Source organism: Hymenobacter sp. (assembly GCF_036388155.1).
Classification (GTDB): domain Bacteria; phylum Bacteroidota; class Bacteroidia; order Cytophagales; family Hymenobacteraceae; genus Hymenobacter.
On record NZ_DASVSI010000103.1, the window covers coordinates 1 to 115,343 of the forward strand.

A 115,343-nucleotide genomic window follows, 5' to 3' on the forward strand; every position below is an offset into this window, starting at 1 on the left:
GGCGAAGGTGCCGCCGCCGTGGGCCACGGCCACGCGCAGCCGCGGCAGGCGCTCCAGCACCCCGCCAAACACCAGGGAGCACAGCGCCAGGGTACTTTCGGCGGGCATGCCCACCAGCCAGGGCAGCCAGTACTTGGGCATTTTTTGTTGGGCCATCATGTCCCAGGGGTGCACAAACACGCAGGCCCCCAAGGCTTCGGCTGCCGCAAATACTTCAAATAGCTCCGGTGCATCGAGGTTCCAGTCGTTCACGTGCGAGCCAATCTGCACGCCTGCCAAGCCAATTTTCATGCACCGCTCCAGTTCGCGAATGGCCAAGTTGGGGGCCTGCATGGGCAGGGTGCCCAAGCCCACGTACCGGGTGGGGTAGCGGCGCACCACGTCGGCAATGTGGTCGTTGAGCAGTTGGCTCAGGTCGAGGCAGTCCAGGGGCTGGGCCCAGTAGCTGAACATTACCGGCACGGTGCTCAGCACTTGCACTTGCACGCCAAACTGGTCATATTCACGCAGCCGCACGGCGGGGTCCCAGCAGTTGTCCTGCACCTCCCGGAAGAACTTGTCGTCCTGCATCATGCGGGCACAACACGGCTTGTGGTGGTCGAGCCGGATGAAGCCTCCATAGCCGTACCGCTCCGCTAAATCGGGCCAGCGCTCGGGCAAAATGTGGGTGTGAATGTCAATGGAAAGCAACGGGTGGGGCGGGCGAAGGAGGTTTGCGAAGGCCGAAGTGGTTAGTGAAATCTGTCGAAGAAGGGGTGAGGCGACTCGAAAAACCTGCTGAAATATAGCTCACGGGTGTTCTTGTCGTAAAGCAAATGCCCGGTGGCGTACTGGCCGGTTTGCCACAGGTTCAGCACGATGCAAAGGACTACCGCCGTATGCAGCACGGCCCGGCCGGCCCAAGCCCAGCGCCGCGCCGCTGCCAGCAACGCCGCGAAAGGCAGGGCCAGCAACGGGTAGAGGCTCACCAGCGGCCGGGCGCTGAAGCCGCCGCCGTACCACCACGCTTCCCAGCTGAAGGTGACGTAGAGCACCACCGGCAGCAGCACCAGGGTTGGCACCACCACTGCCGGCAGGCGCCGCCAAGCGGCAAACAAGCCGAGCAGCATCAGCCCGGCCAAAGGCGTGTAGAGCAGCCAGCCTTTGCGGTAGCTGAAAAGCCCGTACAGCACGTGCGGGTGCCAAAAGTCGAAATGCTCTACGCCGTAGCTGTCCACCACCCAGTGCCCCGACACGGTGCGCCAAAAAAGGAACTGCAGGCTAACCACGGCGGCGCCCACTGCCGCCGCCGTGGTTAGTTGTTTCCAATGAGCCAGCAACAGCCCCGACCGCTGCCGTAGCGCCGCCCACGACGTGATGCCCCACGCGAGCGGAATGATGATATACAGGGCCTCGGTGAAGCGGCAGAGGACGGCTACGCCCAAAAAGAACCCCATGCCCACGGCCCAGCGCGGCCGAAACGTTTCGTACCAACGCACGGTGCAGTAAAGCAAGGCCGCCTGCCACATAAACAGCGCGCCGTGCGACATCGCCGCGTCGTTGGTGATGTAGTTGAAGTAGTTGGTGCCCAGCCCAACGCCGGCCACGGCCCAGGCCGTGGTGCGGTCATCAAAAAAGCGCAGCAGCAGCTTGCGCACTATCCACAGGCCCAGTATGCCATACGTCAACCCGGCCAGCAGCATGGCTTGCTGGTAAGGTTTGGAAAAGCCGTCGGCGGGAAAGCGAGGCATGAGTTTCGCAAATGCATGCGCGCCCGCAAAAAAGGGCAACTCGCCCAAGGCAATGCCAGGCGGATACTTTGATATTACGCGTCCATTCGGCAAGGTCACGATGCCGATGCCCCGCGGCTTGGGTGGGCCGAACTTATCGCCCAAACGCTCCAGTGAGTCGGCCCGGCCGATGTCGTGGTAAATGAAGGCGGAAGGCAGATAAGTGTAATAGCCGCCTGCGTCCCATTCGAACACTTCAAGTGCTCGCCACGCCCGGTCACGGTTGTGAACCCACAACGCTAGCCCCGCCACCAGCAGCCACACAAGGAAAGAACGACTCATTTGCCTAACTGGCTATGGGCGCGGGCGCCTCCATGTAAGTGCCGCAGTTCTGGCAAGTGCGCAGCTCCTCCGAAGCCCAAAACTTATTCATGATGGGTGGCAGTTGGGCCACGATGTCGGTGATGACGGCAAATTCTTCGTGCAGCTTGTGGCCGCAGTTTTCGCAGTACCATTGGAAACCGTCCAGCTCCTCAGCCTCGCGGTAGCGCTCCAACACCAGGCCCACGGTGCCGGCCGGCCGGCGCGGCGAGTGCGGCACGTTGGGCGGCAGCAGAAACATCTCGCCGGGCCCAATGGTGATGTCCACCGGCTTCCCGTCTTCCATGAGTTTGACAATCATGGTGCCTTCAATCTGCCAAAACAGCTCCTCGCCGGCGTCGACGTGGTAGTCCTTGCGGGCGTTGGGGCCGCCCACCACCATCACGATGAAGTCTTTGTTATCCTTGAACACCTGCTGGTTGCCCACCGGGGGCTTGAGCAAATGGCGGTGTTCGGCTATCCACTTTTGGAAGTTGAAAGGGCGCGTTATCATGGGCGAGCGGATGGGAAGGGAAAGAATGGCAAGGCGGGTGCCCCGGCATCAGCTTTTCGGGGCTTTTTCGGCGGGGTAAGCAATGAAATAATAATTCAGCCCTTTCTCAAATTGTTGCACCAGTTGGGCGCGGCTGAAGGCGGGACGCCCCGCCAGCCAGCGCGACATAGTCGAGACCAGCATGTTCAGGTCGGGGGCAGTGAGCAGGTCGTAAATCTGCTCCGGGCGAGTGCCATAATAATCGGAAGCCCCCAAGCCGTGCTCAAACACAATGATGGGGCGGCTGGCGGCAATGATGCCAGTGGCGCCCTGCAGCACCTGTAGCTCGGCGCCTTCTACGTCAATCTTGATGAGGTCGACGTGGGTGCCAACGGGCAGTACTTTGTCGAGGCGCTCCTTGCGCACGGTGATGAGGGTATCTTCCTCGTGGGCCCGGTCGTACTTGCGCTTCACAAAGCCGCTGTAGGCCGGGTTGCTGACCACGTAGTTGAACGAAGTTTCACCGGGGGCATCGCTCAGCCCGAGCTGATAGAAATGGCAGTTGGGCCGGCTAGCGAAGTTGACTTCCAGAGCGTTGAATAAGTCTGGAATGGGCTCGAAGCCGTGGTGCTGACCCTTCGGGGCGTAGCGCAACATCAACTCCAGTACTTCGCCTTTGTGACACCCCACATCCACGCAGTTGGCGGTAGGGTGGAGCACTCTTCGCATTACCTGCTGCGTGTCCCGGTCGTATTGCTGGTTTTTAGTGAAGGCAATAGGCAGGCTTTTGAGCAGTTTTTTCAGGAGTTCCTTCATGCGATTTTAAAGGTAAGCGGCCGGTTGCAGATAGGCGTGAAAACCACCGGGACGAAATAACGACAGGGTAAAAGGGACCGGTAAATATACTAGCGCCCCCTACATGCCCCGGGCCCCCAGAGAGCATGCCGGGCTTTTTACCACTTCTTAGCGCATGATTTTTCCTTTCCCACCGTGCTTTGGTAAGGGGCCGCACTCAAACCACCAGCCGCTCCGTGGCTATAGCCGGAAGTGGCGGCGCGGGTGCGCTGCTGGCTGGCAATGAAGCGCGGGACGGCAGCAGAAACATTTCGCCGGGGCCGACGGTGACGTCGACCGGTTGGCCGTCCTCGATGAGTTTGACGGTCACCGTGCCCTCGATTTGCCAGAACAACTCCTCGCCGACGTCCACGTGGTAGTCTTTGCGGGCCTTGGGCCGCCCACCACAAGCACAATGAAATCCTGTTGTCTTTGAACACCTGCTGGTTGCCCACCGGCGGCTTCAGCAAATGGCGGTGTTCGACTATCCACTTTTGGGAATTGAAAGGGCGGGTTATCATGACGGAAAAGTGGGTGGTTGGGACCGATAAGCCACGGTTGAGGCGGGGTTTTGCCCTTTTCCCCGGCGCTTCGCGCCGACTGAATGCAGGAGCTACTTTTGTTGGTGGAGCCGACTGGCCCGCTCATTTTCCGGCGCCGCGATGGGCGCCTGCCTCGCTACCTATGAAACACTGGCTGCGTCTGAGCTTGCTGGTGGTCCTTTACGGCCTGCTGTTCGTTCTTTTTACCTGGCCCCTGGCGGTCCAATGCACGTCGTCGTTCCTGGCGGTGCCGGGGCACGATTCGTACGTGTTTCCTTGGAACACCTGGCATTTTCACACGGCGGTGCGCACCGGGCAGCCCGTTTTTAGCACCGACTGGCTTTTCTATCCCACCGGCTCGTGGCTGGTGCTGCACACGTACACGCCCATCATCGGCCTACTCAGCCTGCTGGTGGGCAGCGACCTGTTGGCTCTGAACATTGGCCTCTTGCTGAGCTATGCGCTATCGGGCGCCGGGGCCTACCTGCTGGCTCGGCGCTGGGTGCAGAGCCCGCTGCTGTGCCTGCTGGCCGGCTTCATTTTCGCCTTCGCTCCTTACAAGCTGCAGCGCCTGCCCGAGCATTATAACCTAGTGCTCACGGCCACGGTGCCGTTTTACGTGCTGGCATTCCTGAATGCGTTTCGCTTCCAGGAGCGCAAGTTGCTGCCGGCAATACGCAGCTGGCGGGCCGTGGTCGGGTGCGCGGTGTTGGGCGTGGTCACGCTGTTCAGCGACTATTATGCGCTGTTTGGGCTGCTGTATTTCTCGCTGGCCTACGCGGGTTGGTACTGGTTTGCGCTGGGGCGCATCCGCTGGCGCGAGGGGCGCACCTGGGCGCTGCTGGGCGGCATACTGCTCGCGAGCCATGTTGTCATTTGGCTCTTGCGCCGACGAGGCGCGGAAGACAATGGCGGCTTTTGGTGGGGCGGCGACGTGGTTAGTTTCATCTTGCCGCCGCCCACCAGCCGTTTCATGCATTGGGAGTGGGCCGCGCGGCTCTACCACGACCCCAAGGTATTCACCATGCCCGGCTCGTTGGAAAACACGCTCTTTGTGGGGTACGCGCTGCCGCTGCTGGGGCTGGGCTTGTGGGCCTGGCACAAGGCCCGCCGGGGGCCCACGTCGGCCGTGGCTCACGATGAAGACGGCCGGCCACTGGCTTGGGTACTGCTCTTTTTCGTCATGCTGACGCTGCCCGCCACGCGCATTTACGGCCACGACCTGCTGCACCTGCCCACGGCCCTGCTGCATTTCATTCCGTTTCTCAACAACATTCGCTGCCCCACCCGCTTCATCATGCTGGTGGGCCTGCTGCTGCCCATCGTCACGTTCGGCGCCCTGGAAGCGGCCTGGACCAACCGCCTCCGGCCCGTGGCCCAAACGGGGCTGAGCTTGGCGCTAGCGGCGCTGGTATTGCTGGAGTATTGGCCGAAACCGTACGAGCGCGATTCGCTTGCCGCCGTGCCGCGGGTGTACCGAGAAGTGGCAACGCTGCCCGGCAAAACGCTCATTCCCGTGCCAATGGGCCTAAGCAGTGGCAACCGGCAAGTGGGCCAACTGATGACCCAGGAACTGTTCTATCAAACGGTGCACCACAAAAAAATGCCCGTTGGCTACCTGTCGCGGGTGTCCCCCGAGCAATTTGCCTTATTCGACCGCGAGCCGGTGCTGCACGCGCTGCTGCTCCGCCAAACCAAACCCGATACGGTGCCGCCGGCCCCGCCCACGGCGGTGCAAGTGCAAGGCTTTCTGCGCCGATACGACCCGGCTTTTGTCGTCAACCCCAGTTTCCGCGACCAACCGGCTCACCTGTTTCTGCGCCGGTTGTTGCAGCCCTACGGCTACCGCGAGCAGCTTGTGGATGGCTATGTGTTGCTGACGCCGCCAGTTAGGTAATTCGCCGTTCCGTTTCTTTTAACCACCCGCTTACATGAACCTTTCCTTAGAAAATCGTCGCGCCCTGGTGGGCGGCAGCACCCAGGGCATCGGCCGTGCGGTGGCACAAGCTTTGGCTGAGAATGGCTGCGCCGTCACGCTGCTGGCCCGCAACGAAGAGCAGCTGCGCGAAGTAGCCACCCACTTGCCGACGCCCACCGGCCAAACGCACGACTACTTGGTGGCCGATTTCGACGACCCCAGCCGCGTAGCCGAGGCGGTGCAGAACTACCTGGCCCAGCACCCCAGCGGCTTCCACATTCTGGTGAACAATACCGGCGGCCCTCCCGGCGGGCCACTGCTTGAGGCCCCTATATCGGCGTTGCAGTTGGCATTCAACCAGCATATTGCGTGCAACCATCTATTGGCGCAGGCGGTGGTCCCGGCCATGCGGGCGGCCGGTTTCGGGCGCATCATCAACGTGGTGAGCACTTCCGTCAAAGTCCCGCTGCCGGGCCTGGGCGTGAGCAACACCATCCGCGGGGCCGTGGCCAGCTGGGCCAAAACCCTGGCCAACGAGCTCGGCCCGGACGGCATCACGGTGAACAACGTGCTGCCCGGCGCCACCCTCACCCAGCGGCACCACTCGTTGGTGGAGAAAAAGGCCGCCCAAATCCACCAGCCCGCCGAAGCCATCGAAGCCAACATGCTAAAGCTGATTCCCGCCCGTCGCTTTGGCCAGGCCGAGGAAGTGGCCGCCGCGGTGGCGTTTCTGGCCTCGCCCGCCGCGGGCTACATCAACGGCACCAGCGTGCCCGTCGACGGCGGCCGCACCGGCTCTCTCTAACCCGGAGCGAAGCGGATGCCGAAACCGCGTTTCCAGCTGGGGGACGTTCGAGCAGAATAGCTCTTCATTAAGTTGAACACAAGTTCGGAACGCAGTAAAGCCCCAAATAAGGAGAAGGATAGTGCCCAATTTCATGCTCATTTTGGCCCTGGTAGCCATTACTGTTCGCAAGGGGACCTAGCCTGCTACGCTTAATTTATTTGCAAGTGTACCCACATTAGTACTGGCAGTCTACCCTGACCACTTTGCTAAACGATGCCAGGCGTGTCCTAATGACCTATTCATCAATAACTGGTTGAGTAGTTGCCGCACGGGCCCTGACCTAATCATGTTAAAACCTGCTGCCTGGCTAGCGCCGGGGCTTTCGTGTACATTTGAACGATGGGAAAAGGGAGAAGAGTGCTGCTGGTTTGTGGGATACTACTTGCGGCATCGCTCTTGATTGGGGCAGGTGTTTGGTACGCCCGGCACTGGAGCAGCACGGGTCGCCACGCGAACGAGAATACGGCGCAGACCGGCGACCTTGGCCCGTCTGTTCGCCAGATGGCCAGCACCGGCCCTCCGCTCGGCAATGCACCGCCCCCGGGGCCACGCCTCACCCCCTACGTCGACCCTTACATCGGCACTGGGGGGCACGGCCACGTCTTTCTAGGCGCCAACGTGCCGTTTGGAGCGGTGCAGCTCGGCCCCGTCAATTTGTCCGTGGGCTGGGACTGGTGCTCGGGCTACCATCACTCCGACTCCACCATCGTGGGCTTTGCGCACACCCACCTCAGCGGCACCGGCATCGACGAACTTGGCGACGTGGCGGTGATGCCCACCACCGGCCCGGTGCGGGTGCGCAAGGGCACGCTGCAACATCCCGACCAAGGCTTCTTTTCGCTCTTCTCGCACCAGGAAGAGCGTGTGCGGCCCGGCTACTACGCCGTGCGCCTGAAGCGCTACAACATCAAGGCCGAGCTCACGGCCACCGAGCGGGTGGGCTTTCACCGGTACACCTTTCCCAAGTCCGACGCGGCGCACCTCATCATCGACTTGGAGCAGGTCATCGGTTTGGGCCGGGCCACCGATGCCCACCTCAAGCAGCTCGACGACAGCGTCATTGTGGGCTACCGCTACTCCACGGGCTGGGCCGCGAACCAGCGCATCTACTTTGCCGCCGTTTTCTCCAAGCCCATCCGTGAATTCAGCAGGGTGAACGCCACGAAGTTTCTGGGCATGAACATCAACTTGCCCGCCACCAGGAGCAGGCGACTGAAAGGCATCGTCACCTTTGCCACCGCAGAAGGCGAACAAGTGAAGCTGAAAGTGGGCCTCTCGCCCATTAGCACCACGAACGCGCTGGCCAACATCCGGGCCGAAGTCCCGCACTGGAATTTCGACCAAGTGGTGGCCGACGCCGACGCGACGTGGAACCAAGAGCTGCTAAAAGTGCGCGTGCAGGCCGACAAAGCGCGGCTAACCACTTTCTACACGGCGCTTTACCACACGATGGTGGCGCCTTCCGTTTTCAACGACCACAACGGCGACTACTGGGGCACCGACCAGAAGGTGCACCCCAATCCCGGTTTCACCAACCTGACGACGTTTTCGCTCTGGGACACGTACCGGGCGGCGCACCCGTTGTTTACGCTGCTGCAGCCCCAACGCGTCAACGACATGGTCAGCTCCATGCTGGCCATATACCAGCAGCAAGGCAAGCTCCCCGTGTGGCACCTGATGGCCAACGAAACCAATTGCATGGTGGGCTACAGCGCCGTGCCGGTGGTGGTCGACGCCTACCTCAAGGGCTTTAGGGGCTTCGACGCCGCTTTGGCCTACGAGGCGGTGAAAGCCACTGCGCTGCGCGACGACGAGGGCCTGAAAGCAGTGAAAGCGTTGGGCTTTATTCCGGCCGATGGCGAGGCCGAGAGCGTGTCAAAAGGCCTGGAATACGCCATCGACGATTGGTGCATTGCGCAGATGGCCAAGCAGCTGGGCAAAGCCGATGACTATGCCTACTTCAGCCGCCGCGCCCTGAATTACCGAAACTACTTCGACCCGCGGGTGGGCTTCATGCGCGGCCGACTATCGCAAGCCCAGTGGCGTACGCCGTTCAACCCCTTTACTTCCAACAAAAAAAGTGACTTCACGGAGGGCAACGCCTGGCAATACACGTGGCTGGTGCCGCAGGACGTGGAGGGCCTGATTACATTGCTGGGAGGAGAGCAGCGATTCAAACAAAAGCTCGATTCGCTCTTCACCGCGCAAGGAAGCATGGGCGACGAAACTGCGCCTGATATTTCGGGGCTCATCGGCATGTATGCCCACGGCAACGAGCCCAGCCACCACATTGCGTACCTGTACAATTACGTGGGCCAGCCTTGGAAAACGGCCGAAAAGGTGCGTTTCATCACCGACCAGTTCTACACCACCCAGCCCGACGGCATCATTGGCAACGAAGACGTGGGACAGATGTCGGCTTGGTACGTCTTCTCAGCGCTGGGTTTCTACCCCCTAAATCCGGCTAACGGCGCCTACGTGTTTGGCAGCCCGTCGGTTAACCAGGCCGTCATCACATTGGCTGGCGGCAAAACGCTGACCATCGAAGCGAAAAACAACAGCTCGGCCAACTGCTATATTCAGCGGGTAGTGCGTAACGGCCGGCCCTATTTGAAGTCTTATATTACCCATAAGGATTTGCTGCAAGGCGGCACGCTCGTGTACGAAATGGGTGCGCGGCCCAGCACTACCTGGGGGGTAGCCCTAGCCGACCGGCCCAAGTCGGTCTTGCCGTAAGTCGGCGTTCATTCTCGACAATCCCACGACAGGCCGACGTCTATATGCGTGTAGCAGGCTACTGTATCTTGCGAAAAAATGTGTAAAAGCGGCCAGTTATTCGCCTTGAATAATGTTTTATAAAACATTCATTTTCTTTGGTTTAAATCAGCGTCGCATTTATCCGCCGCGTTTCTTTACAATTTCAAAGCCCGCAAACTTCCCCGAAACTATTAGGAGAGTACGGCATAAGTCCTTTGTTTAGCCTCAGCCACCAACCATATGCACACCAAGTACCTTTGTGGCGTCACGTTGCTGTAAGCGCTTATCGGGGCTGTGCGCTATGACTTTGTGCTAGGGGCCGAACTATTGGATTTCGTGCCCACAAAGCTTTGAACAATAAGATGATTATTCGAAAGAGTGAGGCTCTTGATGAAATTGCGGCGATGATTTGGGTAGTACGTCGTGTGGGTCACTACTGCGCCAACCGCGCCGGCCGTGATACCCCTCTGCCCACTTGGGTCATGAGTCTGGAACTCATGCGGTGACTTGAGTAACAGGTTTTATCTTTTTTTCTTTTCGACTGATTGAGTCCTTTGTTGGGGCTGCCCTCATTTTGGTAAAATTCGACACGCTTTCCATCGTCATTCCCGTTTATAACGAGGCGCGCACCATTCACCAGATTTTGGATTTGCTGCGCGAGCTGGAATTGATAAACGGCATCGGCAAGGAGATTATCCTCGTCAACGACTGCTCCACCGACGCCTCCGCCGACACCATTCGCGCCTACGCCGCCCGCTACCCCGAGATGGGCCTGCGCCTGCTCGAGCACGCCGTGAACCAAGGCAAAGGCGCGGCCCTGCACACGGGCATCCGCGAGGCCACCGGCGACTACCTCATCATCCAGGACGCCGACCTGGAGTACGACCCGGAGGAATACAACCTGCTCATCAAACCCATTCTGAAGGGCTTTGCCGACGTCGTGTTCGGCTCCCGCTTCATGGGCGGCAACCCGCACCGCATCCTGTTTTTCTGGCACAGCATCGGCAACTACTGGCTCACCCTGCTCTCGAACATGGTGACCGACCTGAACTTGACCGACATGGAGACGTGCTACAAGCTCTTCCGGCGCGACATCGTGCAGGGCCTCACGCTCGAGGAAAAACGCTTCGGTTTCGAGCCCGAAGTCACCGCCAAAGTGGCCCGGGTGAAGGACGTCCGCATCTACGAAGTGGGCATCAGCTACTACGGCCGCACCTACGCCGAGGGCAAGAAAATCGGTTGGCGCGACGGCTTCCGGGCCATCTATTGCATTTTGAAATACGGCCTGCTGGGGCAGTAGCGAGTCGCAGCCGCCCAATTCATGGTGATGAATAAGGCAGTCCCACCGTGCTGATGACGGTAATTTTACAAGTCAGGCAGCGGGCGCTAATCAAGGGCTATTAGCGCTGGAAATTTTGTGCTGTTAGCGTTGCCCCCGGCATTGGGTCAATTTACCCTACCCTGCCGTTGCCTTGAGCGGAAGGAGCGGGTTACACCTAGACGTTGTCAGCGCAACGGGCACTTACCCTTAGCCTGTGGCCGGTTTGGCCGCTACCACTTATCCAGTGCTGGTGCCATTAGCTCAGCCTGCACGTCGTCGATGTAGCAGCCTGAGCCGTTTTCGCTGAGCACGTATACCTTTAGCACATCGTCGGGCAGTGCATCGGGCGGCAAAGGCGCGTCGAAATGCACGATGTTCCAAGCACGGTTGACACTAAGATTGTTTTGGAGGCGAATGGCGTTCCAACTTAGACTTTTTCCGGCGCGCTCTATCGTCATTACCAGCTTATTGCCCCACGCGCCGTAGTCCGAAAACACCCGGCACGAGGCGCGCACGTATTGGCCCGGAGTTAAGCTGGCATCGGCTAGTTTGATGCTCAGGGCTGGGCTGTAGGCGTGCGCGGCATCGGCGTGGAAGGACTGGCGGCTGAAATAGCCCACGTCGGCTGAGATGCCCGTGGCGGCGTCTGCGGGTTGGTTGTCAAAGTCAAGTTTACCAAGAGATTGCGGCTTGTAATGCCGTTCAGCTTTGGGCAGGTGCGTTTTCACATCGAGCAGCGCAAAATCAGACTGTGTGGGCATGGTTTGATTGAACACGGCGAAGTAGTAGCGCCGGTTCATTTCCTCTGGGTGAATGATGGAGCGCATGTACTGCCAGTGCTGAAAGAGGTTCAAGTCCACCATCAGCACGACCACCACCACAGCCGCGGCTCGCAAAGCCGGACGCCGCGCGGGAGCCAATAGCCACGCCACCACCGCGGCCCAGGGCAAGGCCAACACGGCGTAGCTCTGCACCAGCGCCCGCTGGCCAATGCTGCCGCCGTACCACCAAATGTCCCACGCCGAGACCACCCACAGGTTCAGCACCACAAAGGCCAGCACCGGCACTGCCACTGCCCGCTGCGTGCGCCACAGCACCACAATGCCCGCCAAAGGCAGCAGCAGGAGCGGTGAATAAATCAGCCAACCCTTGCGGAAACTGAACAGCACCTCCCACAGGTGGGGCTTAAAAAAGCTGAAGTGCTGGTCGCCGTAGCTATAGAAGAGGAAGTGCCCGGTGGCCCAGTGCCAGTACAGCGGCTGCGGCAGCACGCCCACCAGGCCGCCCAATGCCAGCAGCAGCACGTCGGCCCAGCGGGTGCGCAGCAACGCCAATTTCTGGCGCACCGCGGCTAATGAGCCCATTCCCCACAGCAGCGGCACCACCGCAGCGACGGCCTCCGAAGGCCGGATAAGCACCAGCAGGCCCAGCGTCAGGCCGATGAAAAAGGCCTTCCACCGAGTGGGCCGCTCGTGCCAGCGCACCGTGAGCCACAGCAGCAGCGCATAGCCCGTGAAGAGGTAGTTGTGGGCCATGGCCGCGTCGAACACGGCGTACTGAAAGTAATTGGAGCCCAACACCAGCAGCACCAGCACCAGCGTGGTCACCACATCGGAAAAATAGCGCAGCAGCACCCGGCGCAACAGCCCCAGTCCCAGCAGGGCAAATAGCAGCCCGCCAAACGCAATGGCAACTTGGTATGGCGCCGAAAAGCCGTCCTGTGGATAGTTTAACCATCCGGCTGCCCAATGACCCAAAAAGAAAAACGGTGTCCAAAGCAAGGCCAAGCCGCAGGTATACTTTGCCACCAACTGCCCCTCCGGCCCCCCCGGCACCTGAAACGCCTGATAGAACGAGCCGCTGGGGCTGTACTCGCGCATGATGTCGCTGGCAAACGCCATGTGACCCAGGTCGTGGTAAATGAAATGCGCCGGTAGGTAGATGTAGTAGCCCATGACATCCCACGTCAGGATGGCCTGCACGTTGCGGGTATCCCAATACGGCGCCCATAGCCGGGCCTGCACCATGAGGAGGAACAGGATAAAAATGGCTAACAGAGAGTACGAAAGTTGGACCCGGGATTTCATGAAGAAAGTGGATAGCCCACTGAGCGAAGAAGGAGGCCTGAGCCCTTCAGTAAATTTCACCGTTTACCGAGGGAACAACTGCGCTTACTCGGCTTTGCTTAGGCGCACATCGTCGAGATAAGTAGTGGCGGTACTTTGGTCGTTCCAGAGGTAGACCTTGATTCTATTGGTGCCCGTGGCGCTGGTCGGCAAGTTGATGGGCACCTTTACGGCGGTCCATTCACCAAATTTGGGCACCACCGAAGCTACTGGCAAGGCCGTGTAAAACACGTTGGTTTCATCGGTCACGCTGGTGGTAACCTGTACTACCAACTTGGCGGTACTGCCCGAAGCTTCGCGCAATACCCAGCCTTCCAGCATCATGTGGCTGAGGGGCGTTGCATTCAAATCGCCTAGGGGGCGCGAATAGGTATAACCATAGGTCACATCGGGTTTCACGCGCGCACTCCACTTCCCGCTGTGGGCCTTGTCCGTAGTGAGCGAAGCAGGATTGGCGTCGCCCCAGCCCATGCTTTGTTCAAAGTCGGCAGTCATCAGCACTGCGGCATCCGTTGCCCGGTTGGGCAAGTCAGGAGAGGATTGACAAGCTGCGAATAGGCTAAGGATAGTCAGACAAGCGAAAATCCGCATTGGTCGATGAGTAAACTAGTGAAAGATGAACTGCCCACGTGAGGGACCTGAGGAGCGAATAGCGGCACCACGCAAGTGCTTTTTTACTGGAGAAATTAGCTTGCAGTACGTGGTGAGACTTGCCGTCGGTGAGCGAGCCGTCGGCGACTCCACCCCAGCCCACCTTTCCTCAAAGCCGTTGTGCATGAGTTGCTTGGGGTTGGAAGCTGCATCGGGCGCGGCCGATTGGCAACCGCCCAGGGCGAAAACAGCCCAGCGGGCACAGTGCTGACAAATCATTTATTTGCGAAGCAAGTAAACCAGAGAAGGTAAAAATAACACCTTGAAGCAGCAATCAGCCCCGGCACCGTCAATCCTCGATGGTTGCGCGACTATGCGCCCACGCCCGCTAGCGGTGGCAGCAACGGCAGCGAAGGAGTGCCTCAGCCCTTAGCCCCAAGCTCAACGGGCCCACTTGGGGCATCCGTGGCTGGTAGTGCTCCAAATCGTGCCGCGATGAAGGCCAGGTACAGCGAAAGAAACAGCCCAACTGTGGCCAGATAGGCGTAGGGCACCTGCACGAAAGCGTAGAATGTGGTCAGGTACGCTTTCAATACTATTACCGAGAAGACGCGGTAGTCGGTGCGCGGCGCTTGTTGGCGCCAGTAGAGCCACGCGCTGCCCGCCACGGTTAGCAGCAGCAGCGTTACCTGCACGGTTTTCAGGGCCTGCAGGCGCTCTAGCAGGGGCCCGTGCATGTGGTGGTAGAAGAAATTGCCCAGGCCAATGCCGTTGAATAAGTGCATGGGGCGGCCCGCGGCGTTTAGGTGATTCCACTCGTTAAGCCCTACCTCGGTATACGCCGCTTGTACCCGCATGAACATGCCCCAGTCGTGCGACAAAAACGGCACCACGTACAGCACAAGAATGCCGACGGCCACGGCCGCCGTCACGCCCAGCGCCACTCGCCGCGACTGCTGAAAAAACAGCAGGGCCAAGTGCAGCGGCACCCAGAACACGAGCGAAAACCGCGACAGCAAACACAGTATCAGCATCACTGCCAAACCCCAGTAGGAGGGGCTCAGAATGCTGGCCACTAGCAGCAGGTAGTAGCCCACTATCATGAGCTCCACGGTCCAACCCACCACGCCGGGCTCGGTTATCATCACCGAATACAGGAGCGCGAAAGGCAGCAGCGTCAGGGCAAACAACTGGCGGGCCGTGAGGCGCTGCCGGTACAGTAAGCGGAAATAAACAGCCAAGGCCACGCCCAACACGGCGCCCGGCACCCAGCGGTAGTCAATTTGCAGCAGCTCGGGCACCACAAACGGAAACCACGTGCCCGGCAAGTACGTGGGCAGCGCAAAATACCCCAGCTCGGCGGTGAGCGGCACGTACACTTCCTGCCCCGCCAACCAACGCTGCGGATACACCGTCAGGGCCATCAGGATGTCGGAGTGGTCTTGCGGAACAGTCGTGCGAATGGCGTCTACGTACGGCGGCACGCTCAGCCACAGCCCCAACCCCAGTGCGGCGGCCATTGCCCAGCCTTGGGACGTGCCTCCCTCCGATTGGGGACGCGAGGCGGGCCAGGCCCGGTGGCGAGTGAGCTTGTACAGGCCCACGCAGGCGCCCAGGCTGCACAAATAAAGAACAACGGCGCTGGCATAAGGGCCAAACGCGCTGCGTCCGAGCGTAAACAAAAAGAACTCGCCCCCCAGCAACAAATAGATGTCCGTCGGCGCCACGCGCCACCCTTCCAAGCGCGCGCGCTCAATCATTAGGATTTGGTGATTTCTACGTCGTCGAGAAAAGTGGGCTGGTTAGACCCGGCCAGCCACATGTATACCCGCAACTGGTAGGTGGGCTGAATGGTGGCCGGCAGAGTGAACTCTTTGCTTATTCTGGTCCACGTGTTGTACGTTTTTATCTGCTGGTACATATCCATCGACTGCCAGTATACTTTTTCGTCAGGGTTGGCTGGGTTGATAACCTGAACCACGATAACTGCCCTCGATTCGCCGCCCGTGCGAAGGGCCCATCCGCTAACGGTAAGCTTAGAAATCCGGGTGGGACTTGCTTTGCCAAGGAAATTGGTGTAGCCCAAACTGAATTCGGCAGCTTTATCCACTTTTATCGAGTAGCGTCCCGAGTGGGCTTTCTCGTCCGTAACGGGCACCGGCGCCCAGCCATCCAGTGATTCAAAATCGTTGAACGTAACCCGGTTTTTGGGCACTGTGGAAGCCTTGTCAGAAGAGCAAGCCGCAAGACTGCACACGAGGGCGCCAACTGTTAGCAATTTTGTCGAAGCAAGCGACATATGAAATGGGTCAATTGTAAAGTAAGCGGGCAAAGATACCCGGCGCAAATTAAGGGGCAGCAGTTGATTTTAACCCAATGGCGTAGGTTTTGACCAACTACTTACGGGTAGGTTCTGCCTTACTTGGGGTGTTCCAAGAGAACTCGGCAATGGGACCCTAATTTTGATGGCTGTGCCGCAGCGGCTGTATGCAATGGCACGGACGTTTAGCAGTTCCACTTCTTATTTGTGCGGCCACACAACGGCCAGCTTCCCCAGGGTTATGCGAAACTTTATTTCTGCCTTGACCGCAAGGCACCGGGCCCACTGGGTGGGCATGGCGGCCGTGGCAGTGGTTGCCAGTGGCGTGGTATGGGCATTGTTCCCGTCCGTGCTGGCCCACCCGGACGACATTTTTTTCCTAAATGCTGGCGATGGGCTACAGGGGTATTATACCATGGCGTATTACGTAAAGTATGATACCGGCCTGCATTTCAGCGGAATGAATTATCCCTTTGGGGAGCACATCAATTTCCCCAGCATGCAGCCGCTTGTGAGCGGGGGCATGCGGTTGCTTGGCGGGTTGGGGCTGCCCGTTGGCGACCACGTAATTGGCCTGACCAATGTGGTGGCTTTGCTGGGGCTGGTGCTTGCGCCGGTGGTTATGTACGCCGTGTTGCGGCGGACCCGGCTGCCCGTGTGGTATGCAGCCATCACGGCAGTGCTCATCGGCTTTATGTCGCCTCAGATTGAGCGGTTGGGAGGGCACATGGCCCTCAGCTACGCGTGCTTTGTTCCGTTCTCTTGGTATTGCCTTATCCGGATTCAGGAGGCGCCGTTGCGCGCGCGCTGGTACTTGGTATTCGGGCTTAGCAGCCTGCTCATGGCGGGGGCCAGCGTGTATTTTCTGCCGTGCGCCAGTTTTTTGGCATTGGCCCACGGGGTGGTGTTTTGCTGGCAGCGGCGGCGCCCCGGGCCAATTTTATGGCGCTTGGCGTTGGCTGCTTTGCTCCCCTTGCTGGTGTTTCGGGGATGGCTCTGGTACACCGACCCGATTGCCGACCGCCCCATAAATCCTTACGGCTTCCTCGTTTATTTGGCTTCACCGGCTACCATATTCACGCCCGTGATGGCGCCGTTCAGCGACCTGTGGCAAGCGCTGTTTCATACGGAGGCGGCAAATTTTGAGGGATGGGCCTACGTGGGCTTGGCCGCCGCCGCCGTGGCAGTGGCGGGCGCTCTTCGTTTGGGCAAACGGGTGTGGCACCGGCAGTGGGGGCGGGTGCTACGGCCCGTACTCCCGGTGCACCTGCAATCGGGGCTGTGGGCCGCAGGCTTTATGTTGCTGTTGGCTTTTGGCTGGCCATTTAAGTTTGCGGGGTTTTCTTGGCTGGTAGACTATGTGGGGCCGCTTAAGCAGTTTCGGGCCCTGGGCCGCTTTGCTTGGCCGTTCTTTTATGTGTTTAGCACGTACGCGGCTTACTATTTGTACCGGCTGTGGCGCTACCTGCACCTACACGGCGCCGGAGGATTTGCGCAGGGCTGGTTGGCATTGCCCCTGCTGCTTTGGGGCATAGAGGCATACATTCACGTGAGCACCAGAGCCAAAGCGGTGGAAGCCGGTGCGGGAGCGGCTGCCTTCATGGACGCCGCCAACAACCCGGTGGTGCAGCAACTAAGCTGGACCAATCGCCAAGCCCGCGACTTTCAAGCCATCCTGCCGCTGCCGTACTTCGTCATGGGCTCCGATAAAGCGGATTTATCCGGTTCACAGGCGTCCTTTGCAGAGGGGTACAAAACGTCGTTGGCGTTGGGCTTACCGCTGGTGGCCACCTATATGACTCGCACTTCCGTGGGGCAGACCATGCAGCACGTTCAACTCCTGAGCAGCCCTTTGGTTGAAAAGGAGCTGCTCGCGAAGTTGCCCTCTCGCAAGCCTTTCCTGCTGCTGGTAACCCCCGATGCCCTAACGTGGGAAGAACAACGGCTCGTGAGCTTGGGCCGCAAGCTCGTTAGTTTGCCGAACGTAACGCTCTACGAACTGCCCATTGATGCGCTGGCCGCCACCACCCTTGCGCAAGAGCGGGCGCGGGCCCAGGAGTTGCTGCCCACCCTCACCGCCAACAAGGGCTTATACTCGTCCACGGGCAAAGGCGTGCTTCTCGATGCTTTCAAAGGCCGCCCCGACCCACGAGGGCGGCTTTCTTCGGGCAGCTTTCACGAGCCCGCCGCTACGTTTTCCACGCTCTATGATGGCCCGCTGCCCGCGCCTGCCGATACTGGCCGCTACGAGGCCGCGGTTTGGGTAAATACCACCACCGACTATGGTTTTGGCAACATGCAAGTGAAGCTTTATACCGCGGCGGGCCAAATTCTCGCCCATGAGATAGCCGACGGCCGGCGGGCTACCGAAGTGCAGGGAGACTGGGTGCGAATAGTGGTGCCGTTTCGCCGCACGGCCGAAGCAGTTCGCTTGGAGGTGCTGTACGACAGCCAGGACCTAGTGGCCGACGACCTCCTCATCCGGCCCGTTGATACCGACGTCTACTACTATGTCGGACAAGGCAGCAAGCGCCAATTGGTCAAGAATACTTACCCGTTAACGCCTTAAGCCTTCAAAAGATGACCCTTTGGTTGCGGTTCGGGGGCTCGGCTAGCGGCGGCTAGCCCTATGTAAGGGTTGGGTCACGTGTCAACCGTTCCGGCAAACTGCCGCTCTTGCATACCCTTCACCCGCTTAATGGGCGTCGGTGGTACCCTTCTGCGGGTGGGCGGGGTGGGCGGGGACAGCGCGGGCACGGTCCAACGCTTCGTCGTAGAAGCCGCTTTTCGCTCGGCGGCGGAGTTGCTGCAACTCGCGAAAGCCATCCAAGCCGTTGAGCAAGCCCACCTTGCTGCCGGTGGCATCGTTCCAGTGCACGGGTTGTTCGAAAAGGCGCAGCCCGGCCCGGTGAGCCAGGTAAAGCAGTTCCACGTCGAACCCAAACCGGTCGAGGGTAGCGCCCGTCACAATGGGACGACACACGTCTAGCCGAAAAGCTTTGAAGCCACATTGGGTATCTAAATAAGGAAGCCCAGTGGCCAGCTGCATTATCATATTGAAGAATCGGCCGCTCTGCTCTCGCAGCCAGGGCTGGTGCACCCCAATGAGGCTGCGGTCCAGGGCCCGGGACCCAAACACCACATCAAACTCGCCTGCCAAGATGGGGTCGAGCAGCAAGGGCAGGTCCGTCACGGGCGTCGACAAGTCGGCGTCGGAGAACAGCGCGACGGTGCCCGTGGCGGCCAGCAAGCCCTGGCGCACGGCGTAGCCCTTGCCCCGGTTGGGCGAGTAGCTGAGCAGGCGGGTAGCCACGCGCCCGGTGTGCGCCGCAAAAATGGTTTCCACCACTTGAGCAGTGCCGTCGGTCGACCCGTCGTTAACGACGATTACCTCGCTGCTAAACGGCTGCGTTTGCAGGTAGGCCAGCACCTGAGAAAGGGTTCTGCTGAGCCGCGCGGCCTCGTTGTAAGCTGGAATGACAAAGGAGAGAACGTGCAAGAAGGTCAGGTTAATTGCCAGCTAACGGCGAGTGCGTGAAATCGTGCTATTCAACAAATGGAGGTCTTCCATAAGTAAAGGTTCAGTCGGCTTTCCGGCCACCACAAATCTAGTAGGTAGGGCATAGTAGAAATTGCCTTTTTCATGCTCGTCGCGCGGCAGGCGCTAAATGACGGCTTTACATATTCTGCACTGGCCGCAGTGCTCAGATTCGGCCTTCGGCCACGCACGTTACACCGAAGAGCTTATTGGCCGCAGTGAGCTTCATTTCGGCGCTGGTAAGGCCGAGGAGGAGCCGGTTGACGACCGGATGCGCTGGCCGCATGTTGGAGGCAGCCGCTTTTTGCCGCAGGTTGCTGAGGCGCCGCACGGTCCAAATGAGGGGGAACAGGGTGCCGTAGAGGTAGTAGTTTTTGATGTTGCGGAAGCGGGCCTGTTGCAGCACTTCCCGCAGCATCGGAATGCGGTAGCGGCGGTAATGACCCAGAAACACGTCGTGCCCGCTCCACAGCGACCGAAATGCGGGCACGGTGATGAAGAAATAGTTATGGTCGCCGACGCAAGCTTGCTGAATGGATTGCAGCATGGCCAGGTCATCGGGTAAGTGTTCTAGCACGTCCATCAGCAGCACCAGGCCATTTTCGATAACGAGCGGAATGGCCGCCACTTTTTCGATTTTCTGCCCGCGAGTGACAGCCATCTCCTCTTCTGAATAGCCAATGTCTACCAGATACACTTTGGCAATGGCCGCGCCGTAGTGCTTTTCCAGCTCCAACGCAAAAAAACCCGAGCCGGAGCCGACGTCCACCAGCGTGATGGGCGTGCCGCGGGCCACCAGCTGCTTGGCAAAGGCAAACAGCGGCAGCTTCTTGCTTTGGTAATACCAATGGACGTCCGGATTGACGCCGTTTTCCAGTTCTTTTAAATCCATATGAGCAGTGACAATTGCGTAAACTTAGTGAGATTTCGTCCTAGTCAACCGGCCGCATGCGTGCGCCACGGATGCTTTGTTAAACCGGGCGCTACTTTTGGCATCGCTCGTCTGCCCGCCGTTTATGCTTCTGATTCAAAACTACGTCAATGGCCAGTTGGTGGCGCCCCGTACGGGCCGCTACCTCGATAACATCGACCCCGCCACGGGCCAGGTCTACGGCCAACTGCCCGACTCCGGGCCCGAAGACGTGGCCGCCGCCGTGGCCGCCGCCGAAGCTGCCCTGCCCGCCTGGCGCGCGCTTCCGGCCGAAGACCGGGGCCGCCTCCTGGTAAAAATTGCCGACCTGATTGATGCCAACCTGGCGCGCCTGGCCCACGCCGAGAGCCAGGACAACGGCAAACCGCTCAGCCTAGCCCGGGTGATGGACATTCCTCGTGCGGCTTCCAATTTCCATTTCTTTGGCACCGCGGCGCAGCACTTCGCCACCGAAGCGCACTTGCAGGAAGGCGTGGCCCTGAATTACACCGTGCGGCACCCGGTGGGGGTGGTGGGCTGCATCTCACCCTGGAACCTTCCGCTCTACCTCTTCACCTGGAAGATTGCGCCCGCCCTGGCCGTGGGCTGCTGCGTGGTGGCCAAGCCGTCGGAAATTACGCCAGCCACGGCCTTTTTGCTAAGCGAGCTGTGCATCGAAGCCGGCTTGCCGGCGGGCGTGCTCAACGTCGTGCACGGCACCGGGCCCGGCTGCGGGCAAGCCATTGTGGAGCACCCCGGCATCAAGGCCATCAGTTTCACGGGCGGCACGGCCACCGGGCGGCATTTGGCCCGCACCGCAGCGCCGCTGTTCAAGAAACTGAGCCTGGAGCTGGGCGGGAAGAACCCCAACTTGGTATTTGCCGACTGTGACTTGGCGGCGGCGGTGGCCACCAGCATCCGCAGTAGCTTCGCCAACCAAGGCCAGATTTGCCTGTGCGGCTCGCGTATTTTCATCGAACGCCCCATTTACGAGGATTTCAAAACCGAGTTCCTAGCCCAGCTAAAAGCTCAAAAGGTAGGCGACCCGTTGGATGTCGACACCAAGCAAGGCGCTTTGGTAAGCGAAGCGCATTTAAACAAAGCGCTAGAGTACATCAAGCTGGCGCACGAAGAAGGCGGCGTACTATTGGCCGGCGGCCAGCGCGCTACCGTATCTGGCCGTTGCGAAAGCGGCTACTTTCTGCAGCCCACGGTGTTTGAAAACCTGCCCCACAGCTGCCGCACCAACCAAGAGGAAATCTTCGGCCCGGTGGTCACGCTCACGCCTTTTGATAACGAAGACGAAGCCCTAACCTGGGCCAATAGCACCGAGTACGGCTTGGCCGCCACCATTTGGACGCGCGACCTCACTCGTGCCCACCGCGTGGCGCAGGCGTTGCACAGCGGCATCGTGTGGGTGAACACCTGGCTGCACCGCGACCTGCGCACCCCGTTCGGCGGCATGAAAAACTCCGGCGTCGGCCGCGAAGGCGGGCTGGAGGCGCTGCGGTTTTTTACGGAGGCGCAGAACGTGTGCGTGAAGCTGTAGTGAGCAATTGCCATGCCCTACCAACAAGAAGGGAATCTGTGGTCTGCCTGGTCCCGTTTCTTCCTGATGCTTTTGCTGCTGCTGTTGTTCAATAGCGCGTGGCCATATGTGGCACTTTATATTGACTTTGTGAAAGCACCAGCGCATGTGCCAGGCGGTAGTTTAGCCTTGTCCCAGGCAGCTTTGGAGACCAATATGTTGGTTCGTTGGGGGCTAGGCATGGCGTTTAATGCCAGTCTGCTGGTGTGGTCCTTGCGCCAACGGCACGTGGGCGAATCAATAGCCGCCTTCATCGGGATGCTTTGGTTGACCTACGTGAGCTTTTGCTTTTACTTTATGATTGGGCTCGGCTACGGCATTGTTTCAATGCTAGAAGCAATTCAATGCGCAAAGCATTAAGGGCTAACCAAATTGTACCCCCGCGTATACCTCGGCCAGCGGCACTTGGCACCCAATGCTGCCCAAGTCCAGCACGGCCGCCACGTCGCGCGTTTCAGTAAATATCCAGCGACCCAACTCATCTAGGGTGTACAGTTCAGCGTGCACCTCTTCGGAGCTGAGCATCAGGTACTGGCGTAGGCTAATAATCTGGCGGTACAGGGCAAATTTCTCGTAATGGTCCCTCTCGGCGGTTGACGAAGAAGTCACCTCCACGATGAGCACCGGATTGGTAAGCGAGCTCGGGCTTGGCTCATTGTTGAATATCGGACCACAGGCAGCCACAGTATCGGGGTATAAGTAGCCGCTGCGGTTTTTGGTTTGCACGCGTTGGTCGCCCATGTACCCTTTGCAGCCACGTTGCCGCAGCACGGGCCCAATAACCTGATTGAGGTTGTAGTTGATTTCGTTGTGAGCAGGCGTGGCCCCGGCCATGGCCCACACCCGGCCGTTGGTAAATTCGTGCTTGGCGTCGGCCCCGGTTTCCAAACGCAGGTAGTCGTCAGGGGTAAGGTATTCGGGAGCATCCGTCTTGAGAGCAGGCAGACCCATAATGAAAGGGAAATAAGGGATTACCCAAAAGTACGAAGGCAACCCCGCCGCTCGTCTTACCTTTGCGGGGCCAACCGCCCGCTTGCCCCGAATGCCTCACCCCGCTTCCGATTACTACGCCCATCCCACGGCCGTCCTCGACGAAGGGTGCCAGGTAGGCAAAGGCAGTCGCATTTGGCACTTCAGCCACGTCTGCGCCGGGGCCGACTTGGGGGAAAACTGCAATCTGGGCCAAAACGTATTCGTGGCCGACGGCGTGACCCTGGGCCGCAACGTGAAAGTGCAAAACAACGTGAGCCTCTACGGCGGCGTGGTGTGCGAAGACGACGTTTTCCTCGGGCCATCGGTGGTATTTACCAACGTGAAGAACCCCCGCAGCGCCGTGCCCCGCAACGGCTCGGGCCAGTACCAAACCACTTACCTGGAGCAAGGCGTGACGGTGGGGGCCAATGCCACGCTGGTGTGCGGCGTGCGGCTGGGGCGCTACGCCTTTGTGGGCGCGGGCAGCGTGGTCACGCACGACGTTCCGCCCTATGGCCTCGTATACGGCACCCCCGCCCGCCCGCAGGGCTGGATGAGTGCCTACGGCCACCGCCTGGCTTTCGACGCGAACCGCCGCGCTACCTGCCCCGAAAGCGGCGAAGAATACGAGCTGAGCGCCAATAAAAAATCGGTGCGTCCGCTTCCTAAAAACGACAAACGAACCTCGAAAACCTAATTTACGTGTACGACCAACTATTGCGCAAAGAGGCCACCCTGGCCGTTATCGGCCTCGGCTACGTGGGCTTGCCCATCGCCCTCGAATTCGCCAAGCAGCTCCGGGTAATTGGCTTCGACATCAATGCCGGCCGCGTGGCCCAGATGAAGCAGGGCATCGACCCCAGCGGCGAACTGGAGAAAAAAGATTTCGAAGGGTGCGACATCACCTTCACCGATTCGCTCGAGGTGCTGCGCCAGGCCCAGTTCTACATCGTGGCCGTGCCCACGCCCATCGACGAGCACGCCATGCCCGACCTGAAGCCCTTGCTGGGCGCCTCGTCCTCGGTGGGCAAAGTGCTGAAAAAAGGCGACTACGTGGTATTTGAAAGCACCGTGTACCCCGGCTGCACCGAGGAAGACTGCATTCCGGTCATCGAGCGCCTGTCGGGACTGAAATTTCCGGTTGATTTCAAAGTGGGCTATTCGCCGGAGCGCATCAACCCCGGCGACAAAGAGCACACGCTGCGCCGCATTGTGAAAGTGGTGTCCGGCAACGACCAGGAAGCCCTCGACACGATTGCCAAAGTCTACGAATTGGTGGTAGACGCCGGCGTGCACCGCGCCAGCAGCATTCGCGTGGCCGAAGCCGCCAAAATCATCGAAAACACCCAGCGCGACGTCAACATTGCGCTGATGAACGAGCTGTCGATGATTTTCGACCGCATGAACATCAACACCTACGAGGTGCTGGAAGCCGCGGGCACCAAGTGGAATTTTCTGCGCTTCTCGCCGGGCCTGGTGGGCGGCCACTGCATCGGCGTCGACCCGTACTACCTGACCTACAAGGCCAAAGAGCTGGGCTACGACGCCAAAGTCATTTTGAGCGGCCGCACCACCAACGACAACATGGGGGCCTACATCGCCCGCAAAACGGTGCAGATGATGATTAAAAAGGGCAAGGACGTGGCCAAAAGCCGCGTGCTGGTGATGGGCGCTACCTTCAAGGAAAATGTGGAGGACATCCGCAACTCCAAGGTGGCCGACGTCATTCAGGAGCTGCGGAATTTCTCGGTGAACGTGGACATCGTTGACCCGCACGCCGACTCCGATGAACTGCACCACGAGTACGGCTTCCGCCTGACCCACAACGACGACGTGCGGGCCGACTACGACGCCGTGATTGTGGCCGTGAGCCACCTGCCCTACGCCGACAAGGACGAAGAATACTTCCAGTCCATTACTTCCGATAACGCCGTGCTGGTCGACATCAAAGGCCTGTACCGCGGCAAAATGAAAGAGCTTCAGTACTGGAGCCTGTAAGCAGTTGGTGAATGAGTGAATGAAGGAATGAGCGAATTACAACGGCCCATTCACTCATTTGCTCCTTCCTTCATTCACTCATTAGGAAATCATGCGCACCAAAATTCTTGTGACGGGCGGGGCGGGCTACATCGGCTCGCACGCGGTGGTGGAACTCCAGCAAGCCGGCTACCAGCCGGTCATCGTCGACAATTTTAGCAATTCCGAGGAGTCGGCGCTGGCCGGGATTGAGTCGATTCTGGGGGCAAAGGTGCCGACCTACCGCATCGACTGCGCCGACGCGGAAGCGCTGCGGGGCGTGTTTCGGGCCGAGCCCGATGTGGCGGGCGTCATTCACTTCGCGGCCTATAAAGCCGTGGGCGAATCGGTGCAAAAACCGCTGGCCTACTTCCAGAACAACGTGGGCTCGCTGCTGGCCCTGCTGGCCGTGATGCCCGAATTTGGCGTCGAAAGCTTGGCGTTTTCGTCTTCGTGCACCGTGTACGGCATTCCCGACGCGCTGCCCGTGACCGAGGCCACGCCCACCAAGCCGGCGTCGTCGCCCTACGGCCGCACCAAGCAGATGTGCGAGGACATCGTGCACGACGTGGCGGCCGCGCCCGGCAACCGGGTGCACACCATTCTCTTGCGCTACTTCAATCCGATAGGGGCCCACGAGTCGGCCAAGATTGGCGAGCTGCCGCTGGGCGTGCCCAACAACCTGGTGCCCTTCATCACCCAGACAGCCGCCGGCCTGCGCGAAAAGCTGACCATCTTCGGCAACGACTACGACACGCCGGACGGCACCAACATCCGCGACTACATCCACGTGGTGGACCTGGCCAAGGCGCACGTCACGGCCGTGCGGCGCCTGCTCGAGCGCAAAGCCAGCGACGTGGTTGAAACCTTCAACGTGGGCACCGGCCACGGCAATACGGTGCTCGAAGTGGTGCAGACCTTTGAGCGGGTGAGCGGCCAGAAGCTCAACTACGACATTGGCCCACGCCGCGCCGGCGACGTGCCCGCCATTTACGCCGACGCCACCAAAGCCGAGCAGGTGCTCGGTTTCAAAACCGAAACTTCCCTGGCCGATTCCTTGGCCAGCTCCTGGAAATGGCAGCAAACCTTGAAACAAATGTGAGAAGTAGAAGAAGGTGAAAATGTGGTAGGTAACTAACTGATACCGTCATTTTTACTTTTTCGCATCACCCACATTTTTACATCTGCAAACATGAAAATCCTCATCACCGGCGGCGCCGGCTTCATTGGCTCCCACGTAGTCCGGCTGTTCGTGACCAAATACCCCGACTACCAGATTCTTAACCTTGACGCGCTGACTTACGCCGGCAACCTGGAGAACCTGCGCGATATCGAAAACGCGTCGAACTACACCTTCATTAAAGGTGACATTGCCGACCAGAGCTTCATTGACCAGCTGTTTGCCAACGAGGAGCCCGACGCCGTGATTCACCTCGCGGCCGAGTCGCACGTCGACCGGAGCATCACGGACCCGATGGCTTTCGTGAAAACCAACGTCATCGGCACGGTGAACTTGCTGAACGCGGCCCGCCACCTGTGGCAGCCCGGCGGCTACGACGGCCACGTGTTTTACCACGTGAGCACCGACGAAGTGTACGGCTCGCTGGACTTCGGCCCCGAGATGTTCACCGAACAAACGGCTTACGACCCCCGCTCGCCCTACTCGGCCTCCAAAGCCAGCTCCGACCATTTTGTGCGCGCCTGGCACCACACCTACGGCCTGCCCATCAAGCTGAGCAACTGCTCGAACAACTACGGCCCCAACCACTTCCCCGAGAAGCTCATTCCGCTGGCCATTCACCGCCTGCGCACCGGCCAGCCGGTGCCCGTGTACGGCAAAGGCGAGAACGTGCGCGACTGGCTGTTTGTGAAAGACCACGCCACAGCCATCGACGCGGTGTTCCACAAGGGCAAAAACGGCGACACCTACAACATCGGCGGCGTCAACGAGTGGCAGAACCTCAAGCTCATCGAGCTGCTCTGCGACGTGGTGGACGAGAAAACCGGTCAGGAGCAGGGCACTTCGCGCAAGCTCATCAAGTTCGTGACCGACCGCGCCGGCCACGACATGCGCTACGCCATCGACTCCAGCAAAATCATGAACGAGCTGGGCTGGAAGCCGAGCGTGACCTTCGAGCAAGGCCTGGCCCAAACCGTGGACTGGTACCTCGAAAACGAGGAGTGGCTGAACCACGTGACCAGCGGCGCCTACCAAGATTACAACAAGCAGCAATACAGTAATCGATAATGTGAGAATGTGGGAAATGTGAAAATGAGTGCTGTTTGGCGCTAGCGAATTTTCACATCTCCCACATTTTCACATCTTTCATCATATTAATCATCGTGTACGATAATCCTTTCCACGAGCAGCCGCTCGATAACCTCACTTTTCTCGTTACCGGCGGCGCAGGCTTCATCGGGTCCAATATTGTAGAGTACCTGCTGAAGTACGGCGTGAAACAAGTGCGGACCCTGGACGACTATTCCAACGGCTTCCGCAAGAACCTGGCGCTGTTTGCTGGCGACGCCCGCCTGGAAATCCTGGACGGTGACATCCGCGACGCGGCCACTTGCGCCGCCGCTTGTGCTGGCGTCGACGTGGTGCTGCACGAAGCCGCTCTGGGCTCGGTGCCGCGCTCCATCAACGACCCGGTGCTGAGCAACGACGTGAACGTAGGGGGCTTCGTGCAGATACTCACGGCGGCTAAAAACGCCGGCGTGAAGCGCTTCGTGTACGCTGCCTCGTCGTCGACTTATGGCGACCATCCGGGCCTGCCCAAAGTGGAGGACCGCATCGGCAAGCCCTTGTCGCCCTACGCCGTGACGAAATACGCCAACGAGCTGTACGCCGACGTGTTTGCCCGCACGTACGGCATGGAAATCATCGGCCTGCGCTACTTCAACATCTTCGGCCCACGCCAGGACCCGGGTGGGGCGTATGCGGCTGTGATTCCGCTGTTTATCGACGCCATCCTGCAAAACCAGCCGCCCACGCTCAACGGCGACGGCGGCCAAACCCGCGATTTCACCTTCGTGGAAAACTGCGTGGAAGCCAACATTCGCGCCGCTCTCGTGCAGAATCCCGAAGCACTGGGCCAGGTCTACAACATTGCCGTGGGCGACCGCACCTCGCTGGTCGAGATGTACGACATCCTGCGCCAGGAAGCTGGCTCGGACTTAGCGCCCAAATTTGGGCCCGACCGGCCCGGCGACATCCGCGATTCGCTTGCCGATATTTCCAAGGCCAACCGGCTGTTGGGCTACCAGCCACAGGTACGTATCCGCGAAGGCCTGCGCAAAACGCTGGAGTGGTTCAAGGCCAACCAAGCATTCATTCAGGAACGCAACTAACTAAACAGCCCGTCATGCAGCGCGCAGCGAAGCATCTCGCGTGCCTTGAGTAAACCAATCGATTGAGTCACATTGCACGCGAGATGCTTCGCTGCGCGCTGCATGACGGTCTAATAACCCCCATTTCATGAAAGGAATCATTCTCGCCGGCGGCTCCGGCACCCGTTTGCATCCGCTCACGTTGGCTGTGTCCAAGCAGCTCATGCCCGTGTACGACAAGCCGATGATTTATTATCCGCTGTCGATTCTGCTGTCGGCGGGCATCCGGGAGGTGCTCATCATCACCACGCCCCACGACCAGGAGCAGTTCAAAAAACTGCTCGGCGACGGCAAGAGCTTGGGCTGCGACTTTCAATACGTGGTACAGGAAGTACCCAACGGGCTGGCCCAAGCCTTTGTGCTCGGCGCCGATTTCATCGGCCAGGACAAAGTAGCCCTGGTGCTAGGCGACAACATTTTCTATGGCGAGGGCCTGGAAGACCTGCTGAAAGCCAACAGCGACCCCACCGGCGGCGTGGTTTTCGCCTACCACGTGCACGACCCCGAGCGCTACGGCGTGGTGGAGTTCGACGGCGACAACAAGGCCCTCAGCATTGAGGAGAAGCCGGCCAAGCCGAAAAGCAACTACGCCGTGCCCGGCCTGTATTTCTACGACAACGACGTGGTGGAAATCGCCAAAAACCTGGAAATGAGCCCCCGCGGCGAATACGAAATCACGGACGTGAATAAGGAGTACTTACGCCGCGGTACGCTCAAGGTGGGCATCCTGGGCCGCGGCACCGCCTGGCTCGACACGGGCACGTTCGAAAGCCTGATGCAGGCCGGCGAATTCGTGCGCGTGATTGAGCAGCGCCAGGGTCTGAAGGTGGGTGCCATCGAAGAAGCCGCTTACCGCCAAGGCTTTATCGATGCCAACCAACTCCGGGCCATTGCCACGCCGCTGCGCAAGAGCGGCTACGGCGACTACCTGCTGCACCTGCCCGAGCAGCTGGTGATGGGGAAGTAAGTGAGGTGTGAAACGGTGAAAGGTGAGTTTGACGTTCAAACGGCGCAGCTTGCGCATCTAGAACGTTAAACTCACCTCTCACCACCTCACCATTTCACACCTCTCCTATTCGTCCAAATATTGGTGCACAAACTTGATGGCCATGCTGCCCTCGCCCACGGCTGAGGCTACGCGGGCCATGGCGCCGGAGCGGCTGTCGCCGGCGGCAAATATGCCCGGCACGCAGGTTTCTAATAAATAAGGCTCACGTTCCTTTTTCCAGATGCTGGCGTAGCGGGCGTCAGTCACCAGGTCGCGGCCGGTGAGGAGGAAGCCTTTGCCGTCGCAAATGACCTGGTCGAGCAGCCACTCGGTGCTGGGCTTGGCGCCGATGAACACGAACAGGGCGCGGGCCGGCCGCTTTTCCACCGTGCCGTTGATGTCCACCATCACGGCTTCCAGGTGGTCTTGCCCGCACACCTCCTTGATTTGGGAGAAGGGCAAGAGCTCAATATTCGGCGTGTCGCGAATCTGCTCGATAAGGTAGGCCGACATGCTGGCCGCTAGGTTGGCCCCGCGAATGACGATGAAGACTTTGCGGGCATAAGTGGCGAGGTACATGGCCGCCTGCCCGGCCGAGTTGCCGCCGCCCACGATGTACACGTCCTGCTCGTCGCAGCTGCGGGCTTCGGTGCGGGCCGCGCCGTAGTACACGCCCGCGCCGCTGAGGCGGTCCATGCCCGGCACGTCGAGGGTGCGGTAGCTTACGCCCGTGGTGAGCACCACGGCTTTGGTACTGATTTCGCTGCCGTCACTCAGGGTCAGTACTTTGTAGCCGTCCTGCACGCAGAGGCTGGCCACTTCCTGCGGCGCCAGAAACTCGGCCCCGAGGCGGACGGCCTGCGTCCAGGCCCGGTGCGCGAGCTCGGCGCCGCTCAGGCCGGTGGGGAAGCCCAGGTAGTTCTCGATGCGGGAGCTGGTGCCGGCTTGGCCGCCGGGCGTCTGACGCTCGATGATGAGGGTTTTGAGGCCTTCGCTGGCGCCGTACACGGCCGCGGCGAGGCCGCTGGGGCCGGCACCCACCACCACCACGTCGTACATTTCCTGCGAAGCCGTGCTGTTGATGCCCAAGTGCTGAGCTAAAACGGCTTTGGTGGGCTTGGGTACGGCCGTACCGTCCGCGCAAATGACCAGTGGCAAGTCCGCGGACTCGAAGCCTTTGGCCTGCACCAAGGCCTGCGCTTCGGGGTTGGTTTCGTAGTCTAGCCACTGGTAGCCCACCATGTACCCGCTCAGAAAGTCCTTGAGCTCGTGCGAGAGCGGCGACCATTGGAATCCAATCAGCCGCACGCCGTCGAACTTGGGCTTGTGCGCGGCCTGCCAGGCGTTCAGCAGGTCTTGCAACGTGGGATAAAGCAGGTTTTCGGGCGGGTCCCAGGGCTTCATCAGGTAGTGGTCGATGCGGGCCGAGTTGATGGCCCGCACCGCGGCCTCCGTGTCGGCGTAGGCGGTGAGGAGCACGCGCTTGGCATGGGGGAAATATTGGCGCGAGGCCGTGAGCAGCTCCACGCCTTCCAGCTCGGGCATGCGCTGGTCGGCCACAATCAGGGCCAGCGGTTCCTCATTGGCGCTGAGCTCTTTGATGGTAGTCAGCGCTTCAGGACCGGAGTTGACGCGCACAATGCGGTATTCCTGGCTGAACTCCTGGCGCAAGTCGCGGGCAATGGCGGCCAGCACTTGCGGGTCGTCGTCGACGGCGAGAATAATGGGTTTTTTGGCAGCCATTGTTGTTTTCTTGGTTAGTTCGAGACTGACGTGCGCAGCGAAATGGCTGGCGTGCAGTAGTAATTAAATTGATGTGAATTCGTGGCAGCGCACGAAATGCACTGCCACGAAACGCGTTACGCAACTAGCTAGTGATGCCCCTAAGCCAGCGGTTTGGCCACCGGCAGCCACGCGCAAAACTCGGTGTGGCCCGGCCGCGAAGCTACTTCCAGGCGTCCATCGTGCTGCCTGATGATTCGCTGCGCAATATCGAGCCCCAGGCCTGAACCATCGCCGGCCTGCTTGGTGGTGTAAAAAGGCTCAAAAATGTGGGGCAACACTTCGGGCGGGATGCCGGACCCGTTGTCAACCAGAAACACGCGCACAAACTCTTCTTCCTGTCGGGTGCGTAGCGTGAGCTCGCCGCCTTCGGGGGGCAGCGCATCCACGGCGTTGTCAATCAGGTTGGTCCACACTTGGTTGAGGCTGCTGACTTGGCCCCGAATGGGCGGCAAATCAGGCGCGTAGTCGCGGGTGAGACGCACGTTTTTCTGGCGCAGCTGAAAGCCCAGCATGTTGAGCGTGCTGTCGAGCCCGGTAGTAACCGTCAGCATTTCAAATCCTCCCGCGCGGTCCATGTGGGAGTACGTCTTCACGTCGGCAACGAGCTTGCTGATGCGGGCCCCGGCCTCTTGCACGTCGTGCACCAACTGGAGCGTCGACTGCTGGCACTCCAGCCACGCGAAGGCGGCCGGGCGGGCGGCGGGCGGCAGCACCTCGGCCGCGGCCCCCAGAATGTCTTCCGTCAGGCCTGTTTCGAGCAAGCCAGGTGCCAAGCGGTAGGCGTCGGCCACGCCGTGGTCGGTGAGCCAGTCGGCTAGCTCGTCTTCGCGCTGCGACTGCTGCATGGGCGAGAGGTGCGGCGCGGGCTTCGCCGACTTTGCCACGGGCACAGCCAGCGCCGCGAACGAGCGCAACGCGGCGGGGTCCGAGCATTTTTCCAGCAAATCTTGGAGCAGTTGAGGCTTGACGGCTGCCCGCTGGGCCAACGCTTGCGCAGCGCGGGCAATAGCCGCCGCGGGATTGTTGAGTTCGTGGGCCAAGCCGGCCGAGAGTTTGCCTAGTGCGCGCAGCTTATCGTCGCGCTCCTGGTTGCGGACCTGGTCGCGGCTGCGGTCGTTCATCACGGCCACCAAGCGCTGGGTGAGTTCGGGGCTGGCCTGCTCCAGGGCGGGAAACTGGTCGCGGTGCAGATGGTAAAAAAGGGAGTCGCCCACGGCCACTGCTTGGCCGCCAATGACGCGCAACCGCGAGTAGGGCAGCACCCCCGTGACCTGCCCCGCTTCGACGCGAAAAACGGGGTCGCGCTGGGCGCCTTTCACCGCGTAGAACTGCACCCCGCCTCGGATGATGGCCGTCATCAGCTCGGCCGGGGAGCCGGGCTCAAACAGGACTTCGCCGTTGACCGCCGCGCGGGTGTGGCCGTGGTCGAGCAGCCACTGCAGTGTTGCCTCGGGCAGGTCGGCAAAAGCCGTGACAGTGGCGAGGTCGGCAGGGGTGAGGGTGGTCGTTTCGGACATAGGTGGAAAACCCCGCGAAGGGCTAAAAGTTGGAGGCCTGCCGGCCCGGCTGCGGCGTACCTTGCGCCCTCCGGAGCAGACGGGCCAGCCAAGCAAAAGCTTTAGTTACAAAGCAACTTTTTCGCGACGGCTGGCCTTATAATTCATTCCCAATAATTGAAGATAGCCGTTTCATGGCCAAAGCGAGAACTGTATTTTTTTGCCAATCCTGCGGTGCACAGTCGGCCAAGTGGATAGGCCGTTGCCCGGCCTGCGGCGAGTGGAACACCTACGTCGAAGAAGTCGTCCAGAAAGAAACCGTGGCCACCACCACGGGCCAGTGGAAACCCGCCAGCACCGTACCCGGCGGCAACTTGGCTAAGGCCGCGAAGTCGGTGCCGCTCAATAGCATTCTGGCCGAAGACGAACCCCGCATCCTCACGCCCGACGGCGAGTTGAACCGCGTGCTCGGTGGCGGCATCGTGCCGGGTTCTATCATCCTCATTGGCGGCGAGCCGGGCATTGGTAAGAGCACGCTCATGCTGCAAATCGCCCTCAGCCTGCGCCAGATGAAGGTGCTGTACGTGAGTGGCGAGGAAAGCGAAGCTCAGATAAAAATGCGGGCCGAGCGCCTGGCCGACGGCCAGCACCCCGGCTGCTACATCCTCACCGAAACCAATACCCAGAACATCTTCCGGCAGATTGACCAGGTGCAGCCCAACCTCCTCGTCATCGACTCCATCCAGACCATGCACTCTACGCTGGTTGAAAGTGGCGCCGGCAGCGTGAGTCAGGTGCGCGAGTGCACGGCCGAGTTCCTGAAATTTGCCAAGGAAACCAGCACACCGGTGCTGCTCATTGGCCACATCACCAAGGATGGCAGCATTGCCGGACCCAAAATCCTGGAGCACATGGTGGATACCGTGCTGCAGTTCGAGGGCGACCGGCACATGAGCTACCGCATCCTTCGCACCACCAAAAACCGCTTCGGCAGCACCTCCGAGCTGGGCATCTACGAGATGCAGGGCGACGGCCTGCGCCAGGTAAGCAACCCTTCCGAAATCCTGCTCTCGCAGCGCGGCGAAAGCCTGAGCGGCATGGCCATCGGGGCCACGCTGGAGGGCAACCGCCCGTTGCTGGTGGAAGTGCAGGCCCTTGTGACGCCCGCCACCTACGGCACCCCGCAGCGCAGCAGCACCGGCTTCGACGCCAAGCGGCTGCAAATGCTGCTGGCCGTGCTGGAGAAGCGCGCCGGCCTGCGCTTGGGCCAGCACGACGTGTTTCTGAACATCGCCGGTGGCCTGCGCCTCGACGACCCCGCCCTGGACATGGCCGTGTGCGCCGCCGTGGTTTCTTCGCTGAACGACGTGCCCATCCCCGGCAACGTGTGCCTCGCGGCCGAAGTCGGGCTGAGCGGCGAAATCCGGGCCGTGTCGCGCCTGGACCAGCGGTTGGCCGAAGCCGAAAAATTGGGCTTTCGGGAGATGTATGTTTCGCAGTTCAACGGCAAGGGATTGGACTTAGCGCGTTTCGGACTAAAAGTGCAAGCCGTAGCACGACTGGATGAGGTGCTAAATGGCCTGTTCGGGTAAGGCAAAACCATATTGATAATCAGTCGGTGATTGCTCAGACGGCTGCCAATTAACCTGAAGGCTTTGCTGACCCGCACAAAAATTAGTGGGTTGCCGATTAGGATTTTATAAACCAAAAAGCCGTATCTTCGGACTACTGATAGGCTTATCCCGTGAATTCATGGAGTAAGTTCAACAGTACACCTGTTTGTCTGGCCACTTGTTGGCGGCGCGGTCGGTTACCCGTCAACAGTTTTTTTGTGTTATGATAATATCCTTCATCACTTCCGCGCGTCGGCTCCTGAGCGCAGCGCTGCTGCTGGCTCCGGTGCTGGTGCACGGACAGGCTAAAACCACGACCACCGTGGTGGGCACCGCCAAGCGAGAAGCTGCCGCTCCGTTGGTCTCCCCCAACACGGCCGTGCTCACGGGTCGCGTCACGGGCCCAACCACCGACTCGGTGGCTGTGTCGGTACGGGAAAACCCGCTCGACCCCAAGGAAAAGCTCTTCCGTACGCGCCTCAACGACAAAGGAGAGTTTAAAATTGTGGTGCCCGTGACGGGACCCACGAAAGCCGACTTGGTATTTGGCGACGACGTGGCCCCGTTGTTCCTGGACCCGGGCACGGATATCGACGTGCGTTTTAAGGGAAACGACATGTCGGGCTCGTTGAAATTCAAGCCCAACGACGTGCCCACGGGCCTGGCCACCAAGCTGCGCAACCGCAACAACCTGACCGAGGAGCAGCGCCACCGCCAGCAAGCGGCCAACGCCAACAACTACTTGGTGGAAGCCGATGCCCAATTCGTAGAAAACGACGGTTTCCAGGTGCTGCCCGATAATATTCAGCTGTACGAAGCCCCGTTTCTGTCTTTCTTGGAGTACCGCCGCAAGCACGAATTCGAGTTTCTGGAAGACCACGCCGCCAAGCAGTCGTTCACTCAGGAGTTTTACAACTACGCCAAGGCCGAAGTGGTGTACGCCTACGCCAACGACCGGCTGACCTTTCAGGACCTGCGCGAGCAAGTGGTAAACACCGAAGGCCGCCTGAAAATGGCGCCCGATTACTACAACTTCCTCCGCGAGCCGGGCTTGCTCAACGAGCCCAATGCGGCGCAGAGCGAACTGTACCAGGAATTCCTGATTAACTACGTGCACTTTGCCGTGGCGCAGGAAAACCACCAGCGCTCCGACCCGGGTTTTTACCCCGCTTGCTACGCCTTGGCCAGCAAGAAGCTTACCGGGGCTATCCGTCCCATCATTTTGGGCCGGGTGCTGCAGGAGTCGTTTCGGTTTGGTCACGTGAAGCAGTCGGCGGCCATGCTGACCGATTTCCGCAACTACGACCCGAAGAGTCAGTACGCCCCCACGCTGCAGCAGGATTTCGACCAGCACAAGTCCTTTGCCATTGGCGCGCCTGCTCCCGACTTCAAGCTGCCCAGCGCCAACGGCGACACCGTGCGCCTGCGCGACTTCCAAGGCAAACTGGTGTACATCAACTTCTGGAAAACCACCAATGGCTTGAGCTTGCGCGACTTGGCGTACGCTCAGGAATTGATTCGCAAGTTTGAAGGCAAGAACATCGTCTTCGTCAGCATTGCCCTCGACGAGAACGAGCAGGCCTGGCGCCAGCTGGTGACCGTGAAAAAACTGCCCGGCGTGCACGTGCGCATTCCCGGCGGCGGCTTGCGCTCGGCAGTGGCGCAGGCTTATGCGCTGCAGGAGGTGCCCACCTACATGCTGGTGGGCGAAGACGGTACCTTCCTCAACACCAAGCCCAAACGGTTGAGTAGCCGGGCCGCCATCGACGAAATCAATCAGTCGTTTGGCAAGGCCAGTACCTACACCAGCGCCATCGATTTCCCGGCGACCAAGAAATAAGCACCTCCGCGGCTGCCCAGACGCAACCGAAGTAGCGCGAACTTTGTAGTCCGCGTCCCCACACTGCCGAACTTCCCCTCGGCACCGGGACGTGAGCCGCAAGTTCGCGCTACTGCTTTATCCTGCCGCCATGTCCGTGCTCACCGATAGCCTCAACGTCTTATCCAAGGCCACGCCCTTGCGTGTGTGGAACGCCACGCAAATCATCGGTTCCTACGTGCTGAGCAAGCTCACGGGCAAGGCGCGGCTGCGCGGGCTGCCCATGGCGCTGAGCTTTGAGCCTACTACGAGCTGCAACCTGCGCTGCCCGGAGTGCCCCAGCGGGCTGCGCTCCTTCACGCGGCCTACGGGCATGCTGCCGGCCGATTTGTTTAAGCGGACGATTGATGAAGTGGCCAGCCGGTTGTGGTACCTCATTTTCTACTTCCAGGGCGAACCGTATTTGCACCCGCAATTTTTGGAATTGGTGAAATACGCGGCCGCGAAAGGCATCTACACCGCCACCAGTACCAACGCCCACTACCTGACTGATGATAATGCCCGCAAGACGGTGGAAAGCGGCCTCGACCGCCTTATCATCTCGCTGGATGGCACCACGCAGGAGGTGTACCAGCAGTACCGCGTAGGCGGCAAACTGGAGAAGGTGCTGGAGGGCACCCGCAACGTGGTAAAATGGCGCAAGGAGCTGAAATCAAACACCCCGCGTATCATCTTCCAGTTCTTAGTGGTGCGCCCCAACGAGCACCAAATCGACGACGCCAAGCAGCTGGCCGAGGCGATGGGCGTGGACGACGTGTGGTTCAAAACGGCCCAGATTTACGACCATCAGCACGGCTCGCCGCTCATCCCGACCATCGACTACTACTCGCGCTACCAGAACAACCTGAACGGTACCTGGAGCCTGAAAAACAAGCTGGTGGACCACTGCTGGAAAATGTGGCACTCCTGCGTCATTACCTGGGACGGGCTGGTGGTGCCGTGCTGCTTCGACAAAGACGCGGAGTACCGCCAGGGAGACCTCAAAACCGAGACCTTCCGCCAGCTCTGGCGCGGCCCAAAGTACCAACAGTTCCGGGGCAGCCTGCTCAAAGGCCGCGACCAGATTGAGATGTGCCGCAACTGCTCGGAGGGCACCAAAGTGTGGGGGTAACGCTGCGATTAATAACGAATGGGGGAGGAAGAATTAACCGTTAGGCCATAATTCTTCCTCCCCCATTCGTTGTTGGCTTAGGCCAAAGGCACCTTACTTGTGGTCCTTCGTCAGATTTTTGCCATGGTCTTCCACTTTTGTGAAGAATTCTAGCGTGTCGGAATCGGCATAGACGTTGTAAGCCGAGGAAATAGTGCCCCGTACGCCGTCGTTAGCTTCGATGGCGTAGAGAATAGACGCATCATCGGGGTTGCTCTCTCCTTCGAAGCGGTAGAAATCCACAATGGTGATTTCGTCGGGCGCGTAGCTTTTGTCCGAGTCGGTGTTCATCGTTTGCAAGCGGCCATCCACGACGTAGAAGTCCTGAACGAAGCCGTCCTTGCGCAGTTTGTTTTCGACGTTCACAAGTGAGCGTTCTTCTTCTTTGTCCTGCATGGCGGTGGGGTGTTTGGTAAGGAAAGGCAAAGCGGCGGGGTGCTAACGCAGCCCGCCCCCGTCTCAGCTATACGGTGCCGAGGCGGGGGCGGGTTATGCGCTAAGCCAGAAAAAGCTGGCGGAGGTACGGAGGGCGTTAGCGCCGGGCTTGGGTGGCAGCGCGGGCTTCGATGGTGCGCTGCAGCTGGTCCACGTCGAGCGTGCCGCAAGCGCCGCCGCAGCCTTTGGCGCAGCCCGCCGCCGTCTTGCTGAAAAAGGCGCGATAGAAAATCCGGCCCACGTAAAACGCGGCCGCCACAAACAGCCCAGCAATCAGAAAATACTGGATTTCAACGGAGGTGAGGGCAAGCAGCATGCTGGGTAAACTCAGAAGGAAAAAGAAAAGTTTGCAGGCGCCCAACGCAACCTGCGTGTAGAAACGAGTGCCCCGACATTTCATTTCGGCTTGTCAGAAAAACCATCGGGCTAACGGGCCGAAATGAAATGTCGGGGTACTTGGGCTACGACCAGAACTCGCGAATGGTCCGTTGAATTTCGGGGTGCGTGTGCCCATTGCTGGCCACCACTTCGCGCCCAAAGAGCGGGTCGCCATCTTCTAGAAACTGGGTGACTTGCCCCCCGGCCTCGCGCACCAGTAAGATGCCCGCTGCTACGTCATAAGAATTGAGGTTGAACTCGAAAAAGGCCTCGCAGCGCCCGGCGGCTACATACGCCAGGTCCACGGCGGCCGAGCCCAGCCGGCGTACCCCGTGGCTGCGCGACATGAAGGCGCCCAGCAGTTGCAAGTACTGGCCCATCTTGCCAAAGTCCTTGTAAGGAAAGCCCGTGGCAATGAGCGAGCCGCTGAGTTCGGCCACGTCGGTGACGTGGATGGGAAGGTCGTTGCAAAAAGCCCCGCCGCCGCGCACGGCCCGGAAGCTCTCGTCGCGGTTCACCTCGTGCACCACACCCACCACCAGCTCGGCGCCCTGCAGCAGCGCCACGCTAATGGAATACACCGGCAAGCCGTGCACAAAGTTGGTGGTGCCGTCCAGTGGGTCAATTATCCACGTGAATTCTTCGCTTTGGGTGTCGGGGCCCGCGGTGCCTTCCTCGGTAATGAAGCCGGCTTCGGGCAGCAGTTGGCGCAGGCCGGCCACCAGCTTGCGCTCGGTTTCCTGGTCCACGTAGCTCACCAAATCGTGCAGGCCTTTGTGCTCAATTTTGGCGCGGTCGAAGGTGCTGGCTTCCTGGCGGATGAACTCGGCGGTGCGGCGGCACAGCGCGGCCAGGTCGAAGGAAAGTGGGGTAAAATCAGTGGGCATAAGTCGAGGTTAGAGCGCCGTAGAGACGCGACCCTTCGCGTCTTGGCGTTGAACGATGATTGTTGAATGGCGCGGACGCCGAGACGCGAAGGGTCGCGTCTCTACGGCGTTCGGGCACTGGTTGACACAGACCGACTGCGCCAGCCTTGCACAATGGCCACCAGCAAAAGCAGCAGGGCCAGCACCTGCGTGCCGCGGCCGATGAACTCGCCGTAGCGCGCGTAAAAGGTCACTTCGTCGTTGAGCTGCACGGTGGCGCGGCTGGCGGTGGGCACCCACGCCGGCTCGCGCTGGGTGATTTCGCCTTTTTGGTTGATGAAGCCGGTGAAGCCCGTGTTGGCCGAGCGGGCCAGGTCGCGGCGCGTCTCGATGCAGCGCAGCTGGCCGTAGCTCAGCAGCTGCCGGTAGCCGGGCGAGTCGTGCCACCACGCGTCGTTGGTGATGAGGCCCAGGAGCGTGGCGCCGTTGCGGGCGTATTCGCCCACAAAATCACCGTAGATGGACTCGTAGCAGATGACCGGCGCCAAACGCAGCGCCGGGGCATTGGCGGGCGCGGGGTACACGGTGCGCTCGGCTTGGCTGCCCACGCTGCCCACCGTGCCGCCGAGGTCAATGTGGGAAATGACGGAGGCCAGCACGGGCGGAATTTTCTCTACGCCGGGCACGAGGCGCGACTTGTGGTAGAAGGCAATGGGCGCCGTGGCCGAAGCGAAATAAGCGCCGGTGTTGAAGATGTCGTAGTAGCCCAGGTCGTCGCGGTAGCGGGCAGTTTCGCTGGCGGCTTCCTTGTTGGGGTAAGAGCTAATGGTGGTGATGCCGGTGAGCAGCGTCACGCCCGGGTGCCGGGCCAGCCATTCGCGGATGCGCCGGATTTTGGGGTTGCTGTCAATCGTGTTTTCCCAGTACGACTCTTCCAGCGCCGTTTCGGGCCAGAGCACGAGGCGGGTTTGGGGCGTCAACTTTTGCTCGGACAGCGCCAGGAGGCGCGTGAGCTGCTCGTCGTAGGGCACAAACTTGGCGCCACCCTCAAACTTCTCCACGTAGGGGTCGAGGTTGGGCTGCACCACAACCACTTCAGCCTGAGTGCCTTTTTCCTGGTAAGCAGCCCCAATGACGTAGGAGAGCAGAATGGGCAGGATGATGGTCAGCACGGGCCAGGCAAACGGCGCGCGCGACCTCCAGGGCCGGGCAATAATGGGCGCCGGCCGCATTTCTGCGGGGTGTGCGCCGTGGCCTTCGGTAGCTGGGCCGCTAGAGGAACTGCGCTTGAGCAGCTCTTGGAAAAACAGCAAGTTCACTGCCCACACCCACACCGAGCCGCCCAGAAAGCCCGTGTATTCATACCACTGCACCCACTGCGGCGCGGGCGCGAAGCCGTTGCCGAGCGTGAGCCACGGCCACGTCAGGTCCCAGGTGAGGTGCAATTGCTCGAAGGCAATCCAGAACACCGGCAGCGACAGGTAGCCAATGCGGTTGCCCAGGCGCTTCCTGGTTTGGCGAAACGCCATGAGCGGCAGGCACATAAACAGCGCGTTCAGCACCACGGCGGCAATGCCAGCCATGCTCGCGTAACTCACCCACCACGTGGTGAGGGCGTTCCAGAGCACCAAAAACAAGTACGTGTAGCCGAATACCGTGCGCTTGCGGGCACCGGCCAGGGTGAGCTTGCGCTCCATGAGCAAGTAAGGCACCCACCCGATGAACAGCAGCGGCACGAGCCACGCGGTGGGGTGCGGCGCCCAGCCGCCCCAGAGCAGGAGCGCGCTCAGCACGGCCAGCACCGCGGGGCGCAGGCGGCTAGTCTTCGCCTTCGGCGTCATCGTCGTCGGCGCGACGGGTTCGGTCTTCGCGGCCGGGGCGGGGCTCGCGGGCGGGCGGGGCAAGATTTCCTTCGACGACAACGACAATTTCTCCTTTGATGGTGGGGCGAGCGGCAAAATCGGCTTCCAGACTAGCCAGCGTCCCGGTTATGGTTTCTTCGAACAATTTGGTCAATTCGCGGCTGACCGAGGCTGGCCGCGAGGGGCCCAGCACTTCGGCCAGTTGGCCCAACGTTTTGACGATGCGGTGCGGCGACTCATAAAAAATCATGGTCCGGGTTTCCGTGGCCAGTTGCAACAGGCGCGTTTGCCGGCCCTTCTTCACGGGCAAAAACCCTTCAAAAGTGAACCGCTCGGCGCCAAACCCGGACTTGAGCAAGGCCGGCACAAAGGCCGTGGCGCCCGGCAGGCACTCCACGCCCAAGCCCCGCGCCAGGCACTCGCGCACCAACAAAAATCCGGGGTCGGAAATTCCGGGCGTGCCGGCATCGGAGATGAGGGCCATGATTTCCCCCGCCGCCAACCGCTCGAGCAGCCGGGGCACTTGCTGGTGCTCGTTGTGCAAGTGGTAGGAGAGGAGCGGCTTTTTCAGGCCGAGGTGCTGCATGAGGCGGCCGCTGGTGCGGGTGTCTTCGCAGAGCACCGTGCCCACTTCGCCCAGCACGCGAATGGCGCGCAGGGTGATGTCTTCCAGATTGCCAATGGGCGTGGGTACGAGGTACAGAACCGTGGTGGGCATGGCGCAAAGGTAGCCCGACGGCGCTACAGCGACTCCAGCAACTGGCGCAGCGCCGGAGCCGACAGTCCACCAGTTTCTTTACTTACCAAGGCCCCGCGCTTGTCGTAGCCGTAGGTGACGGGCCGAACGTTGACGCCGGGCAGCGGCTCGCGCACCCGTAGGTAGGTAAAGGTGTAGGCATGCTTGGCCCGAAAAGCCCGAATTTTGCCGGCAGGCTCGTCGGACACCATGAGGAAAACCACGCCGGCGCCCGCTTGCTTTTTGGCTTGCTCGAACAAGGGAAATTCTTCCACGCAGGGCGCGCACCACGTAGCCCAGTAGTTGACCACCACGGGCCGCCCGGCAAACTGAGCCGTCGCTACCGGCCGCCCATCCAAGTCAACCAAGGGCATGTCGGCCAGCTGAACGTTGGGTTGGCGAAGAACCAGCAAGTAAAAAGCGCCTGCCAAACCCAGCGGCAGCAAGAGCCCTAGCAAGTAGCCGCGCCAAAAGAAGGGCTTGTTCACGAAATGAAAGAGGGAAAAGGCGGAGTAGAAAGCGCCGCGTGCGAGACGGTCCAGTTCGTAGTGGCGATAATGATGGCCACCACCACGAGAAAGGCGCTGAGCAAGCCGGCCGCCAGTCCAAGAAGAAAGCTGCTGATTTTGCCCATGTTGGGTAAAGGCTACTACAACAAAAAAGTGTTGGCTGGACGCAACGTGCTGGTCGGCATTACGAAAGCGTCGCGTACCGCGCCGCCACGGCATCAATGGCTTCGGCTAGGCGGCGGTCGCGCTTGGTCACGGTATTGCCGGCGTCGTGGGTGCGCAGGCGGAATTCCACGGCGTTGTACTCGTTGCTGAACCAGGGGTGGTGGTCCAGGCGCTCGGCTTCGGCGGCCACGTCGGTCAGGAAGGCAAAGGCCGTTTTGAAATCAGCGAAGCGAAAGCTGCGCCGGAGGCTGTTGTCGGTTTCGGTCCACATGAGATTAGGGTGAGAGAGAATGAGGGTAGTAGGGGAGGAGGGCAACCCAAAAGCCTGAACCAAAGTACACCTTTCCTACGCCACTTCCCACCTGCCTACCCCCATCCCCTCATACCCTAAAAAATGGCCATCGACCCCAACAACCGCCCCATTCGCGTCATCAACGACGACACCACCAACGAAGAGATGGAGGCCGGCCACCACATTCCCAACGCCGACCCGCCCAAAAACGAGGAAGCCCGCGGCGGCTTCGGCAACCGCGACGGCAAAGAAGGCTTTGGCACCGACAGCGCCAACGGCGACACCGCCATCTCGGTGAACGCCAACGCCGACCGCCTCAGCGGGGGCTTGGTGCCCGACAACATCCGCACCCCGGACGGTTTGCTGGCCGACCGTCCCAACCAGGACATGCCGGCCGAAGACGAATTGACCGGCTCCATTACGCCTAGCGGCCAGCCAGTTGACGAACTCGACCTGCACGACCGCCGGCCGGGCGTCGACGAAATGCTCAACCCCAACTCGCGCGTGGGCATGGGCCAAATGGAGCCCCGCCCCATCCAGCCCATCACCGGCACCGACACCAACGCCGAACTCAACGACCCCAACGCGACCGACACGGCCATCGACCAGTAGGCCGTGCTTCCTTCGATTTTCCTTCCTTTCCACATTAAAATTCTCCAGCCATGCCTTACAAGAGCAATAACACCAACCAGCAATCCAGTGAAAATCACGGCGCTCCGGCCGGCGAAGGGCTGCCCAAAGGCACCGGCGACCTGCCCGTGAACAACCTGGACGAGGCCACCGAGGCCCGCTTGGAGCAGGAGGCGCTCGACGCCGGCCTGCGCCACCCCAACCGCAACCTCGACAAGCCCGAACTCGACAAGCCATCTTACGGGGGCGGCCACTAGGCCGTGCCCTAAGTGCCCAAAACAAAGCGTCATGCTTCCTCACCCGGGGGCATGACGCTTTGTTTTGTGCGCTTACCCTCTCACGTTTTCGCTTGTGCGTTACGCCACCACCGACCTGCACGGCTGCCTGCACACGTTCCGCTACCTGGTGGAAGAGGAGCTGCGCCTCACGCGCCAAGACGAATTGTACCTCCTGGGCGACTACGTCAACAAAGGCCCCGACAGCCGCGGGGTGCTCGACTACCTGATGCAGTTGCAGGCCGGCGGCTACCAGGTGCGTTGCCTGCGGGGCAACCACGACCAGGCCCTGCTCGACGCCGCCCGCAAGCGCTGGCGTTGGGACTGGCTGGGCCCGCGGGGCCGCTTGCCCACCTTGCGCAGCTTCGGCGTGGGCCGCCTCTGCGACATCCCGGCGCTTTATTTAGACTGGCTGGCCGCGCTCCCTTACGAGATTGAGCTGCCGGATTTTGTGCTGGTGCACGCGGGTTTCAACTTCGCCCTGCCGCCCACCGAGATGCGGCAGGACCACGCCAGCATGCTCAACACCAAGAAGTTTGTCTTCGACCCGGCACGGCTCGGCGGCAAGCGGCTCCTGCATGGCCACGTGCCCACCCCCACCGCTCAGGTACGCACCAAAGCCGCCGCGCGCCCTGGTTCGCTAGGCCTCGACACGGGATGTGTGTATCGGCACAACGCCGACCTGGCCCACCTCACGGCCCTCAACCTGGACACTTGGGAACTCTCCTTCGTGGCCAACCGCGAGCCCGCTTACACCATCGGCAAGCGGTAGCGTAACCCCATTATTGGCAAGCAAGCCTGCACCCAGCCCAGCCATTGCAGTGGTTGGGCTGGGTGTTGTATTTTATAAATATTTTGACGTGCTAGATATAGACGCCGAGACATGATGTTTATAATTTTTAGATTGATGTTATTGATATAATCATAATAAACGAGTTTGCTGCATTGCTGTAGTGTTACGAATAAACCATCACTAGTGGATTTCCTAAAACCGGCTGATTTTTCAGGATTTTGAAAATTTATTTGAATTATAAGCAGTTTAGCATAGGACTCCATAAACAAAGTGTGCTGAAAATTGCACAATGCCTGTTGCTGGTTGTGTGCGGGGTTGCATTGCATAAAAGAGGTGCATAGGTTTGATAAATGCTATTTGAGTCATTGTCTTTAGACTGCGCTGGCCTCGCGCTGGCCTGAGAAGATGATACTCAAAATAGAATTATTCGGTTCCAAGACTTGCTCGTATACCTTCTGACCGGGTTGAGCCGCGCTTCTGGACATCGGTAAGCCAACCTGTATAACCTCTCACTCAATTCAATCTGCCACATGAAACACATATTTCAACCTTCGTACTTCTCCAGCGCCTTGCCAGCCCAACCGTGGTGGCGGCGCCGGGGCTGGCAAAAGGTGGGAGCGTTAATGGGCCTGGGGTTGCTGCTGGTCGGCCCGGCCCAGGCCCAGGTCATTCTCAAAGTAGGAATAGGCGTGGGAGCTACGCATGCCACCATCGGAGCGGCGCTGGCGGCAGTGCCTTCGCCACTAACCCAGCCGGTTGAAATTGAGTTGCTGAACGCCAGCTATTTCGAAGACGTGCTCATCACCCGCAGGGGCACGGCCACCAACACGCTCACCATTCGGCCAGCAAGCGGCGTGAGCCCCGTGCTCACGGGCACGCTCACTTTCGGGGCCGGCAGTGCTTACGTGAAAGTGAGCGGCAACAACGGCAGCACTCCCCGGGCCCTCACCTTGCGGCAGCCCAGCGTGCTGAAGCCAACGGTGCAGTTTGTAGGGGATGCCTCGCACAACGAGGTGCGCGAAACGCTGGTGCTGGGCTCCAATAACTCGCTCATAGGCGGCGTGGTGGTGGTGGGCAACGGCGCCAGCACCGGCAACGATAACAACACCATTGCCCAAAGCTTCATCGGCAACGCCGACCCGGCGGTGCTGCCCGCCAACCTAGTGTACGCCGCCAGCGCCAGCGGTGTCAACGACGATTTTAGCCTGACCAACAACCAGCTCTTTAATTTCAGCCGCGCCGGCCTGCTGGTGACCGTGGGCAACGGCAACCGCTGGAACATCAGCGGCAACAGCTTCTATTACAACGCGGCCGCCGTGCCGCTCACGGCCCAAACGGCCATCGACTTCCGGCCCGGTATTACGGCCAACGACGTGACGGTGGCCAACAACTTCATTGGCGGGCGGGGCCCCGAAACCGTGGGCGGCTTGTGGGAAAACGCCGGCATCCAGACCTTTCGCGGCATCGCCATGAGCGTCGGCACCAGCGCTTCCCTCACCAACGAGGTGAGCGGCAACGTGGTGAGCGGCGTGAGCCTGACCGGCGTGAGCTCTGCGGCCCTCATTGCGCTGGACGTAGACGCCGGCCGCAACGAACTGACCGACAACACGGTTTCTAACGTGTCGAATAACGGCACCAGCGGCGTAAACAGCCTGGTGAGCCGCGCTACCGCCACCGTGCTGAACTCCTTCTCCGTGAGCAGCGGCCAGCTGATGGTGGTGGAAGACGGCCTGACCGTGGTGAAAGGCAGCCTCACCAACGACGGTATTCTCAACCACACCGGCGGCGACATGCTCATCGAGGGGGACTTCAACAACACGGGCACCTTTGCCCAAACCCTGGGCGACATAGAAATCAAGGGCGACATGAACAATTCGGGCGTGTTCAGCTGCACCACGGGCAAGGTGAAATTGACCGGCAACGGCCCGCAAAAGGTAAGCGGCGGCCTCTACTTCAACTTGGAAGTGAACGGCGCGGGCACCAAAACCTTCACCGGCGATGCCGTGGTGTACAGCAACGTGCAAATGCTGAACGGCATCCTCGCCACCGGCCGGTACCGCATCAAGCTCGACCGCCTGGCCAACCTGAACGAAACCAACGCCAGCTACGTGCTGGGCAAGGTGGAAGTGGAGCGCACCCCCGTGGTGGGCACCGTGGAAGAATTTGGCGGCGTGGGCCTGGAGTTGCTCTCCATGGTGGGGTCGCTGCTGCCGGGGAGCACCTTGGTGACGCGGGTAACCGGCACGACCCCCACCGGCGCCGGCACGAGCCGCGGCATCTCGCGCTACTTCGACATCGACGCCACCAACAGCGCCAGCCTCAACCTGAGCATGACCATTCGCTACCTGCCGCATGAGCTGAACGGCATTGCCCCCGCCAACCTGCGCTTCTTCCGGTCGACGAACCTGGGCATGAGCTGGCAAAACCGAGGCGTAACGGCCTCCGGCACCAACTTCGCCTCGCTGGCCGCCGTGAGCGTGCTGGCGGGCGGCGCTACCACGGCCTCGCGCTGGACCCTGGGCGACGTGACGGCCCCGCTGCCCGTGGGCCTCACCGCCTTCCGCGCCGAGCGCCAAAGCCGCAACGCCGTGCTCACCTGGGCCACCGCCTCGGAGCTGGACAGCCGCGGGTTTGGCGTGGAGGTATCGCTCGACGGCAAGACCTTCCGCGAGATTGGGTTTGTGGCCCCGGAGGGCAGCGGCACCAGCACGGCGGCCCGGAGCTACCGCTTCGTGGACGCGGCCGAGGGCAAAGCTGGCTTGCGCTACTACCGCCTGCGCCAGGAAGACCTAAACGGCAAAACGGCCTACTACGGCCCCGAAGTGCTCAACTTCAACGCTGCGCCGGTTTCGCTGGCCGCCTACCCCACGCAGTTTGCCGCGGAGCTGACCGTGGCCCTCACGAGCCCCACCGCCACCACCGCCACCCTGCGCCTGGTGGACGCCGTGGGCCGCGAAGTGTGGCACCGGGAGCAGGCCGTAGTGCCGGGCGCGGCCCCGCTGCGCGTGCAGCTCACCTGCGCCGCCGGCACTTACACCCTCACGGCCACCGTGGCCGGCCAGGTGCTGCGCCAGCGCGTGGTGAAAGACTGAGGCGAGCGCCGCGCTAAGCGCCCGCGCCGCCTATTTCGAAGCCCCGACTGCGATGGCAGTCGGGGCTTTTTGCGTTGAGGGGCGTAACAAAAGGCAATTGTGTAGACGATATTACATATAGTGGCTTTTTCAAGAAAGCAATGCCGCCCAGATTGGCAGACAAAAGGAGTCTCAGAGCCAGCATTGACTCTTTTTACTCCAGCAATTAGGGCCGTAGTGAACTGCCCAGGGCCAAAACCGCATGTCGCAATTGAGGCCGCAGTGTCCTTTTAGCGGCGGTTGGAATGGCTGAGATTTACAGCACGATGAATGTCGTTATCTTGAACAACACTCCATCTTCTTTACGCTAGAGAATATCCGCTCATGCCCCGCAAGCTCCTGCTCTACGCCGCCCTGCTCACGCTCACTCAGTGCAGCAAGTGCAAGGACGACCCCCGTCCCCGCGACCCGGCCGCCCAACTCCCGCCCGCCACCCAGACCGGCGCGGGCACCTTCGGCTGCCTCGTCAACGGGCAGGCATACACGCCGAAAGGCAGTAACGGTATGAGTAATTTCTATGTCTCTTACAACCCAACTTTTAGAGGTGGTGCTTTTGGCATCGAAACTTATCGGGTAGAAAACAAAGACCTTACTAGGTATTTGAATACTGATGCTGCTCCAGTCAATTCTGTGGGCAGCTATTCACTGAATTTGGGAGCGGGGGTGGGAGAAGTACTTTATTCTAGTGGAGAAGGGGCACTCTGTGGATTTATGTATGACAGCCGCGATATGACTTATAGAAAAGCGACCTTAATCATTACACGATTTGATAAAAGTAACCGGATAGTAGCCGGAACTTTTGACGCGGTTATTGCCCGCACTGGCTGCGACACGCTCAAGATTACGCAAGGGCGCTTCGACGCCAAGTTTTAGCTCATCATCGTTTGCTGCCCACAAAAAAACCGGGTTGCGCACACTTCATGCGCCGCTCCTGCTTGTAGATGCAAAATCAACGGCCGAGTTTTCTGCGCCTGCATCGGCGGTTCGTCTAAGTAGACATGCCGCAGGTGGCCGTTCATCTCCGGGGTGAACACCGCTTACTCCTTACTTCCCCTCCAGCACCCCCGCGGCTATGGCCCGCTGCGCCGAGGTGCGGTAGAGGTTCAGTGAGTCGGCGGCCACAGCCAGCAGCGCGGCGCGGGCGGGAGCCAGCTCATTGGCCTGCCAGTGGGCCATGCCCAGGTGGTAGCGGGCGCGGCGGGCCAGCTCGCCCGCAACGGTGTCCTCGCTCACGCGGCGTAGGTAGAGCTGAGCGGCCGTGCCCTGGCCCTGGCGCAGCAGCATGAGGCCGCGCAGATACAGCAGCGTGTCGGCGCCTACGCTGGCGGCCGACACCCGCCCCAGCGAGTGCAGCGCCGCCGGGTAGTGCCCGGACTGGTACTGGTCGAGGGCTTCGGAGAGCAGCGGCCGGCTGTGCAGCAAGCCGGTGGTCACGGCCGGGCCGGGGTCGGGCTGGTAGTACGCTTCCCAACTGCGGGCAGGCCGGGTCGGGCCGGGGCGGCTGAAGTACCAGGCGCCCACGCCCATGGCAACCAGCAGCACTGCGCCCAGCACGCCCAGCGTCATCCAGCGTCGCTGGCGCTGCTGAGTCAGCCGTTCGGTGCGGGCCAGGGCGTCGCCCCGCTCGTTCATGCGCTCGTCGAGGGCTTGCAGGCGCAGGCGCAAGGTGTTGTGCCCCGCCGCCCAGCGCAGGTCGGCCGTGAGCTGTTCGTAGGCCGCGTGGGCTTCGGCCAGGGCCTCGTCTTGCTCCAGGCGCAGCTCAAACGCTTCTTGCTCGGCGGGCGTCATCTGGCCGTCGGCGAAGCGTTCTAACTCGTCAAAATGAGGGCGCAGGTCCATTTTTAGGGCAAGAGGGGGTGGGGGTGTGAGGGTAGGAGGGTAGGGGGGTAGGCGGGGAGAGGCGGGGAGAGGGGAGAAGCAAGTGGAAAAAACCTCCTGCCCTCCTACCCTCACACCCTCCTACCCTCACACCCTCCTACCCTAGTTTTTCAGCAGTTCGTAAAGTTTGCGCAGGCAGGCGCTTTTCTGGAGGCGGGCCACCGTGGCGTTGGGGAAACCCATTTTGCCGCCCATTTTTTCGAAGTGGTAGCCGCGGAAGTAAAAGTAGGTCAGCACCTGCTGGCAGTCGCTGCCGAGCTGGTTGAACTGCGTCAGGAGGCGCTGGCGGCGGCTGGCTTCGGCGGCGGGCAGGGGCACGTGGGCGGGCACCTGCGCGGCCATGCGCTGCTGGGCCATGCCGTAGAGGTAGGCGCGCAGGTCCTCGGGCAGCTTGGTGATGCGGCCGTCGGCCACTTGGTCATAAAAGTCGAGCAGCGTGTCCTGGAGCAGCTCGTGGGCCTGGGGCGGGGCGAGCTGGTGCTGGCGCTGGGCCCAGCGTGCAAACAAATGCCGGCTGCGCTGGTAAAAGTCAATCAGAAATTTCTGATTGCCGACGCGCAGTTGGGTAAGGGTTTCGGCGAGTGGCGCTGACATTGAAGGGAGCAAAGGCAGCAGCAAGTAACAACGGAAACCGTTATCGGATGATATGCGGATTGGTTGATGTGGTGATGTGCCGATTGGTCGATGAAATAATGGCGCGCGGTTCTATTCTATCAGTTTTCATTCTGTTTACTTCTGCACATTACCCCATCGCCGCATCGGCACATCACCACATCAAGCAATCAGCACATCAAGCAATCACCTCATTACCCATCCCGCCTTACCTTTACACCCATGCAAACAGCCGCCCCCGCTCGCCTTCTCGATACCGCCGTTTTCGACCTCATTGCCCAGGAGAAAACCCGCCAAACCCACGGAATTGAGCTCATTGCCTCCGAAAATTACGTTTCGGAACAGGTGATGGCCGCCCAAGGCTCCGTGCTTACCAACAAGTACGCCGAGGGCCTGCCCGGCAAGCGCTACTACGGCGGCTGCGAAATCGTGGACCAGGTAGAGCAATTGGCCATCGACCGCGTGAAGGAATTGTTCGGCGTGGCCTGGGCCAACGTGCAGCCCCACTCCGGCGCCCAAGCCAACGCCGCCGTGTTCCTGGCCTGCCTCAAGCCCGGCGACAAAATCCTGGGTTTCGACCTCAGCCACGGCGGCCACCTCACCCACGGCTCGCCCGTCAACTTTTCGGGCAAATACTTTGTGCCCAGCTTCTACGGCGTCGAAAAAGAAACCGGCCTCATCGATTGGGACAAGGTAAAAGAAACCGCCCGCCGCGAACGCCCCAAGATGATTATCTGCGGGGCCTCGGCCTACTCGCGCGACTGGAATTACGCCGCCCTGCGCGAAGCCGCCGACGAAGTGGGCGCCCTGCTGCTGGCCGACATCTCGCACCCCTCGGCCCTCATCGCCACCGGCCTGCTCAACTCGCCCTTCGAGCACTGCCACGTTGTGACCACCACCACCCACAAAACCCTGCGCGGCCCCCGCGGCGGCCTCATCATGTTGGGCCAGGATTTCGACAACCCCTTCGGCCTGAAAACCCCCAAAGGCGACATCCGTCCCATGTCGGCGGTGCTCGACGGGGCCGTGTTTCCCGGCACCCAGGGCGGGCCGCTCGAGCACGTCATTGCCGCCAAGGCCGTGGCCTTTGGCGAGGCGCTGACCGACGACTTCCAGACCTACACCCGGCAGGTGGCGCGCAACGCGCAGGCGCTGGCGGCTGGCTTCGTGGGCCTGGGCTACGACATCATTTCGGGCGGCACCGACAACCACCTCATGCTGATTGACCTGCGCTCGAAAGGCCTCAGCGGCAAGCTGGCCGAAAACACGCTGGTGCGGGCCGACATCACCATCAACAAAAACATGGTGCCCTTTGACGACAAGTCGCCCTTCGTGACCAGCGGCATCCGCATTGGCTCGGCCGCCGTAACTACCCGCGGATTGGGCGAGTCGGACATGGCCCGCATTGTGGAGCTGATTGACGAAACCCTCACCCACCACGACAACGACACCCGCATTGGGCAGGTGCGCCAGCGCGTAAACGCCTGGCTGCAGGACTACCCGCTGTTTGCGTAGCCAATGGATGAATGGGCGAATGGGTGAATGGGTGAATGGATGAATGGCAGCAAACGCGGTGGCTTCGGCCCCGGCAGCTTGTTCCTTCGTACATCCCCCTCGTTCACCCATTCGCCCATTTACCCATTCACCCATTCACCTATTGCTTTCCGTGCAACCTCAACAACCAAACAAACAGCTGGGCGAACAGCACGAAATGTCCTTCATCGACCACCTGGAGGCGTTGCGCTGGCACGTCATTCGGGCGGCTATTTCGGTGGTGGTGTTCGCCACCGGGGCGTTTTTCGCCAAAGAATTTATCTTTCATGACCTGATTCTCGGGCCGTCGCGCAACGATTTCTGGACCTACCAGGCGCTGTGCCGCCTGGGCCAAGCCATGGGGTCGACGGAGCCCTGCTCGAACAGCGTCAACTTCGTGATTCAGAACCGGGAAATGAGCGGGCAGCTGGCCATGCACATCAGCACCTCGTTCATGGTGGGCATCGTGCTGGCGTTTCCTTACCTGTTTTGGGAGCTGTGGCGCTTTGTGAAGCCCGGCCTATACCCGCACGAGCGCAAAAATTCGCAGGGAGCCGTGTTCTTCGTGTCGGTGCTCTTCATCCTGGGGCTGTTGTTTGGCTATTACATCGCGGCCCCGCTCAGCATCAACTTTCTGGCTTCCTACACGGTGGACCCCACCATCGAAAACCAGATTGACATGCAGAGCTACATCTCCACGCTCACCACGATGACCATGTCCTGCGCTTTTGTGTTTGAGTTGCCCATGATAGTCTTCTTCTTGGCCAAAGCCGGGTTGATTACGCCCGAAATCATGCAGGTGTACCGCAAGCACGCCATCGTGGTCATTTTGATTTTGGCAGCCGTCATCACCCCGCCCGACATCACCGCCCAAATCATCGTCACCATTCCCATTCTGGTGCTTTACGAGCTGAGCATCAACATTGCCCGCGCGGTGCGCCGCGGCGACACGGCCCGCCTCAACGCCACCCTGGCCCGCGAGCAAAACAGCGCCCAATAACCCCGCCCGTATGAAAATTGCCCTTGGCTCGGACCACGCCGGTTACACGCAAAAGGAAATGCTCCGCACCTGGCTCAGCGGCCAGGGCCACGACGTGCAGGACTTCGGCACCCACTCGCCCGACTCGATGGATTACCCCGACGTGGCCCATCCGCTGTCGGCCGCAGTAGCCGCGGGGGCGTTCGAACAAGGCATCCTGCTGTGCGGCTCGGCCAACGGGGTGTGCATCACGGCCAACAAGCACGCGGGGGTGCGTGCGGCCATTGCCTGGCTGCCCGAATTGGCGGCGCTGGCGCGGCAGCACAACAACGCCAACGTGCTGTGCGTGCCAGCCCGGTACGTGAGCGGGGAGCAAGCCCAGGAAATTGTATCAATATTTTTGGAAACCGATTTCGAAGGCGGGCGTCATCAGCAGCGCGTGGCCAAAATTAATTGCTGAACGCCGTTTGAGGTGGTTTTGGGTTGCCTGGCTGAGTGAGCTGCCGCAAAAAGCGCTATTTTTGAAATAGTACTAAAGCGTGAAAATTGGCTGAACAGTGCTTATCTTTGGCAAGCATGAAACAGCCTATTGTGAAGCGGCCTGGGGTATTGCTTTTCTGGCTGCTTGCCATGGGCTTCGCGTGCGCAGTTGCCGGGCCGCTGAGTGCTGCTCCCACCCCCTCAGCCGAAACGGAGCTGCTGCGCCAAAAGCTGGCCACACGGCTAGCCGACACCACCCGCTTGCGCCTGCTCAACGCCCTGTGCTTTGCCTTGCACACCGAGCAGCCGGCCCGGGCCTTGCCCTACGGAGAGGCCGCCGTGGCCCTGGCCCGCACCCTGCCCGCCGAGCAAGACGAACGGTTGCTGCCCAGCTTGTTGACTTTGGCCAGCTGCTACGCCAACTTGTCGAACGGGCCGGTGGCCCTCACCTTGCTCTCCGAAGCCCAGGCCGTGGCCCGGCGCCTCGATGATTTCGACGCCCTGACGCGCGCCTACACCGCCCAGGGCAGCGTGTACCACGAGCGGGGCGACTCTGCCACGGCTTGGCGGCACTACCAACGCGCCCTGCGCCTGTTGTCGCTGTCGCGCGCGCGCGTGCTGCCCCGCACCCGCATGCGGCTGCTGGGCAACGTCGGGAGCTTGTTCTATTACCGGCAGCAGTACCCGCAGGCCATGCATTTCGACTCGTTGGCCCTGGCCCTGGCCCGGCGCGAAGGCGACTCGACGGCGCAGTCCAACTACCTGTCCAGCCTGGCCACCTACCAAATGCAAGTGGGCCGCCTGCCCCGGGTGAAGCGCCTGCTGACCCAGGCCCTGGCCATCAGCCGGCGCCAGAACGCCGTGCGCAACCAGGCCAACCAGCTCATCATGTTTGCGATGTACTACATCCAGACTGGTGAGACAGAGCGTGCCGAGGGCGCGGCCCTCGAGGCCCTGCGCCTGGCCCGGCAAAGCGACTACCTGGAGCGCGTGCTCGACGCCTATAGCATTTTGGCGGCCGAAGCCGCCGAGCACCGAAAGTATCAGCAGGCCTACGAATGGAACCAGCGCTATGTGGAGCTGAACGACACGCTCAACAACCGCCAGACCATGCAGACGCTGGCCACGGCCCAAGTGGGCTACGAAACCCAGGAGCGCGCCCGCCGCCTGCGCCAGCTCACGGAGCAGCGCGACGAACAGCTCTGGCACAGCCGGTTGCTGGGCGGGGTGGTGGCGGTGCTGGCGCTGGGCCTCGCGGTGTCGGCGTACCTGTACCGCAACCTGCGCCGCAACCGCTCGGCCCTCGCCGCCAACAACCGCGCCCTGGAAAAAGCCTCGGCAGAGCTGCGGAGCGTGGCCGTGTTCAAAGACAAGCTGTACGCCATTGTGGCCCACGACCTGCGCGGGCCCGTCACGGCTTTCGCGGGGGTAACAGGCCTGATTGACACGTACATCGCCAAAAACGACCAGGCCGGCCTGGCCCGCCTGCCGGCGCTGGTGCGCCAGGCCGCCGACAGCCTCAACCACCTGCTCGACAACGTGCTGAACTGGGCCGTGAGCCAAACGGGGGAGCTGGAGTGCCGGCCCGCGCCGCTGCTGGTATCGGAGCTGTTTGCCGAGTGCCAGGCGCTTTACCAAACCACGGCCGCTGCCAGCTGGCAGCACATCACCATGGCCGCCCCGGAGGGCCTGCGCCTGATGGCCGACCGCAACATGGCGCGCACCATTTTGCGCAACCTGGTGGGCAATGCGCTCAAATTTATGCCCACCGGCGGCCACGTGCACCTAGAAGCGGCGCTCGACCCCGACGACCTGCAAATGGTGCTGCTCAGCTGCACCGACACCGGCCCGGGCATGAGCGCGGCCACCGTTGCGGCCCTCACCAGCGGCCCGGCCCTGCCCGAGCCTACCCCGACGCCGCACGCCACGGGCTTGGGCCTGGGCCTGTCGCTAAGCCGGGCGTTTGTGCACCGCCACGGCGGCACCCTAGTCATCCAAAGCCGCCCCGGCGCCGGCACTAACGTGACGGTGAGCCTGCCGGCGGCGAAGTAGTGGATTGGTGAGGTGGTGAAATAGTGAGATGGTGAGTGGCGAGCTTGACGTTCTAGCTGCGCGATTCGTGCCAAAAAGAACGTCAAACTCGCCACTCACCATCTCACTATTTCACCACCTCACCACCTCACCATATCACCACGCGGGTTGAGTCGGGCCGGTAGAGTTTTTGGCCGGGCTTGACGCCGAAGGCTTCGTAGAAGGCAGGGACGTCGGCCATCGGGCCGTTTACGCGGTACTGCGCTGGGGAGTGCACGTCAGTGAGCAGTTGCGCGGCCAGGCTCTCGTCGCGCACGTGCATCTGCCAGCCCAGGGCGTAGCCCAGGAAGTAGCGTTGCACGGGCGTGAGGCCGTTAATTTTCTTGCCTTCCTTGTACTGCTTGGTCTTTTTGAAAGCGTCGAGGCCGATGACGATGCCGCCCAGGTCGGCAATGTTTTCACCCGCCGTGGCCCGCCCGTTGATGTGCAGCGAGTCGAGTAGGGTGTAGCTGTTGAACTGCTTCACAATGCCATCCACCCGCTGATTAAAGCGTTTACGGTCTTCTTTGCTCCACCACTCGTGCAGGTTGCCGTGGGCGTCGTACTGGCTGCCCGCGTCGTCGAAGCCGTGGGTGAGCTCGTGGCCGATGGTGCTGGCCCCGGCGTAGCCGTACACCAGCGCATCGTCGGCGTCGGCGTCGAGCAGGCCCGGCACCGCGAAGGCGGCCGCGGGCAGCACAATCTCGTTTTCGACCCGTTGTAGTAGGCGTTGTAAGTCTGCGGGGTCATGCCCCACTCGGTGCGGTCCACGGGTTTGCCCAGCTTGTTCAGCTCGTAGTTGTATTGCCACTGGTTGGCGCGCATTACGTTTGCGGCCAGCGAGCTGCGGTCAATTTTCAGGGCCGAGTAGTCCTTCCATTTGTCGGGGTAGCCCACTTTGGGCGTGATTTTGCGCAGCTTGTCGAGCGCCACCACTTTGGTGGGCGCGCTCATCCAGTCTACTTGTTGAATGTGCTCAGCGAAGGCCGATACCACGTTTTTAACCAGCGTGTCGTAGCGCGCTTTGGTTTTGGGCTTGAAGTATTCTTTCACAAAGAGTTGGCCTAAGGCATCGCCTAGAGCGTCTTCCTGCATGTCGAGCACGCGCTTCCAGCGGGGGCGCATGGCCTTAGCGCCGCGCAGCACCGTGCCGTAGAAATAAAAGTTCTCCTGCACGAACGGCTGGCTGAGCGTGGCGGCAAACGTGCGAGTCAGCTGCCAGGTGAGGTAGGTTTTCCAGTCGTCGAGCGGCGCGGTTTTGAGCAGCTTTCCGGCCGTTTGGTAAAATTCCGGCTGGCCCACGATGACGGTATCGGCGTTGGACACCCCCAGTTGCGTAAACCACGTTTTCTAGTCGGTGCCCGGCGTCAGCTGGTTAAGCTGCACAATGGTCATCTTGTGGTAGTTGGCGTAAGGGTCGCGTAGGGCTTCGAGCTTGCGCGACGACTTGGCCAGGGCCGTCTCGAGGGCCATCACCTTGGCGGCGTTGGTTTGGGCCGTGGCGGCGTCCTGCCCCAGCAGCTGGAACGTGTTGGCCACGTGCTTCACGTACTCGGCCCGGATGTTCTTGGTCCGGCTGTCGGTGTTGAAGTAGTAGTCGCGGTTGGGCAGCCCCAGGCCCGACTGGCGCAGGTACAGCGCCATCTTGTCGCTGTTCTTGTCGTCCTGGCTCACGCCCGGGCCGATGAGCGCCCGCACGCCCAGCGGAATTTCGTGGGCAATGACGCCCGGCACCTCGGCCACGGTTTTCATGGCCGCAATGCGGTCGAGCTCCGGTTTGAGGGGGGCGGCGCCGAGCTTGTCGGCTTTCACCGAGTCGAGCCCCACGGCCCAAAAGTCACAAAGTCGTCGCCGGGGGCCACCGTGGTGTCGAGGGCAGCGTAGAGCAAATCGGGCTGGTTGCCAGGCTGGGCGGTCTTGGGCGAATTGGACGGGCAGCCTGTGACCATGGCTGCCAGCGCAGGCACAGGCAGCAGAAAGAGTGCTTTTCTCATGCGGAGCAAGTTAGGGCTCACGCTTGCATTCGCCCAACGTGGCCGCTCCCGCCAGATTTAGCGTGTTGTCTATTCTCTGCCTTTCTTTGCCGTTCCGGGCGGTGTGCAGCTGCAGCGCAGAGGCCGACAAGCCGGCGGTTGATTATTGCCTGAAGCAGCTTGGCTACGCCCAGCGCTTCTTTACTTCCACATGTCAAATGATTGTCAATAGCTCCCCCGAAATAATCGTCACGCTATACGAGGGCCATTATCATTTTGGGGTAGCGGCCTTGCTCAACTCATTGGTCAAAGCCGGGTTTAAGGGCCTCCTGCGCATTGGCTACCGTGGTGCACTGCCGCCGTGGGTAAGCCAGTTGAAACACGTGCAAGACCAGGATTATAGCGTTGCTCCCGACCTCGCCGTGTCGTTCGTGCCGATAAACCCGGCCATGCACTTCGGGTACTACAAGCCCCAGTTCATGCTCGACACGTTTGCGGCGCATCCGGCCGCGCAGCACGTGTTTTATTTCGACCCCGACATTGTCGTCAACGCCGAGTGGGAATTCTTTACCTCCTGGGTGCAGTCGGGCATCGCGCTGTGCCTCGACAACACCTTTGCCTTCCTGCACCGAAACCACCCCTGGCGCACCGAATGGAAAGCCCTGGCGGGCGTGGCCCCCACCTATGCCTGCCAGCTGGACCATTACGTAAACAGCGGCTTTGTAGGCGTGCGCCGCTCTAACACCACCGTTCTGGAGCGCTGGGTCGCCATCACGGAGAAATACCGCGCGCAGGGCGGCACCATCACGGCCTTCATCAAGACGGGCCACCGCGCCGTCAAAACCGACCAGGACCTGTTGAACGCCGTGATGACGGTTTCCGAGGATTTGACTTACAGCGTCGTGGGCACCGAGGGCATGGGCTTTACCTATCCGGCGTATGTGATGAGCCACGCCGTGAGCGACGTGAAGCCCTGGAAAAAGAACTTCCTCAAAGCACTGCTGGTCCAGGGCCACGCGCCCAACATCATGGACAAAGACTATATGCGCTGTGCCAACCAGCCAGTTGCGGCCTACAGCGCTTCCTCGTTCCGCCTCAAGCACTGGAACATGCGCTTCTCGTCCATGCTGGGTCGGCTGATTGCGAGCAATCGGTAAGGGAAGGAGGGCTTACGCATGCCCTTATTCCACATCTCCTTAAGCTTCGTGTACGGTTACGTAGCCAGCAGCTTGTCAACGGCTTGATGGCGATGTTTCGTTATGGCGAGCATACTGCCAGGGCTAAATACTATCCTAATGAGTAGTCGACTGCAGCAGGCTAAAAATTATTTATAATGCAATTGTATTGTTGAATATTTATAAAAAATTTATGATATTTGGTTTATGCGATACTTGAAATTAGCGGCTTGTTTAGTAGCCTGTTTGGTGGGCTTTTCGTGCAACAAACGTATGTTGGCGAGCGGCAAAGGGGAGGAGTACTCAATTAAAGGTAAATTCGACCTGATAAGTGTTGCCGTGGACGAGCACCGCTATTTAGATGCGGAGGCGTGTGAGAACGCCGCCAAACAATACCATGGCAACAATCACGACGATAGTCCCGACGGCAACTTTAAAAAAGTGTCTGATTCTCCATTGACATACGCTTGGAAGGCCAAAAACATAGAAGTAGAAATTCGGTTCGTCGTGCTGCCTGCCAATGAAGTGCAGCAGCCAGGAGAAATTCTTCAGTACTGGAGAATTAACAAAAAGAGTGGCAATAACAAAAAAGACATTGAAGACGCAATCGGTGAATTCAAAGGAAACCCCAAAAGATGGACATTGGTCAAAGGAGCGGTAGCGGATGGCAGCGGAAAGGATGGCAAACCCACTTATCGCGCGGTGATGAACAAGAAGCCAAAATCCCAGACTCCGGAAAGTAAGCCGGAGGTGGCCACCATGCTATTTCTCAGACAAGATGATATAGGCATTATCATCAACCCTCCCTACCCGTGATATTCGCTGTCAAACCGCAGATACCTCACCACAAAAAGGCCCCGGGACTTGCGCAAGTCCCGGGGCCTTTTTGCTTGACAACTCCAACGTTACAGAATGAAGCGCGTGCTCAGGAAGCTGCTTTCCTGCCCGTCCACAATCTCGTTGAGAAGGTGCTTGTTGGCTTCGGTCATTTTGGTGGCCACCACCGTGCGGATGCTGAACGAGCGCAGCGCATCGTGCACCGACAGGGTGCCTTCGGCCGAGTCTTTGCGGCCGGTGAAGGGAAAGGTATCCGGCCCGCGCTGGCACTGGGCGTTGATGTTTACGCGGCTCACCTGGTTCACCAATTGGTCGACGAGGCTGGCCACCTCTTCCGATTCGGAGCCGAAGATGCTCACCTGCTGGCCGTGGTCGGAGTCGATGATGTACTGAATGGCCTCGTCGGCGCTGGCGAAGCGGGCCACCGGCACCACCGGGCCGAATTGCTCTTCGCGCCACACTTTCATGCCCTCCTGCACAGGGTAGAGCAGGGCGGGGTACACCAGCGGGCCGCTGGCGGTGCCGCCGCCTTCGTTCACCACACGGGCGCCGTGGGCCTGGGCGTCGGCAATGACTTCGGCCAGGTAGCTGGGCTTTTGCGGCTCGGGCAGGGGGGTGATGTTCACGCCCGCGTCCCAGGGCATGCCGGGTTTCAGTTTGTTGATTTCGGCGCTGAGGCGCTCCACGAAGGCGTCGGCTATGCTTTCCTGCACCAGGAACATTTTCAGCGCCGTGCAGCGCTGGCCGTTGAAGCTCAGCGCGCCCAGCACGGCTTCCTTCACGGCCACGTCCAGGTCGGCGTCGGGCATGATGATGGCGGCGTTCTTGGCGTCGAGCCCCAAAATGGCCCGCAGGCGGTTGCTCTTGGGGTGCATTTTCTTGAGCGAGTCGGCCACGCGGCTGCTGCCGATGAGGCCCAGCGCGTCAATCTTGCCCGAGGCCATGAGGGCGGGCACCACGGTATTGCCGCGGCCGTACACGGTGTTCACCACGCCTTTGGGGAAGGCTTCGGTGAAGGCTTGCAGCAGCGGGTAGTGCAGCAGGGTGCCGTGCTTCGGGGGCTTGAAGAGGACGGTGTTGCCCATAATCAGGGCCGGAATGAGCATGCAGAACGTCTCGTTCAGCGGGTAGTTGAAGGGGCCCATGCAGAGCACCACGCCCAGGGGCGAGCGCCGAATCTGGCCGATGATGCCCTCGGTGATGCTGAAGCGCGACGAGTCGCGGTCCATGTCCTTGAGGGCGTCAATCGTGTTGCGGATGTAGTCGACGGTGCGGTCGAACTCCTTCTCTGAGTCCGTGGTCGACTTGCCAATTTCCCAGAGCAGCAGCTTCACGATTTCGGCTTTGCGGGCCACAATGAGGCGCGTGAATTTTTCCACGGCCGCGATGCGGTCGGCCACGCTCATGGTGGGCCATTCGCCGCGGCCGTGGTCGTAGGCCTGCACGGCGGCCTCTAGGGCCTTGAGGGCTTCGGCCTCGTCGAGCAGCGGGTAGGAGCCGATGACGCGGGGCTTGAGCGAGCCGTCGGGCTGGCGCTCAAACATGGGCGACACCACTTCCTGCGTGGGGCCGGTCCACTCGCGCAACTCGCCGTCGAGCAGGTACTCGCGCTGGTGCAGGGGCTCGGGCAGGCGCCAGGCTTCGGGAATGGCTGCCGCATCCGGCGGGAACAGTTGGGTCAGGCTTTCGGTGGTGACGGACATAGCGGAGCGGGAAACCAATGAGAAAGTGCGGTGCGAACCTACACACCAGCAAATGAGCGCGGAAATACTGGGCCCGAAGCGCAGGCGCGGCCGCTTTGTACGAGAACGATTGCGGGGCGCGGATGCCGGTAAAAACCGCTATGTTTCCCATTAAATTATTTTTCGGCCATGTCCCTTCGCCTGCTGCTACTGCTCAACTTTGCCGCTGCGGCTTACCTCGCCGGCCTCATCTGGACGGTGCAGGTGGTGCATTACCCCAGCTTCGGGCTGGTGCCGAAGGAGGCCTGGGCGGCCTTCCACGCGGCCCACACCCGCCGCATGGGCTACGTGGTGCTGGCCCCCATGGTGCTGGAGCTCGCGCTGGCCCTCTGGCTGGCCTGGGTCGGCCGCACGGCGCTGCCCGGCGGGGCGGGCTGGTGGAGCTTGGCGCTGGTAGTGGCGGTGTGGGCCGCGACGTTCTTTATTTCCGTGCCTTTCCATAACCGCCTGGCGGCTGGGTTTGACTACATCGCCATCGATGGCCTCACGCGCACCAACTGGCTCCGCACCCTGGCTTGGACGGCGCGGGCCGGGCTGCTGGGCTGGCTGCTGGCACGGTAGATAATTGCAAAAATCACCTGCAACTACAGCGAATACGCGTCTATCTTTAGCGCCATGAGACAGCTGTTGTTCTGGTGCTTTCTGTTCCTGAGCGGTGCAGCCTGCGCCCAAATCCCAAGCCAGAGCCCTGCCGGGCACGACCCCGGCCCGGCCGTCACCGTCGAGGTCAGCCGCATGCATTGCTTGGTGCGGTTCGTGGAAACGCTGGCCGGCAGCAGCGGGGGCTACATCGGCAGCCGGAAGGCGTTCGAGAAAAGCCGTTTCAACACCCCGGCGGCCAAGCGCTGGCTGCGCCGCTACCGAAACCTGGACCGGGAGCCGGGCTTCGACCGGGAGGGCTACCCCGTCGGCCGCCTGGGCAGCCAGGGCTCCACCGCTCCGGCGTACATGGCCGCCAGCGCCGATGCTCAAAGCCTGACCGACCTGCAGCGCCGCACCGCGGGCCTGCTCACCAACGAAGTGCTGGTGAGCCTCGACAGCGTGTACCGGTTTTTCACGCCGGCTTTCGACACCTTGGCCTGGCAGCCGCACGCGGCCGAGCTGGGCCGGCAGCGCACGGCCTACGCCGAGTTTCTGGCCAAAAGCCAGCTCATGCAGAAGTTTGGGCAGCTGCGCACGTTCTACGGCGGCGTGTGGCCCGACGACATTCCGTACCGCATCCAGCTCAACCCGCAGCTCGATGGCAACCAAAGCGTGGGCGGGCTGACGTTCACCAACCACGCTTGGGTGAGCGGCAACATCGTGCTGCTGGACTGCCACCCCACGTCGCGCAACTTCGTGGACGGCACAGGCGTCGTGTTTCACGAAATGAGCCATTCCTTGTCCGCGCAGCAGCGACTGGGCTTGCAGCAGCAGTTGGAAGGGTGGTACCTGCACCACTCCTCGCCCGACCGCCGCTCGGCCTACAACCTGATGGAAGAAGCCCTGGCCACGGTGGCCGGCCAGTGGATATACGCCCAGCAAAAAGGCCAGCCCGAGTCCGGCGAATGGTACAACGACGACTACATCAACCGCTACGCCAAGGCCATCTACCCGCTGATGACCGGTTACGTGGAGCGCGGCCAGACCATCGACAGCCTGTTCGTCAGCCAAGCCATCGACCTGTTTGACCGCACCTTCCCGCACGCCGCCTCCGAGTATGTTAACTTGTTTCGCAAGGTGCTGTATTGGGGCAGTGACGACGCCATGCAGGACGCCGCGCTGGCATTTCGCGACCAGTTTCGCAGCAATTACACCCGCACCGTCACGCCCATCCTGGCATCGGCCAAAGGGCTGGAAGCGGCCCAAAGCGGTGAGTATTTAGCCGTGATTTTCGTGACGCGCGACCACGCCGCCACCCTGCGCTACCTGCGCCAAAACCTGCCGGCCCTGCGCAAGCAGCGCCTGCGCCCCGAGCAAAGCTTCGTGCTGAGCACCACCGGCCCCGCTGGCCCGCTCATCCTCGTGAATACCCACAACCCCACCCAGGTATCAGCCGCTGCCAAGCTACTGGCGCAACAAGGGCAGATAGACCCCAAACGGCCACTGCAAGTGCTAAAATAGCCGTTAGGCTATGCAAAGGCAGCGGGCACGGCTTACGGACCCAGGAGTTCAGCGAGTTGAGCTTACCGGCTTGCGTTGCCGGTGAGCTGGGGCGTTACCGCCGCGCCTGCTTTGCTAACCAACACGCGAAGAAAAAGGCGCTTTTCGTCTTGCCAGACACCCGGCGGCTACCCGGCGGCGCTGCTCATCGAAGCTCCCGTAAACTGGTTGCCGCGTCCCGCCGAATGGCGCCGCAGGCGAAAGGCGAGCACCCCAAGCACGATGCCAATGGTGAAGACGTACGAGCCTATCCACCACGACACGGCCAGGGCGCCGGCATCGGGCCAGAAGACCACCACCGCCCCGAATGCAATGGAGAGCAGCCCGCCCAGCAGCAGCACCCATTCTCTCTGAATTTGCTTGCGCAACCGAATGGCCGTTGCAATTTGAAGAATGCCCGTTACAATGGCCCATATCGCCACTATTAACAACAAGCTCAGCAGGCTGATGCCGGGCCAGAAAAAGGCCACCGCCCCCGCAATGATGCTCGCAACGCCTTCCAGGGCCATCGCCCACCAGCGGGGCTGTTGACGGCCTCGGCGGAAAGCGGAAATCAAGGTCAGGATGCCGTTGATGATGCAATAGAAGCCAAACAGCGTCACCAGCACGAAAAGCGTGAGCCCCGGCTGCAGAAACGTAAGCAGCCCAAAGACGGCCGCCGCCAGGCCCCGCAAAGCCAGCAGCCACCAGTTGGTGTGCAAAACGGAAGGAATCATCATGGCGATGGGCGGCCGTGGGAAAGCGGAAGCCTCGTTGCCCCAGTACCCACCAGTAGGCCTATTGTTTCTACCCGCGGCTTTTGCGCGGTGTTGCTCAACTGGGGACGGAAGCAGCCTTTTTCCGTGTTTTTTTGCCCCAATTCCGTAGTTGTAACGAGCAGCTGCGGCGGGTACTTACGGCCGAATGCGCCCAGAGCAGTCGGGGCGATGCTTTATGAGCCGTTGCCGGCCGACGTGGGGCTAAACAAGGGTTGTAAACAACGTCTTATAACGGGCTGTTTGCAGAAGTAGGGTGGCGTTTTGGGCTCAATTTGTTGCCGGCGCCGGGCGGTCGGACCGGTATTTGCTGTTTTTTCGGTTTTCCAAGCACCATTACTATTTAGCCTTATCCCATGTCTGCTTACTTCGCCCCTATCCCGCCCCACCTTGCCCTCGACCAGCGCTTACAGTGCGCCCGGCGTCAGCTTGTGGCCGAAAACATTCTCGACACCATGATTGCCAACGGCACGACGCCCGATGAAAGCGTGCTAAGCTACCTGCAAGGCTACATCGACGGGGACAGCACGTTGGGGCAGGCCGTGGGTCGCATCGTCGACCATTTTGCCTCTTCCCAGCCAGTGGCCAGCCAAGACGTTACCTATTAGCCAATACCACGCAAAAGCCCTCTGTGCTGCAGCACAGAGGGCTTTTTATTTCAAGTGGGAGCACGCCCCGAACCTACATGGCTTTGGCGTTCAAGTAATTCTTAGCTAGCTCATTTAGCTTGGTATCGGTGAGCTGCTCTTCTTCCAGCGACTGGCGCAGCAGGTTGGCGGCGTCGTTGTGGCCCAGGCGCTCGGCGAAGTGAGCGGCGGTGCCGTAGCCCGATATCTCGTAGTGCTCGATGCGCTGCGAGGCGGCAATGAGGGCGGCATCCATCACCTCGTCGGTGGCGCGCTCCGACATCGTTTCCTGCCCCTCGGCCACCAAGCCGGCCATGGCTTTGCAGGTGTGGCCGTCGAGGTCGAGGTTTAGGTTCTTGCCAATGCGCTCCAGGCGTTCTACTTGTTTTTCGGTTTCGCGCAGGTGGCGTTCGAAACCGGCGCGCAGGCGGCCATCTTTCGCCCTTTCGGCCATCATGGGCAGGGCCTTTACCAGTTGGTTTTCGGCGCTGTACAGGTCTTTGAGCTGCATCTCGAACAGGTCGTCGAGGGTTTCAAGTTTGTCGAAGAACATAAGGGTGTGGGAATATTGTGAAAGAAGAAAAGCCTTGGCCCGCCCCGCCAGGTGAACGGCGGAGTGGGCCAAGGCTGTGTTTACGCCCCCAACCACAATTTGTCAACAAGAAGCCAGTGGCCCAGCTTGGGCAGCTACGTACTAAGCCACTTGGGTACTGGCCCGTAACCGAAAACTAATCAGTGCAGAGCTCGCCTCAATAGACGAGCTTAACCACCTTATAATGCGCTAAATACGGAAATCAAAAATCCGTATTTCACGGTGGCATTTACGTAGGCTAAGCGTGAGCTCAACTCAAATTTTGGTGAAATGATTGGCCGCGATGCGGGCGCCTTCGTCGGTGCACAGGCCGCGGATGTAGTACAGGAAAATGCTGCGAAACACCTCGCTCATGTTGTAGCGCGCGGGCGGAAAAATCTGCGGGTTGAGCAGCAAGTTGAGCTGCTCCATCAACACCTTCGTCACCAGCTGAATGTTGATGTCGGACCGAAACAGCCGGTTGCGGATGCCGTCGTTGAGCAGCTGCTGCAGCTGCGGCGCCGAATAGCTGGCCAAGTGCTCCATCACGGCCGCCCAGGCCTCCGGGAAGTCGGTTTGCAGCTCGGCGTAGAACGGGCCCGGCACCTCGGCCAAGTCGCGCAGGCCCAGCTGCAGCAGGCCGTAGAGGCGTTCCACGGCCGTTGGGTACTGGGTGTACAGGGCGGTGTGCTCGCGCTTTTGGCGCTCCATGTCGGCCAGCATGGCGTGCTGCACCAGGGCGGCCCGGTCGGGGTACGCCGCCGTCAAGTCGGGCACGGTGGTACGCAGGGCCGAGGCCAGAAGCGCAGCGGGTGCATCCCGCAAGCCGTGTTGGTAAAAAACAGGCAAAGCGGCTTCCAGCGAAATCGCCGTAAGAGTAGAATTGGGCATAGGCAATAATGAGCAGGAAAGACCGTGCTAACGCGAATAGGCCCGCCCGGGTTGGGGGCACAAGGACTTCGTATGCAGCCAGCGCCTACTGCACGGCGCCCAGCAGGAAGAAAAACAGCAGCTGCGCGAGGTAAACGAGCGGCACCAAGGGGTTGAACTTGGGGAAGTTGGCGCGGTTGAACAGCATCTGCAAAATGCACGAGAAGATGAACCAGTCGCGGAAATTTTGCAGCGGAATCACGCCGGCCGACCAGTGCCAGAAGTCGTAGCGCCCGGCCACGGGCTCCATGCACATGTCGAGGCCCACCATGAGCAGCGCCGCCAAAATGGTGCGGGGCAATTCGGGAATCGGCAGGTAGCGGGCCAGGTTGCCGCACAGGTACGTCAGCACCAGCCAGTTGAGGCCAATGAGGGGCGGCACGCCCACCAGCGGCGGCATGTCGAGCAGCTTAAAGCCCAGCGTTTCGCCGTAGTAATAGTGGCCAAACACCTTGCCCGTGTTCACGCCCACCACTTCGGCCGCAAAGCCCAGCAGCGCCACCGAAAAGCAAAACACCCAGAAGCTGGCCCCTTTGCCGCGCTGAAACGCAAACAACAGCCCGGCCGTGAGCAGCAGCGTGAGCGGCGTGAAGCGGAGGTAAAATTCGGGATTGTCGGAAAAGGCCAGGCCCACAAATCCCGTGAAGTGGAACAGCAATACCAGGCCCTGGGCCACGCGCAGCCGACGCATGTTGGTCGGCGGATTCAAAGATTCAAAATACTCCATTCGGTGGAGCCGAGCAGTTAAAAGTTGAAAGTTGAGAGTGAAAATACTCCCTCGTTTTGCGCTTGCTTTTTAACTCTCAACTTTTAACTGTCAATGAGGGTAGAAACGATTTTGGCCGACAGCAGGCACAGCGGAATGCCGCCGCCGGGGTGCACCGAGCCCCCGCAAAAGTACAGCCCTTCGAGCCGCCCCGAAAAATTGGGGTGGCGCAGGAACGCCGCCAGCGCGTTGTTGGACGAGCTGCCGTAGAGCGCCCCGCCAAACGACGAGGTGTCGGCCGCGATGCCCGGCGGCGTCCACACCCGTTCGGCGGCAATCAGCGGTTCGATGTCGGTGCCCAGTGCTTGGTGCAGCTTACGGAGCACGGCCCGCCGGGTTTGCTGAGTGAGGGCGGCCCAGTCCTGGCCCTGGTCGTGGGGCACGTTCACCATCACAAACCAGTTTTCGTGGCCGGCTGGCGCATCGGTGGGCGTCTTTTTGGAGGTGATGTTCACGTACACCGTCACGTCGTCGGCCACGGTTTTGTCCTGGAAAATGGCTTGGAACTCGCGTTGGTAGTCGGCGGAGAAGAAGATGTTGTGCAGGTCCAGCTCGGGAAACTCGCGGGCGATGCCCCAGTAAAAAATCAGCGCCGACGACGACCGGGGCTGGCCGAGGGTGCGTTCGGGGGCGGGCTGGTTGGGCAGCAGGCGGCGGTAGGTGGGCACCACGTCCATGTTGCTCACCACCTGGCCGAAGTCGTACACGTCGAGCGCCGTGCGCACGCCCGTCACGCGGCTGTCGGCCACCACAATTTCCTCCACGGCCTCATTGTACCGAAACTTCACCCCGAACTCTTCCGCCATCCGCACCAGGCTTTGGGCAATGGCATAGATGCCGCCCTCGGGGTAGAAAGCCCCAATGCCGTGCTCCAGGTGCGGAATCATGCTCAGCGTGGCCGGCGCCTGGTAGGGGTCGGAGCCGTTGTACGTGGCGTACCGGTCGAACAACTGCACCAGGCGAGGGTCGGCAAAGGCCTTGGCGTGGCGCTCGTGCATGGTGCCCAGCAGGCCCAACTGAGGCAGCGCGGCCACCGCCTTCAGGGTATCGGGGCTGAGGTATGTGCGCGCCTTGTGCAGCGACTTATGCAGAAAAGTATCGGCCGTGGCGTCGTACGCCTTGCCGCTCCGCTGCAAAAAAGCCGTTACCTCGGCCGCGGGAGCGCCCAGCTTCGCTTCTATTTCGGCCGCGAACTTGTCCGCCTCGGCCCAGGCCGTGAGCCGGGTGCCATCGGCGAAAAAATACTGCGTAATGGGGTCCAGCCGCTCGTAACGAAAGTACTCGGCCGGCTCGCGGTGGGCCAGCCGGAAAATGTCATCCACCAGCTGTGGCAGCGTAAACAAGGACGGCCCCGCATCGAACCGGTAGCCGCCGGGCAAGCTGAATTGGTGCATCTTGCCCCCAAACGAACCGCTGGCCTCGAATACCGTAACGGCATGCCCCGTCACGGCCAGCCGCACCGCCGCCGCCAAGCCTGCAATGCCCGCGCCGATGATGGCGACGGGCTGTTTAGTGGCAGAAAATGATTTTTTGCGAAGCAAAGGCCTATTGTATTGGGCTGATAGTTTCTGTGGTAAAAGGAAAACTATGCTTGTAGTTTTTCAAGCAATCAACAATTGATTCCTTAACAAGGTTGGTGTTTGCCCATACGGAAAAGACTTTACCTATACCGACAGATGGGCATGGCTCTCGCCAACCCATCCAAGTAAATTGGATGCCTATTCCTTTGCGATGAGCCATTAGCAGCCAAGCATCCTGTGTTTCGTCGAGAGATACTTGATGTATTTCCCATGCCCGTCTAACAGAATCACTCCATTCATCCTGTTGCTTGGTAAATATGTCTTGCACCACGTCATCAAGGTCCGCTTCAAAAGCAAGAATTCTGGGAAGTCGATAGCGGTAAAAATTGTCCAACGCTGCGAGCCACGCGGGTAAGTAGCAGGGCTCTCGCGGGTCACCAATCAGCTTGTTGCCGAGCCGCCAATAGCAATAGTCGTTAAGCTCCTGCGAAATAGATTGTTTGTTGTTGCTACAAGAAATAGAAAAGCTATTTGGGTCGCCAAATATTACGTCCGCTTCCATCTTACTCCACGGCCAACACCAACCCTTTCAAATACGCACCTTCGGGGTGGAACAGGCTCACCGGGTGGTCGGCGGGTTGGGTGAGGCGGTGCAGAATGCGCGCCGGCCGGCCCGCTTCGATGGCTGCGGCAAGCACCGCTCCTTCAAACAGTTCGGGACTAACTACCTGCGAGCAGCTGAACGTGAACAGCAGGCCCCCGGGCGCCAAATGGGCAATGCCAGCGGCGTTGAGGCGCTTGTAGCCCATCAGGGCCGCGTGGCGGGCGCCCATGTGCTTGGCAAAAGCCGGCGGGTCCAGCACCAGCAAGTCGTACTGGGCCGAGTGATTCTTGAGGAAGCCCAGCACGTCGTCGGGGTAGGCGGCGTGGCGGTCGGCGTGCTGCGACAGCTCGGCGTTGCGCTCGGTGAGGGCAATGGCCTTTTTGCTGGAGTCAACGGAGTGCACTAGTTCGGCGCCGGCTTCCAGCGCGTACACCGAAAAGCCACCCGTGTAGCAGAAGGTGTTGAGCACCTTGCGCCCCGGCGAGTAGCGGGCCAGCAGGGCGCGGTTGTCGCGCTGGTCGATGAAGAAGCCGGTTTTCTGACCCGTTTCCCAATCCACGGCAAACTGGTGGCCGTTTTCCTGCACGATGTGCTCGGCGCCGTTGCTCTCCCCAAACAAGTAGCCATTTTGCGCGTCGGGCACGGCATTGCCGGGCACCGTCTCCGAGCTCTTGTCGTAAATGGCCCGCAGCTTGTCGCCAAATACTACTTGCAGGGCGGCGGCGATTTCGGGGCGGGCGCGGTACATGCCCACGCTGTGGGCCTGCACCACGGCCACGTCGCCGTACACGTCAATGATGAGGCCGGGCAGGCCGTCGCCTTCGGCGTGTACCAGGCGGAAAACGTTGGTATCGGCGGTACCAGTCAGGGCCAGGCGCTGGCGCAACTGATAGGCTTCGCGCAGCTTTTTCTCCCAGAAGTCCGGCGTAGGCAGGGCAGCTTGTGGGCCGAAGTCCAGCATGCGCACAGCAATGGAGCCCCCGCCCGAGAGATGGCCCACCCCCAGCAATTCACCGTCGATGGCTTCTACGCGCACGGGGTCGCCCTCGTGGGTGTCGCCCTTCACGCGGGCAATGGCGCCCGAGAAAACCCATGGGTGGCGGCGGCGCAGAGAATGGTCTTTTCCGTTTTTGAGGACGATGGTGGCAGGGTTCAGCATAGGCCACAAAGGTACGGCCTCGCTAGTGCGAACTTTGCGCCACCCCTCAATTGCCTATTGCATCCCATGACACCCGCCTTCACCATCCTCGACTACGAGCCGGCCCACCAGCCCGCTTTTCGCGCCCTCAACCACGAGTGGATTTCGCATTATTTCACCATTGAGGCCATCGACAACCTCATGCTCGACGACCCGGAAGGGTACATTCTGGCGCCCGGCGGCCACATCTTTATGGCGAGTAGGGGCGACGAATTTGTGGGCACCTGCGCCCTCATCAAGGAGCACGACGGCGTGTATGAGCTGGCGAAAATGGCGGTTTCGCCGCGGGCCCAGGGCTTGGGCATTGGCCGGGCACTGGGGCAGGCCGCGCTGGGAAAGGCCCGGGCCCTGGGGGCAAAGCGGGTGGAACTGCTGTCTAACTCACGGCTCACTCCGGCCTTGGCGCTCTACGAAAAACTGGGTTTCCGGCACGTGCCGGTGCCGCCCACGCCCTACCAGCGCACCGACGTGAAAATGGTGCTCGACTTATAAGGTCTGCTTTGCGAACCAGCGCCGGTAAATGGGCTTGCGCCAGGCAAACTGCGCCCACATGGCCGGGTAAAGCAGGGCGTCGAGCAGGGGCGAAGCGGTGCGGTACTCCAGGTTGTCCACAATTACGCTGCCGCCGTTTGGGCCGGGCTCGATGAGGTGCCGGTGCCGCCAGAAGCGCAGCGGCGGGGGCAGCACTTGCCCTTCGTCCACGAAAAAATGCGTGCCGTTGGGCTGCTGGCCGTGGTCGGTAATGAGGGACGTCCACGGCAGGCGCTTCACCAGCGTATTCAGCTCAATTTCCACCCGGTCGCCGGTCTGGCAGCCGTCAAACCGCAGCACGCGCAGCTTGGGAAACGGGGGCGCCAGCGCTTCAAACAAAGCCCGCGTGAAGCCAGCCATTACCTGAGCCGGGGCCGCGGCCACGGCAGTACGAAGGAGAAGATGCATAGGTAGCAGCAACAACGCGCCCGCCCAGGCTTTGTTTGCAGCGCGGGCGTGCGCCCCGGCTACTGCATGCCCGTCACCCGGAATTCGACCCGGCGATTGAGCTTGCGGGTGACCTCCTGGGCGTTGCTGGCAATGGGTTCGGCCCCGCCCAGCCCGATGCCGCTGATGCGCGTTTCGGCCACGCCCCGGCCCACCAGGTACGCTTTCACGGCGGCCACTCGCTGCTGGCTGAGCACCACGTTTTTCTCGGCCTCGCCCACATTATCGGTGTGGCCGCGCAGCTCGATGGCAATGCGCGGATTGTCCGTCATCAGGCCGGCCAGCTTGTCGAGGGCGGCAAAAGAGGAAGGCAGCAGCACCGCCTGGCCCTGCTCGAACTGCACGTTGGCGAGCTGCACGGTGGCGCCCACCGCCAGCGGCCGCAGCAGGATGTCGCGCACGCTCAGGCCGGGCCCCACCGTCCAGCTGCTGTCGGCGTCGAGGTAGCCCGGCAGCTGGGCGCGGTAGCGGTAGGTGAGGCCGGGCGCCCCGCCGTAGGCAAACTTCGCTTCTGAAGAAAGGGGCACCACGGCGCGGGCGCTGTCCTTGCCAATGCGCAGCTCGGCTCCGGAAAGCGGCTGCAAGGTGGTGGCGTTGAGCACCCGGCCCCGCCACACGGCGGCCGTGGGCACGGGCGGCGCAATCGTGGTGCGTGGCACCACCCGGAACAGGTTGCAGCCCGCCAAGTCGGTGTAAGTGCCTTTGCGCACGCGGCTGGCTTTGCGGCGGGCCAAGTCGACTTTGTAAAGGGCCTTGGGCCCGGCCAGGTACATGCGGCGCCGGCCGTTTTCGTCGTTTTGCATGAGCAGGTCGCTGTAGCCGCCGCGTTCGGGCAGGCCGGTCAGGGCCATCAGCTCGGGGTTGGGCTGCTTCTTTTTGATGTCCACTTTCACCAGCGAGCCATCCGTGCTGTACACCATGTACATGGTGCTGGCATCGTCCAGGCAAAAGTTGCCGTGGGTGCCGGCCCCGTCGAAAGCAATGCTGGAGAAGTACTTGGCCTTGCGCGTCGGGTCGATGCTCCAGACCACCGCCACGACGCCGTCGCGCGGGTTCACGCGCACCAGCTGGTTGGCGTCGGAAGTCAGAAAATACAAGCTGCCCTGCTCGTCGGTCGCGGCCGAAATCCAGGTGGTGTTCACGCCCTGGGCCGGAAGCTGCCACGCGGTATAGCTGCCCTGCCGGGTGGCCGGGTCGTAGCGATACACCAACTCGGGCTTGTTGGTGGGCGCTTTGGTCACCGAATACAAGCAGTTGTCGAAGCCTTTGGCCAGGGCATACGACTGAAACGGCAGCACGCGCCGGTGCATGCGGGGCGTGGCCGTTATGTCGGAGCTCGAAAACTCGTGGATGGTCTGGCAGTCGTCTTCCCACTGGCCGTTGTAGTAACGGGTGGCCGCAATGCCATACATCTTGTTGTCGCACACCTGGTCGGCGTAGCGGCGGCTCGCAATGGCCTTGTCGGTGAAAGCAAAGGAGTTGACCAACTCCTCGCCCTCTGCCAGAAAAAGGCCGCTCTGCCGGGCATCGGCCCGGTACTCGATGCGGAATTCATAGCCAGCGCGCCACAGCAGGCGGCCCACCACGTGCGTTTGCGCCGCCTGCGCCGCCGTGGGCGCATAGGTGAAATCGTAACTGATTTCCTCAACGCTACCCAAGTCACGCTGCGCCAGCCGGAGCACCTGCGCCCGCGGCAGCCGCTGAATGCTCCGCCAAACGGAGTCCTGGCTGAGTTTTCGGTCTTTCTCAGCGTCGGGCAGTGGGCGCGAAGTCACCGTTACCGTGGCCGGCACGGGTTGCCCCGTGGCCGGCGCGTAGAAAGCTACGTCCGCGTTGCCGGCTCCCCGGCGCATCTGCCACGTGCGCGGGTATGCCAACTGGTAGCGGCCCTGGGCGTCGGTGTACGTGGCAGTGGGCTCAGCTTTTTCCGGCTGCGCGCATAGGTACAGAGGAAACATAAGCAGCACCAGTGCCCAAAAGGCATTCATACGCAGCAGCTCGGTCGTCAACAACACGGAAAAAAGGAAGTCGAATTCCCGTTTCCTGTAAAGTAAGGCCTTTTTCGTGAGATGGAACCAGTTTATTGGCCAAACTTTCCGTGCCAATGCAGTTGCCAGGAGCGCCGCTCAGCCCTACCAAAAAAATGCTCGGGTCGGTCTAAACAACCTTGCTATTTCCAGTCGGGCCAAAAGCCGTTGGAGAAGAGCCTGGCGCGATTGCGGCCGTCGAGGTCCATGGTCCATATTTCGGGCGCGCTGAGGTCATCATTCACCCGATTAACAAAAATGATGCGGAACCCATCAGGCGAAACTCGCCCTTGGATATCATTGGTTCCGATAATTTTGCCCGCTGTTCCCGTTGCGCCCGCCGTCGCATCCACGGTGGAAGTTCCGTCGATTCGCTGAATGAAAAGGTGCGCGTCAAGCTGCCGTCCGCCCGGGTCGTTGAATCCCGCCACGTCGCGCGAGTACAGCACTGAAAGGCCGTTGATGCTAAAGCTGGGCGAATCGACGCGGCCCGGTAAATTGCCCACAAACTGGACGGGATTGGTGCCATCCACGCTGTAGAGGTACAATTCGGCGTCGTAGGGGTTCGGCCCTACGGTTTGCACCACCAGACGCCCGCCGTTTTGCACAGTCCAGTCACACTCGCGGAAGTGACGGCCCGCGGGCGCAGTGGCCAGCAGCACAAGGCCCGTGCCGTCGCGGTTGATGCGGTAAAGCTGGTCGTAATGAGAATAAAGGAGGTGGGCGCCATCCGGCGACCAGCGGTAGCCAATGCCCGCGTTGTTATAGCTCTCGGCCGATAGGCTGGTGATTTGACGCTGGTTCGAACCATCCCGGTTCATGGTGTAAAGCTGAAACTGGCCACTGGCATTCGAAGAATAAGCCACGAGGTCCCGGTTCGGGCTAAGTTGTGGAGCTGTTTCGACGGCCATAGAAGAGGTGAGTCGTAACAAACCACCGCCCATATTGTCCGACGAATAGATATCGGTATTGCCGGCCACGGTGCGGGCGTACAGGAAGCGGTTGTCGGGCAGCGCGCGGGTCTGAAAGCTCCACGTATCTGTTCGGGCGGTGGCGCCGGCCGGATTACGCACCGTTACCTGCCAGAAATAGGTGGTGTTGTATTTTAGTCCACTCGCCACTACGGACGTGTCGCGTGAATTGGTGAGCAGCTTGCGCTGCAGAGTCGAGTTACTCTCGTAAAGCACCGCATCGTACCGCAACGAGTCGCTTGGCCTAGCATTTACGGGCCGCCAGCTCAGCGTTACGTCGGTGGGCTGGCCCGTAGCTTGGGTGGCGGGGGAGGGACGGTTGGGGGCAGTTAGGGCGGCCGTTGTTGATTTGGTAAGCACGACCGAAACGTCCGCTGTTTGCCCTTCGGTGATGGTCACGTTGCTTACCACCTGCTGATAATCGGTTTTGCTTACTGTGATTGCAAAGCGCCCGGTTGGTACTTCCACGATTTTAAACTTGCCTTGCGCATCCGTGAGGTAGGAACTGGTGGCCGGGTTCGTGGTCACCGTGGCGTTGGCCAGGGGCTGGTTGTTGCGTCCGTCCAGTACCGTGCCCGTTACGGCTCCAAAGTAAACCGGCTCTACTAGGTCTTCTTTGCAGGCACTCAAGACGCCAAAGCTGCAGAAAATGAGGAAACAAGCAGCAAGCCGAAAGCGCTTAGCAATCAGTATAAAAGGCATATAGTAAATAGAAGTGCCTACCGTTTAGCGAGTGGGATTTTGAACGGCCGAATCTTGTGCTAAGATATGGCCTTCCATATCAAGTACCCGCAAATGAATCCGGTAAGTGTCTTGCGGGCCCGCATTTATTTGGGTTTGGGACAGCGAGACCTCCTGCTGCGGGTCAACGCTTACTTCTCCGCGTTGCATGTTTTGCGAACGGCCGCCCGCGCTTTCGCGCCACATGGCTAATTCGTAGTGATACCGAGCCGCGGTGGGCTGCAAGTTGCGGCAGCGCCCCGTCACGCTGAGCATGTCGCCGCGTTGCTGCAATTCCAGGCGCGCCTGGCACGCGGGCGCAACGGCTAGGCCTTGCCACAAAGCAATCAGGATAGAAAACAGCGTCATAGCGGAAAAATGAATACGTGCTAGTGGAGGTGAAGCAGGCAGTGCAACGCGAGCCGACGGGTTTGCTAGCCACAAGGATTCCGGTGCGCCCGTTGCGCGCTAGGCAACGGGCGCACGGAAGCCCTCTGCCGTAAGCTACCGGACTTTGCCTTGCTCGATAATGATGTTGATGCCTGCCCCGCGCATCTCAACGTTGTATCCTTGGGGGGATTGAATAGTAGATTCTTTCTGCGTCAGGGTGTTGCCGAAGCCAAACTGGGTGATGTTGTACGTGCGGTCACTCAACTGAATGTCGCTCTTCACCTTGTTGTTGGCTCCGTCCTGCTGAATGTTCAGGTCGTTGTTGTTGCCCCTCACATTTCCTTGGGCTTGGTTGTTATAGCCCCTTTGGAGCAGTTCCGTGGAGTTACCCTGCCCATTTTGCAGCAGTTCGGCGTTGTTCTGCACCCCTTGTTGGGTCATGGAGGCATTGTTGCCGCTGCCATTTTGTGTCAGGCCTAATAGGTTGAGCGAACCCACTTGAGCAATGTAGGCCTGATTTGCACTGCCAACGTTCGACAAGCTCCGTTGGTCGACGGTGGCGCTGTTGCTGATTCCGGTTTGGAACAGCGTGGATGTATTGCGAATGTCGCCCATTGGCAGTGGCGACAATGTTGCCGAAAGCCGCTCCGCGCCAATGTCCTCAACGAGCCGCTGCTCGGCGGTGGACGCCTCACTGGGAATGGGCTGCTGCGCCCGCACTGAATGGGCGGCCAGCGCGAAAAAACCGCAAAGGGCTACTAGGGTAAACGGTTTCATTGGCGTATAAAGTTGGGCCGACTTCGGCAGGAATATAAGAACCCACTAGGCCAGGCTTCGAATTTCCGTGAAGAAAGTCAAAGCCTGGCCTGTGGTTCAAGATTGCTCAGCGGCTGAGCTAAGCTGTGTAGCCGCTTAGCGCTGGTTTACAATAGCGGTGTTGCGGCTACCGCTCTGGTCGCTGTAAGCAGCCGAGGGCGACGAAGCCGATTGCGTGATAGTGGAATTGTTTACATTGCCCGACTGCAGTTGCTGAGCAAAGTTGTTGTCGGTGCTTTGAAAGATGTCGGCGCTGTTGGTGTTGCCGGTCTGGAGCTGCTCGGCGTAGTTGCCGTCAGCTCCGTCCGTCTGACGAATGCGGGCAATATTATTATTCGTTTCTTGGAGTTGGATGGCGGTGTTGTCACTGCCATTGCCTTGGTCAATGCTTGCCTGGTTTTGGGCACCGCTCTGGGTTTGCGTAGCGTCGCTGTTGGTGCCACGCTGCGTTATCTCGGCCGTCATGCCATCGCCGCTTTGCGTCTGGCTAGCCCGGTTAGCGGCCGCACCAGTCTGTTGCGTGATGCGGGCACTGTGGTTGCCCCTACCGCTTTGCTCTTGGGTGGCCAAGTTAAAGCGAGTATCACCTTCTTGGGTGATTGTACCAATGTTAGCGCTGCCGTTTGTTTGGGTCTGGCGCGTTTCATTTTCATTGCCGTTCTGATTAGAGGTCAGGTAGTTGCGGCTGCCAGGGCCGCTGCTGAATCCGTCATTGTTCAGGGTCTGCGTCTGAAAAGCGTTGTTTCGACTGCCGGTTTGCGTGAGACGAGCGGAACTGCCGCCATCTCTAGGTGCTGCGCTCGTCCGATTATCCGTTTGGGTCACGTTGCCATAATTGAAGTTACCGCTCTGTTCGATGTAGGAGTCCTGACCGTAAGCTTCGAAGCTGGGAGCATAGGTAGTTGATGGGGTACCGACTGGCGAAGGAGTATTAGGGCCAAGCGGAGTACGAGGAGCTTCAGCGGTGCGGGTAGCAGGGGCAGCGTGGTTGGTGGGATTTTGGGCTTGTGCCTTGGTAAGACCAACAATGAGCAGGGCCGAGGCGAGGAAAGTAAGCTTTTTCATGTAGGAAATGTTGGTTGTTGAAGTGAAAAAAGAGAAGAATTATTTGGATTCCTTAAGGAACATGACAAATGTATTCTCCTAAAAAACATAAAAGCAAATTTCACTTCAAATAATAATTTAGATGAATATTAAAATTATACTAATTATATATAATCCGTTGGATTTATACCGGAATGCCTAATTTGCTCACACAAATATTAGCTTGAAAGACAATAAATTAGCAGGAATTAAAAAATTACGCTATTTTTTATAAAAATCCGAACTTCTTTCTTTCCCGAGGTAAAATATTACTCCCGCTCGCCCTCCCCAATTATAATCGTTATATCTGCCTAAGCTCACACCATCTATTTGGTCTCCAAAATAGTAGCGGTTGTCAATGCCAACCGCAAACCCTAAACGAGGCGTGACCAGAAATTCACCGCCCAGCCCTAGCACAGCGTGAGGCACCGTCCTGGGCCCGGCGTCGGAGGTTCGATTAAGGGGCACGGTTACGCCGCCGCCTGCCAGCAAGTAGGGCGTAAACCGGTCGTGGGGAAATAAGGAAGCTTGCAACCCCAATTCGCCGTACGTGTACTCGCGGTTAAAATATCGTCCTCTGGGGCCCGCTGCCAAAGCGCCGTATCCTGCGTTTAAGAAAGTGCCCACGTGGCCGTCACCAAGGCGATGGCGCACTGTTAGCTCGCCACTGGAGCGGTACTGAGGCAACGCGTAGTCGCCTTGGTAGAGTTGGGCGCCGCCCAGAACCCCCACGCCCAGCGCACGCTGCCGGTAGCTGGTTTTGCGTCCCAGCACGTCAATGGCTAAATTCTCCTGCTTTTCCCGCAAGTACGCCTGCATGCTCGGGCTGTGTTGAGCTGAAGTGTCGGCCGGAGCCCAAATGCGCTGCTGAATGCCCTCGTAAATCAGGGCTTGTACCGACTTCTCGATGGCGTCTTTCACGGCCATTTCGCTCGGCTCGTTGTACGTAAAACCAGTCTCGGTTTCCAGCAAGCGCTTAAACTTAACAAATTGAAACAGGCTGGCGTCAACTTGCTGCGAGAGAATGGTTTTGGACGTATAGACCGTTTTAAGAATTTTGCCCGTGCTGGTGCTGATGGCACGCAGATACACCGTAACCCTGTCTTGACGGTATTGGCCCGAGGCCCCGGCGCCAAAGTAGCGCAGGCCGGCGCCCCCCGTCAGAATGTTGGAATCGTAGGAGATGATGCCTCCCTCCAAGATAATGCCGGCAAAAAGCAACGGGGGAAGCAAAGGCTGAGCCTGCCCCGTTTGTTCGGTGTATTCTGCGCGCGTCGAACGAATAATCTTACGCTCATTAAGCAGGTTGCCCAGGTTTTCCCGCTCAATGGGGTCAAACCACTTGGATTCTTCCAAGGCCCGGAGCAACACGCTGGTTGCGCCTTGGGTGACGGCCGTGGAAAAACTAGACCCGTTGACTTGAGGCTTGTACTGCCCGGTTTGGTCCCGAAATTTGTACACGGCCACTACCACGCGCTGCCGCGCCGCGGGCAGCGTGCGCCACACTTCGTTGGCGCTAATTTCTGCGCCGAGCCGAGCTGGCTCGGGATTCATAAAAGTTTGGTGAAAGTAAGAAGCACAACCACCAAGTCCCGCAGTTAGCAGGACCGCGGCAGCAACCACTAAAGGGCGCAAAAACATGTAATGGGGAAAAGGAATAAACGCTAGGGAGAATAAACGGTTAACTAATCAAGCCAATGCTCTAGTTAGGGAGTGTTGGGGATAGTAATGGTGGTTTGATTGCCAGTCGAAGAATCGGTGACTTGTACCGAGACGCCGTTCGGGCCAGGCGTTACCTGAATTTGATATGTTCCCACGGTATAATTCCCGGCTTTGATGGCACCTTCTCCAAATTGAGAGGCGATAAGCCGGTTGCTGAGTTGGGTCAGCACTTGCTGGTTGAGGTTGGTTGCAAAGTTGTTCAACGGGTCTTGGGTCGCGACGTTATTAGCAACGGCAGGGTCAACCAGAGTGGTTTGTGCCTGCGCGGAACTCAGAAGCCACGCGTAGTTGAAGGGGTTGCCGCCGCCAAAGGCCGGGTTTTTGGGCTCGTACACAAAGTCTTGAGCGCCCGCATGCTTTCCATGCACTAGCAGTAGCAAAAGGACTGCAGAAGTAAGAAGTTTTTGCATATAATACTTGGACCTGAATGATACGGAATCAGTAAGCTTCAATTGCTTGCTTGTTGCCGCGCTCTAGTTGACGACTTACGTTTTGCTCTTCCTGTAGAAAGTTTTTAACTATGTCAATGGCTTGAAGCGCCCCCTCTTCAATTAGGTCGTATTTGGACTGAAGCGGAAATTCCAGCAAATCGGTCTCGTTTACGGTGAGTGCGACAATGGCATTATTGCCGCGAGCAGGCCGCTCGTTGACAGTAATGGTGAAGTCATCGTATCCCGACGGTGGCTCCCAATGACTAAAAAACTGGTCATAGAAGTCGTGGCCTATTTTCGTAATGGTTTGGTCCACAATCAAACCGCTCGACTCCGGCCCAAGCCTTGCCCGTTGGCGTAACGACTGGACAGAGTCGGCCCGCAAAAGCATGCGCAACGCCTCTTCCATTTTTTGCGGAGCCAAAGGCGCCGCTTGGGGAGCCAAAGGTGCTGCCGACTTTTCGCGCAATGGCCGCCCCACGGTTTGTGCCCACGTGAGGGTGCAAGGCAACCCGACCAATGCTGCCACCAACAACCACCGCAAAAAGATGCTAGCTAGCTTAATGCTAACAGACTGGGCAGGAGACATGGCTATGGCAAGGAGTCAAGTAACTGTGTAAACAAAGTGTTTTGTAGTAGAAAAGTGAATAAAAATGCAGGCAAAATCAAATTTAACAGTTGGCAAAAGTAATCATGATTTTAGTATGGCTCAGCCAAAAACTATATAAATATTATCAAAAATTAAATGTCTAGACAGGCCATATGCTGGTAGTCACCAAAGCATATACCAGACTGAAAGCTGCCCTACTTACCCCTGTATTAGGCTACCCCAGCAGTTCCTCAATATCGGCCCGGGTGAGGTGCTTTATCACGGCCTCGTCGGTGGCAATCAACTCGCTCACCAGCGCCAACTTGCGGCGCTGCAGGGCCAGTATTTTCTCTTCTACCGTGCCTTGGGTGATGAACTTGTAGGTGAACACCGGGCGCTGCTGGCCGATGCGGTGGGCACGGTCCACGGCCTGGGCTTCCACGGCGGGGTTCCACCACGGGTCGAGGATGAACACGTAGTCGGCCGCGGTCAGGTTGAGGCCCACGCCGCCGGCTTTCAGGCTGATGAGGAAGATTTTTAGCTCTTCGTCTTCCTGGAAGCGCGTCACTTCGGCCACCCGGTCACGGGTCGCGCCGTCGAGGTAGGCATAGGCCAGCTGGCGCTCATCAAGGGCGGCGCGCACCAACGACAGGTGCTGCACAAACTGACTAAAAACCAGCACCTTGTGTCCTTCGGCCACCACGTTGCGAATCATGCGCAGCACTTCCCGCAACTTGCCCGACTCGTGGGTATAGTTCTCGTCGGCCAGGCGCGGGTGGTTGGCAATCTGGCGCAGGCGCGTGAGGCCTTGCAGCAGCAAAAACTGCGTGCTGGCCGGCCCGTGCTCATCCAGATTCTGCAGAATCTTGTTGCGGTAGAAGCTCTTGGTTTCCTCGTAGGCGTGGGCCTGCTCCTCCGTCATGGGGCAGTAGCTGAGTTGCTCGGTCTTCTCAGGCAACTCCTTGGCTACCTGAGCCTTGTGCCGCCGCAAGATGAACGGCTTGATGAGCGCATGCAGGCGCCGGGTGCGGCCTTCGTCCTGGTGCTTCTCGATGGGCTTGAGGAATTCCTTACGGAAGAAGGCCTGCGTGCCCAGCAAGCCCGGGTTGATGAACGACATCTGCGACCACAAGTCCATGGTGCTGTTCTCCACCGGCGTACCGGTGAGAATGAGGCGGTGCTTGGAGCGCAGCTGGCGCACGGCCTGCGAGGTAGTCGACGACGGGTTCTTGATGGCCTGCGACTCGTCCAGAATCACGTAATCGAACTTGTAACCAGCCAGCAGCTCGGTGTCGAGGCGCACGATGCCGTAGCTGGTCAGTATCACGTCGTAGTCGGCAAACCGCTCGGGGTTCTTGTCGCGGTACGTGCCCGTGTAGGCCAGGATGCGCAGGTCAGGCGTAAATTTCTGAGCCTCGTTCAGCCAATTGAATACCAGCGAAGTAGGCAGCACCAGCAGCGACGCGGCGCCTTGCGCCTCGCCGCTTTCGCGGCGGTGCAGCAGCATGGCCAGCGTCTGAACGGTTTTGCCCAGGCCCATGTCGTCGGCCAGGCAGCCGCCGAAGTGGTAGTCCTGCACAAAGCGCAGCCAGTTATAACCGGCTTTTTGGTAGGGTCGCAGCTCGCCCAGAAAGCCCACGGGCAGAGGCTGGTCCTCCACTTCGGCAAAGTCGCGGAGCTTGGCCAGCTTGCGGCCCATGCGCACTGTGGCCAGCTCATTGCTTTGTAGGTCGGCCACTAGGGCCAAGTGGTAGCGGCGCAGGTTCAGGCCTTCGGGAGTTTCTTCGCCGAAGGCAAACAGCTCCAGATAGTCCGTGAACCACTCTTCCGGGATGATGGCAATTTGCCCGTTGGGCAGCTTGAACTCGCGGCGACGCTGCAAGATGTGACCCCGCAGGCGGATAAACGGCACCTCGATGTCGCCAAAGCGCACCGTGCCGCGCACGTCAAACCAGTCGCCGGCTTCCTGAATGCCCACGTGCACACTGGTCGGGCCAATGAAGTAGCTCTTGGTTGCTGTCGAGGCCGCTTCCACCGTGTAGCCCAGCTCCGCCAGTTCCGAGGTGTTGTCGTGCAGCCACTTAAAGGCTTCGCCTTTGGGTAGCGTGGCGTGGCCGTTTTCCACGGTGAGCTGCCGGGCCCGCAGCTCGGCCACGGTGGCCAGCTCCTGCTCGGGGTTGCGCAGCAGCCGGTGAAACACGTAGCTGTCGGCCGTTTTCTCCAGGTGCACGCTCACGGGCTTGTTGGTGCCCAGCGGCATCAGGTGCGGGCCGTAGCGGAAGCTCAACTCGAAATGAATCTGTTCGGTTTCGGCGCCCGTGAGCAGGGGCACCACGGGCTTGGGCAGCGGAATGCGGCCGCGTCGCGGCGGGCCAGGTGGGCGCACAGGCGCTTCAGGCGCCGGCGGGGCCGGGATGGCGTCGCTGAACGTGAGCTGGGGCCGCGCCACGTAGCGCTCCGACCGAATGTCGAACCCGCGCGCGTGCACCTCAAACGACTCCATGAGCGGCGCCACAAACTTCTGGAAGTAGCTCTCCTCCACGTTGCGCGGCACCACAATGAACTTCTTCTTCAAGAAAGGCTGCAGTTTTCGCCCATCCACGTCCGTGCGGAAGGAATAGAGCAAGTCGCCCAGCAGCAGCCAGGCGGGCTGCAGGCACACCAGCACCGCGTCTTTGTACTGGAAGTCCAGCCGCTGGTTCTGGTACTGAATGGTGGGGAAGTAGTGGGTGCCGTCGTCGTTGCGGCGGAAGTGAAACAGGATGGACGCCTTGGACGGGGCCAGCCCGATTTCCTTCCACGTGGGTTCGCCGTCGCGGCCCATGATGAACACGCACTTGCCCGTCAGCCGGGCCAGCAGCCCCGCCATGCGCGTTTGCACGTACTTCGAAATGGCTTCCTGCAGGGGCTTATCGCCTTTTTCGGCGTTGTAGGTTTTCAGGAAGAATTCGGCCGTAGCGATTTTGCGGGGCCAAAATTCTTTCACCACGGCCTCCTGCTGAATCTGGTCGCACAACTCCACCAACTCGAAGTCGGTGGCGTCGAGGCCCGCCGCAAATTCATGGGCGTTTTTCCCAGAAACTGTCTGGTGTTGAAGCGTTAGCTGCCCGCGCGGGCCCAACTGGACCACGTAGGCCGCAAACAAGTGGCCGAGGAACTCATGCTCGAAGAGCGAGTAGACGATTTGAAACGGTTCTGCGGTAGATACTTTCATAGCCGGGCACGCGTAAAGCGCAAGGTAGGGCCGAAAGTGGAAACCGGCATTGTTGAGCTTCGCGGCGAAAGGAGAAATAAAACCCTTACGGCCCGCAGCGCCCTTGGGTGCTGCGGCGTGCTACAAATTCTCGCGCACGTCCAACTTGCTCGCATTCAGGGCGGGCCGAATGCTGACGGCCAGGGTGATTAGAATGATGGACATGCACGTAAAAAACACGTCCGAAGCCTGCATTTTTACCGGGTAAGCGTCGACCACGCTTGTGGCCATGCCCATGCTCACGAAACCGAAGCGCTGCTGCAGCCAGCACAACGACACGCCGAAGACCAGGCCCGTTGCAGCGCCCACCAGCGCCACAATGGCCCCCACGAAGAGGAAAGTGCGCCGGACGGTGGTTTGGCTGGCGCCCATGGCCAGCAGCACCGCAATGTCTTTTTTCTTGTCGATGACGAGCATCGAGAGCGAGAAAAAAATGTTCAGCGAGGCGATGAGCAGGATGAGCGTGAAGGTGATGAACACAAACAGCTTCTCCACTTTGATGGCCTTGAACAGGCTCACGTGCTGCTCATCAGAGTCTTGCACTTTGAAGTTGGGCCCCAGCTGTTTGCGGAGCTGCTCTTTCACTTGTTCAATCTCGAAGCTGGCGCCCACTTTCACGTAGAGCGCCGTGCGGCGCGTGGTGTAGCCCAACAAGCGCTGCGCGAACGTGAGCGGTACGAAAATGTAGCTGTCGTCGATGTGCTGCTCAATGAGGAACACGCCCCCCGCAATCAGGTCTTCTTCGTTGAAAGCCTTGTCGGGGTCCATGCTCAGCGTTTTTTTGCCGGGCGTGTTGCGCGGGTACAGCAACCGCATGGGAGCCAAGCGGTTGTTGAGCGTGATGCTGAGCTCGTGCTGCACGCCGGCGCCCACCAGGGCCAGCTCTAGGCTGTCGCGGCGCAGGCGGTGGTCGCCTTCCCGGATGTTGGCGTCAATCTGGCTTTGGCCGAAGTAATTGTCCGAGAGGCCGCGCATTTTCACCACCATCTGGCGGTCGTGGTACTGCAGCAGGGCGTTGTCCTCGATGACTTCGGTGAGCAGGGCCACGCCGGGCGTGTTTTCCAGCTTCATCAGGAAGGTGCGGTTCACGTCGAAGGCCTTGCCCTTGGTGGCCGAAATCACCAAGTTGGGGTCCGACTTGCCGTAGAGCGTGCGCACCAAGTCCTCCAGGCCGTTGAACACCGACAGCACAATGATGAGCGCCGCCGTGCCCACCGCCACCCCAATCATCGAAATGTTGGAAATGATGGTGATGATGTTGCGCTTGTTCTTCGAACGAAAATAGCGCCGGGCAATGAGGATGGGAACGTTCACAGACCGCAGATTTAACGGATTTTAACGGAATTAAGCAGATTATTGTGGTTCTGCTTGGGAATGTCTCCACCAAGTATCACCGCCTATCACGGATGAGCGGAACCACAAAGAAATCCGTTCCATCCGTTAAAATCGGTTAAATCTGTGGTCTTACTTCCAGGCTTTCACAATGAGGCCCGTGCCCGAGTCGTGAACGGTGCGGGCGTCGAGCCAGTTCAGCAGCAAGCAGAACGGGAACGTGACGAGGTAATAAAACGGCAGCAACAGGAAAAACAGGCGCGACTTGCCCAGCATCAGAATGGGGTATTTCATGCTCAGGCGCCACGAAATCTGGCCCGGCTCGCCGTAGGCGTAGCGCGCTTCCACGCGCTCGAAGCCGGCCGTGGTGAGCTTTTGTTGAATCTCGCGGATGTTGTAGCCGTCGCGCACGTGCTCCTCGATGAAGCTGGTTTCGTCGTCGCCGTGCACGTCGGAGCCGCCCTGGTCGCTGGGCGTAGAGATGAGCAGCATGCCGCCGTCTTTCAGCGAAGCGTGGATGTTGCGAAACACCTCCACGTCTTCCAGAATGTGCTCCATCACGTCAACCGACAGCGCCAAATCAAACGAATTGGGCTCCTGATAAAGCACCAAATCCTGCACGGCGAACTGCACGTTGCGCCGCCCAATTTGCCGAAAAAACTGGTTAGAGTCGGCCACTTGCTCCTCCTTCACGTCCACGGCCAGGATGTGCCACTTGGCGCTCAGGCTGCTGAGCCAGTATGTGTACTGCCCGTAGCCCGAACCGGCGTCGAGGATGTTCAGCGGCTCTTGGGTGCGGCCCTTGGCCCAGTGGCGCAGCTCGCGGTGCACGTGCCAGGTGCGCAGCAGCAGCAGGTCGAGCAGGGTGTAGAACAAGCGGCGCAACCACGGCCGGCGGTTGAACACCTGGCCGAGCGTCTTCTTAATGGGGTCGTAGTACAATGCGGTGAACTGGTGAAATAGCGAAATGGTGAGTTGATGGGGTTTGGAATGGCGAGCTAGTGACTAAGGCCAGACCGAAGCGCCCCGCCAGACTCACCATTTCACCACTCACTACTCACCCTTGAAAAGCTGGGGCCGGTCGGGCTTTTTCTCGGCTTCGTCGTCGGTTTCTTCTTTGGGCGCGGGCGGTATGTCCAGCGTGCCGAGCACCTGGTCCATGTGGGCGGCGTAGGCGGCGCTGTCGTCGTGGAAGAAGATAAGCTCGGGCACCACCCGGGCCGTTTGGCGGATGCGCTTGGCCAGAGCCTGGCGAATGGCCTTGGCGTTTTCGCGGATGATGTCGAGGCGGTCGTTGGCGTCGTTGCCCAGCAGCAGGCTGAGGTACACGCGGGCCTGGCCCAGGTCGGGCGTCACCTTCACGGTGCTGATGCCGGGCGCCAGCCCGCCGCCGAACAGGTGCGGCAGGTCGCGCTGCAACACCGCGGCCAATTCCTGCTGGAGCAGGCTGGCCATTTTTTGTTGTCGTTTGCTTTCCATAATGACCGGCAAAGGTACGAGGCGTTTTCAGGGTAGGAGAGCAGGAGGGTACGAGGAGTTGACGGGGTGGTTGGGCGGCAGGTGGAAAAACCACAGCCGCGGCTGGAGCCGCACAATACCTTTGCCCCTCGTTGCATTCCTCTTGCCCTACACCTTCCTGGCCTTAGCACCTGGCTAAAAAAACTCCCCCCTCCTACCTCCTTACCCTCATACCCTATCCCCGTTGCTTCGCTTCTTCAAAAGCTCCCTTCCCATTCATCTGCTGGCCTTGCTGGTGCTGGTACTGGCCCTGCGCCTGCCACTGCTGTGGCTGGGCCTGCCCGTGACGGCCGCCGAACTACGCGCCCTGCTGGTGGGGGAGCGGCTGCACGGCGGAGCCATTCCCTACCGCGACCTCTACGACGGCACCGCCCCGCTTGCAGCGGCCGCTTTTGCCGTGCTCGACGCCGTGGTGGCCCGGCCGGTGTGGCTCTACCGCGTGGGGGCGCTGCTGCTGCTGCTCATCCAAGCGCTGCGCCTGAACCTGGTGTTCAATCGCTACGACGTGCACCCCGAGCGCGGCTACCTCGCCGCGCTTACCTACCTGCTGGTGGGCAGCGTGAGCACCGAGTTGGACGCGCTGTCGCCGCTGTTGTTGGGACACACCTTTATCGTGTTTTCGCTCAGCGCGCTGCTGCCCACTTCCCGCGAGGGCTACGACAACCGGCGCCTGTTTCGGGCTGGTTTTCTGATTGGCCTGGGCGCGCTTTGTTACTTGCCGCTGAGCTTGTTTGTGATAGTGGGCCTGTTTGCCGTGGTCATTTTCGCGGCCAATTCCTTTCGGAGCTCCTTGCTGCTGCTGTGCGGGTTTTTCTTCCCGTACGCGCTGGTTGCCACGTTCTTCTTCTATACGGGCGCCATGCCGGGATTCGTGCAGTTTCACCTGTTGCCGGGCCTCACCGACCTGATTGCCAGCGGGCTACCGGCCGGCTTGCGGCTGCGCTTGCTGGTGGTGCCCGTGGTGGTGCTGGCGCTGGCGCTGCTGCGCTCGTTGGGCACGTCGCTGGGCTTGGTGTTTCAGATTAAATTCCGGCAGATGATGTTGGTGTGGCTGCTCGTGGCCATTGCCACCGCGGCCGTAGAGCGGGGAACGGCGCCCGGGGTGCTGGTGCTCCTGCTGCCGCCACTGGCGTATTTCGGCTTGTTTCTGTGGCAGCGCTATGAGCACATGTGGATGCTGGAGCTATTGCTGCTGCTCGTTCTCAACGCGGCCGTGGTGCTGCGCTTTCGGGCCCACATCCCCCGCCTCGAAGCCCTGCTGCGCATGCCGGCCGAGAGCCGCTTCGGTCTCGAGCCCGACCCGCGGTATGCGGCAGTTCGTGGGCAAACGCTGCTCATTTTAGGGGCCGACGACCGGGCTTATTTTCACAATCACCCGGCCACGCCCTACCTCGATTGGGCGTTGTCCCAAGTCGACTTTGGCCACCTCAACGAGTACGCCGCCGTGGTGCGCATAGCCCAGAAAATGGGTCCCCTACCGCCTGCTTACCTGCTGGACCAAACCAGGCAGGTGCCGCGACTCAAGCAATTATTGCCCGCCCTATTTGGCCCTTACCAACCCACTGGCCTGCCAGGCCTATACCGTCGTAGAGCAGGGCAGTAGCGACAAGCGGCTTGGGCTACACCCAGCACCAATGGGCGCTGCGGCGGGTGGTGGGCACGCTGCGCAAGAAAGTGGTGAGCGGTTCCAGGTCCGTGAGCAGGGCGGTGAGCACCAGCACGCGGCCGTCGGCCAGGTGCAGGCGCAGATAGTCGTACTTGGCCCAGAAAGTGCGCCGCGCCCGGCACGTCACCCGCTCCACTTGGCCGAGGTCGCGCTGCGCAAACCCGACGCGCTGGCCGTTTTCGTACACTTCGAACCGGTTTTCGGTGGGCTCAAAAACCAGGACCGTCTCGTGGTTTAGCGCCCAGTAGCGCAAGTGCAACACCAGCGCCGGGCCGCTAAGCAACAAGGTGAACAGCAGGAAGCCGCCCGTCAGCAACCACTCAAATGCGCTGGCCGGCTGAGTGCCCAGCGCCACGGTTGGCAGCACGCTCAGCCCAGCCCCCAGCGCCAGCAGTGGCCAAAACAGCAAGCCCATTTGCCGGGCCGCCGTGGTTTGGTACACAAAGCTGCGCTTGCTGAAAAGCCCACTCACCCAACGCAGGGCCCCCAGCACGAGCAGTAGCACAAGCGCGGCTTCAAGCAGCGGGCGAAGAAAAGAAAACTTCATCAGTGAAAAGCCCCGCCAGCTGCTTTAGGCCCGCACCTGTACCCAGGCCTCGTTGGCTTCGTGCGCCCGCAGCCGGCCAAAGCTTTCCAAAGCCAGCCCATGTTGAGCAAACACCTCCAGCACGGCCGCGCGGCCTTCCGGGGCTACGCATACCAGCAAGCCACCAGACGTTTGCGGGTCGCACAGCCACGCCCGCTGCTCGTCGCTGATGGGCCCCACTTTGTGGCCGTAGCTGGCCCAGTTGCGGTTGGTGCCGCCCGGCACGCTGCCTTGTTTCAAATAAGGCTCGGCTGCCGCAATGCGGGGCACTTTGTTAAAATCAATTTCGGCCGTCAGGCCGCTGCCTTCGCAGACTTCGGCCAAGTGGCCCAACAGGCCAAACCCGGTCACGTCGGTCAGGGCTGTCACGGCGGCGAGCTTGCTCAACTCCGCCCCAATCTTGTTGAGCTGCATCATTTGCTCCGGAGCAATGGCAGCGTCCTCATCCCGCAAAATGCCCTTTTTCTGCGCCGTGGTCAGGATGCCCACGCCCAGCGGCTTCGTCAGAAACAATTCCGAACCCGCCGTGGCCGTGTCGTTCTGCTTCAAGTTCTTTATGTCCACCATGCCCGTCACGGCCAAGCCAAAAATAGGCTCCGGCGAGTCGATGCTGTGGCCCCCGGCCAGCGGAATTCCGGCCTCGGCACAAATGCTGCGGGCGCCTTCCAGCACCCGGCGGGCCACTTCGGGCGGCAGCTTGTCCACGGGCCAGCCGAGCACGGCAATGGCCAGCAGCGGCCGCCCGCCCATGGCGTACACATCCGAAATGGCGTTGGCCGAGGCAATGCGGCCGAAATCGTAGGCGTCGTCCACGATGGGCATGAAAAAGTCGGTAGTCGAAATCACCGCCTGCCCCCCGCCAATGTCGTACACGGCCGCGTCGTCACGGCTGGCGTTGCCCACCAGCAGTTTGTCGTGCTGGGGTTGGGTAATGCTGGTGTGCAGCATCTGGTCAAGCACGGCCGGGGCGATTTTGCAGCCGCAGCCCGCCCCGTGGCTGTATTGGGTGAGCTTGTAGTCCGTTGTTGGAGTCATGAAAGCAGAAGAATAGGCGCCACTGCGCCGGTTGCAGACCACAAAAGTCCGCAAAGAGTTTTGGAGTCGTGAGATTGAACGGTCCCACTAACGCTAAACGCAAAGAGAGGAACCACGGCTCGGCAAGATTACTGCCACCATAGTTCCTCTCTCTACTCAGAAATGGAAGCGCTTATGACGCCTTCGCATTCACCATTACGGGCAATTCCACGTTCTCCCAGCGTAGCACCAAGCCTTTGGGTGTCACTTCATAAAGCAGCCGCTCGGTCAAGGCGGCGGCTTTGCGGGGCGTCACCATCACGCGCAGGGCGTCCTGCTTCTCGTCGTATTTAAACGCTCCCCACTGGTTGGGTACTTTGTTGAAAATCACGGTCCACTGCCCCTCGGCCGGAATCACGAAGAAGCCATACTTGCCAGCGGGCAGCGGCTTGCCTTCCACCGTCACGTCCTTGCTGAATTCCACCGTGGTGGCCTCGTTGGCCCCGGCGCGCCACACCTTGCCGAAGGGCTCCAGCCCGCCGAAAATCTTGCGGCCTTTCACGGCCGGGCTGCTGTAGTTCACGGTCACATCGGCTGCCCCAATCTTGCCCGTGGCCGTTGCAGCCGGGCTCGGCTTGGTTTGCACAAGCGCCCGCGACTCTGGCGCTGGCATTGGCTGCGCTTGCGGGGTAGGGGTCACTTGGGCGTAAGCAGCGCTGGCGGTAAGCGCGGCGGCTAACCCAAGGGCGAGGCGGCGAAATAATAAACTGGTTTTCATGGGAGGAAAACATTAAAAAGTGAAGGTATGGCCCCCAACATATGCCGCGGACGCATCCGGAAACCCCTCGCAGGTAGCTCAGGTTTACAAAGACTTTGATAGGGGCCTGGCCGTTGCGTCGAGAACCGGCCAACTACGACGGGCTAAAGTCCGAAAAAAAACACCCAAATTATTTGATTTACAGGCATGCCACTGGCCGAGCGGGTCGTTTTGCAAAGTCTGAGCAAGCTGCTTTTGCGCTTGCGGCGTGGGAACCAGCCCTTGTACTTGCAAGTACATTCCTTGCTTTTGCTTCCCAGCTATGGTCAAAATTACTACGCTCCTGGTTCTTTGGGTAATGTGCTGGCACGTGGCGGCGGCCCGCGCCACCTCATTGCCAACAAGGCCGGCCAGCGTCGAGTTTGTTCGGAACGATGGCCAATGGCCTGCGGTCGTGCGCTTTGCCGCGCCGCTGGCCAACGGGCAGCTTTTTCTGGAAGACTCAGGCTTCACCTACGCCCTCACCTCCCCCCGGCCGCACCATCTGAGCGACGATGACGCCCGCCCGGTGCCGCCCCGGGGGCACGCCTATCGGGTGCGGCTGGAAGGCAGCCTAAACGCTCCGCCAGTAGGCGAGCAACCCACGCCCGGCCGCCACAACTACTTCCGCGGCGATGACCCCGCCCAGTGGGCCAGCGACGTGCCCGGCTTCCGCGCTGTGGCCTACCCGGAGGTGTACCCCGGCGTTGGCCTGCGGCTCTATGAAAATGCGGCGCAGCAACTCGAATACACATTCACGGTGCAGCCCGGCGGTCGGCCCGCGGCCATCGCCCTGCGCTACGACGGCGCCACCACGCTGGCCCTCGACGCCGAGGGCAACCTGCGCATCGCCACCAGCGTGGGCACCGTGACCGAGTTGGCCCCCCGCGCCTGGCAAACCGATGCCGCCGGACAGCAGCAGCCGGTGCCTTGCGCCTTCGAGGTGGCTGGCAACTCGGTGCGCTTTCGTTTGGGTGCTTACGACGCGGCCCGCCAGTTGGTCATCGACCCGGCCGTGGTGTTCGCCACCTTTAGCGGCGCTACGGCTGATAATTGGGGCCACACCGCGACCTACGACGCGCAAGGCAATTTTTATTCGGCCGGCACGGTGTTCGAGCCCGGCTACCCGACCAGTTTGGGTGCGTTCGACCCCAGCTTCAACGGGTCGGTGGACGTGGCCATCATCAAGTACAACCCCGCCGCCACCGGAGCTGCGGCTCGCGTATACGCCACCTACTTGGGCGGCGCCGAGGCCGATGTGCCCCACCGCTTGGTGACGGACGCCCAGGGCGAGTTGGTCATCTTCGGTACCACAAGCTCGGCCAACTTTCCCGTCACTGTGGGAACCTACGACTCAGGCTTCAACGGTGGTCCCGCGCCCCAAACCGGCACCGATGACATTGCTTACCGCCGCGGCGCCGACTTGTTCCTGGTCCGCTTGAGCGGTGGCGGCAACCAACTGCGCGGCAGCACCTATCTGGGCGGCACCGGCACCGACGGCTTTGCCGTGGCCTCCACGCCGGTTCTCGGAGGGCCTCCGGTGCTTTTGCCAGGTACGTCGCTGCGATTTTTGGGCGATGTGCAACTCGATGCTGCGGGCAATGTTTGCGTGGCCACAGCCACAGACAGCCGCGATTTCCCTGCCGTAGCTGCTTATGCCACCACTTATCGGGGGGGACGCGGCGACGCCGTGGTCTGCCAGCTTAGCCCCGACCTGCGGCAGTTGCGCTGGAGCACCTTTTTGGGTGGCAACGACGCGGATGCCGCTTTCGCGCTGGTGCCCGACCGCCAGGGCGGGCTGTACGCGGTGGGGGGCACCCGCAGCCCCGACTTTCCCTTCTCGGCCGGGGCCTATCAATCGGGGGTTGGCGGAAGTACCGACGGCTTCGTGGCGCACTTGAGCAGCAACGGGCGGGTGCTGCTGGCCGCTAGCCGCCTGGGCACCGCCCTCGACGACGTGGTCCGCTTGGTGCAGCTCGACGCGGCTGGCAACGTGCTGGTGCTGGGGCAGTCACTCGGCCTGATGACGCCCACGCCGGGCCACTACGGTGAGCCAGGGCGTGATTTTCTGCAGCAGCTTTCGCCCGATTTGCGGCAATCGCAGTTTACGGCCATCATCAGCGCCTCGTCGGCGACGTATCCCATGCCAGCCGACATCGCCTTGGGGGTTGACGAATGCGACCGGATTTATGTGGCCACGATGGCCTATCCCGACCAAGTAATTGGTGTTCCGCTTGCGGCCACGCCGGTTGGCACGCGGTTTTTCTACGCGCTGCGGCTCAGCGCTGGGGCACGAGCGCTCGAGTACGCCACTGCCTTGCCCGGCGAGCATGTGCATGGCGCCAGCCGGATTGACCCTCGCGGCAACCTGTACCTGGCGGTGTGCGGCAATTGCGAAGCCCGGTATTCTTTGTCACTGCCTGCGGGCGTTAACACGTTTTCTGCCCACACGGCCACGGGCAAATGCAACGACGCTTCCCTCAAAATTGACCTCAGCCCCGCGGCGTCGGGCAATGCGCCGGCGCGAGTCGTGTGCGCCAACGCCGCGCCCCTGCTGCTGGGCGGCAGTCCCGCTGGCGGCACCTGGACCGGGCCAGGGGTGGGGCCGGCACCCGGCGGCGGGTATCAGTTTGTGCCTTCGGCAATTCTACTGGGCCAACAAGTGCTCACCTACACTCCCCCCGGCGGAAGCGTGTGCCCGGCGACCAGCCAGTCGGTCATCGTGGCCGCGCCCACGCCCATTACCGTTACACCGGTCGGCCCCTATTGCTACAGCACAGATTTTACTCCCAATACCATTCTGAGTGCCCAGCCCGCCGGCGGCTTTTTTTCTGGTCCAGGAGTCACGTATAGCTACCTGTCTGCGGGTACCTACAGGGCGTCTTTCAGTGCGGCCTTGGCTGGGCCGGGCGCGCACACCATCACCTACACCCTCAACCAGAACGGGCAGTGTGGAACGGCCACGCAGGTAGTCACCGTAAGGGGCGCCCGGATTCGTCTTTTTCCAGCCGATACCGCATTCTGCGGCGAAGCACCACGCCCGTTCCAGGTCCGTGCTACTCCGGCGGGTGGGGTGTGGAGCGGGCCCAGCATCAGCCCCACTGGGTATTGGACTCCCCCAGGACCGGGGGCCCCCACCGGCCCGGCCACTTACACCTACACCAGCCCCGACGGCTGCGTGGCGCGGCAGAATCTTGGCGTGAGAACATACGCCAATGTGGCCCCGAACGCAGTTATCAACCTGCCTGTCTGTGCCAATTTTCCGGACTACACGGCGCTGGCACCTGCCACGCTCAGCTTTCCGGCCCAATCCGTGTATGCCAGCTACTACTGGGACTACGGCGACGGCACGTTTAGTGGGAGCTACGTTGGTTCGATACCGGCGCAGACCCACACGTACGAATACCCCGGAACGTACACCGCCACCCTGAGCATTCAATACGGCATCGGCTGCACTAAAACCCTGCAAATTGCGCCCATCGTCGTCGGGCCAAGCGAGCCGCTTCCCAACATCATCACGCCCAACGCCGACGGCCTGAACGAAACCTTCGTGCAGCAGCAGTTTTGCGAGGCCCCAGCCTTGCACGTCTTCTCGCGCTGGGGCCAGGAAGTGTACCGCACCGCGCACTACCGCAACGACTGGGCCGCGCCCGGCCTGCCCAACTGCATCTATTACTACCGCTTGCTGGGCGAGCAGGGCCGTGCCGCGAAGGGTTGGCTGGAGGTGCGCCGCTAAGCGCCGCCTTGCATTCCATAGCCGGATGTCGTACCTTTGTCCCCGAAGTTGGTATTCGCTTTAGCAAAGAGGGGACGTGCAGTCCCCTCTTTTTTTGCCCGCTCGTTTCAATTCTTATGTCCATCGACCGCAACCTGCTGCTCGAAATGCTCCGCGACGCCATCGGCGACCAGGAGCTGTTCATTGTGGGCCTCACCGTGTCCGATTCGGTGCTGCCGAAGGTCACCGTCACCCTCGACGGGCCCGAGGGCCTCGCCATTCAGGCCTGCGCCACCATCAGCCGCCGCCTGGCCCGCCGCATCGACGAGCACTACGGCGAAGACTCGGCCTACTCGCTGGAAGTCACCAGCCCCGGCGCCGACCAGCCCCTCACCGACCCGCGCCAATACCCGCGCCACATCGGCCGCTCCTTGGCCCTCAAACTCAACGACGGCACCGAGAAAACCGGCGTGCTCGCCGCCGCCACGCCCGAGGGCGTGGAAATCGAAGAAGTTATCAAACAAAAAACCAAGAAAACCACCCTGCCCGCCGCTTTTTATTCCTTCGGGGACATTAAGGAAGCCAAGGTTGTTATTTCATTTAAGTAACGAGTTGTCAGTTGTTCGTTGTCAGGTGCTAGCCCACATTGAGAACCGAACAACCCAGCAACTGACAACGAACAACTGACAACTACAATGAACAGCCACGAATTAATTGAGTCCTTCAGCGAGTTTGCCCGGAGCAAGAACATCGACCGACCCACGATGATGAGCATCTTGGACGACGTGTTTCGTACCATGATTCGCAAGAAGTACGACCAGGACGAAAACTTCGACGTTATCATCAACCCCGACAACGGCGACTTAGAAATTTGGCGCAACCGCGAAATCGTGGACGACAACTCGGAGGATATCTGGGACCACGACAAAATTCCGCTGGCCGAAGCCCAGAAAATAGAGCCCGACTTCGAAATTGGTGAGTCGGTGGCCGAGGGCATCAAACTGGAGGATTTCGGCCGTCGCGCCGTGCTTATGGCCCGCCAAACGCTGATTCAGCGCGTGAAGGACTTGGAACGCGACAACCTCTACCAGAAATACAAAGACCAGGTGGGCGAAATCGTGACCGGCGAAGTCTACCAGGTGTGGAGCCGCGAGGCCCTCATCATGGACAAGGACGACAACGAGCTGGTGATGCCCAAGGGCGAGCAAATCCCCAAAGACCGGTTCCGCAAGGGCGACACCGTGCGCGCCGTCGTGCACCGCGTCGAGGTCATCAACGGCACGCCGAAAATCATCCTGTCGCGCGCTGCACCCGCTTTCTTGGAGCGGTTGTTTGAGCTGGAAGTGCCTGAAATTTACGACGGCCTCATTGTCATCAAGAACGTGGTGCGCGAGCCCGGCGAGCGCGCCAAAGTGGCCGTGGAGAGCTACGACGAGCGCATTGACCCTGTGGGCGCCTGCGTCGGCATGAAGGGCAGCCGCATCCATCCGGTGGTGCGCGAGCTCGAAAACGAGAACATCGACATCATCAATTACACCGATAACCTGGAACTCTATATTGCGCGGGCACTATCGCCGGCCAAAGTGGGTTCTATGAAGATAAACCAGGAAAGTGGCCGGGTTTCGGTGTTCATGAAGCCCGACCAGGTGAGCCTGGCCATCGGCCGCGGTGGCGCCAACATTAAGCTGGCCAGCCGGTTGGTGGGCATGGAAATCGACGTCTTCCGCGAAGCCATTGACTACGAAGAAGACATCTCACTGGACGAGTTCCAGGACGAAATCGAGCCCTGGGTACTGGCCGAGCTGAAGAAAATTGGTCTCGATACCGGTCGCGCCGTGTTGGCGGTAAAGAAAGACGACATCGTGCGTCGCACGGAGCTCGAAGAAGAAATGGTGGACGATGTGTACCGCATTATCCGTCAGGAATTCGCCGACGATGAAGACCTCGACGAAAGCTCCCTAGAAGCCGCCAAAAAGCGCGCTGCTGACGATGCTAATGGCAAAAGCAAGGACGAAGAAGCCGCGGTTACGCACGCTTCGGAAGCCGAGATTACCTCTGAACACACTCCTTTGGTGGCTGAAATGACCGATGAACCCAAAGTAACTGCTGAGGAAGCGGGCGCAAGCTCTCCCGCCGAGTCAGCCCAATGACGGCCGCGCGGCCGGTACGGCAAGGGTAATAAATCGTGCCAGCAGGCGCGGTTTACGCCCTGCTGGCAAGATTTAATGTAATACCTTTGCAATTAGAAGCGTATCGTACGCGAGAAAAGATAGAATGGCGGAAGCAACCCCGAAACGGCTACAACAGGCGGCCAAAGACCTGAACATTGGAATGGACAGGGTGGTCGAGGCCCTGGCCAAAAAAGGCATACAAGTAGAAAACAAGCCGACCACGAAGCTCACCGGTGAGCAAGTGGCCTCGCTTGAAAAGGAATTTGCAGCCTCAGCTCACGACCGTCAGGAGGCCCAAAAGGTCATTCAGGCGAAGCGTCAGAGCGACCTTGATGCGGCGCCCAAGCCCGCACCGGCACCCCCGCGTCCGGCCCCTATGGCTGCGCCTGCGCCGGCTCCCAAGCCGGCAGCGCCCGTTGCTCCCGTAGCGGCTGCTGCTCCGGCGCCCGCCCCTGTGGCCTCCGCACCGGCGGCTCCCGCCGCTGCGGCACCTGCCCCCACGCCCGCTCCCCAAGCGCCAGCCGCGCCTGGGCTCAAGGTGTTGGGCAAAATTGAATTGGACAGCAAAGGCCGGGTAGTGCCTCCCAAGCCAGCTCCGGCACCCGCGGCCGCAGCTCCTGCCCCAGCTCCAGCGCCAGTAGCTCCGAAGGTGGAAGCACCTGCGCCGCCCAAAGTAGAAGCTCCTGCCCCGGCACCGGCGGCCCCCGTGGCTCAGCCTGCAGCTAAAGTTGAGCCGACTCTGGCTCCTCCCGTGGCGCCAGCGCCCGCACCGGTTGCTGCCCCAGTGGCTGCGGCTCCTGCTGCACCTGCACCGGAAGCTCCAGTCGAAAGCGCCGCTCCCGAAGATACCAGCACTATTGTGGCTAAGTCGGACACGCTAAAGGGCCTTACGGTTCTGGGCAAAATCGACTTGTCTTCCATTAACAACGACCGTCGTGGTCCGGGTGGCCGTGGCCCCCGTCCTATTGCCTCTTCGGACGTAAGCAAGCGTGGCTTGCCCGCTGGCCCCGGCCAGAAGAAGCGTACGCGCCTGCCCGGCCCTCCTGGCAGCACTACGTCGCCGCCCAGCCCCGGCTACCAGGGCAACCGCCCGGCTGGTGCTCCCGGCCAAGGTGGTGGCAGTGGTTACCAAGGCAACCGCCCCGGTGGCGGCCAAGGCCAAGGCGGGCAGCGTCCGGGCCAGCCCAACCAGCGCCCCGGCCAGCCCGGTCCCAAGCCAAATGCGCCCGCACTCACGCCAGAGCAGGCTGAAAAGCAGATTCAAGAGCAGATTAAGGCCACGCTGGCCAAACTCGGCGGCAACAAAGCCACCGGCCAGGCCAACCGCGCCAAGTATCGCCGCGACAAGCGAAGCATGCTGGCAGAGGACCGCGAGGCCCTGCGTGCGCAGAACGAGCTAGACGCTAAAACCCTCAAGCTCACCGAATTCATCTCGGCCAACGACTTGGCCTCGCTGATGGACGTGAACGTGAACGAGGTTATTAAGGTGTGCTTGGGCATGGGCATGTTCGTGTCCATCAACCAGCGCCTCGACGCTGAAGCCATTACGGTGATTGCCGACGAATTCGGTTTTGACGTGGAATTCCTGTCGAAAGAAGAGGAAGAAATCAGCATTGATGCCGGCGACGCCGAAGAAGACCTGCGTCCCCGTGCCCCCATCGTGACCATCATGGGCCACGTTGACCACGGCAAAACGTCGCTGCTTGACTACATCCGCGACGCAAGTGTGGCCAAGGGCGAGGCCGGCGGCATCACGCAGCACATTGGTGCTTACGAGGTGCGGACCAAATCGGGTCAGCCCATCACCTTCCTTGATACGCCTGGTCACGAAGCCTTTACGGCCATGCGTGCCCGTGGTGCCAAGGTGACGGACATCGCCATCATCGTGGTAGCCGCCGACGACTCGGTGATGCCGCAGACGAAGGAAGCCATCAACCACGCGCAAGCAGCTGGGGTGCCAATTATCATTGCCCTCAACAAGATTGATAAGCCCTCGGCCAACCCCGAGAAAATCCGTGAGGAGCTTTCTCAGATTAACATTCTGGTGGAAGAATGGGGTGGCAAATACCAGAGCCAGGAGGTTTCGGCCAAGTCAGGCATTGGCATTGAAGACTTGCTAGAGAAGGTGCTGCTGGAGGCCGAATTGCTCGACCTCAAGGCGAACCCTGACCGTGGCGCCATTGGCACCGTTATCGAAGCTTCGCTGGACAAGGGCCGTGGCTACGTGACCACCGTGTTGGTGCAAACCGGTACGCTGAACGTAGGTGACGTGATTCTGGCCGGCCCGCACTTCGGTCGCGTGAAGGCCATGACCGACCACCGCGGCAAGAAAATGAAGACGGCTCCGCCCGCTACGCCGGTGCAGGTGCTTGGTCTGACCGGTGCCCCGCAGGCCGGCGACCGCCTTCAAGTGATGGAGACGGAACGCGAAGCCCGCGAAATTGCCACTCAGCGTCTGCAATTGGCCCGTGAGCAAACCATCCGGACCAAGAAGCACATCACGCTGGACGAAATCGGCCGCCGCTTGGCTATCGGTTCGTTCAAAGAACTCAACATCCTGGTAAAAGGCGACGTGGACGGTTCGGTGGAAGCTCTTTCCGACTCGTTGCTGAAGCTTTCGACCCCGGAAGTGAAGGTGAACATTCTCTCGAAAGGGGTGGGTGCCATCTCGGAAAGCGATGTACTGCTGGCTTCGGCTTCCGACGCCATCATCATCGGTTTCCAGGTGCGGCCTTCGCAGAGCGCCCGCAAACTGGCCGAGAACGAGCAGATTGACATTCGTCTGTACTCCATTATTTACAATGCCATCAACGAGGTGAAGGATGCCATGGAAGGCATGCTGGCCCCGACGGTGCAGGAAGTGGTGGTGGCCAACGCCGAAGTGCGTCAGGTGTTCAACATCACCAAAGTCGGCACCATTGCCGGCTGTATGATGACGGAAGGCACCATGACCCGCAAAACCAAGGTGCGCGTGGTACGCGACGGCATCGTATTGCATACCGGCGATATTCAGGACCTCAAGCGTTTCAAAGACGACGTGAGCGAAGTGCGCCAGGGCTACGAATGCGGTATTTCCATTAAAGGCTTCAACGAGTTGCAAGAAGGCGACAACATTGAGGGCTTCGAAGAAAAGGAAATCAAGCGGACGCTGTAAACGCGAAAGCTGCCAAAAGAAAAGCCCCGGCTGCGATGCGCAGCCGGGGCTTTTTGTGTTAAGTGAGGTAAGCTTAAAAGAGGAGGAATTGCTTCTTGCTTTTGCGTTTGTGCACTAGGGGTTTACCCTTGGGGTTGGAAGCACCAACTGGGTGGCTCATGCCGCGCTTTTGGGACATATAGCCAGGTTTGCCGGGTTGTGATTTGAACTTGCGCACCATGAAGCCGTTGCCGCTGCGGTTGGAGTCGAACTGCCGCTCGGGGCCGCCGTTGCGGCCAAAGCTGGTGTTTCCGGTGCGGGCTTCGAGGAGGGCCATTTGTTGGTCCTGCTTGATTTCTTCGGGGGTCATGGAAGCACGGCGCTGGTTACGAGCCAGTTCCTGGGCATTGTTGCCGGTGTTGCGGCGCGCGCCTTCCTCGCTGGTGCCGCGGCCCGAGGAGGGAAAAACCGGGCCGGTTTGAGCATGCGCTACGGAAACGGCGGCAAAACTGAGGCCGCTGTAAAGTGCGGCGGCGAAAAGAATTTTCATGTCGGAAGCGAAGCGGTGGAAGGAGAAGTTGCGACTTAACGAATGTTCGCACGGGGTGGTTCATTGCGCCAGGGGACGGGGCCCACTGGGACGTTAAGCTGCCCCTAAGTTCGCAACTTATTTTAAATCGACCAATTACCGGCTTCTGATAAATGAGAGCTTGAAGCCAAAAAGGCAAAACCGCTGCCCATCACTCGATGGACAGCAGTTTTTTCACGTTCAATGGAAGGGCTCGGTTTAAAGTCGGCCGGCGCGTAGCGAGTCCCGAATTTCCATGAGTAGCTGCTGGTCGGTGGTGGGCGGTGGCGCTACGGGCGATACTTCGACCGGCTTCTTCTTGATGCTGTTGGCGGCTTTCACCACCCAAAAAATGACAAAGGCGATGATAAGGAAGTAGATAATGGCATTGATGAAGCTGCCGTAGGCAATGGCGGCAGAACCCGCTTTCTTGGCTTCTTCCAGCGTTGCGTACGGCTTGCCATCGAGGGTGAAGAACATGTTTTGCAGGTCAATGCCTTTGGTGAACAAGCTCAGGATGGGCATGAGGATATCGTCGGTGAGGGAAGTGACGATTTTGCCGAACGCTGCGCCAATGATGACGCCGACTGCTAAGTCGAGCACGTTGCCCTTAGAGATGAACTCTTTGAATTCGGAAACAAAACCCATGGTGGCAAAAGGTGTTAAGGTGAAAAAGGAGTGTTGAGCTAAATCTACCTGTTTATAAGCAAATACTTCTATTGGTCTCCCCCCTGCAAAGCTGGGAGAACGACAGGCAGCAACGTGCGCTGTTTCGGTTGATAAAGCCGTGTAGACGACGAGCAATGACTGTGGGCCGACCAAGGTCTCCATGCCCGTGTTCTATCTTTGGCGGGCCCAAATCATTCCGGCCCTTGTGTTCGCTATGTCTGCTTCCTACGAAAACCTGCTGTACGACCTGGATTCCGCTACCGGCATCCTCACCCTTACCATCAACCGTCCCAGCAAGCTGAACGCGCTGAACGCGGCCACCATCGACGAAATCGACCGGGCCATGCAGCGGGCCCTGGACGAGCCGGCCGTACGCGGCATCATTGTGACCGGAAGCGGCGAAAAGGCTTTTGTGGCCGGAGCCGACATCGCCGAGCTGGCCGCGCTAACGCCGGCGCAGGCGGCTCGCGCGTCTGAACATGGCCAGGAAGCATTCTGCCGCATCGAAGAAAGCACCAAACCCGTGGTGGCGGCGGTGAACGGCTTTGCACTGGGCGGTGGCTGTGAACTGGCCATGGCTTGCCACATGCGCGTGGCCTCCGACAATGCCCGTTTTGGCCAGCCGGAGGTGAACCTGGGCCTGCTGCCGGGTTACGGCGGCACGCAACGCCTGCCGCAGCTCATCGGCAAAGGCAAGGCCATTGAGCTGCTGCTTACGGCCGACCAAGTGAAGGCCGATGAAGCCCTGCGCTTGGGTTTGGTAAATCACGTGGTGCCCCAGGCCGAGCTGTTGGCGTTTTGCCAGCAGCTGCTGGGCAAGATTCTGGGCAAAGCCCCCCTGGCCGTGGGCATGGTGCTGGAATGCGTGAATGCGCACTACGCCAAAGACGCCGACGGCTACGAGGCCGAGGTAAAGGCTTTTGGCCGCGCGTTCGAAAGCGACGATTTCAAAGAAGGCACCACGGCATTTGTGGAGAAGCGCCCGGCGGTATTCACCGGCAAATAAGCCTTCTACCAATGAGGAACGAGGAATGAGGAATGAGGAATGGCCGCTCGGCACGTTCTAATTCCTCATTCCTCGTTCCTCATTCTTCATTAAAAAAAGAATGAGTGTAGCGAAAAGATTGGCCTCGCAAACGGCCGTGTATGGCGTGAGCAGTATCGTGGGCCGCGTGCTCACGTATTTTCTCGTACCGGTGTACACGAAGGCTTTTGCAGCGGCCGAATACGGGGTGGTGACGGGGCTATACGCCTACATCTCGTTTTTGAACGTGGTGTTCACCTACGGCATGGAAACGACGTTTTTCCGGTTTGCCAACCGGCCGGGCGCCGACCGCCAGGAACTGTACAGCCGCACCTTGAGCCTGCTGCTGGTGAGCACTGTGGTGCTCACGGGCATTCTCATTTTGCTGGCGCGCCCGCTGCTGGGGTTGCTGGAAATACCTGCTGAGCACGAACGGTACGCCGTGTGGATGGCCTTGATACTGGGCCTGGATGCGCTGACGGCCATTCCGTTTGCCCGGCTGCGCCTGGAAAACAAGGCGCGTAAATTCGCTGCCATCAAGCTGGTGGGCATTGTGGCGAACGTGGTGCTGAACCTCTTCTTCATCATCCTTTGTCCAGCCGTGATGAGCGGCAAGTGGCTGCCCAGCTTGCAGCCCTTGGTGGCGCGTCTTTATGACCCCACTTTGGGCGTGGGCTACGTGTTTCTCTCCAACCTCTTTGCCAGTGGCCTCACGCTGCTGCTGCTGTGGCGCGAGTTATTGGACTTCCGCTTCGGCCTGAACCTGGCGTTCCTGAAACCGCTGCTGCAATACGCTTACCCGCTGATGCTAATGGGCCTGGCGGGAATGGTGAACGAGACGCTGGACCGCATTCTGCTGCCCAAGTGGCTGCCCGATAATTTCTATCCGGGCCAAAGCAGTCTCACGGCGGTGGGCATTTACGGGGCGTGCTACAAGCTCAGCATCTTCATGACTTTGGTCATTCAGGCTTTTCGCTACGCGGCCGAACCGTTCTTCTTCTCCCAAAGCACCGACAAGAATTCGCCGGCCACCTTCGCCCTCATTCTGAAGTGGTTCACGCTGTGCTGCGCGGTCATCTTTGTGGGCATCAGCTTGAATGTGGAAGACATTGCGGGTACGTTCTTGCAGCGGCCTGAATACCTGCAAGGGCTGGGCGTGGTGCCCATCCTGTTGCTGGCCAACTTGTTTCTGGGGGTGTACTACAACCTCTCGGTGTGGTTCAAGCTGACGGACAAGACCTATTACGGCACCTATATCGGCGCAGGTGGCGCGGTGCTTACCATCGTCCTCAACTTCCTCCTGATTCCGGTGCTGGGCTACATGGGCTCGGCTATAGCCACGCTGGCCTGCTATTTCATGATGGCTATGTTGTGCTGGAGATTGGGCGAGCGGCACTTTCCGGTGCCATACCCGGCGTTGCGGCTGGGTTTGTGGCTGCTAGCAGCATCCGCGCTGGTAGCGCTGGGGTGGTGGATACAACCACAAGATTGGTGGGTGCGCCACGCCTGGCACGCGGGCCTGACCTTGGCGTTTCTGGCTGCGCTGTATCTGGTGGAGCGGCCGCAACGGTTGAGTGGTTCTGAGAGCCGCTAACACAAATTGCCTGGCCTAAGGCCGCGAGCTTTGCCAAGCCGGCCATCCAGGGCCAGCGTCGCGACAAGTTGCTCCACACGGCTATTTACCGGCAGCTCGACGCCTTGGTGCCTGCTCGCTATGTGGTGTTCAATGCCCCGTCACTGGAAGAAAACGAGGTCATGTTTTACTCCAGTCGCAACCTGTGCGCGTGGTGGCCTACTTTCCCCGATGTGCAGGCTCTGCGTGCCAAAGGAGTCCGGATAGCCGCCTTGGCCGACCACGGCCAGCAAGTGCTCCCCGCCTATCTGCGCGAGCCGTGGGTGCTCATCGTCGCCCCGCCGCTCGACGGGAAAGAATAGCGGGCGCGTAATTCCAAGGCTGGGGTCGGTGTATATCTTTGCCGGCCTCCGTCATCGCCCGCCCGTATGCAGATTCCCGTCCTCAATCATTCCGGCCACCCGCTGCCCGAGTACCAGACGCCTCACGCCGCGGGGCTTGACTTGCGGGCCCACCTCCCCGCCGGGCCCATCACGCTGCAGCCCCTGGAGAGAGTGTTGATTCCGACGGGCCTGAGCATGGAAATTCCGGTGGGCTACGAGGCGCAGGTGCGGCCGCGCAGCGGGCTGGCCGTGAAGCACGGCATCGGCATTGTCAACAGCCCGGGCACCATCGACGCCGACTATCGGGGCGAGATTCGCGTGCTGCTCGTGAATTTATCGAACGACCCGTTTGTGGTGAACGACGGCGAACGCATTGCCCAGCTGATAGTTGCCAAGCACGAAACCATTACCTGGCAACCCGTGGAGGCATTGGGCGAAACCCAACGCGGCGCGGGCGGGTATGGGAGTACTGGCGTTGGGTAAATCCAGCGGCAGCCCTATATTTCCTTGAAATTTTAACCTTCACCTTTCAGCCTTTTCCACTGTGAAAATCATTGTCCCGATGGCCGGCATGGGCAAGCGCATGCGCCCCCACACCCTTACCGTTCCCAAGCCGCTCATTCCCATTGCGGGCAAGCCCATTGTGCAGCGCCTCGTGGAGGACATTGCCAAAGTATGCGGCGAGCAAGTCGACGAAGTGGCGTTCATCATCGGCCGCTTCGGCGCGGAGGTGGAAAAGAGCCTCGTGAAAATTGCCGAGTCGGTGGGCGCCAAAGGCACTATTGTGTACCAGGACGAGCCGCTGGGCACCGCCCACGCCATTCTATGCGCCAAAGAGTCGCTGACTGGGCCGCTGGTGGTGGCCTTCGCGGATACACTGTTCAAAGCCGACTTCACGCTCGATTCGTCGGTGCCCGGCACCATTTGGGTGCAGCAGGTGGAAGACCCGCGCCCGTTTGGCGTGGTGAAGCTGAACGAGCAGGGCCAGATTACGGAGTTTGTGGAGAAGCCGCAGGATTTTGTGTCGGACCTGGCCATTATCGGCATCTACTACTTCCAGGACGGCGAGTACCTGCGCAACGAGTTGCAATACCTGCTTGATAACGACATCAAGGACAAGGGCGAATATCAGCTCACCAACGCCCTCGAAAACATGAAAAACAAGGGCACCGTGTTCGTGCCCGGCCGCGTGACCGAGTGGCTGGACTGCGGCAATAAGGACGCCACCGTGTTCACCAACCAGCGCTACCTGGAGTACCTAAAGGAGCGCGGCGAGTCTTTGGTGGCCGAGTCGGCCAAAATCACCAATTCGGTGCTGCTGGAGCCGGTGTACATCGGCGAAAACGCCATCATCACGGATTCCGTCGTTGGGCCACACGTGTCGCTGGGGGCCGGGGCCAACGTGCGCGACTCGCGCTTGTCCAACTCCATCGTGCAGCAGTCGGCTTCGGTGCTCAGCGCGGTCATCACCAATTCGATGATTGGCAACTTTGCCACCGTGACCGGCACGCCCGACGATTTGAGCCTCGGCGATTATAACCAGTTGCGCGTGTGACATTTTAGGTAGGAATTACGTTACTAGCGACGCGGCCTTCCGGTGGAGGCCGCGTCGTTGGCTTATTACCCGTAATTTCGTGAGCCGGGCCTGGGGCCCGGTTTTGTTGTATATGCGTCAAGTAGTTCTTAGTCTGTGGTTTTGGGTGGGGCTGACGGCCCTGGGCTACGCGCAGTCCGGAGGCAGCGCGCCCGCGCAACCCGCCAAGCTGACCCGCAAGGAGCAGCGCGCCCTGGAGAAAGAACAGAAAGAGCTCGACAAGAAACTGGCCGAAGCCCGGGCCAAGCGCGCCGCCGCGCCGCCCCTCACCGAGCGGGAGCGGGAGCAAAGCGAGGCGCTGTTTGTGGAGGGCGTGAAGTACGTGCTGCTCGAGGACTACAACAAGGGCCTGGAAAACCTGCTGCGGGCCCATACCCTGAACCCCGACAACGCGGCCATCAATTACAAGATAGCCGAGGCCAACCTGTTGAGCGGCAACCTGCGCGACGCCACCAACTACGCCGAAACCGCCACCCGGCTCGACCCCAAAAACGCTTATTATTACCTGTTGCTGGCGCAAATTCAGGCCAGCCAGAAGCAGTACGACGGCGCCACCAAAACCTACGCGGCCCTCATCAAGCAGGTGCCGAATTCGGGCAGCTACCTGTTCAACCTGGCCGATTTGTACCTGGCCCAAAACAAGCTGCCCGAGGCCCTGACCACGCTCAACGACGCCGAGAAGGAGTTTGGACAGGTGGACGAAATCTCGTTTAAAAAGCAGCAGATTTACCTTAAGCAGAACAAGCTCGACCTGGCCATTGCCGAGGGTGAGAAGCTGATTCGGGCCAACCCCACCGAGAGCCGCTACGTGCTGGCCCAGGCCGAGATGTTTGCCAGCAACAACCGCTTCGCGGATGCCGCCCGCGTGGCCCAGCAGGCCCTGCGCCTCGACCCCGACAGCCCCCAGGCCCACCTGATTCTGGCCGAGGTGTACCGCCAGCAGAACCAGCCCGAGCAAGCCGGCCAGGAGCTTAAGCTGGCTTTTGCCAGCTCCACGCTCGACATCGACGACCGGGTACGCATTCTGGTGGGCTACATCAAGCAGCTGCCCAACCCGAAGGAAAGCGTGAACCAGCTGGCGCGGGACTTGGCGGCCGCCACCATCAAGTCCTACCCCAAAGACGCCAAGGCCTACGCCGTGGCTGGCGACATTCAGACGCTGACCGACCGCAAGAAAGACGCGCGCGATACCTACTTGAAGGCCCTGCGCTACGACAACTCCAAGTTTCAAATCTGGCAGCAGGTGGTGCTGATTGACGCCGAGCTCAACCAAACCGACTCCCTGCTAACGCACACCGACCGCGCCCTGGAACTGTTCCCGAACCAGGCCTCGCTGTGGTTTTACAATGGCGTGGCGTACCTGCTGAAAAAACAGCCGCAGAAGGGCGTGAAGGCCTTGGAGCACGGCCGCAAGCTGGTGGTGAACAACGCCGAGCTGCTGGGGCAGTTCGACGCGCAACTCGGTGACGCCTACCACGAGATGAAGCAGTACGACAAGTCGGACGCGGCCTACGAAGCCGCTTTGGCCAGCGACCCCAACAATGTGCAGGTGCTGAACAATTACAGCTACTTTCTGTCGTTGCGAGGCGAAAAGCTCGACAAAGCCAAGCAGATGTCGGCCAAAGTGGTAAAGCAATTCCCGGAGAACGACACCTACCTCGACACCTACGCCTGGGTGCTGTACAAGCTGAAAGATTACGCCGGCGCCAAAACGGCCCTCGAAAAAGCCCTGCAAACCACCAAAGACGCCTCCGTTATCGAGCATTACGGGGACGTGTTGTTCCAGCTCGGCGACAAGGACAAAGCCGTGGCCGAATGGCAGCGCGCCCGCAAGACCGGGGTTGCCTCGGACCTGCTGGAGCGCAAATTGAAAGACCGCAAATTGTATGAGTAAATTAAAGTTGTTGCTGGCGGCGGGGTTGGTGCTTGGGGGCTGCGCCCGCAAGGCCGTGCCCACCGCCTCTACCACTGGCCCCGTTTCGACGGTGGTTGCCGAACCCACGGTGCGCGCCACCAACACTTCGTTTCAGTTTCTGAGCGCCAAAGGCAAGGCCCAACTCAACATGAAGGGCAACAAGCAGGGGGCCAACCTGGCCTTGCGCATGCGCCGCGACAGCATCATCTGGGTGTCGGCGTCGCTGGTGGGAGTGGAGGGCGTGCGGGCGGTGCTCACCCGCGACTCGGTGCGCGTGCTGAACCGGTTGGATAAAACCTACTTCTCGGGCGGCTACGACTACCTGAGCAAGCTGCTGAACGTGCCCGTGAGCTTTGCCCAAATGCAAGCCTTGCTGCTGGGCGACTACATGCCCGCCCCCGCCGGCACCAAGCCCACCATCGCTACCGAAGAAGCCGGACGCCAGCGCGTGACCTACCCACTGGCCGGCGTGCTCATTGAGCGACTCTTGCAAGCCGGTACCGGCCGCGTGCAGCAATTGAAGGTGAGCGACGACAGCACCAAGCGCAACCTGACCGTGGACTACAGCGACTTCCGCCCCTTGGAAGAGGAACCGTCTATCCCATTTGCGCACGCCACCTTCATTCAGGCGCAGCAGCCTTCTGAGGGCGTGGTCACGGCCGCCATCAACTACACCAAGGTGAACGCCGGGCGCGAACGGCTGACTTTCCCGTTTGCCGTGCCCAAAGGCTACCGGCGGCTGAAATAATCGACCAGCTTTGAATGGCGCACGTTGAATAAGCACGCACAAGCAAGTACTCAGGCAGGAAATTTCGAGGCAAGAGCCTTGGTGAAACTGGCGCGCGCGCGGTGGGTGTGGGTGTGCCTGCTCAGTTGCTGGCTGGCGCTGCCCGTGAGCGCCCAGCAGCCTCGCAAGAAGCAGCCCGCGAAAAGCACCAAGGCCAAAAGCAGAACCACGCGGCCAAGCACTCGGTCCGCGAGCACTCGGACGCGGACGGCCAGCAGCCGGCCCAGGACTTCCTCGGCCACTCGTTCCACCCGCACCAAAAGCAAGGCCCAGCTGGAGCGCGAGCGGCTGGCCAACCTGCGCAAGATTAAGGAAACCAGCCAGGCCCTGACCCAAACCCAGGAAAAGAAAAAGGTGAGCCTCGGCCAGCTCAACGCCCTCAAAGGCAAGCTGAACGAGAAGAAAGAGGTGATTCAGGGCATCTCCACCCAGCTCCGGGGCATCGAAACCAACGTCAACCAAACGGCCACCCAGGTACTCCAGACCCAACAAACCCTGCGCGAGCTGAAAGCCGAATACGCCCGACTGCTCTACACGGCGTCAAAAACCTCGAATAGCTTCAACCGGCTGATGTTTTTGTTTGCCGCCGAGTCCTTCAACCAGTTTGCGTTGCGGCTGCGCTACATCCGCCAATACACCGAAGAGCGGCAGCGACAGGCGGCGCGCATCATGGGCACGCAGGAGCGGCTGCACCAGCAGCTGACGGGCCTCACGCAGCAGCAGCGCCGCAAAAGCAGCCTGCTCACCACCCAGCTAAACGAAAACCGCAACCTGCTCACCCTCAAAACCCGCGAGGACCAGATGGTGCAGCAGCTTAGCCAGCAGGAACAAGGCCTGCGCCAAGAACTGGAAGAACGCCGCCGCGCCGTCAATCGCCTCGATAACCTCATTGCTGAGCGGGTGCGCGAAGAAATTGCCCGCGCTGCCCGCGCTGCTCGGTTGGCTGCCCGGCGGGAAGCCGCGGTGGCCGCGGCTCGTGCTGCCCGCAACTCGCCTAGCCGCGGCGGAGCAGGTCCGGCCCGGGGAGGGCGCACCACCGAATCATCGGACGACGCCACTGCCTCACCCGAGAACGACGCGCCCGAAACGGCCGCGGAAGCCGCCGCCGACCGGCGCGCCGTGCGCATCGCCCTCACGCCCGAAACGGCGTTGCTGTCGTCGTCTTTCTCGGGCAATAAGGGTCGGCTGCCTTGGCCCGTGAGCCGCGGTTTTATCAGCCAGCGGTTTGGGCGCCACCCGCACCCGGTGTTGAAGAACGTGACCGTGGAAAACCGCGGCGTTGACATTCAGACCGGGGCGGGGGAGGCCGTGCGCTCGTGCTTCGACGGCAAGGTGCTCACCATTGCCAACATTGCGGGCATGAACACCATCGTCATGATTCAGCACGGCGACTTCTTCACCGTGTACGCCAAGCTGCGCTCAGTGAACGTGAGCGAGGGCCAGCGGGTGAGCGCCCGCGAGGTTATCGGGACCGTGGCCACCGACGCCGAAGGCACCTCGGCGGTGCAGTTCCAAGTGTGGCACAACTCGGCCAACCTGAACCCAGAGCGCTGGCTGGGCCATCGGTGAGATGGTGGGCTGGTGGATTGGTGAAATTGTGAGGTGGTGAGTTTGATGTTATTATTGGCGCAAATGGCGCAGTCAAAACATCAAACTCACCACCTCGCCATTTCACCCCTCACCACTGTTCCTCGGGCAAAAAAAAACCCGAGCCAAAGGCGCGGGTCTTTCTGAGCTATGAAAACAAACTTAGCCGTCGGCAGCAGTGGCTACTAGCCTGCTGCAACCGATAACCGAAACAAAGGTGGCGCTTTCGGGAGGCTGCGGGAGCCGTAACTCGGCGAAGGAACCCACCGAACCGGCGAACGTCGAGTTTATCTGGCGCAGCGTAATTCGGCCGGAAGAACTGGTTCCAATTACACCAAGTTGAGCCGCCCGAGCAGTCCTGCTTTGTAGGAGCTGCCGATGGGAACCCGCACCGGCGTGCGCGCTGCGCCGTCGTCGCGCACGCTGTCCAGCAGCGCCGAGTCGGCTTCGATGGCAATGATGCGGTCGAGGCGTACGATGTACTTGCGGTGCACGCGCGCAAAATCGCGGCCCGGCAACTTGGTTTCGAGGTCTTTCATCGTGCCGTACACGGTGAGGCGCTCGCGGGTGGTGTGCAGGTTCACGTAGTCGCCCAGGGCTTCGACGTATTGCAGGTCGGCGGTGCACACGCGCACCAGGCGCTGGTCCTGCTTCACGAAGATTTCGTTGCGGTGGCTGGCATACATGGCTTCGCCGGTCGAGTTGGCCATGCGCAGCACGCCCTCCAGCTTCTGCCGCTCGTCGTCGAGCTGCAGGCGCACGCGGCGCAGTTCCAGGTGAGCCATTACCTGGCGGGCCAGAATGCGCAGGGCATCGCGCTGGTCAGCGCTGAGCTCGCGGGGCACGGTGTCGAGCGCGCACAGCGTGCCCAAGGGCTGGCCTTCGGGCGACAGGAGCGGAGCCCCGGCGTAAAAGCGGATGTGCGGGTCGCCGGTTACCAGCGGGTTGTGAGAAAACCGGGTGTCACTGGTGGCGTCGGGTACTTCGTACACGTCACTGGCACGCATGGCGTACTGGCAAAATGCGTGTTCGCGGGGCGTTTCGTGGGCGTCCATGCCCACGCGCGCTTTAAACCACTGCCGTTCGCCGTCAATCAACGAGACCAACGACATGGGCGTGCCGCAAATGAAGGCCGAAAGTTGGGCGATGTCGTTGAAAACCTGTTCGGGGTCGGTATCCAGAATTTGGTAGCTGCGAAGGGCCTCCATCCGTTCGGGTTCGTTTACTTGGCGCAGACTGGAATCGGCGGGCGTTTGGCGTTTAGGAGGTTTCACAGCGAATAACGACAGAAAAGTGATAGGTGCTTAAAGGCTCAATAAAAGGATTGGCACAGAAATGTTAGAACCATTAGCAAAGCTAACCCGATGTCCCGGCTAGTGCGCGCCATTCCGGTCAATCCCAAATTTGCCCCGACTAAAGGAAGGAATCTGACTGCCAAGGGACAGCTTCATCCATCAAACACCAGCAATCGGGTATCTTTGGGACTCCAAAAGCCTTTCGGCTGCGTATATCCTGCTTTAACCCTTTAACTGGGCCCCGCGTCCGTATTGTCATGCTTCATTCTCTGTTTCTAATTGGCAGCTTCGGCACCACCGAAATCCTGCTCATCGTTTTTGTTATTGTGTTGTTGTTTGGTGCCAAGCGCATTCCCGAGCTGTTCAAAGGCATGGGTCAGGGCGTGCGGGAGTTCAAGGACGCCAGCAAGGTAGAAGAGCCCCAGCAGCCCCAGTACCGCGACCAGCCTGCCGCTCCGGTGCAGCCGCCTTATCAGCAGCAGTATCCCCAGCAGGGCGCGCCGCAGCAAGGCTACCAGCAGCCCGTGCCGCCGGTTTTCAACCCCAACGACCCCAACAATCAGCCGCGCTAGTGGGCGCATCTTGAGTTATGCAAACGCCATTCATTCTTTTCCTAGGCGACATCGGCGGCTCCGAGCTCATGCTGATTATGGTCGTCATCCTGATTTTCTTCGGGGCGAACAAGATTCCTGAGCTGGCTCGGGGCTTGGGCAAAGGCATCCGCGAGTTCAAAGACGCCAGCACCGAAATCCGCAAGGAGTTCGAGCAGGCCGGCCAACCTGCTCAGCCCAACTACCCGGCGCAAAACCAGTACCCCACGCCGCCTGCTTCGGTCCCGGTGGCCGATAACGGCTCGGGCTTCGACCCCTGGGCGACGCCTGCCTACGTGGCCCCTACGGCTGACGCCGAGTATACTGGTATGGAGCACCCGAACATTCCTAGCCAGCCCGCCGAAGAGCCGGCCCCGCCGGTCGCCTCGTCGCTGCCCCCCAACCTAGCGCCCGAAGGCACGCAGCCCCGGCAGCCCTACCGCCCCGCCAACCCCGATGCCAACGCCTAAATTTGGTCATCTAATCTGCAAATAGTTTGAAGCGTTTTCAGTCTTTATCCGAAGTTCGTAGCGAGCTGGCGGCAGGCAATACGACCTGCCGCCAGCTCGTTGAGTATTATCTGGGCAACATCGAGCGCCAGAACCCGACATTAAATGCCTTCCTGGAGGTGTGGCCCGAAGAGGCCCGCGCCCAGGCCGACGCCGTCGACGCCAAGCTGGCCGCGGGCACGGCCGGGCCATTGGCCGGCATGGTCATTGGCATCAAGGACGTGCTGGCTTATGCCGGGCACTCGCTGCAAAGCAGCAGCCTGATGCTCGACGGCTTCAAGTCGCTGTTTACCGGCACGGCCGTGCAGCGTTTGCTCGATGCTGACGCCATCCTCATCGGCCGCCAAAATTGCGACGAGTTCGCCATGGGCGGCTCGAACGAAACTTCGTATTTCGGCCCCGCCCGCAATGCTGCCGACCCGGCCCGCGTGCCCGGCGGGTCATCGGGCGGCTCAGCCGTGGCGGTGCAAGCCGATATGTGCCTGGCCTCGATTGGCTCCGACACGGGCGGCTCGGTGCGGCAGCCGGCTGCTTTTTGTGGCGTCATTGGCTTCAAGCCCACCTATTCGCGGATTTCACGCTACGGCTTGGTGGCCTTTGCCTCGTCGTTTGACCAGATTGGTCCCATCACCCGTTCGGTGCAGGATGCGGCGCTGCTGCTCGAAGTAATGGCCGGTCCCGATGGCATGGACAGCACCGCCAGCCAGCGCGAAGTGCCGGCGTACAGCCAGCAGCTCACGCCCGCCGCGCACTACCGCATCGGCTACATCGCCGACGCCATTGACAATGAGGGCTTGAACCCGGAAATTAAGTCGGCGCTGGAAACGCAGTTGGACATTTTGCGCGGTCAGGGCCACGTGGTGGAGGCGGTGGAGTTCCCTTATCTCGACTACATGATTCCGACGTACTACATCCTCACCACTGCTGAGGCTAGCTCCAACCTGGGCCGTTTCGATGGAGTGAAGTACGGCTACCGGGCCCCCGACGCCACGGATTTGGAGTCGCTCTACAAGAAGAGCCGTGCGCAGGGCTTTGGAGCGGAAGTGCAGCGGCGCATTTTGCTGGGCACCTTCGTGCTCAGCGCCAATTACTACGACGCGTACTATACCAAAGCGCAGCGCGTGCGCCGGCTGATAAAAGACAAAACTGACGAGTTGTTGCGCCAGTACGATTTCCTGGTACTGCCCACCACGCCTACCACGGCTTTCAAGCTTGGCGAGAAGCAGGACCCGGTCTCCATGTATTTGGCCGACATTTTCACGGTGCAGGCCTCTTTGGCGGGCGTGCCGGCTATTTCAGTCCCGGTAGGGGAGGACGCCGCTGGCTTGCCAATTGGCTTGCAGGTAATGGCGGGCGCTTTCCGCGAAGCGGAGCTACTGGCATTTGCCGGTACGTTGACAGAGGAAGTACTAGCGTAGGAAGCTGTTTTTATTGTTTTTAGACAGAGAGCCCCCGGTTGCCGAGGGGCTCTCTGTTTTTCTGCCGAGCGAGGGCTGCCTCACGCCAAGCCAAAAACTTTGGGGCTATCTCTACAAGTTCTTTACCCTTGCCCTATCTTAGTGCTATGAAGCAAGGGATTAAGCAAGTGAAAACTGACCAGAACGGCCGCTTGTGGCTGGCACTGGTGCTGCCTTGGCTGCTGGTGCAGACGACGGAAACCAAGGCCCAACAGGTACCGCAGCCGGACACCGCGGGCCGGGCAAAATCCACCATGCCAGCCCTGTTGGGCGACACCGTGCGGGTGCGCCTGGAGCTTCAACCCGACTCCCTGGTGGCGGCCCCGATGAGCATCGACTCGGCGCGCCTGGAATGGTTGCGGACGCCTCCCACCATGCGCGACTTAGTATGCGACCGGGTGGGCTGCTTCGAAACCGATGTGCCGCACCAGTTTAATAATGCGGTGATGGCCTACGTGAACCTGTTCACGGCCCGCAACCGCAGCTACATGCAGCGCGTGCTGGAACGCGAAAACCTGTACTTCCCTCTCTTCGAGAAATACCTGAAGCAGTACAACCTGCCGACGGACCTAAAATACCTGGCCGTGGTGGAGTCTGCCCTGATTCCTACGGCGAAGTCTCCAGTTGGCGCGACCGGGCTGTGGCAGTTTATGGGACCAACTGCGGGCGACTTGCGCCTGAAGCGCGACGAGTGGATAGACGAGCGCATGCACCCCGAGAAAGCCACCGAGGCCGCCTGCAAGCACTTGCGCTACCTCTACGGCGTTTTTCATGATTGGGAGCTGGTGCTGGCGGCCTACAACTGGGGCGCGGGCAGCGTGCAGCGCGTGATGCGCCGCACCGGCAAAAAGACTTTCTGGGACCTGTACCCCCACATGCCGGCCGAAACGCGCAACTACGTGCCCACGTTCACGGCCATCATGTACAGCATGAAGTATGCTGACTCGCACGGCTTGCGGACGCCCACCCTGCGCTACCAGTACGCCGAGCCCATGGACACCCTGGGTTTGCGGGGCCAGGCCTTCGACCTGCGCCGCCTGAGCCGCGCCTGTGGATACGAGGATTCGTTGTATTTGACGCGTTTCAACCCCGAGTTGCGGAGGGCGGCCCTGCCGGCGGGCTACCGGCCGTACGTCGTGCGCTACCCTTCGGCCGCGGCGGTGCATTTGGGGGACGTCGACCGCGCCACGTTGTTGACCTATTGCCAGCCCACGGCTGAGCTGCCGCAGCCATTGCCCATCTTGCCCCCGCGTTTGGATGGGGTGGAGCCGTGGATGAGCAAAGAAATGCTCGCCGCCACCGAAGGCCCCCGCGCCCAGACCGAAGCCACCGCTCCCCGGTTCCGCCGGGTGCCGCACAAAGTGCGGAAGGGCGAGACGTTGGCCAGCCTAGCCGAGCGGTACGAGGTGAGCCAAAAGCAGCTGCGCCGCTGGAATGACCTGCCCAAAGGCCGTGCGCTCAAGCCGGGCAAGCAGTTGGTGGTGTTTGTGCCGCAGCCGGTAACGGCGCCGCGCAAATCGGCACCGCTTGAGCCCATCGCCGTACCAGAGGCCATTGCAGTTGCCCCGCGGTCAGTGGTGAAGCCCGCGGTTTCAACCGAAGAAGCTGCGGCCTTGCGCGAACAGACCGAAGCCAACGTCCGCGAAGTAGCGCGCTTGCGCGAATTAAGCCGACAGGAAAAACTACAAGAAGCGCGCCTCGTCGCTATTCGTCAGCGGCAGGCCATTCAGCGCGCCGCGGCCGAGGCACAGGCGCGTGCCGATGCTAAGCGCGTGGCTAAGGCTTCCACTGCTGACCCCAAGCGTAGCGAAGCCAAAGCAGCCGCAACCGTCGCTCCAGAGCCGGAAGAAGTGGTGGAGACCGCGCCGGTGGTGGCCGCTGTTGAAACCGGCAAGCCCTACACCGTACGCAAAGGCGACAACCTCACCAAACTGGCCCGCGAGCGCAACCTGAGCGTGGCCCAGGTGGTGGAGTGGAACAAGCTGGAGTCGGAGAACGTGCTGGCAGGGCAGCGGCTGGTGTTCCAAGCGCCTGCCGAGCCCGAAGAAGTTGCGGAAGCGCCGCGCAAGCAGCCCAAACCCGTGGCTAAGGTCGCAGGGGCTGGTTCTCGCTCGACGGCGGACAAGCGGATGGAGTCCTCCAAGGTGCACTTGGTGCAGCCGGGCGACACGCTGTTCAACATATCGCGCCGCTTTGGCGTGAGCGTGCAGGACCTGCGCCGCGTGAACCACCTCACTTCCGACGAAGTGAAGCTGGGCCAGAAGCTGCTGGTGCCGCAAGGCTGATGCCTTGTTGGCGCCCCGGTTTCCCAACCAACCTCGGCCTTAGTCCGCATTTCGCCCTAATTTCGCCCTACACGGCCGCGCCGCCCGCGCGGCCGTTACTATTTCTGAATTTCCGATGCTGAAAATAAACCGACAAGACGCCCTCAACTACCATTCACAGGAGCCCGCCGGCAAAATTGAAGTGGTGCCGACCAAGCCCGTCAGCACCCAGCTTGATTTGGCCCTGGCCTACTCGCCCGGCGTGGCCGAACCGTGCAAAGCCATTGCCGAAAACCCCGACGACGTGTACAAGTACACCGCCAAGGGCAACCTGGTGGCCGTGATTTCCAACGGCACGGCGGTGCTGGGGTTGGGCAACATTGGTCCCGCGGCCAGCAAGCCCGTGATGGAAGGCAAGGGCGTGTTGTTCAAGAAGTTTGCTGGCATCGACTGCTTTGACATTGAAATTGACGCCTCCGACCCTGACGAGTTTATCAAGATTGTGAAGTCGCTGGAGCCCACGTTTGGCGGCATCAACTTAGAAGACATCAAGGCGCCGGAGTGCTTCCGCATCGAAACCGAATTGCGGGAAAAGATGAACATCCCGCTGA

General features: G+C 60.5%; 101 protein-coding genes and 3 pseudogenes (1 of these 104 running past the window's edge). 49 read left to right on the top strand and 55 right to left on the bottom strand.

Annotated features, from left to right (window positions below; translation table 11 throughout):
* The 5 genes and pseudogenes from VF629_RS14055 to VF629_RS14075 form a co-directional block, all read right to left on the bottom strand.
* Positions 1-690 (bottom strand): amidohydrolase family protein (locus tag VF629_RS14055; protein ID WP_331059123.1); only part of this gene is annotated, 690 nt, incomplete at its 3' end.
* A 41-nt stretch (positions 691-731) separates the two neighbouring features.
* The gene (locus tag VF629_RS14060; RefSeq protein WP_331059124.1) at positions 732-2,051 is read right to left on the bottom strand and encodes a hypothetical protein; all 1,320 of its coding nucleotides are present in this window, start codon (positions 2,049-2,051) and stop codon (positions 732-734) included.
* A 4-nt stretch (positions 2,052-2,055) separates the two neighbouring features.
* Complete coding sequence (locus VF629_RS14065; protein WP_331059125.1) at positions 2,056-2,583, bottom strand: 3-hydroxyanthranilate 3,4-dioxygenase; 528 nt, start codon at positions 2,581-2,583, stop codon at positions 2,056-2,058.
* Between the two features lie 48 nt (positions 2,584-2,631).
* Entirely contained in the window at positions 2,632-3,378 is a 747-nt protein-coding gene (locus tag VF629_RS14070) for an FkbM family methyltransferase (protein WP_331059126.1), read from the bottom strand.
* Between the two features lie 196 nt (positions 3,379-3,574).
* A pseudogene (locus VF629_RS14075) lies at positions 3,575-3,778 on the bottom strand (hypothetical protein); the annotation flags it as partial.
* Between the two features lie 302 nt (positions 3,779-4,080).
* On the opposite strand from VF629_RS14075, the gene VF629_RS14080 reads away from it, so the two are divergent.
* The 4 genes from VF629_RS14080 to VF629_RS14095 all read left to right on the top strand — a co-directional run bounded on the left by VF629_RS14080 (position 4,081) and on the right by VF629_RS14095 (position 10,760).
* Entirely contained in the window at positions 4,081-5,835 is a 1,755-nt protein-coding gene (locus VF629_RS14080; protein WP_331059127.1) for a hypothetical protein, read from the top strand.
* A 34-nt stretch (positions 5,836-5,869) separates the two neighbouring features.
* Positions 5,870-6,661 carry an SDR family oxidoreductase gene (locus VF629_RS14085; RefSeq protein ID WP_331059128.1) on the top strand — a complete coding sequence of 264 codons (792 nt, stop codon included), beginning with the start codon at positions 5,870-5,872 and terminating at the stop codon, positions 6,659-6,661.
* Positions 6,662-7,099: 438 nt separating this feature from the next.
* The gene (locus VF629_RS14090) at positions 7,100-9,439 is read left to right on the top strand and encodes a GH92 family glycosyl hydrolase (RefSeq protein ID WP_331059129.1); all 2,340 of its coding nucleotides are present in this window, start codon (positions 7,100-7,102) and stop codon (positions 9,437-9,439) included.
* A 595-nt stretch (positions 9,440-10,034) separates the two neighbouring features.
* A complete protein-coding gene (locus tag VF629_RS14095) occupies positions 10,035-10,760 on the top strand; it encodes a glycosyltransferase family 2 protein (protein WP_331059130.1) in 726 nt (241 codons plus the stop codon).
* 251 nt (positions 10,761-11,011) lie between these two features.
* On the opposite strand, the gene VF629_RS14100 is transcribed toward VF629_RS14095, so the two are convergent.
* The 4 genes from VF629_RS14100 to VF629_RS14115 form a co-directional block, all read right to left on the bottom strand.
* Positions 11,012-12,868, bottom strand: coding sequence for a hypothetical protein (locus VF629_RS14100; protein ID WP_331059131.1), 1,857 nt, complete (start codon positions 12,866-12,868; stop codon positions 11,012-11,014).
* An 84-nt stretch (positions 12,869-12,952) separates the two neighbouring features.
* Positions 12,953-13,435, bottom strand: a complete 483-nt coding sequence (locus VF629_RS14105) for a hypothetical protein (RefSeq protein WP_331059132.1) — start codon at positions 13,433-13,435, stop codon at positions 12,953-12,955.
* 485 nt (positions 13,436-13,920) lie between these two features.
* The gene (locus VF629_RS14110) at positions 13,921-15,258 is read right to left on the bottom strand and encodes a hypothetical protein (protein WP_331059133.1); all 1,338 of its coding nucleotides are present in this window, start codon (positions 15,256-15,258) and stop codon (positions 13,921-13,923) included.
* Entirely contained in the window at positions 15,258-15,713 is a 456-nt protein-coding gene (locus VF629_RS14115; protein WP_331059134.1) for a hypothetical protein, read from the bottom strand. The genes VF629_RS14110 and VF629_RS14115 overlap by 1 nt, the downstream gene beginning before the upstream one ends.
* A 367-nt stretch (positions 15,714-16,080) precedes the next feature.
* On the opposite strand from VF629_RS14115, the gene VF629_RS14120 reads away from it, so the two are divergent.
* Positions 16,081-18,387, top strand: a complete 2,307-nt coding sequence (locus VF629_RS14120; protein ID WP_331059135.1) for a hypothetical protein — start codon at positions 16,081-16,083, stop codon at positions 18,385-18,387.
* Between the two features lie 126 nt (positions 18,388-18,513).
* Here the strand turns inward: VF629_RS14120 and VF629_RS14125 are convergent, their stop codons facing one another.
* Both VF629_RS14125 and VF629_RS14130 read right to left on the bottom strand, forming a co-directional pair.
* Complete coding sequence (locus VF629_RS14125) at positions 18,514-19,317, bottom strand: dolichyl-phosphate beta-glucosyltransferase (RefSeq protein WP_331059136.1); 804 nt, start codon at positions 19,315-19,317, stop codon at positions 18,514-18,516.
* A 205-nt stretch (positions 19,318-19,522) separates the two neighbouring features.
* A complete protein-coding gene (locus VF629_RS14130; RefSeq protein WP_331059137.1) occupies positions 19,523-20,248 on the bottom strand; it encodes a class I SAM-dependent methyltransferase in 726 nt (241 codons plus the stop codon).
* Positions 20,249-20,372: 124 nt separating this feature from the next.
* Between VF629_RS14130 and VF629_RS14135 the strand changes: the two genes are divergently transcribed.
* A complete protein-coding gene (locus VF629_RS14135; protein WP_331059138.1) occupies positions 20,373-21,815 on the top strand; it encodes an aldehyde dehydrogenase in 1,443 nt (480 codons plus the stop codon).
* Between the two features lie 12 nt (positions 21,816-21,827).
* On the top strand, positions 21,828-22,214 hold the full coding sequence (locus VF629_RS14140; RefSeq protein ID WP_331059139.1) for a hypothetical protein: 387 nt from the start codon (positions 21,828-21,830) through the stop codon (positions 22,212-22,214).
* 3 nt (positions 22,215-22,217) lie between these two features.
* Here VF629_RS14140 and VF629_RS14145 read toward each other — a convergent pair whose 3' ends face one another.
* The gene (locus tag VF629_RS14145; RefSeq protein WP_331059140.1) at positions 22,218-22,805 is read right to left on the bottom strand and encodes a Uma2 family endonuclease; all 588 of its coding nucleotides are present in this window, start codon (positions 22,803-22,805) and stop codon (positions 22,218-22,220) included.
* Positions 22,806-22,896: 91 nt separating this feature from the next.
* Here VF629_RS14145 and VF629_RS14150 point away from each other — a divergent pair, with 91 nt between their 5' ends.
* The 6 genes from VF629_RS14150 (at position 22,897) to rfbA (ending at position 29,199) form a co-directional block, all read left to right on the top strand.
* Positions 22,897-23,523: an acyltransferase gene (locus VF629_RS14150; protein ID WP_331059141.1), complete on the top strand. Its 627-nt coding sequence runs from the start codon at positions 22,897-22,899 to the stop codon at positions 23,521-23,523.
* A gap of 5 nt (positions 23,524-23,528) precedes the next feature.
* The gene (locus VF629_RS14155; RefSeq protein WP_331059142.1) at positions 23,529-24,824 is read left to right on the top strand and encodes a nucleotide sugar dehydrogenase; all 1,296 of its coding nucleotides are present in this window, start codon (positions 23,529-23,531) and stop codon (positions 24,822-24,824) included.
* Positions 24,825-24,915: 91 nt separating this feature from the next.
* A complete protein-coding gene (gene galE, locus VF629_RS14160; RefSeq protein WP_331059143.1) occupies positions 24,916-25,944 on the top strand; it encodes a UDP-glucose 4-epimerase GalE in 1,029 nt (342 codons plus the stop codon).
* A 90-nt stretch (positions 25,945-26,034) separates the two neighbouring features.
* Positions 26,035-27,090, top strand: a complete 1,056-nt coding sequence (gene rfbB / locus VF629_RS14165; protein ID WP_331059144.1) for a dTDP-glucose 4,6-dehydratase — start codon at positions 26,035-26,037, stop codon at positions 27,088-27,090.
* 95 nt (positions 27,091-27,185) lie between these two features.
* Positions 27,186-28,193, top strand: a complete 1,008-nt coding sequence (locus VF629_RS14170) for an SDR family oxidoreductase (protein WP_331059145.1) — start codon at positions 27,186-27,188, stop codon at positions 28,191-28,193.
* A 127-nt stretch (positions 28,194-28,320) separates the two neighbouring features.
* Positions 28,321-29,199 carry a glucose-1-phosphate thymidylyltransferase RfbA gene (rfbA, locus tag VF629_RS14175; protein ID WP_331059146.1) on the top strand — a complete coding sequence of 293 codons (879 nt, stop codon included), beginning with the start codon at positions 28,321-28,323 and terminating at the stop codon, positions 29,197-29,199.
* Positions 29,200-29,304: 105 nt separating this feature from the next.
* Here the strand turns inward: rfbA and VF629_RS14180 are convergent, their stop codons facing one another.
* Both VF629_RS14180 and VF629_RS14185 read right to left on the bottom strand, forming a co-directional pair.
* Positions 29,305-30,963 carry an FAD-dependent oxidoreductase gene (locus VF629_RS14180; protein ID WP_331059147.1) on the bottom strand — a complete coding sequence of 553 codons (1,659 nt, stop codon included), beginning with the start codon at positions 30,961-30,963 and terminating at the stop codon, positions 29,305-29,307.
* 140 nt (positions 30,964-31,103) lie between these two features.
* On the bottom strand, positions 31,104-32,522 hold the full coding sequence (locus VF629_RS14185; RefSeq protein WP_331059148.1) for a sensor histidine kinase: 1,419 nt from the start codon (positions 32,520-32,522) through the stop codon (positions 31,104-31,106).
* Positions 32,523-32,695: 173 nt separating this feature from the next.
* On the opposite strand from VF629_RS14185, the gene radA reads away from it, so the two are divergent.
* From radA to VF629_RS14200, 3 genes are all read left to right on the top strand, one after another.
* Positions 32,696-34,093, top strand: a complete 1,398-nt coding sequence (radA, locus tag VF629_RS14190) for a DNA repair protein RadA (RefSeq protein ID WP_331059149.1) — start codon at positions 32,696-32,698, stop codon at positions 34,091-34,093.
* A 244-nt stretch (positions 34,094-34,337) separates the two neighbouring features.
* Positions 34,338-35,954 carry a TlpA disulfide reductase family protein gene (locus VF629_RS14195; protein ID WP_331059150.1) on the top strand — a complete coding sequence of 539 codons (1,617 nt, stop codon included), beginning with the start codon at positions 34,338-34,340 and terminating at the stop codon, positions 35,952-35,954.
* Between the two features lie 130 nt (positions 35,955-36,084).
* Positions 36,085-37,104: an SPASM domain-containing protein gene (locus VF629_RS14200; protein WP_331059151.1), complete on the top strand. Its 1,020-nt coding sequence runs from the start codon at positions 36,085-36,087 to the stop codon at positions 37,102-37,104.
* Between the two features lie 93 nt (positions 37,105-37,197).
* On the opposite strand, the gene VF629_RS14205 is transcribed toward VF629_RS14200, so the two are convergent.
* From VF629_RS14205 to VF629_RS14240, 8 genes are all read right to left on the bottom strand, one after another.
* Positions 37,198-37,569: a hypothetical protein gene (locus VF629_RS14205; protein WP_331059152.1), complete on the bottom strand. Its 372-nt coding sequence runs from the start codon at positions 37,567-37,569 to the stop codon at positions 37,198-37,200.
* Positions 37,570-37,675: 106 nt separating this feature from the next.
* Positions 37,676-37,894: a hypothetical protein gene (locus VF629_RS14210; protein WP_331059153.1), complete on the bottom strand. Its 219-nt coding sequence runs from the start codon at positions 37,892-37,894 to the stop codon at positions 37,676-37,678.
* Between the two features lie 145 nt (positions 37,895-38,039).
* The gene (locus tag VF629_RS14215; RefSeq protein ID WP_331059154.1) at positions 38,040-38,843 is read right to left on the bottom strand and encodes an inositol monophosphatase family protein; all 804 of its coding nucleotides are present in this window, start codon (positions 38,841-38,843) and stop codon (positions 38,040-38,042) included.
* 101 nt (positions 38,844-38,944) lie between these two features.
* A complete protein-coding gene (gene lnt, locus VF629_RS14220; RefSeq protein WP_331059155.1) occupies positions 38,945-40,663 on the bottom strand; it encodes an apolipoprotein N-acyltransferase in 1,719 nt (572 codons plus the stop codon).
* A complete protein-coding gene (gene rsmI / locus VF629_RS14225; RefSeq protein WP_331059156.1) occupies positions 40,641-41,402 on the bottom strand; it encodes a 16S rRNA (cytidine(1402)-2'-O)-methyltransferase in 762 nt (253 codons plus the stop codon). Before rsmI ends, lnt begins: the two co-directional genes overlap by 23 nt.
* Before the next feature lie 23 nt (positions 41,403-41,425).
* Complete coding sequence (locus VF629_RS14230) at positions 41,426-41,908, bottom strand: TlpA disulfide reductase family protein (RefSeq protein ID WP_331059157.1); 483 nt, start codon at positions 41,906-41,908, stop codon at positions 41,426-41,428.
* Positions 41,905-42,054: a hypothetical protein gene (locus VF629_RS14235; RefSeq protein ID WP_331059158.1), complete on the bottom strand. Its 150-nt coding sequence runs from the start codon at positions 42,052-42,054 to the stop codon at positions 41,905-41,907. Before VF629_RS14235 ends, VF629_RS14230 begins: the two co-directional genes overlap by 4 nt.
* Positions 42,055-42,113: 59 nt before the next feature.
* A complete protein-coding gene (locus VF629_RS14240) occupies positions 42,114-42,365 on the bottom strand; it encodes a 4a-hydroxytetrahydrobiopterin dehydratase (protein ID WP_331059159.1) in 252 nt (83 codons plus the stop codon).
* A 123-nt stretch (positions 42,366-42,488) separates the two neighbouring features.
* Between VF629_RS14240 and VF629_RS14245 the strand changes: the two genes are divergently transcribed.
* The 3 genes from VF629_RS14245 to VF629_RS14255 all read left to right on the top strand — a co-directional run bounded on the left by VF629_RS14245 (position 42,489) and on the right by VF629_RS14255 (position 44,063).
* Positions 42,489-42,998: a hypothetical protein gene (locus VF629_RS14245; protein WP_331059160.1), complete on the top strand. Its 510-nt coding sequence runs from the start codon at positions 42,489-42,491 to the stop codon at positions 42,996-42,998.
* 50 nt (positions 42,999-43,048) lie between these two features.
* The gene (locus tag VF629_RS14250; protein ID WP_331059161.1) at positions 43,049-43,273 is read left to right on the top strand and encodes a hypothetical protein; all 225 of its coding nucleotides are present in this window, start codon (positions 43,049-43,051) and stop codon (positions 43,271-43,273) included.
* A gap of 94 nt (positions 43,274-43,367) precedes the next feature.
* On the top strand, positions 43,368-44,063 hold the full coding sequence (locus tag VF629_RS14255; protein WP_331059162.1) for a metallophosphoesterase family protein: 696 nt from the start codon (positions 43,368-43,370) through the stop codon (positions 44,061-44,063).
* Here VF629_RS14255 and VF629_RS14260 read toward each other — a convergent pair.
* Positions 44,042-44,347 (bottom strand): hypothetical protein, encoded by a 306-nt coding sequence (locus VF629_RS14260; RefSeq protein ID WP_331059163.1) that lies wholly within the window; start codon positions 44,345-44,347, stop codon positions 44,042-44,044. The genes VF629_RS14255 and VF629_RS14260 overlap by 22 nt on opposite strands.
* A gap of 267 nt (positions 44,348-44,614) precedes the next feature.
* On the opposite strand from VF629_RS14260, the gene VF629_RS14265 reads away from it, so the two are divergent.
* Both VF629_RS14265 and VF629_RS14270 read left to right on the top strand, forming a co-directional pair.
* The gene (locus VF629_RS14265; protein WP_331059164.1) at positions 44,615-47,176 is read left to right on the top strand and encodes a hypothetical protein; all 2,562 of its coding nucleotides are present in this window, start codon (positions 44,615-44,617) and stop codon (positions 47,174-47,176) included.
* A gap of 363 nt (positions 47,177-47,539) precedes the next feature.
* Positions 47,540-48,088 (top strand): hypothetical protein, encoded by a 549-nt coding sequence (locus VF629_RS14270; protein WP_331059165.1) that lies wholly within the window; start codon positions 47,540-47,542, stop codon positions 48,086-48,088.
* A gap of 171 nt (positions 48,089-48,259) precedes the next feature.
* On the opposite strand, the gene VF629_RS14275 is transcribed toward VF629_RS14270, so the two are convergent.
* Together VF629_RS14275 and VF629_RS14280 are read right to left on the bottom strand one after the other, a co-directional pair.
* Positions 48,260-49,054 carry a hypothetical protein gene (locus VF629_RS14275; RefSeq protein ID WP_331059166.1) on the bottom strand — a complete coding sequence of 265 codons (795 nt, stop codon included), beginning with the start codon at positions 49,052-49,054 and terminating at the stop codon, positions 48,260-48,262.
* Positions 49,055-49,195: 141 nt separating this feature from the next.
* Positions 49,196-49,687: a hypothetical protein gene (locus tag VF629_RS14280; protein ID WP_331059167.1), complete on the bottom strand. Its 492-nt coding sequence runs from the start codon at positions 49,685-49,687 to the stop codon at positions 49,196-49,198.
* 240 nt (positions 49,688-49,927) lie between these two features.
* Here VF629_RS14280 and glyA point away from each other — a divergent pair, with 240 nt between their 5' ends.
* The 4 genes from glyA to VF629_RS14300 all read left to right on the top strand — a co-directional run bounded on the left by glyA (position 49,928) and on the right by VF629_RS14300 (position 54,749).
* Positions 49,928-51,220: a serine hydroxymethyltransferase gene (glyA, locus tag VF629_RS14285; RefSeq protein ID WP_331059168.1), complete on the top strand. Its 1,293-nt coding sequence runs from the start codon at positions 49,928-49,930 to the stop codon at positions 51,218-51,220.
* 151 nt (positions 51,221-51,371) lie between these two features.
* Positions 51,372-52,238, top strand: coding sequence for a twin-arginine translocase subunit TatC (gene tatC / locus VF629_RS14290; protein ID WP_331059169.1), 867 nt, complete (start codon positions 51,372-51,374; stop codon positions 52,236-52,238).
* Positions 52,239-52,248: 10 nt separating this feature from the next.
* Positions 52,249-52,677, top strand: coding sequence for a ribose 5-phosphate isomerase B (gene rpiB / locus VF629_RS14295; protein ID WP_331059170.1), 429 nt, complete (start codon positions 52,249-52,251; stop codon positions 52,675-52,677).
* Between the two features lie 116 nt (positions 52,678-52,793).
* On the top strand, positions 52,794-54,749 hold the full coding sequence (locus tag VF629_RS14300) for an ATP-binding protein (RefSeq protein WP_331059171.1): 1,956 nt from the start codon (positions 52,794-52,796) through the stop codon (positions 54,747-54,749).
* 127 nt (positions 54,750-54,876) lie between these two features.
* On the opposite strand, the gene VF629_RS14305 is transcribed toward VF629_RS14300, so the two are convergent.
* The 3 genes and pseudogenes from VF629_RS14305 to VF629_RS14315 form a co-directional block, all read right to left on the bottom strand.
* Positions 54,877-55,578 (bottom strand): M13-type metalloendopeptidase, encoded by a 702-nt coding sequence (locus tag VF629_RS14305; protein ID WP_331059172.1) that lies wholly within the window; start codon positions 55,576-55,578, stop codon positions 54,877-54,879.
* Between the two features lie 134 nt (positions 55,579-55,712).
* Positions 55,713-56,594, bottom strand: a pseudogene (locus VF629_RS14310) (M13 family peptidase); the annotation flags it as partial.
* Positions 56,576-56,761, bottom strand: a complete 186-nt coding sequence (locus VF629_RS14315; protein ID WP_331059173.1) for a hypothetical protein — start codon at positions 56,759-56,761, stop codon at positions 56,576-56,578. The pseudogene VF629_RS14310 and the gene VF629_RS14315, both read right to left, overlap by 19 nt.
* A gap of 197 nt (positions 56,762-56,958) precedes the next feature.
* Between VF629_RS14315 and VF629_RS14320 the strand changes: the two genes are divergently transcribed.
* Positions 56,959-57,897 (top strand): hypothetical protein, encoded by a 939-nt coding sequence (locus VF629_RS14320; protein ID WP_331059174.1) that lies wholly within the window; start codon positions 56,959-56,961, stop codon positions 57,895-57,897.
* A gap of 225 nt (positions 57,898-58,122) precedes the next feature.
* A complete protein-coding gene (locus VF629_RS14325) occupies positions 58,123-58,731 on the top strand; it encodes a hypothetical protein (RefSeq protein WP_331059175.1) in 609 nt (202 codons plus the stop codon).
* An 89-nt stretch (positions 58,732-58,820) separates the two neighbouring features.
* Here VF629_RS14325 and VF629_RS14330 read toward each other — a convergent pair whose 3' ends face one another.
* Positions 58,821-60,455, bottom strand: a complete 1,635-nt coding sequence (locus VF629_RS14330) for an NADP-dependent glyceraldehyde-3-phosphate dehydrogenase (protein WP_331059176.1) — start codon at positions 60,453-60,455, stop codon at positions 58,821-58,823.
* A gap of 168 nt (positions 60,456-60,623) precedes the next feature.
* Between VF629_RS14330 and VF629_RS14335 the strand changes: the two genes are divergently transcribed.
* Positions 60,624-61,055, top strand: coding sequence for a hypothetical protein (locus tag VF629_RS14335; RefSeq protein WP_331059177.1), 432 nt, complete (start codon positions 60,624-60,626; stop codon positions 61,053-61,055).
* Between the two features lie 54 nt (positions 61,056-61,109).
* Entirely contained in the window at positions 61,110-62,597 is a 1,488-nt protein-coding gene (locus VF629_RS14340) for a hypothetical protein (protein WP_331059178.1), read from the top strand.
* 167 nt (positions 62,598-62,764) lie between these two features.
* Here the strand turns inward: VF629_RS14340 and VF629_RS14345 are convergent, their stop codons facing one another.
* Entirely contained in the window at positions 62,765-63,355 is a 591-nt protein-coding gene (locus tag VF629_RS14345) for an HdeD family acid-resistance protein (RefSeq protein ID WP_331059179.1), read from the bottom strand.
* A 392-nt stretch (positions 63,356-63,747) separates the two neighbouring features.
* Here VF629_RS14345 and VF629_RS14350 point away from each other — a divergent pair, with 392 nt between their 5' ends.
* Positions 63,748-63,999 carry a hypothetical protein gene (locus tag VF629_RS14350; RefSeq protein WP_331059180.1) on the top strand — a complete coding sequence of 84 codons (252 nt, stop codon included), beginning with the start codon at positions 63,748-63,750 and terminating at the stop codon, positions 63,997-63,999.
* A gap of 73 nt (positions 64,000-64,072) precedes the next feature.
* Here VF629_RS14350 and VF629_RS14355 read toward each other — a convergent pair whose 3' ends face one another.
* From VF629_RS14355 to VF629_RS14380, 6 genes are all read right to left on the bottom strand, one after another.
* Positions 64,073-64,570, bottom strand: a complete 498-nt coding sequence (locus tag VF629_RS14355; RefSeq protein ID WP_331059181.1) for a ferritin-like domain-containing protein — start codon at positions 64,568-64,570, stop codon at positions 64,073-64,075.
* 294 nt (positions 64,571-64,864) lie between these two features.
* On the bottom strand, positions 64,865-65,479 hold the full coding sequence (locus VF629_RS14360) for a hypothetical protein (RefSeq protein WP_331059182.1): 615 nt from the start codon (positions 65,477-65,479) through the stop codon (positions 64,865-64,867).
* A gap of 85 nt (positions 65,480-65,564) precedes the next feature.
* The gene (locus VF629_RS14365) at positions 65,565-66,227 is read right to left on the bottom strand and encodes a carotenoid biosynthesis protein (RefSeq protein WP_331059183.1); all 663 of its coding nucleotides are present in this window, start codon (positions 66,225-66,227) and stop codon (positions 65,565-65,567) included.
* A 101-nt stretch (positions 66,228-66,328) separates the two neighbouring features.
* Positions 66,329-67,825: a 1-hydroxycarotenoid 3,4-desaturase CrtD gene (gene crtD, locus VF629_RS14370; RefSeq protein ID WP_331059184.1), complete on the bottom strand. Its 1,497-nt coding sequence runs from the start codon at positions 67,823-67,825 to the stop codon at positions 66,329-66,331.
* A gap of 4 nt (positions 67,826-67,829) precedes the next feature.
* The gene (locus VF629_RS14375; protein ID WP_331059185.1) at positions 67,830-68,366 is read right to left on the bottom strand and encodes a hypothetical protein; all 537 of its coding nucleotides are present in this window, start codon (positions 68,364-68,366) and stop codon (positions 67,830-67,832) included.
* Between the two features lies 1 nt (position 68,367).
* Positions 68,368-69,564: a class I SAM-dependent rRNA methyltransferase gene (locus tag VF629_RS14380; RefSeq protein ID WP_414653883.1), complete on the bottom strand. Its 1,197-nt coding sequence runs from the start codon at positions 69,562-69,564 to the stop codon at positions 68,368-68,370.
* A gap of 69 nt (positions 69,565-69,633) precedes the next feature.
* On the opposite strand from VF629_RS14380, the gene VF629_RS14385 reads away from it, so the two are divergent.
* Entirely contained in the window at positions 69,634-70,098 is a 465-nt protein-coding gene (locus tag VF629_RS14385) for a GNAT family N-acetyltransferase (protein WP_331059187.1), read from the top strand.
* On the opposite strand, the gene VF629_RS14390 is transcribed toward VF629_RS14385, so the two are convergent.
* The 13 genes from VF629_RS14390 to VF629_RS14450 all read right to left on the bottom strand — a co-directional run bounded on the left by VF629_RS14390 (position 70,093) and on the right by VF629_RS14450 (position 85,397).
* Positions 70,093-70,545, bottom strand: coding sequence for a hypothetical protein (locus tag VF629_RS14390; protein ID WP_331059188.1), 453 nt, complete (start codon positions 70,543-70,545; stop codon positions 70,093-70,095). The two genes, VF629_RS14385 and VF629_RS14390, sit on opposite strands and share 6 nt — an antisense overlap.
* Positions 70,546-70,604: 59 nt before the next feature.
* Positions 70,605-72,542 (bottom strand): OmpA family protein, encoded by a 1,938-nt coding sequence (locus VF629_RS14395; protein WP_331059189.1) that lies wholly within the window; start codon positions 72,540-72,542, stop codon positions 70,605-70,607.
* A 212-nt stretch (positions 72,543-72,754) separates the two neighbouring features.
* Positions 72,755-74,212, bottom strand: a complete 1,458-nt coding sequence (locus VF629_RS14400) for a carboxypeptidase regulatory-like domain-containing protein (protein WP_331059190.1) — start codon at positions 74,210-74,212, stop codon at positions 72,755-72,757.
* 96 nt (positions 74,213-74,308) lie between these two features.
* Positions 74,309-74,671 carry a curli-like amyloid fiber formation chaperone CsgH gene (csgH, locus tag VF629_RS14405; RefSeq protein WP_331059191.1) on the bottom strand — a complete coding sequence of 121 codons (363 nt, stop codon included), beginning with the start codon at positions 74,669-74,671 and terminating at the stop codon, positions 74,309-74,311.
* 135 nt (positions 74,672-74,806) lie between these two features.
* Positions 74,807-75,469: a hypothetical protein gene (locus tag VF629_RS14410; protein ID WP_331059192.1), complete on the bottom strand. Its 663-nt coding sequence runs from the start codon at positions 75,467-75,469 to the stop codon at positions 74,807-74,809.
* A gap of 135 nt (positions 75,470-75,604) precedes the next feature.
* The gene (locus VF629_RS14415) at positions 75,605-76,573 is read right to left on the bottom strand and encodes a hypothetical protein (protein ID WP_331059193.1); all 969 of its coding nucleotides are present in this window, start codon (positions 76,571-76,573) and stop codon (positions 75,605-75,607) included.
* Positions 76,574-76,813: 240 nt separating this feature from the next.
* Complete coding sequence (locus tag VF629_RS14420) at positions 76,814-78,145, bottom strand: CsgG/HfaB family protein (protein WP_331059194.1); 1,332 nt, start codon at positions 78,143-78,145, stop codon at positions 76,814-76,816.
* Between the two features lie 152 nt (positions 78,146-78,297).
* Positions 78,298-78,723, bottom strand: a complete 426-nt coding sequence (locus tag VF629_RS14425; protein WP_331059195.1) for a curli production assembly/transport component CsgF — start codon at positions 78,721-78,723, stop codon at positions 78,298-78,300.
* 28 nt (positions 78,724-78,751) lie between these two features.
* On the bottom strand, positions 78,752-79,333 hold the full coding sequence (locus VF629_RS14430; protein WP_331059196.1) for a CsgE family curli-type amyloid fiber assembly protein: 582 nt from the start codon (positions 79,331-79,333) through the stop codon (positions 78,752-78,754).
* A gap of 235 nt (positions 79,334-79,568) precedes the next feature.
* Positions 79,569-82,547 (bottom strand): DEAD/DEAH box helicase, encoded by a 2,979-nt coding sequence (locus VF629_RS14435; protein WP_331059197.1) that lies wholly within the window; start codon positions 82,545-82,547, stop codon positions 79,569-79,571.
* Between the two features lie 120 nt (positions 82,548-82,667).
* Positions 82,668-83,900 (bottom strand): ABC transporter permease, encoded by a 1,233-nt coding sequence (locus VF629_RS14440; RefSeq protein WP_331059198.1) that lies wholly within the window; start codon positions 83,898-83,900, stop codon positions 82,668-82,670.
* Positions 83,901-84,050: 150 nt separating this feature from the next.
* Positions 84,051-84,860, bottom strand: coding sequence for a class I SAM-dependent methyltransferase (locus tag VF629_RS14445; protein ID WP_331059199.1), 810 nt, complete (start codon positions 84,858-84,860; stop codon positions 84,051-84,053).
* 111 nt (positions 84,861-84,971) lie between these two features.
* Positions 84,972-85,397: a ribosome-binding factor A gene (locus VF629_RS14450; protein WP_331059200.1), complete on the bottom strand. Its 426-nt coding sequence runs from the start codon at positions 85,395-85,397 to the stop codon at positions 84,972-84,974.
* Between the two features lie 223 nt (positions 85,398-85,620).
* Here VF629_RS14450 and VF629_RS14455 point away from each other — a divergent pair, with 223 nt between their 5' ends.
* On the top strand, positions 85,621-87,039 hold the full coding sequence (locus VF629_RS14455) for a hypothetical protein (RefSeq protein WP_331059201.1): 1,419 nt from the start codon (positions 85,621-85,623) through the stop codon (positions 87,037-87,039).
* 16 nt (positions 87,040-87,055) lie between these two features.
* Here the strand turns inward: VF629_RS14455 and VF629_RS14460 are convergent, their stop codons facing one another.
* The 3 genes from VF629_RS14460 to VF629_RS14470 all read right to left on the bottom strand — a co-directional run bounded on the left by VF629_RS14460 (position 87,056) and on the right by VF629_RS14470 (position 89,480).
* On the bottom strand, positions 87,056-87,649 hold the full coding sequence (locus VF629_RS14460) for a hypothetical protein (protein WP_331059202.1): 594 nt from the start codon (positions 87,647-87,649) through the stop codon (positions 87,056-87,058).
* Between the two features lie 24 nt (positions 87,650-87,673).
* On the bottom strand, positions 87,674-88,723 hold the full coding sequence (gene selD, locus VF629_RS14465) for a selenide, water dikinase SelD (protein ID WP_331059203.1): 1,050 nt from the start codon (positions 88,721-88,723) through the stop codon (positions 87,674-87,676).
* Positions 88,724-88,895: 172 nt separating this feature from the next.
* Entirely contained in the window at positions 88,896-89,480 is a 585-nt protein-coding gene (locus tag VF629_RS14470) for a DUF2911 domain-containing protein (protein WP_331059204.1), read from the bottom strand.
* A 301-nt stretch (positions 89,481-89,781) separates the two neighbouring features.
* Between VF629_RS14470 and VF629_RS14475 the strand changes: the two genes are divergently transcribed.
* The 4 genes and pseudogenes from VF629_RS14475 (at position 89,782) to infB (ending at position 98,538) form a co-directional block, all read left to right on the top strand.
* Positions 89,782-93,234, top strand: a complete 3,453-nt coding sequence (locus tag VF629_RS14475; protein WP_331059205.1) for a gliding motility-associated C-terminal domain-containing protein — start codon at positions 89,782-89,784, stop codon at positions 93,232-93,234.
* A gap of 116 nt (positions 93,235-93,350) precedes the next feature.
* On the top strand, positions 93,351-93,821 hold the full coding sequence (rimP, locus tag VF629_RS14480; RefSeq protein ID WP_331059206.1) for a ribosome maturation factor: 471 nt from the start codon (positions 93,351-93,353) through the stop codon (positions 93,819-93,821).
* Positions 93,822-93,908: 87 nt separating this feature from the next.
* Positions 93,909-95,141: pseudogene (gene nusA, locus VF629_RS14485) on the top strand (transcription termination factor NusA); the annotation flags it as partial.
* 346 nt (positions 95,142-95,487) lie between these two features.
* Positions 95,488-98,538 carry a translation initiation factor IF-2 gene (gene infB, locus VF629_RS14490; protein WP_331059207.1) on the top strand — a complete coding sequence of 1,017 codons (3,051 nt, stop codon included), beginning with the start codon at positions 95,488-95,490 and terminating at the stop codon, positions 98,536-98,538.
* A 73-nt stretch (positions 98,539-98,611) separates the two neighbouring features.
* Here infB and VF629_RS14495 read toward each other — a convergent pair whose 3' ends face one another.
* The gene (locus tag VF629_RS14495; protein WP_331059208.1) at positions 98,612-99,067 is read right to left on the bottom strand and encodes a hypothetical protein; all 456 of its coding nucleotides are present in this window, start codon (positions 99,065-99,067) and stop codon (positions 98,612-98,614) included.
* Between the two features lie 237 nt (positions 99,068-99,304).
* The gene (gene mscL, locus VF629_RS14500; protein WP_331059209.1) at positions 99,305-99,733 is read right to left on the bottom strand and encodes a large conductance mechanosensitive channel protein MscL; all 429 of its coding nucleotides are present in this window, start codon (positions 99,731-99,733) and stop codon (positions 99,305-99,307) included.
* A 235-nt stretch (positions 99,734-99,968) separates the two neighbouring features.
* Between mscL and VF629_RS14505 the strand changes: the two genes are divergently transcribed.
* The 8 genes from VF629_RS14505 (at position 99,969) to VF629_RS14540 (ending at position 108,599) form a co-directional block, all read left to right on the top strand.
* Positions 99,969-100,760 carry an enoyl-CoA hydratase/isomerase family protein gene (locus VF629_RS14505; protein WP_331059210.1) on the top strand — a complete coding sequence of 264 codons (792 nt, stop codon included), beginning with the start codon at positions 99,969-99,971 and terminating at the stop codon, positions 100,758-100,760.
* A 100-nt stretch (positions 100,761-100,860) separates the two neighbouring features.
* Positions 100,861-102,372 (top strand): polysaccharide biosynthesis C-terminal domain-containing protein, encoded by a 1,512-nt coding sequence (locus tag VF629_RS14510; RefSeq protein WP_331059211.1) that lies wholly within the window; start codon positions 100,861-100,863, stop codon positions 102,370-102,372.
* A gap of 68 nt (positions 102,373-102,440) precedes the next feature.
* Positions 102,441-102,713, top strand: coding sequence for a hypothetical protein (locus VF629_RS14515; RefSeq protein ID WP_331059212.1), 273 nt, complete (start codon positions 102,441-102,443; stop codon positions 102,711-102,713).
* 66 nt (positions 102,714-102,779) lie between these two features.
* Positions 102,780-103,217, top strand: coding sequence for a dUTP diphosphatase (gene dut, locus VF629_RS14520; RefSeq protein WP_331059213.1), 438 nt, complete (start codon positions 102,780-102,782; stop codon positions 103,215-103,217).
* Positions 103,218-103,278: 61 nt separating this feature from the next.
* Entirely contained in the window at positions 103,279-104,289 is a 1,011-nt protein-coding gene (locus VF629_RS14525) for a sugar phosphate nucleotidyltransferase (RefSeq protein WP_331059214.1), read from the top strand.
* 112 nt (positions 104,290-104,401) lie between these two features.
* Positions 104,402-106,222 carry a tetratricopeptide repeat protein gene (locus tag VF629_RS14530; RefSeq protein ID WP_331059215.1) on the top strand — a complete coding sequence of 607 codons (1,821 nt, stop codon included), beginning with the start codon at positions 104,402-104,404 and terminating at the stop codon, positions 106,220-106,222.
* Positions 106,215-106,991 carry a DUF4292 domain-containing protein gene (locus VF629_RS14535; protein ID WP_331059216.1) on the top strand — a complete coding sequence of 259 codons (777 nt, stop codon included), beginning with the start codon at positions 106,215-106,217 and terminating at the stop codon, positions 106,989-106,991. The genes VF629_RS14530 and VF629_RS14535 overlap by 8 nt, the downstream gene beginning before the upstream one ends.
* 81 nt (positions 106,992-107,072) lie before the next feature.
* The gene (locus VF629_RS14540; protein WP_331059233.1) at positions 107,073-108,599 is read left to right on the top strand and encodes a murein hydrolase activator EnvC family protein; all 1,527 of its coding nucleotides are present in this window, start codon (positions 107,073-107,075) and stop codon (positions 108,597-108,599) included.
* Positions 108,600-108,946: 347 nt separating this feature from the next.
* Here VF629_RS14540 and VF629_RS14545 read toward each other — a convergent pair whose 3' ends face one another.
* Positions 108,947-109,891 carry a GAF domain-containing DNA-binding protein gene (locus VF629_RS14545; protein WP_331059217.1) on the bottom strand — a complete coding sequence of 315 codons (945 nt, stop codon included), beginning with the start codon at positions 109,889-109,891 and terminating at the stop codon, positions 108,947-108,949.
* 278 nt (positions 109,892-110,169) lie between these two features.
* Here VF629_RS14545 and VF629_RS14550 point away from each other — a divergent pair, with 278 nt between their 5' ends.
* The 5 genes from VF629_RS14550 to VF629_RS14570 all read left to right on the top strand — a co-directional run.
* Positions 110,170-110,484 carry a twin-arginine translocase TatA/TatE family subunit gene (locus tag VF629_RS14550; protein WP_331059218.1) on the top strand — a complete coding sequence of 105 codons (315 nt, stop codon included), beginning with the start codon at positions 110,170-110,172 and terminating at the stop codon, positions 110,482-110,484.
* A 17-nt stretch (positions 110,485-110,501) separates the two neighbouring features.
* Positions 110,502-110,972, top strand: coding sequence for a twin-arginine translocase TatA/TatE family subunit (gene tatA / locus VF629_RS14555; RefSeq protein ID WP_331059219.1), 471 nt, complete (start codon positions 110,502-110,504; stop codon positions 110,970-110,972).
* Between the two features lie 26 nt (positions 110,973-110,998).
* On the top strand, positions 110,999-112,429 hold the full coding sequence (gene gatA, locus VF629_RS14560; RefSeq protein WP_331059220.1) for an Asp-tRNA(Asn)/Glu-tRNA(Gln) amidotransferase subunit GatA: 1,431 nt from the start codon (positions 110,999-111,001) through the stop codon (positions 112,427-112,429).
* Between the two features lie 146 nt (positions 112,430-112,575).
* Positions 112,576-114,753 carry a LysM peptidoglycan-binding domain-containing protein gene (locus tag VF629_RS14565; RefSeq protein ID WP_331059221.1) on the top strand — a complete coding sequence of 726 codons (2,178 nt, stop codon included), beginning with the start codon at positions 112,576-112,578 and terminating at the stop codon, positions 114,751-114,753.
* A gap of 115 nt (positions 114,754-114,868) precedes the next feature.
* Positions 114,869-115,343 carry the 5' portion of an NADP-dependent malic enzyme gene (locus tag VF629_RS14570; protein ID WP_331059222.1) on the top strand. The gene runs 1,796 nt beyond the window's last position, so the window shows 475 of its 2,271 coding nt (coding positions 1-475); its start codon is at positions 114,869-114,871; its stop codon lies off the right edge, out of view.

What these genes read in the sequence shown, in the direction of transcription:
- VF629_RS14060 (WP_331059124.1), bottom strand. Translation starts at nt 2,051, where the DNA reads ATGAGTCGTTCTTTCCTTGTGTGGCTGCTGGTGGCGGGGCTAGCGTTG.
- VF629_RS14065 (WP_331059125.1), bottom strand. Translation starts at nt 2,583, where the DNA reads ATGATAACGCGCCCTTTCAACTTCCAAAAGTGGATAGCCGAACACCGC.
- VF629_RS14070 (WP_331059126.1), bottom strand. Translation starts at nt 3,378, where the DNA reads ATGAAGGAACTCCTGAAAAAACTGCTCAAAAGCCTGCCTATTGCCTTC.
- VF629_RS14080 (WP_331059127.1), top strand. Translation starts at nt 4,081, where the DNA reads ATGAAACACTGGCTGCGTCTGAGCTTGCTGGTGGTCCTTTACGGCCTG.
- VF629_RS14085 (WP_331059128.1), top strand. Translation starts at nt 5,870, where the DNA reads ATGAACCTTTCCTTAGAAAATCGTCGCGCCCTGGTGGGCGGCAGCACC.
- VF629_RS14100 (WP_331059131.1), bottom strand. Translation starts at nt 12,868, where the DNA reads ATGAAATCCCGGGTCCAACTTTCGTACTCTCTGTTAGCCATTTTTATC.
- VF629_RS14110 (WP_331059133.1), bottom strand. Translation starts at nt 15,258, where the DNA reads ATGATTGAGCGCGCGCGCTTGGAAGGGTGGCGCGTGGCGCCGACGGAC.
- VF629_RS14130 (WP_331059137.1), bottom strand. Translation starts at nt 20,248, where the DNA reads ATGGATTTAAAAGAACTGGAAAACGGCGTCAATCCGGACGTCCATTGG.
- VF629_RS14135 (WP_331059138.1), top strand. Translation starts at nt 20,373, where the DNA reads ATGCTTCTGATTCAAAACTACGTCAATGGCCAGTTGGTGGCGCCCCGT.
- VF629_RS14140 (WP_331059139.1), top strand. Translation starts at nt 21,828, where the DNA reads ATGCCCTACCAACAAGAAGGGAATCTGTGGTCTGCCTGGTCCCGTTTC.
- VF629_RS14145 (WP_331059140.1), bottom strand. Translation starts at nt 22,805, where the DNA reads ATGGGTCTGCCTGCTCTCAAGACGGATGCTCCCGAATACCTTACCCCT.
- VF629_RS14150 (WP_331059141.1), top strand. Translation starts at nt 22,897, where the DNA reads ATGCCTCACCCCGCTTCCGATTACTACGCCCATCCCACGGCCGTCCTC.
- galE (WP_331059143.1), top strand. Translation starts at nt 24,916, where the DNA reads ATGCGCACCAAAATTCTTGTGACGGGCGGGGCGGGCTACATCGGCTCG.
- rfbB (WP_331059144.1), top strand. Translation starts at nt 26,035, where the DNA reads ATGAAAATCCTCATCACCGGCGGCGCCGGCTTCATTGGCTCCCACGTA.
- rfbA (WP_331059146.1), top strand. Translation starts at nt 28,321, where the DNA reads ATGAAAGGAATCATTCTCGCCGGCGGCTCCGGCACCCGTTTGCATCCG.
- VF629_RS14180 (WP_331059147.1), bottom strand. Translation starts at nt 30,963, where the DNA reads ATGGCTGCCAAAAAACCCATTATTCTCGCCGTCGACGACGACCCGCAA.
- VF629_RS14185 (WP_331059148.1), bottom strand. Translation starts at nt 32,522, where the DNA reads ATGTCCGAAACGACCACCCTCACCCCTGCCGACCTCGCCACTGTCACG.
- radA (WP_331059149.1), top strand. Translation starts at nt 32,696, where the DNA reads ATGGCCAAAGCGAGAACTGTATTTTTTTGCCAATCCTGCGGTGCACAG.
- VF629_RS14195 (WP_331059150.1), top strand. Translation starts at nt 34,338, where the DNA reads ATGATAATATCCTTCATCACTTCCGCGCGTCGGCTCCTGAGCGCAGCG.
- VF629_RS14200 (WP_331059151.1), top strand. Translation starts at nt 36,085, where the DNA reads ATGTCCGTGCTCACCGATAGCCTCAACGTCTTATCCAAGGCCACGCCC.
- VF629_RS14210 (WP_331059153.1), bottom strand. Translation starts at nt 37,894, where the DNA reads ATGCTGCTTGCCCTCACCTCCGTTGAAATCCAGTATTTTCTGATTGCT.
- VF629_RS14215 (WP_331059154.1), bottom strand. Translation starts at nt 38,843, where the DNA reads ATGCCCACTGATTTTACCCCACTTTCCTTCGACCTGGCCGCGCTGTGC.
- lnt (WP_331059155.1), bottom strand. Translation starts at nt 40,663, where the DNA reads ATGACGCCGAAGGCGAAGACTAGCCGCCTGCGCCCCGCGGTGCTGGCC.
- rsmI (WP_331059156.1), bottom strand. Translation starts at nt 41,402, where the DNA reads ATGCCCACCACGGTTCTGTACCTCGTACCCACGCCCATTGGCAATCTG.
- VF629_RS14235 (WP_331059158.1), bottom strand. Translation starts at nt 42,054, where the DNA reads ATGGGCAAAATCAGCAGCTTTCTTCTTGGACTGGCGGCCGGCTTGCTC.
- VF629_RS14240 (WP_331059159.1), bottom strand. Translation starts at nt 42,365, where the DNA reads ATGTGGACCGAAACCGACAACAGCCTCCGGCGCAGCTTTCGCTTCGCT.
- VF629_RS14245 (WP_331059160.1), top strand. Translation starts at nt 42,489, where the DNA reads ATGGCCATCGACCCCAACAACCGCCCCATTCGCGTCATCAACGACGAC.
- VF629_RS14250 (WP_331059161.1), top strand. Translation starts at nt 43,049, where the DNA reads ATGCCTTACAAGAGCAATAACACCAACCAGCAATCCAGTGAAAATCAC.
- VF629_RS14260 (WP_331059163.1), bottom strand. Translation starts at nt 44,347, where the DNA reads ATGGAGTCCTATGCTAAACTGCTTATAATTCAAATAAATTTTCAAAAT.
- VF629_RS14265 (WP_331059164.1), top strand. Translation starts at nt 44,615, where the DNA reads ATGAAACACATATTTCAACCTTCGTACTTCTCCAGCGCCTTGCCAGCC.
- VF629_RS14270 (WP_331059165.1), top strand. Translation starts at nt 47,540, where the DNA reads ATGCCCCGCAAGCTCCTGCTCTACGCCGCCCTGCTCACGCTCACTCAG.
- VF629_RS14275 (WP_331059166.1), bottom strand. Translation starts at nt 49,054, where the DNA reads ATGGACCTGCGCCCTCATTTTGACGAGTTAGAACGCTTCGCCGACGGC.
- VF629_RS14280 (WP_331059167.1), bottom strand. Translation starts at nt 49,687, where the DNA reads ATGTCAGCGCCACTCGCCGAAACCCTTACCCAACTGCGCGTCGGCAAT.
- glyA (WP_331059168.1), top strand. Translation starts at nt 49,928, where the DNA reads ATGCAAACAGCCGCCCCCGCTCGCCTTCTCGATACCGCCGTTTTCGAC.
- rpiB (WP_331059170.1), top strand. Translation starts at nt 52,249, where the DNA reads ATGAAAATTGCCCTTGGCTCGGACCACGCCGGTTACACGCAAAAGGAA.
- VF629_RS14300 (WP_331059171.1), top strand. Translation starts at nt 52,794, where the DNA reads ATGAAACAGCCTATTGTGAAGCGGCCTGGGGTATTGCTTTTCTGGCTG.
- VF629_RS14315 (WP_331059173.1), bottom strand. Translation starts at nt 56,761, where the DNA reads ATGAGAAAAGCACTCTTTCTGCTGCCTGTGCCTGCGCTGGCAGCCATG.
- VF629_RS14320 (WP_331059174.1), top strand. Translation starts at nt 56,959, where the DNA reads ATGATTGTCAATAGCTCCCCCGAAATAATCGTCACGCTATACGAGGGC.
- VF629_RS14325 (WP_331059175.1), top strand. Translation starts at nt 58,123, where the DNA reads ATGCGATACTTGAAATTAGCGGCTTGTTTAGTAGCCTGTTTGGTGGGC.
- VF629_RS14330 (WP_331059176.1), bottom strand. Translation starts at nt 60,455, where the DNA reads ATGTCCGTCACCACCGAAAGCCTGACCCAACTGTTCCCGCCGGATGCG.
- VF629_RS14335 (WP_331059177.1), top strand. Translation starts at nt 60,624, where the DNA reads ATGTCCCTTCGCCTGCTGCTACTGCTCAACTTTGCCGCTGCGGCTTAC.
- VF629_RS14340 (WP_331059178.1), top strand. Translation starts at nt 61,110, where the DNA reads ATGAGACAGCTGTTGTTCTGGTGCTTTCTGTTCCTGAGCGGTGCAGCC.
- VF629_RS14345 (WP_331059179.1), bottom strand. Translation starts at nt 63,355, where the DNA reads ATGATGATTCCTTCCGTTTTGCACACCAACTGGTGGCTGCTGGCTTTG.
- VF629_RS14350 (WP_331059180.1), top strand. Translation starts at nt 63,748, where the DNA reads ATGTCTGCTTACTTCGCCCCTATCCCGCCCCACCTTGCCCTCGACCAG.
- VF629_RS14355 (WP_331059181.1), bottom strand. Translation starts at nt 64,570, where the DNA reads ATGTTCTTCGACAAACTTGAAACCCTCGACGACCTGTTCGAGATGCAG.
- VF629_RS14360 (WP_331059182.1), bottom strand. Translation starts at nt 65,479, where the DNA reads ATGCCCAATTCTACTCTTACGGCGATTTCGCTGGAAGCCGCTTTGCCT.
- VF629_RS14375 (WP_331059185.1), bottom strand. Translation starts at nt 68,366, where the DNA reads ATGGAAGCGGACGTAATATTTGGCGACCCAAATAGCTTTTCTATTTCT.
- VF629_RS14385 (WP_331059187.1), top strand. Translation starts at nt 69,634, where the DNA reads ATGACACCCGCCTTCACCATCCTCGACTACGAGCCGGCCCACCAGCCC.
- VF629_RS14390 (WP_331059188.1), bottom strand. Translation starts at nt 70,545, where the DNA reads ATGCATCTTCTCCTTCGTACTGCCGTGGCCGCGGCCCCGGCTCAGGTA.
- VF629_RS14395 (WP_331059189.1), bottom strand. Translation starts at nt 72,542, where the DNA reads ATGTTTCCTCTGTACCTATGCGCGCAGCCGGAAAAAGCTGAGCCCACT.
- csgH (WP_331059191.1), bottom strand. Translation starts at nt 74,671, where the DNA reads ATGACGCTGTTTTCTATCCTGATTGCTTTGTGGCAAGGCCTAGCCGTT.
- VF629_RS14410 (WP_331059192.1), bottom strand. Translation starts at nt 75,469, where the DNA reads ATGAAACCGTTTACCCTAGTAGCCCTTTGCGGTTTTTTCGCGCTGGCC.
- VF629_RS14415 (WP_331059193.1), bottom strand. Translation starts at nt 76,573, where the DNA reads ATGAAAAAGCTTACTTTCCTCGCCTCGGCCCTGCTCATTGTTGGTCTT.
- VF629_RS14420 (WP_331059194.1), bottom strand. Translation starts at nt 78,145, where the DNA reads ATGAATCCCGAGCCAGCTCGGCTCGGCGCAGAAATTAGCGCCAACGAA.
- VF629_RS14425 (WP_331059195.1), bottom strand. Translation starts at nt 78,723, where the DNA reads ATGCAAAAACTTCTTACTTCTGCAGTCCTTTTGCTACTGCTAGTGCAT.
- VF629_RS14430 (WP_331059196.1), bottom strand. Translation starts at nt 79,333, where the DNA reads ATGTCTCCTGCCCAGTCTGTTAGCATTAAGCTAGCTAGCATCTTTTTG.
- VF629_RS14435 (WP_331059197.1), bottom strand. Translation starts at nt 82,547, where the DNA reads ATGAAAGTATCTACCGCAGAACCGTTTCAAATCGTCTACTCGCTCTTC.
- VF629_RS14450 (WP_331059200.1), bottom strand. Translation starts at nt 85,397, where the DNA reads ATGGAAAGCAAACGACAACAAAAAATGGCCAGCCTGCTCCAGCAGGAA.
- VF629_RS14460 (WP_331059202.1), bottom strand. Translation starts at nt 87,649, where the DNA reads ATGAAGTTTTCTTTTCTTCGCCCGCTGCTTGAAGCCGCGCTTGTGCTA.
- selD (WP_331059203.1), bottom strand. Translation starts at nt 88,723, where the DNA reads ATGACTCCAACAACGGACTACAAGCTCACCCAATACAGCCACGGGGCG.
- VF629_RS14470 (WP_331059204.1), bottom strand. Translation starts at nt 89,480, where the DNA reads ATGAAAACCAGTTTATTATTTCGCCGCCTCGCCCTTGGGTTAGCCGCC.
- VF629_RS14475 (WP_331059205.1), top strand. Translation starts at nt 89,782, where the DNA reads ATGGTCAAAATTACTACGCTCCTGGTTCTTTGGGTAATGTGCTGGCAC.
- rimP (WP_331059206.1), top strand. Translation starts at nt 93,351, where the DNA reads ATGTCCATCGACCGCAACCTGCTGCTCGAAATGCTCCGCGACGCCATC.
- infB (WP_331059207.1), top strand. Translation starts at nt 95,488, where the DNA reads ATGGCGGAAGCAACCCCGAAACGGCTACAACAGGCGGCCAAAGACCTG.
- VF629_RS14495 (WP_331059208.1), bottom strand. Translation starts at nt 99,067, where the DNA reads ATGAAAATTCTTTTCGCCGCCGCACTTTACAGCGGCCTCAGTTTTGCC.
- mscL (WP_331059209.1), bottom strand. Translation starts at nt 99,733, where the DNA reads ATGGGTTTTGTTTCCGAATTCAAAGAGTTCATCTCTAAGGGCAACGTG.
- VF629_RS14505 (WP_331059210.1), top strand. Translation starts at nt 99,969, where the DNA reads ATGTCTGCTTCCTACGAAAACCTGCTGTACGACCTGGATTCCGCTACC.
- VF629_RS14510 (WP_331059211.1), top strand. Translation starts at nt 100,861, where the DNA reads ATGAGTGTAGCGAAAAGATTGGCCTCGCAAACGGCCGTGTATGGCGTG.
- dut (WP_331059213.1), top strand. Translation starts at nt 102,780, where the DNA reads ATGCAGATTCCCGTCCTCAATCATTCCGGCCACCCGCTGCCCGAGTAC.
- VF629_RS14530 (WP_331059215.1), top strand. Translation starts at nt 104,402, where the DNA reads ATGCGTCAAGTAGTTCTTAGTCTGTGGTTTTGGGTGGGGCTGACGGCC.
- VF629_RS14535 (WP_331059216.1), top strand. Translation starts at nt 106,215, where the DNA reads ATGAGTAAATTAAAGTTGTTGCTGGCGGCGGGGTTGGTGCTTGGGGGC.
- VF629_RS14550 (WP_331059218.1), top strand. Translation starts at nt 110,170, where the DNA reads ATGCTTCATTCTCTGTTTCTAATTGGCAGCTTCGGCACCACCGAAATC.
- tatA (WP_331059219.1), top strand. Translation starts at nt 110,502, where the DNA reads ATGCAAACGCCATTCATTCTTTTCCTAGGCGACATCGGCGGCTCCGAG.
- VF629_RS14565 (WP_331059221.1), top strand. Translation starts at nt 112,576, where the DNA reads ATGAAGCAAGGGATTAAGCAAGTGAAAACTGACCAGAACGGCCGCTTG.